At 43.5% G+C, this 84,975-nt stretch carries 72 protein-coding genes and 1 tRNA gene (1 of these 73 cut by a window edge); 36 read left to right on the plus strand and 37 right to left on the minus strand.

Annotation, left to right across the window (positions count from 1 at the left end; all coding sequences use genetic code 11):
- From clpX to F6K64_RS20815, 7 genes are all read left to right on the plus strand, one after another.
- Positions 1 to 409: the final stretch of an ATP-dependent protease ATP-binding subunit ClpX gene (gene clpX / locus F6K64_RS20785; RefSeq protein ID WP_008185758.1), read on the plus strand. 938 nt of this gene lie to the left of the window's left edge; only the last 409 of its 1,347 coding nucleotides appear in the window; its start codon lies beyond the left edge, outside the window; its stop codon occupies positions 407 to 409.
- A gap of 134 nt (positions 410 to 543) precedes the next feature.
- A complete protein-coding gene (locus F6K64_RS20790; protein WP_044493593.1) occupies positions 544 to 1,383 on the plus strand; it encodes an alpha/beta fold hydrolase in 840 nt (279 codons plus the stop codon).
- Between the two features lie 530 nt (positions 1,384 to 1,913).
- Complete coding sequence (locus tag F6K64_RS20795; RefSeq protein WP_008185754.1) at positions 1,914 to 3,026, plus strand: tetratricopeptide repeat protein; 1,113 nt, start codon at positions 1,914 to 1,916, stop codon at positions 3,024 to 3,026.
- 253 nt (positions 3,027 to 3,279) lie between these two features.
- Positions 3,280 to 3,636, plus strand: coding sequence for a HesB/IscA family protein (locus F6K64_RS20800; RefSeq protein WP_044493591.1), 357 nt, complete (start codon positions 3,280 to 3,282; stop codon positions 3,634 to 3,636).
- Between the two features lie 212 nt (positions 3,637 to 3,848).
- Positions 3,849 to 4,718, plus strand: a complete 870-nt coding sequence (locus F6K64_RS20805; RefSeq protein WP_071986898.1) for a M48 family metallopeptidase — start codon at positions 3,849 to 3,851, stop codon at positions 4,716 to 4,718.
- Positions 4,697 to 4,780 (plus strand) — tRNA-Leu (locus tag F6K64_RS20810). Before F6K64_RS20805 ends, F6K64_RS20810 begins: the two co-directional genes overlap by 22 nt.
- A 582-nt stretch (positions 4,781 to 5,362) precedes the next feature.
- Positions 5,363 to 6,010, plus strand: a complete 648-nt coding sequence (locus F6K64_RS20815; protein WP_008185750.1) for a class I SAM-dependent methyltransferase — start codon at positions 5,363 to 5,365, stop codon at positions 6,008 to 6,010.
- A 103-nt stretch (positions 6,011 to 6,113) separates the two neighbouring features.
- On the opposite strand, the gene F6K64_RS20820 is transcribed toward F6K64_RS20815, so the two are convergent.
- Positions 6,114 to 7,208 (minus strand): RuBisCO accumulation factor 1, encoded by a 1,095-nt coding sequence (locus tag F6K64_RS20820; protein WP_008185747.1) that lies wholly within the window; start codon positions 7,206 to 7,208, stop codon positions 6,114 to 6,116.
- A 265-nt stretch (positions 7,209 to 7,473) separates the two neighbouring features.
- On the opposite strand from F6K64_RS20820, the gene F6K64_RS20825 reads away from it, so the two are divergent.
- Both F6K64_RS20825 and F6K64_RS20830 read left to right on the plus strand, forming a co-directional pair.
- A complete protein-coding gene (locus F6K64_RS20825; protein ID WP_287262773.1) occupies positions 7,474 to 7,674 on the plus strand; it encodes a hypothetical protein in 201 nt (66 codons plus the stop codon).
- A 79-nt stretch (positions 7,675 to 7,753) separates the two neighbouring features.
- Positions 7,754 to 8,992, plus strand: a complete 1,239-nt coding sequence (locus tag F6K64_RS20830; RefSeq protein WP_008185745.1) for a DUF445 domain-containing protein — start codon at positions 7,754 to 7,756, stop codon at positions 8,990 to 8,992.
- Between the two features lie 79 nt (positions 8,993 to 9,071).
- Here F6K64_RS20830 and F6K64_RS20835 read toward each other — a convergent pair whose 3' ends face one another.
- On the minus strand, positions 9,072 to 10,070 hold the full coding sequence (locus tag F6K64_RS20835) for a glycosyltransferase family 2 protein (protein ID WP_008185744.1): 999 nt from the start codon (positions 10,068 to 10,070) through the stop codon (positions 9,072 to 9,074).
- 1,151 nt (positions 10,071 to 11,221) lie between these two features.
- On the opposite strand from F6K64_RS20835, the gene F6K64_RS20840 reads away from it, so the two are divergent.
- Positions 11,222 to 13,042 carry a serine/threonine-protein kinase gene (locus F6K64_RS20840; protein ID WP_008185740.1) on the plus strand — a complete coding sequence of 607 codons (1,821 nt, stop codon included), beginning with the start codon at positions 11,222 to 11,224 and terminating at the stop codon, positions 13,040 to 13,042.
- Between the two features lie 368 nt (positions 13,043 to 13,410).
- Positions 13,411 to 14,646: a geranylgeranyl reductase gene (chlP, locus tag F6K64_RS20845; RefSeq protein ID WP_008185738.1), complete on the plus strand. Its 1,236-nt coding sequence runs from the start codon at positions 13,411 to 13,413 to the stop codon at positions 14,644 to 14,646.
- A gap of 135 nt (positions 14,647 to 14,781) precedes the next feature.
- Here chlP and rpaA read toward each other — a convergent pair whose 3' ends face one another.
- Together rpaA and F6K64_RS20855 are read right to left on the minus strand one after the other, a co-directional pair.
- Positions 14,782 to 15,519 (minus strand): two component system response regulator RpaA, encoded by a 738-nt coding sequence (gene rpaA, locus F6K64_RS20850; protein WP_008185733.1) that lies wholly within the window; start codon positions 15,517 to 15,519, stop codon positions 14,782 to 14,784.
- A gap of 333 nt (positions 15,520 to 15,852) precedes the next feature.
- The gene (locus tag F6K64_RS20855) at positions 15,853 to 16,674 is read right to left on the minus strand and encodes an acyl-CoA desaturase (protein WP_008185731.1); all 822 of its coding nucleotides are present in this window, start codon (positions 16,672 to 16,674) and stop codon (positions 15,853 to 15,855) included.
- An 89-nt stretch (positions 16,675 to 16,763) separates the two neighbouring features.
- Between F6K64_RS20855 and F6K64_RS20860 the strand changes: the two genes are divergently transcribed.
- The gene (locus F6K64_RS20860; protein ID WP_044493645.1) at positions 16,764 to 17,999 is read left to right on the plus strand and encodes a methionine gamma-lyase family protein; all 1,236 of its coding nucleotides are present in this window, start codon (positions 16,764 to 16,766) and stop codon (positions 17,997 to 17,999) included.
- 85 nt (positions 18,000 to 18,084) lie between these two features.
- On the opposite strand, the gene F6K64_RS20865 is transcribed toward F6K64_RS20860, so the two are convergent.
- Positions 18,085 to 19,371, minus strand: a complete 1,287-nt coding sequence (locus tag F6K64_RS20865) for a tetratricopeptide repeat protein (protein WP_229419060.1) — start codon at positions 19,369 to 19,371, stop codon at positions 18,085 to 18,087.
- A 166-nt stretch (positions 19,372 to 19,537) separates the two neighbouring features.
- Positions 19,538 to 21,217, minus strand: a complete 1,680-nt coding sequence (locus tag F6K64_RS20870; RefSeq protein ID WP_008185725.1) for a S8 family serine peptidase — start codon at positions 21,215 to 21,217, stop codon at positions 19,538 to 19,540.
- A gap of 92 nt (positions 21,218 to 21,309) precedes the next feature.
- Here F6K64_RS20870 and F6K64_RS20875 point away from each other — a divergent pair, with 92 nt between their 5' ends.
- From F6K64_RS20875 to F6K64_RS20885, 3 genes are all read left to right on the plus strand, one after another.
- Positions 21,310 to 21,492: a hypothetical protein gene (locus F6K64_RS20875; RefSeq protein ID WP_131827147.1), complete on the plus strand. Its 183-nt coding sequence runs from the start codon at positions 21,310 to 21,312 to the stop codon at positions 21,490 to 21,492.
- A gap of 19 nt (positions 21,493 to 21,511) precedes the next feature.
- Positions 21,512 to 22,117: a DUF4340 domain-containing protein gene (locus F6K64_RS20880; protein WP_044493642.1), complete on the plus strand. Its 606-nt coding sequence runs from the start codon at positions 21,512 to 21,514 to the stop codon at positions 22,115 to 22,117.
- A 515-nt stretch (positions 22,118 to 22,632) separates the two neighbouring features.
- The gene (locus F6K64_RS20885; protein WP_008185722.1) at positions 22,633 to 23,430 is read left to right on the plus strand and encodes an SPFH domain-containing protein; all 798 of its coding nucleotides are present in this window, start codon (positions 22,633 to 22,635) and stop codon (positions 23,428 to 23,430) included.
- A 264-nt stretch (positions 23,431 to 23,694) separates the two neighbouring features.
- Here the strand turns inward: F6K64_RS20885 and folP are convergent, their stop codons facing one another.
- The 4 genes from folP to F6K64_RS20905 form a co-directional block, all read right to left on the minus strand.
- Positions 23,695 to 24,540: a dihydropteroate synthase gene (gene folP / locus F6K64_RS20890; RefSeq protein WP_008185720.1), complete on the minus strand. Its 846-nt coding sequence runs from the start codon at positions 24,538 to 24,540 to the stop codon at positions 23,695 to 23,697.
- Between the two features lie 142 nt (positions 24,541 to 24,682).
- Positions 24,683 to 25,408, minus strand: coding sequence for a triose-phosphate isomerase (tpiA, locus tag F6K64_RS20895; RefSeq protein ID WP_071986895.1), 726 nt, complete (start codon positions 25,406 to 25,408; stop codon positions 24,683 to 24,685).
- Between the two features lie 258 nt (positions 25,409 to 25,666).
- Entirely contained in the window at positions 25,667 to 27,817 is a 2,151-nt protein-coding gene (locus F6K64_RS20900; protein WP_008185716.1) for a polyribonucleotide nucleotidyltransferase, read from the minus strand.
- Between the two features lie 66 nt (positions 27,818 to 27,883).
- The gene (locus F6K64_RS20905; RefSeq protein ID WP_287247420.1) at positions 27,884 to 28,090 is read right to left on the minus strand and encodes a hypothetical protein; all 207 of its coding nucleotides are present in this window, start codon (positions 28,088 to 28,090) and stop codon (positions 27,884 to 27,886) included.
- Positions 28,091 to 28,648: 558 nt separating this feature from the next.
- On the opposite strand from F6K64_RS20905, the gene F6K64_RS20910 reads away from it, so the two are divergent.
- Positions 28,649 to 31,909, plus strand: coding sequence for a sll1366 family intein-prone helicase (locus tag F6K64_RS20910; RefSeq protein ID WP_287266224.1), 3,261 nt, complete (start codon positions 28,649 to 28,651; stop codon positions 31,907 to 31,909).
- Positions 31,910 to 32,313: 404 nt separating this feature from the next.
- Here F6K64_RS20910 and F6K64_RS20915 read toward each other — a convergent pair whose 3' ends face one another.
- The 7 genes from F6K64_RS20915 to F6K64_RS20945 form a co-directional block, all read right to left on the minus strand.
- Positions 32,314 to 32,580 carry a hypothetical protein gene (locus F6K64_RS20915; RefSeq protein ID WP_287266225.1) on the minus strand — a complete coding sequence of 89 codons (267 nt, stop codon included), beginning with the start codon at positions 32,578 to 32,580 and terminating at the stop codon, positions 32,314 to 32,316.
- Positions 32,570 to 32,890 carry a HigA family addiction module antitoxin gene (locus tag F6K64_RS20920; RefSeq protein WP_287266228.1) on the minus strand — a complete coding sequence of 107 codons (321 nt, stop codon included), beginning with the start codon at positions 32,888 to 32,890 and terminating at the stop codon, positions 32,570 to 32,572. Before F6K64_RS20920 ends, F6K64_RS20915 begins: the two co-directional genes overlap by 11 nt.
- Before the next feature lie 56 nt (positions 32,891 to 32,946).
- Positions 32,947 to 34,677 carry a tetratricopeptide repeat protein gene (locus tag F6K64_RS20925; protein WP_287266229.1) on the minus strand — a complete coding sequence of 577 codons (1,731 nt, stop codon included), beginning with the start codon at positions 34,675 to 34,677 and terminating at the stop codon, positions 32,947 to 32,949.
- The gene (locus F6K64_RS20930; protein WP_287266232.1) at positions 34,674 to 35,999 is read right to left on the minus strand and encodes an ATP-binding protein; all 1,326 of its coding nucleotides are present in this window, start codon (positions 35,997 to 35,999) and stop codon (positions 34,674 to 34,676) included. Before F6K64_RS20930 ends, F6K64_RS20925 begins: the two co-directional genes overlap by 4 nt.
- A 724-nt stretch (positions 36,000 to 36,723) precedes the next feature.
- Positions 36,724 to 36,933 carry a hypothetical protein gene (locus tag F6K64_RS20935; RefSeq protein ID WP_287266234.1) on the minus strand — a complete coding sequence of 70 codons (210 nt, stop codon included), beginning with the start codon at positions 36,931 to 36,933 and terminating at the stop codon, positions 36,724 to 36,726.
- Positions 36,934 to 37,080: 147 nt separating this feature from the next.
- Positions 37,081 to 38,520 carry an NHLP bacteriocin system secretion protein gene (locus F6K64_RS20940; RefSeq protein ID WP_287266235.1) on the minus strand — a complete coding sequence of 480 codons (1,440 nt, stop codon included), beginning with the start codon at positions 38,518 to 38,520 and terminating at the stop codon, positions 37,081 to 37,083.
- Positions 38,521 to 39,202: 682 nt separating this feature from the next.
- Positions 39,203 to 39,397 carry a hypothetical protein gene (locus F6K64_RS20945; RefSeq protein ID WP_131827145.1) on the minus strand — a complete coding sequence of 65 codons (195 nt, stop codon included), beginning with the start codon at positions 39,395 to 39,397 and terminating at the stop codon, positions 39,203 to 39,205.
- A gap of 243 nt (positions 39,398 to 39,640) precedes the next feature.
- Between F6K64_RS20945 and F6K64_RS20950 the strand changes: the two genes are divergently transcribed.
- The gene (locus tag F6K64_RS20950) at positions 39,641 to 39,994 is read left to right on the plus strand and encodes a DUF433 domain-containing protein (RefSeq protein ID WP_287266237.1); all 354 of its coding nucleotides are present in this window, start codon (positions 39,641 to 39,643) and stop codon (positions 39,992 to 39,994) included.
- A 28-nt stretch (positions 39,995 to 40,022) separates the two neighbouring features.
- Here F6K64_RS20950 and F6K64_RS20955 read toward each other — a convergent pair whose 3' ends face one another.
- From F6K64_RS20955 to F6K64_RS20965, 3 genes are all read right to left on the minus strand, one after another.
- On the minus strand, positions 40,023 to 42,152 hold the full coding sequence (locus F6K64_RS20955) for an NHLP bacteriocin export ABC transporter permease/ATPase subunit (RefSeq protein WP_287266239.1): 2,130 nt from the start codon (positions 42,150 to 42,152) through the stop codon (positions 40,023 to 40,025).
- Between the two features lie 450 nt (positions 42,153 to 42,602).
- Positions 42,603 to 42,767, minus strand: a complete 165-nt coding sequence (locus F6K64_RS20960; RefSeq protein WP_287266242.1) for a hypothetical protein — start codon at positions 42,765 to 42,767, stop codon at positions 42,603 to 42,605.
- A gap of 1,146 nt (positions 42,768 to 43,913) precedes the next feature.
- Positions 43,914 to 46,100: an NHLP family bacteriocin export ABC transporter peptidase/permease/ATPase subunit gene (locus F6K64_RS20965; protein ID WP_287266244.1), complete on the minus strand. Its 2,187-nt coding sequence runs from the start codon at positions 46,098 to 46,100 to the stop codon at positions 43,914 to 43,916.
- A gap of 719 nt (positions 46,101 to 46,819) precedes the next feature.
- On the opposite strand from F6K64_RS20965, the gene F6K64_RS20970 reads away from it, so the two are divergent.
- The 4 genes from F6K64_RS20970 (at position 46,820) to F6K64_RS20985 (ending at position 49,706) form a co-directional block, all read left to right on the plus strand.
- Positions 46,820 to 47,680, plus strand: a complete 861-nt coding sequence (locus F6K64_RS20970; RefSeq protein ID WP_044493640.1) for an RNA-guided endonuclease InsQ/TnpB family protein — start codon at positions 46,820 to 46,822, stop codon at positions 47,678 to 47,680.
- Positions 47,646 to 48,119, plus strand: a complete 474-nt coding sequence (locus F6K64_RS20975; protein ID WP_229414553.1) for an RNA-guided endonuclease InsQ/TnpB family protein — start codon at positions 47,646 to 47,648, stop codon at positions 48,117 to 48,119. The genes F6K64_RS20970 and F6K64_RS20975 overlap by 35 nt, the downstream gene beginning before the upstream one ends.
- Before the next feature lie 39 nt (positions 48,120 to 48,158).
- Positions 48,159 to 48,602 (plus strand): LysM peptidoglycan-binding domain-containing protein, encoded by a 444-nt coding sequence (locus F6K64_RS20980; RefSeq protein WP_267872052.1) that lies wholly within the window; start codon positions 48,159 to 48,161, stop codon positions 48,600 to 48,602.
- Between the two features lie 240 nt (positions 48,603 to 48,842).
- Entirely contained in the window at positions 48,843 to 49,706 is an 864-nt protein-coding gene (locus F6K64_RS20985) for an SWIM zinc finger family protein (RefSeq protein WP_008185658.1), read from the plus strand.
- Between the two features lie 214 nt (positions 49,707 to 49,920).
- On the opposite strand, the gene F6K64_RS20990 is transcribed toward F6K64_RS20985, so the two are convergent.
- On the minus strand, positions 49,921 to 50,538 hold the full coding sequence (locus F6K64_RS20990) for a class I SAM-dependent methyltransferase (RefSeq protein ID WP_044493575.1): 618 nt from the start codon (positions 50,536 to 50,538) through the stop codon (positions 49,921 to 49,923).
- Between the two features lie 251 nt (positions 50,539 to 50,789).
- Here F6K64_RS20990 and F6K64_RS20995 point away from each other — a divergent pair, with 251 nt between their 5' ends.
- Positions 50,790 to 51,389: a rhomboid family intramembrane serine protease gene (locus F6K64_RS20995; RefSeq protein WP_008185649.1), complete on the plus strand. Its 600-nt coding sequence runs from the start codon at positions 50,790 to 50,792 to the stop codon at positions 51,387 to 51,389.
- Positions 51,390 to 52,257: 868 nt separating this feature from the next.
- Positions 52,258 to 53,598, plus strand: coding sequence for a serpin family protein (locus F6K64_RS21000; RefSeq protein ID WP_008185646.1), 1,341 nt, complete (start codon positions 52,258 to 52,260; stop codon positions 53,596 to 53,598).
- Positions 53,599 to 53,634: 36 nt separating this feature from the next.
- Here the strand turns inward: F6K64_RS21000 and F6K64_RS21005 are convergent, their stop codons facing one another.
- The 3 genes from F6K64_RS21005 to F6K64_RS21015 all read right to left on the minus strand — a co-directional run bounded on the left by F6K64_RS21005 (position 53,635) and on the right by F6K64_RS21015 (position 55,561).
- Entirely contained in the window at positions 53,635 to 53,814 is a 180-nt protein-coding gene (locus tag F6K64_RS21005) for a hypothetical protein (RefSeq protein WP_131827144.1), read from the minus strand.
- A 54-nt stretch (positions 53,815 to 53,868) separates the two neighbouring features.
- Positions 53,869 to 55,038 carry a glycoside hydrolase family protein gene (locus F6K64_RS21010; protein WP_008185643.1) on the minus strand — a complete coding sequence of 390 codons (1,170 nt, stop codon included), beginning with the start codon at positions 55,036 to 55,038 and terminating at the stop codon, positions 53,869 to 53,871.
- Positions 55,039 to 55,333: 295 nt separating this feature from the next.
- Complete coding sequence (locus tag F6K64_RS21015; RefSeq protein ID WP_008185642.1) at positions 55,334 to 55,561, minus strand: hypothetical protein; 228 nt, start codon at positions 55,559 to 55,561, stop codon at positions 55,334 to 55,336.
- A gap of 931 nt (positions 55,562 to 56,492) precedes the next feature.
- On the opposite strand from F6K64_RS21015, the gene F6K64_RS21020 reads away from it, so the two are divergent.
- Both F6K64_RS21020 and pgsA read left to right on the plus strand, forming a co-directional pair.
- Positions 56,493 to 57,470 carry a glycoside hydrolase family protein gene (locus F6K64_RS21020; RefSeq protein WP_008185641.1) on the plus strand — a complete coding sequence of 326 codons (978 nt, stop codon included), beginning with the start codon at positions 56,493 to 56,495 and terminating at the stop codon, positions 57,468 to 57,470.
- 216 nt (positions 57,471 to 57,686) lie between these two features.
- Positions 57,687 to 58,238, plus strand: a complete 552-nt coding sequence (gene pgsA / locus F6K64_RS21025; RefSeq protein WP_044493634.1) for a CDP-diacylglycerol--glycerol-3-phosphate 3-phosphatidyltransferase — start codon at positions 57,687 to 57,689, stop codon at positions 58,236 to 58,238.
- On the opposite strand, the gene F6K64_RS21030 is transcribed toward pgsA, so the two are convergent.
- The 3 genes from F6K64_RS21030 to surE form a co-directional block, all read right to left on the minus strand.
- Entirely contained in the window at positions 58,184 to 59,122 is a 939-nt protein-coding gene (locus F6K64_RS21030; protein ID WP_008185637.1) for an NAD-dependent epimerase/dehydratase family protein, read from the minus strand. The two genes, pgsA and F6K64_RS21030, sit on opposite strands and share 55 nt — an antisense overlap.
- Before the next feature lie 125 nt (positions 59,123 to 59,247).
- Positions 59,248 to 59,409: a hypothetical protein gene (locus F6K64_RS21035; protein WP_165691854.1), complete on the minus strand. Its 162-nt coding sequence runs from the start codon at positions 59,407 to 59,409 to the stop codon at positions 59,248 to 59,250.
- A gap of 102 nt (positions 59,410 to 59,511) precedes the next feature.
- Positions 59,512 to 60,195, minus strand: coding sequence for a 5'/3'-nucleotidase SurE (gene surE, locus F6K64_RS21040; protein WP_008185633.1), 684 nt, complete (start codon positions 60,193 to 60,195; stop codon positions 59,512 to 59,514).
- A 277-nt stretch (positions 60,196 to 60,472) separates the two neighbouring features.
- On the opposite strand from surE, the gene F6K64_RS21045 reads away from it, so the two are divergent.
- The gene (locus F6K64_RS21045) at positions 60,473 to 60,784 is read left to right on the plus strand and encodes a hypothetical protein (RefSeq protein ID WP_044493570.1); all 312 of its coding nucleotides are present in this window, start codon (positions 60,473 to 60,475) and stop codon (positions 60,782 to 60,784) included.
- Positions 60,785 to 61,163: 379 nt separating this feature from the next.
- Here F6K64_RS21045 and F6K64_RS21050 read toward each other — a convergent pair whose 3' ends face one another.
- On the minus strand, positions 61,164 to 61,409 hold the full coding sequence (locus F6K64_RS21050; protein WP_008185628.1) for a hypothetical protein: 246 nt from the start codon (positions 61,407 to 61,409) through the stop codon (positions 61,164 to 61,166).
- A 695-nt stretch (positions 61,410 to 62,104) separates the two neighbouring features.
- Here F6K64_RS21050 and F6K64_RS21055 point away from each other — a divergent pair.
- A complete protein-coding gene (locus tag F6K64_RS21055) occupies positions 62,105 to 62,794 on the plus strand; it encodes a Crp/Fnr family transcriptional regulator (protein ID WP_008185625.1) in 690 nt (229 codons plus the stop codon).
- Positions 62,795 to 63,392: 598 nt separating this feature from the next.
- Entirely contained in the window at positions 63,393 to 64,469 is a 1,077-nt protein-coding gene (locus F6K64_RS21060; RefSeq protein WP_008185623.1) for a glycosyltransferase family 4 protein, read from the plus strand.
- A gap of 461 nt (positions 64,470 to 64,930) precedes the next feature.
- Here F6K64_RS21060 and pgmB read toward each other — a convergent pair whose 3' ends face one another.
- The 4 genes from pgmB to F6K64_RS21080 all read right to left on the minus strand — a co-directional run bounded on the left by pgmB (position 64,931) and on the right by F6K64_RS21080 (position 74,195).
- Complete coding sequence (gene pgmB, locus F6K64_RS21065) at positions 64,931 to 67,912, minus strand: beta-phosphoglucomutase (protein WP_008185621.1); 2,982 nt, start codon at positions 67,910 to 67,912, stop codon at positions 64,931 to 64,933.
- An 840-nt stretch (positions 67,913 to 68,752) separates the two neighbouring features.
- A complete protein-coding gene (locus tag F6K64_RS21070) occupies positions 68,753 to 71,173 on the minus strand; it encodes a sucrose synthase (protein ID WP_008185619.1) in 2,421 nt (806 codons plus the stop codon).
- A gap of 492 nt (positions 71,174 to 71,665) precedes the next feature.
- A complete protein-coding gene (locus F6K64_RS21075; protein WP_008185616.1) occupies positions 71,666 to 73,912 on the minus strand; it encodes an amylo-alpha-1,6-glucosidase in 2,247 nt (748 codons plus the stop codon).
- 142 nt (positions 73,913 to 74,054) lie between these two features.
- Positions 74,055 to 74,195, minus strand: a complete 141-nt coding sequence (locus F6K64_RS21080) for a hypothetical protein (RefSeq protein ID WP_154659830.1) — start codon at positions 74,193 to 74,195, stop codon at positions 74,055 to 74,057.
- 197 nt (positions 74,196 to 74,392) lie between these two features.
- On the opposite strand from F6K64_RS21080, the gene F6K64_RS21085 reads away from it, so the two are divergent.
- Entirely contained in the window at positions 74,393 to 74,548 is a 156-nt protein-coding gene (locus F6K64_RS21085) for a hypothetical protein (protein WP_154659829.1), read from the plus strand.
- A 29-nt stretch (positions 74,549 to 74,577) separates the two neighbouring features.
- A complete protein-coding gene (locus tag F6K64_RS21090; RefSeq protein ID WP_287266246.1) occupies positions 74,578 to 76,368 on the plus strand; it encodes a M61 family metallopeptidase in 1,791 nt (596 codons plus the stop codon).
- Positions 76,369 to 76,573: 205 nt separating this feature from the next.
- Here F6K64_RS21090 and F6K64_RS39010 read toward each other — a convergent pair whose 3' ends face one another.
- Entirely contained in the window at positions 76,574 to 76,786 is a 213-nt protein-coding gene (locus F6K64_RS39010) for a hypothetical protein (protein ID WP_502708056.1), read from the minus strand.
- Between the two features lie 456 nt (positions 76,787 to 77,242).
- Between F6K64_RS39010 and F6K64_RS21095 the strand changes: the two genes are divergently transcribed.
- From F6K64_RS21095 to F6K64_RS21105, 3 genes are all read left to right on the plus strand, one after another.
- Complete coding sequence (locus F6K64_RS21095; protein ID WP_287266248.1) at positions 77,243 to 77,854, plus strand: Uma2 family endonuclease; 612 nt, start codon at positions 77,243 to 77,245, stop codon at positions 77,852 to 77,854.
- A 159-nt stretch (positions 77,855 to 78,013) separates the two neighbouring features.
- Complete coding sequence (locus tag F6K64_RS21100) at positions 78,014 to 78,316, plus strand: DUF433 domain-containing protein (protein ID WP_008185608.1); 303 nt, start codon at positions 78,014 to 78,016, stop codon at positions 78,314 to 78,316.
- Between the two features lie 78 nt (positions 78,317 to 78,394).
- Positions 78,395 to 78,607, plus strand: a complete 213-nt coding sequence (locus F6K64_RS21105) for a RelB antitoxin-like protein (RefSeq protein WP_008185606.1) — start codon at positions 78,395 to 78,397, stop codon at positions 78,605 to 78,607.
- A 49-nt stretch (positions 78,608 to 78,656) separates the two neighbouring features.
- Here the strand turns inward: F6K64_RS21105 and F6K64_RS21110 are convergent, their stop codons facing one another.
- The 4 genes from F6K64_RS21110 to F6K64_RS21125 form a co-directional block, all read right to left on the minus strand.
- Positions 78,657 to 79,640, minus strand: a complete 984-nt coding sequence (locus tag F6K64_RS21110) for an ABC transporter ATP-binding protein (protein WP_008185604.1) — start codon at positions 79,638 to 79,640, stop codon at positions 78,657 to 78,659.
- Positions 79,641 to 79,668: 28 nt separating this feature from the next.
- On the minus strand, positions 79,669 to 79,863 hold the full coding sequence (locus tag F6K64_RS21115) for a hypothetical protein (RefSeq protein ID WP_287266250.1): 195 nt from the start codon (positions 79,861 to 79,863) through the stop codon (positions 79,669 to 79,671).
- A gap of 149 nt (positions 79,864 to 80,012) precedes the next feature.
- The gene (locus tag F6K64_RS21120; RefSeq protein WP_008185602.1) at positions 80,013 to 80,504 is read right to left on the minus strand and encodes a GUN4 domain-containing protein; all 492 of its coding nucleotides are present in this window, start codon (positions 80,502 to 80,504) and stop codon (positions 80,013 to 80,015) included.
- Positions 80,501 to 80,746: a hypothetical protein gene (locus tag F6K64_RS21125; RefSeq protein WP_154659828.1), complete on the minus strand. Its 246-nt coding sequence runs from the start codon at positions 80,744 to 80,746 to the stop codon at positions 80,501 to 80,503. Before F6K64_RS21125 ends, F6K64_RS21120 begins: the two co-directional genes overlap by 4 nt.
- Before the next feature lie 206 nt (positions 80,747 to 80,952).
- Here F6K64_RS21125 and F6K64_RS21130 point away from each other — a divergent pair, with 206 nt between their 5' ends.
- The 3 genes from F6K64_RS21130 (at position 80,953) to F6K64_RS21140 (ending at position 84,342) form a co-directional block, all read left to right on the plus strand.
- The gene (locus tag F6K64_RS21130) at positions 80,953 to 81,084 is read left to right on the plus strand and encodes a hypothetical protein (protein WP_287266251.1); all 132 of its coding nucleotides are present in this window, start codon (positions 80,953 to 80,955) and stop codon (positions 81,082 to 81,084) included.
- 390 nt (positions 81,085 to 81,474) lie between these two features.
- Complete coding sequence (locus F6K64_RS21135) at positions 81,475 to 82,224, plus strand: exosortase, PEP-CTERM interaction domain protein (RefSeq protein WP_287266253.1); 750 nt, start codon at positions 81,475 to 81,477, stop codon at positions 82,222 to 82,224.
- A gap of 582 nt (positions 82,225 to 82,806) precedes the next feature.
- A complete protein-coding gene (locus F6K64_RS21140; RefSeq protein WP_287255902.1) occupies positions 82,807 to 84,342 on the plus strand; it encodes a glycosyltransferase family 39 protein in 1,536 nt (511 codons plus the stop codon).
- The last annotated feature ends 633 nt before the right edge of the window (positions 84,343 to 84,975 follow it).

The raw sequence follows: 84,975 nt of genomic DNA on the forward strand, positions 1-84,975 counted from the left end.
CTTGCAGCCAGATGACTTGGTGAAATTCGGCATGATTCCTGAGTTCATTGGTCGCATACCAATGGTAGCGGTCATTGAACCCCTGGATGAGGAAGCCCTGATGGCAATTTTGACAGAACCCAAGAATGCACTGGTCAAACAGTATATGAAGCTGTTGAAGATGGACAATGTTAACTTGGAGTTTATGCCAGATGCAATTCGAGCGCTGGCCCAGGAAGCTTACCGTCGTAAAACTGGTGCTAGGGCGTTAAGGGGCATTGTGGAAGAATTGATGCTGGAAGTGATGTACGAGTTGCCTTCTCGTAAGGATGTCACTCGCTGTACAATCACTAGGGAAATGGTAGAGAAGCGCTCCACTGCTGAACTATTGGTTCATCCTTCTTCATTGCCAAAGCCAGAATCAGCATAGTAGTAGCATAGTAGTAATTTTTCATTTGTCATTGGTCAAAATAAAATTTATTGCTTGTTAATTGTTGATTGTTAATTGTTTATTATTAATTTTTGATTGTTGATTTTCAATTAACAAAGGACAAAGGTCGAAAAATGCCTTACATTCAAATTCGGGGTGTAGAACACTACTATGAATGGGTAAAGAAGTCAACAGCTTGTGGAAATAAACCTGTGATGGTATTTATCCATGGCTGGTGTGGTTCGTCTCGCTACTGGGAAAGTACCGCTAAAGCTCTATCCAATACCTTTGACTGCCTCCTATATGACCTAAAGGGGTTTGGTAGGTCAAAATTACCCCAACAGGGGACAAACTTGACCTATGAGATGGAGGACTATGCTGAAGATTTAGCGGTGTTGTTAGATACCCTGGGAGTTAGTCGTATCTATATCAATGCCCACTCCCTAGGCGCATCTGCTGCTACCATGTTTCTCAATCGTTATCCTGAGCGGGTTGAGCAGGCAATTTTGAATAATAGCGGTGTTTTTGATTATGACGAGAAATCCTTCACCGCTTTTCACAAAGTTGGTGAGTTAGTAGTAAAGTTCCGCCCCGGTTGGTTGTTAAATATTCCCTTGGCCAGTACACTGTTCATGATGCGATTTTTGCACCATCCCCTACCTAGGGCAGTGAGCCGGGATTTTTTGGCAGATTACCTAATGGCAGATCATGAGGCAGCTTTGGGAACAATGCTGACTGCGGTTAGTAAGTATGCGGCGGAGGTAATGCCTAATAAGTTTGCTCAGTTAAAGGTGCCAACCCTGCTAGTTTCTGGTGAATACGACAAAATTATTCCTTCAGCACTAGGACGTAGAGCATCACAATTAAGTCAAAAAGTCAAGTATGTTGAAATTCCTGATACAGCTCACTTTCCGATGTTGGAGGCTCCAGGGATTTATCTAGAGCAGGTGCGGGAGTTTATTTGTGTTAGCTGAGGCTTGAGTTTATTTGTGTTAGCTGAGGCTTAAAGAAATTACTACTCTTCGGGGGAAATAAGTGGTTATTGCTCATAAAACTGAACACCAGAGGAATAGCTTAAAAAATCAGGAAACCCCCAAGCTGTAAAAGCTGGGGGCGGTGATCAGGGTGCATCTACTACTTCCTTATTCGAGTAGGTATGACGCTTCTCCGGACAGATTTTGAGAGTGAGTTCGCTTCAAGAAGCGCATCCTCGGCAACTTGTTGAGGGGGACATTGGGAAAGAAGGTAGTATGTATGACGGCAACTAGGTCTTTCCAGATTAGTGTGCACAGGCTACTGATGTTAATTTTTATAAATAGCTCAATAATTTCCTTAACTTACTGAAAAATATATTTAGGAATATACAGCAAGTTGTGAGTAATCTTATCTCTGGTAACCGAGGTAAAACAGAGACATAACTGCTGAAAATGAGCAAGGGAGATGGGCTACTCAAGTTTCTTTGGCTCCATCATCCCCCCCATCTACATCAGGGAGCAATATTACTATGGCACATCTGGTTCAGAATCTAGTTGAAACGGAAGTCGAGCAACACCAAAACAAGAGTGCAGGAGATGACCCTGTCCAGCCTCAACCTCGTAAGTATCGCCAAAGTCAGTTACAAAATATACTCAAAACACTGCAAAACACCTTAGCAATTTGTCAAACTAAGGAAGATTTGGCTGGTCAAGTGGATACTCTCAAACGCATTGGGTTAGTTCATTGCCGTTTGGGAGAGTATGCCTGGGGAATCAAGTGTCTCAAGCAAAGTTTACAAATGGCCAATGATATTGGTTCGCCCAAGAGTTTAGGCGTCATTCTTCATCATCTCGGAATGGCTTATTGCCAGACTAACCAGGATGATAAGGCATTTAAGGTTTATCTAAAAGCATTGAGGATTTTCCAAAAAACTCAAGATCATTCAGAAATTGCTAAAATCCTTAATCACCTAGGGGAAATTCACAATAGCTGGCATCAACCAGTGCTGGCTCTGAGATGCTTTCGCCAAGCCATGAAGATTTTTCAAAACTTAGGCAATTCAGTTGAGGGCGAAGGCAGAGCACTGGAAAATATAGGGGAAGCTTATACCCAGCTTGGAAGATACCGTCAAGCTCTAGCTGTCTTGGAGCAAGCCCTAAGCATTCACGAAAAAAAAACATCCTCTGGTTACTCTAGTCGGAAGTTAACTACTCTTGAGAGGATTGGCACAGTTTACTTCCGACTAGGTGAGGAACTACGGGCATTGGATTTCTATCATCAAGCTTTGGAGATTGGTCAGGAACTGAGTAAATCACTTCATCGTAACACCAGAAGCTTGGATTATATCGGAGCGGTTCACTACCACTTGGGAAATTACCCCCATGCCTTAGCCTATCACTTACAAGCCTTAAGACTTTGGCAAGAAATCGCCCATCCTGGGGAGGGGGAGAGCTTGTTCCATGAAAAGGCTGAATTCTCTCAACTCAGGACAGTTTATAACTGTCTGGGTATATCTGAGCAAGGGGTGCAGTGCAGCCAACAAGTACAGAAGATGATTATTAACTGTGGTTACCGAGTTAGTGAAGAAGAGATTAGCCAGTATCTTAGTCACGGTGGAAGGTTAAACCATAACGTAGAATGATTAATGCATGGTAGCCTAAAGACTCGTTACAATTAAAATCTAAACCCCCGATAATTCCCATTTCACGCAAATTAGAGAATTATCGATAAACAACAAAACTGTGAACTGGCAGAGCTGATTCAGCTATAAGCTGTGAAGCATCTAGTTTGATGAGACACTCTAAGCTAAATCTTGGGTTAGAGCCTGATAATTATCTTTCTTTAAAATCCACAACAACTTAAGACCAAGCAAAATTAGGAGTCAAAAGTAAGCAATGGCACAAGTAACTGAGTCACAGCAAAAAGGTATTCAACTGACAGACAAAGCTCTAAAGCACGTTTTAGCCCTGCAACAAAGTCAAGGAAAAGACCTTTACCTGCGAGTTGGTGTTCGCCAGGGAGGCTGTTCAGGACTGTCTTACATGATGGATTTTGAAGAACCTAGTAACATTCGGGAGAATGATGAAATCTTTGACTACGATGGCTTCAAAATAATCTGTGATCCAAAAAGTCTGCTTTATCTCTACGGTCTGGTACTGGATTACAGCGATGCTATGATTGGTGGTGGATTCCAATTCACCAACCCCAATGCCAATCAAAGCTGTGGCTGTGGTAAGTCGTTTAGCGTTTAGGGCATTGTTAGTTTAAAGTCTGTCAATTCAAGACTACAACCAAGGACTAGAAGACTTAGGCAGTGACGCTATAGAATTAGCTATATAGAGGTAGCGCTATAACTAGTTAGGGTGCAAGGCTTGTACCCCTACAATAGATTAGGCTTGAGCCATAGATTTTGGGGAAGTCCTAGACTAATAAGTAATTACTAATGACTAACGACTAACAGCTAATGACTAAAACATCACTATTTGGTCTGAAGGCAGATCATTTTCGTCATCCCCTAGATTTGGAAGCAACCACAGCCCTGAAACAGTTGCCAGGGATAGACTTGGTGGTGCGAAATTTACTAGGTCCTGTGGCGGAACAGTTTTTTTACCTGAACAATATTGCTGCTAGTGTCTTGGTGGGAGAAAATCAACTGCCCCATCTTCATAAACTACTCGAAGATGCCTGCACAACTTTAGATTTAGAGCCGCCTCAGCTTTATGTGCAGCAAAATCCCGCTCCCAATGCCTATACCTTCGCTATGCGGGGTAAACAGCCTTTCATTGTCTTGCACACCTCTTTAATTGATCTCCTGACACCAGAGGAAATTCAGGCGGTTATTGCCCATGAACTGGGTCATCTCAAATGTGAACATGGGGTGTACCTGACACCGCTCAATATCATGGTATTAGCGGCTAGTTTAATTCCCAATTGGGGGATGCTCATTGCTCAAAGCATACAGGAGAAGATGTTAGAGTGGCTAAGATGTGCGGAATTTAGTTGCGATCGCGCTGCTTTACTGGCTACTCAAAATCCGAGAGTGGTCATGTCTGTATTGATGAAACTGGCTGGTGGTTCGCCAACTCTGGCACCACAACTTAACCTAGATGCGTTTATTACTCAAGCTAGAGCTTACGATAGCGCTGGTGATACTGAGCTGGGTCAAGTACTCCAACAATTGCAGATCTCTCAACTGAGCCATCCCTTACCTGTACTACGGGCGCGAGAAATTGACCGTTGGGCAAGTTCTCAATCTTATCAGTCCTTGTTAAATCAGCGATTAATTAGTTATAATAAAGGAGATGCCCAAACGGGCGGGTGGCGAAATTGGTAGACGCACCACACTCAAAATGTGGCGGCCTTATGGTCATGAGAGTTCGAGTCTCTCCCCGCCCACTGTAACTAAGGGTTAGTAAACAGCTAGAGAAAATGTCGCAGAGTCTAGCAAAAACTCTTATTATTTGTTAGACTTAAATTAGGGTAACACCGACAGGGATTATTATGTAACTTAAATTAAAGCCGAAAACCAAGGGTTTAATAGTTGCGCTTAGTTCCCGGTGGAACCAAATTTGTTGAAATTTTTATGGCGCTCGCGGGATATTCCTGAGGGCTTTGGGAGATACCCCCTGGCTGAGAAATCAGCTTGCATTGGCGAGCTAGAGTTTACCTTTGGTAGATTCTGGTAGCTAAAAAGTATCGGCTCTGCACGGCGCAAACAACTGAAAAAACAGACTCAGATGCTGCGCCGGAAGCTTAAGGAAAGTCGGAAAGCACTCCAAAACCGAAACCAAGACAACCAAAATCAATACAAAAATCAACAATGGGGAAGAGATATTAATGCTCTTCCCTATTTTTGTTGTAGAATCCTGTCTAACCGCCTCAAAATATTCCTTGCAATAACCCAAACTCAGAAATACTTACCATAAACTTCATAAATCTTTATAATATTCGTGAGCAAGATACGTACCATATCATAAAATGATCTACCAGCGCCTTCAACGCAGTAAATTGGATGAGAGCGATGATGTTCTGTTCTATTCATTTCCACGGTTTGTGACTCATGTCGATGAGGGCTTTATCGATCAGCTGGTAAACCTCTACCGGGAACGACTACAACCCAACACGCGAATCCTGGATCTCATGAGCAGTTGGGTTTCTCACTTACCAGAAGACATGGAGTTTGCTCATGTTGAGGGGCATGGCATGAATCTGGAAGAATTGGTCAAAAATCCTAGACTTAATCACTACTTTATCCAAGACTTGAATCAAAACCAGCAATTGCCATTGCCTGACCAAGACTTTGATGCTGTGCTGATTGCTGTTTCAGTTCAGTATCTTCAGTACCCTGAAAAAGTTTTTGCTGAGATTCATCGTGTCTTAAAACCAGGGGGAATGGCAATTATTAGCTTTTCTAACCGAATGTTTTTTCAAAAGGCGATTCAGTCCTGGCGAGATGGGACCGAGACAAGTCGAGTGGAGTTAGTGAAAACCTATTACCAGTCTATTCCTGGATTTAGTTCGCCTGAGGTTGTTGCTCGACCATCCCCGCTTCCTACTTTTCTGCTACAGCTTGGGATCACTTTAGGCGATCCATTCTATGCAGTACTGGCTAATCGAACTACTTGAGCCTGATGAAAAGGGTTTTGTTGAGGGTAATTTTTAAGAGTCAACAGCCAAGAGTCAAGAGTCAACAAAACAGAAATTAACTAACTTAATAACTAATGACTAATTACTCATCAATTTGCCAGACATCTTGACTTAATGCTTCATCCAGAATTTTTTTCGGTCGTAATACTAGGATGAGGCGTCCCAAAAAACTAATATCAGGAGAATCTGGAAACCACTTAATCTCTAACTGTCCTGATTCTTCAACCAAAAAGTAGCTGTCCCCATCCCACTGCTGCTGTGAGCGGTCAATAATAAGCAAAATCTCTTCAGGTTTGTTATTCTGTTGAATAGGCAGCTGATTACTGTTACACAAAATCACCACTGGATCTTGTGCCTTCAAAACTACCTGCCAGCCCGGTACTGCGGCGAACATCTGCTCTCGAAGCCCCTTAACTATACTAAAAGTGCCCTTATAGTCAGTTCTAGGAACCTGGTTGAGATCAGCTATTGTCAGGGGTAAGGCACCCACTACCGGAAGCAAACGGGGCAAATCTTCTTCAGCTTCAAGGCGGTATATGGGTAATCTGGGGGCTGGACGCTGAGTGCTACCAAATGCTCCTGTGAGTAATTCTTCGATTTGTTGTCGGGCTTGTTGAGTATGAGCAAACATCAAGCCTCGGGCAATCAAACGAGAACGTTCTTGCAAATCATTGTGTTGTTTGGCAAGTTTCCAATACTGATAGGCAACAGCATCACCAGGATGATTGGTGAATCCCTCCGGTGGACGGCTTCTGCGGGAAAAGGTCTTGAGTGCTTTGGCAACTTCATGGGCTCCTTCGGAGTTCAAGTTTCTAGCAACGAGAAATTCAGCAGCAGCAGCTCGTTCCTCTTGGGTGAGAATCCGCAACTCGTACAGGGAATCGCTACCAGTACTCTCAAAACGCGATCGCACTTCATCGGACACCCCGACTGTAATCAAACTTGTGTAAACCTGAGATGCCACCATCACTTGATTCTGTTGAATTGGCTCAAACCCAGTTTCTTCAAAAATTACCTGAGAACTGTAGCCAGCTTTTTGTAGCTGCTGACAGGCTTGACCCCACTCCACCCAGTTACGTTCTTTGCGCCGCAGTAAGGTTAATAAATCTTCAGCATTTATCTGTTCTGAATTGGTTTGAGGGTGACTTTCAGGAGAGCCTGGTGGTACTTCAGTCATGGTTTAAAGAAAAAGAAAACGAACAGTGCCATCAACGGCAATGTGTATTATATCCCGTTCGGGTTTAGTGTAGCAGGATGTCACTTTTGGAAAAAGCCTACAATAGAGATTGGGCATTAAATAAATTCTTGAAGTATAAAAGATGAAGATAGCAAGTGTAAAGGCAGCAATAATGATAAAGGTGAGGGATGGTGCATCTTTGAATTAATGCTCAAACCTACTAATTGTTAAGGGACCGCAGCCATATATAGCGGTTCTCATAGTAATGAGGTACAGAGGATTTTTTCCCTATTCCCTATTCCCTATTCCCTATTCCCTATTCCCTATTCCCTATTCCCTATTCCCTATTCCCTATTCCCTATTCCCTATTCCCTATTCCCTATTCCCTATTCCCTATTCCCTATTCCCTATTCCCTACTCCTCCAAGGGCGGGGTACCTCACCTATTTAATAAATGCTATAACTAGTTTACTTCATACTTTCTCCATCATACTTTAAAATTACCTATTACCTGCTTTTTAAGTTCTACACAACTCGATTTTTGTTTTGGATCTGTTTAACCTATTATTGTTGTTTGTTCCTCCCATAGCTGGGGGAATTATTGGCTATTTCACCAATGATTTAGCCATCAAAATGTTGTTCCGTCCCTACAGACCAATTTACATCGGTAAGCGTCAGCTACCTTTTACACCAGGTTTAATTCCTCGCAACCAGGAACGGCTGGCTAGGCGAGTTGCTGACACTATTATGGGTTCTCTGCTGACGCCAACAGAGTTACAGCGTTTGGCAAAGCGTCTGCTCCATACTGAACGTGTGGAAGGAGCGATCTTGTGGCTATTAAACCTAGCGCTAGATCAAGTCCGGTCGGATAAGCAACAGAAAACAGCTCATATTCTTGCTGGGATTCTCCGAGACTTGATCGGGGAATCGTTGCCACGTATGCTAAAAGTCTTAGCCCGTCGTAAGGATTTCCTAGAAGCCCAACTTAACCATGTTTTTGACCAGATTTTATTGGAGTTTCGACTGGATCAAGAACAAGCTCGGAAGCTTTCTGAGTGGATCTTAAAAGTAGTACTACCCCCAGATATTTTGCGACAGGCAGTTATTGATTTCCTAACTGACCGCAACATTCAAATCATTGATGAAGACTTTCGGGAAAAGTCCAGTGGGACATACTGGGTAGTGGCAAATTTATTTGGTATACGCAATGCTTTGATCCGCCTGCGAAGCTTTTGCCTTGACGAAAAAGAAGCGACTAATGCTCGCATCGAAGAGTTAATTGTGGCTCTAGGAACTCGCGATCGCTTGCGGGAATGGTTGCAAAATGTTTCATTGCAAAATCTGCCTTTGTCAACAGTGAGACAACTACGGAAAACTATGCGGGATTCGGTGCGTGCTTATATTCAAGAGGGGGGTGCTGAATTTATACAAGGATTAAATCAATCTATTGACTGGGAAAAAGTGTCTGCCTTAATTGTTAATCGGCTCCGAGATTCAGCAATTATGACTACATCGTTGACAATGATTAGCAAGGAACTCGCTTTGGTTATAGAGCGCTACCTGGAGGAGGATTTGGAAAAAATTATGACTGAAGTGATTCCGATTTTATCTATTGATGAGGTGATTGTTGAACGGGTAAACGCTACTTCTCCAAAAGATATGGAAATCACGATTCAGACTTTAGTGAAAAGTGAATTACAAGCTATTGTGAATTTAGGGGGTATTTTAGGAGTGATGGTGGGACTATTTCAAACAGTGTTGCTGCTGTTGACAGGAGGAATTTAATCAGGAATTTAATCAGGATGCTCTCTAGGATTTATCCTGAGGCTGATTCTACGGAACGGGACTTTTATCCCAGTTTATGCTAAGACCGACGGCTAATGATGGATAAAAGTTTACGAGAACGGGGACCTCGGTATCTTTCGTATAGTAAAAAGTTTGGTATCATCGTTCTGAGCCAATAGAGTAAATTTAATAACCAACGATGATTAACTTTAATTTTGCCATTGAGCAGATCTACTGGTAATTCCACTAATTTAGCTAATCTGGTAAAACTTTCCTGGTCTTTTTCCTCAAAACTTTTTTCTATCAAATACTTAATACTTTTCTGGCATAAGCTAACTAATTTTTGGTGATTTGTCAAGACAATTTCAAAATACTTAATGTAAGACTCCCGCATCAGTGAGCTATTATCGGTGAGATTGAAGCGGTGTTTTCTATAATAGGCTCCGATGATTGGAGTATGGACGAATCTGACGTTCCGTTGCAGAAGTTCTAATACCCATTCTCGATCCTCACAGGCTTTCAGGCGAGTATCAAAATTTCTCTGGTCTAAGAGTTTTTTCTTGAACAGCATCGATTGCTGTAACAAGGGAAAAGGAGAATCTGCCAGAAAATCTGGACAAATTAGCAGTCGTTCGATGAGCTGTTCTTTGGTGAGAGCACCAACAACATGAGGCTTGGTTTCAATAATGTTTTCGTTTTGATCAACATAGACCCGTTCATAGTCGGAGTAAAATACTACATTATCACCAGTTCCCTCTAAACAGCTCAATTGAAATCTGATTTTATCTTCATGAATCCAATCATCAGCATCTAAGAATTGAATCCATTCTCCAGTGGCTTTATCAGCGCCAAAATTACGAGCAGACGATACCCCTCCATTGTCTTTATAAAAGTACTGTATCTCTGGGTGGTAGTGGACTAACTGATCAGCAACTTGGCGGGTATTATCGGTAGAGCCATCATCGACAATAATGCATTCAATCTGGGAAAATGTTTGCGCTAGTACACTCTTTACTGATTGTTCGAGGTACTGGGCTTTATTAAAGGTGGTGATAACTACTGAGACAGATGTATTCATGAAATAAATTATTTATACCATAGGTTAAAAGTCAGTAATGACCAAATTTTGTTGGCATTATCTGGTTGGTAGTCTTGGATTAATTTATAAAAGTTTGGTCGAAAAATACTGGTTTAAGGTAATGATTTTATCGACTGACATAAATCATCCCAGAGGTAATCTCTGAGCTAAGAGCCAAAAGGCGATAGCCAGCCGTACTTTGTACGCTTTTGTACCACTTCTGGAAGAAGATCTCAGAAAGTAGACCTAAGCAACCGCTTGTTTTGCGGCCAAGCTACTATCCTGACAAAAGGGTATAGCCATAGCATACTCGATGAATTGGTAATTTTAAAAGGGGGTAGGGGGTTTTAAGGCTGGTTTAATACTGGTCTTATGGGTATTATGCACTCTGATGGGATTTTGTTCAGCTATGGTCAAATTCAAATCTATGTAGAGCAGCGCATCTTGGTTGCTGATGGGTGATATGATGTTTGTCAAAACATCATCGATAAAGAATCCCAGGAAGTATGAACAGATAATTAGCTGTATTTGGGGTTATTGAGATTAAGATTTGGGGCACTAATCCCCCCAATATAATGGCGTTATAATAATTGATTACTTTTTTTGTCGAAATAAACAATGAGTATAACCCTCTTTAAAAGGCTGATTTATTAACATCAATTAGCTCAAGTACCTATTTTTAGCTAGAAACTGACTGGTAATTGAAATTGGCGATCGCGTTTTTAGAGCTAGTTGCACAGAGGTATTGAGTATTTTCCGCAGAGCTCTATTGAAATTTCAGTCCGAGCCACTTCTGCAAAAGCCGGTCTACCCTCTGACTATCTCGCCATCTGACCATCTGACCATCAGCCCCATGCACAATTTCAATGGGTGACAGCTTACTCCCTCATTTGAGTAACTTATCGTTAGTTGAGCTGATTAAGGGACAAGTCTCTTAATGTCCGATAGTCAAGGAAAAAGTTAATGTTGCCGTGGGACCCTGCGCTTTTTAAAAGCTAAGCGTGAACGGGCACCAAGACGAGGGAGTTGAGGGTTAATTAAACAACTGGTAATGTTAACTTTCTTTGTGGTATAACTGGCTTTAGGATCCAAATCAATGGTATATTTACTGAATTTGGAATCATAATTAGGTAGTCATCACTAACCCCTCGATGAGCCGCTTATCTGCACAGACAAAACCTGCAAAAGCCCTAGTAGGCGGACGCTACAAAATTATCAACCAACTGGGATCTGGTGGGTTTGGTCGAACGTTCCTGGCACAAGATATACATTTGCCAAATCAACCCCGATGTGTGGTTAAACATCTTTTGCCCCAAACCGAACAGACGGCAACGCTGCAAATGGCAAGACGCCTTTTCGATAGAGAAGCTCGATTTCTCTACCAGCTAGGTAATCATGACCAGATCCCTCGCCTACTAGCACATTTTGAGGAAGATCAGCAGTTTTATCTGGTTCAGGAATTGATTGAAGGACAACCTTTGAATCGAGAACTTGTCCAGGGTGATCCGTGTTCACAAGAGCGAGTTATTGCTTTATTAACAGACATTCTACAGGTATTGGCCTTTGTTCATCAACAACAGATTATCCACCGGGATATTAAGCCCTCTAACCTGATCCGCCGCCAAGGGGACGAGAAAATCGTGCTGATTGACTTTGGTGCTGTTAAGCAAGTCAGTAGCCAAAAGATTAATCCTGAAACCGGGGAAACTCATTTAACGGTTTCTATAGGCACCCAGGGCTATATGCCCCATGAGCAATTGGCAGGAAAGCCCCGCTTTAGCAGTGATATCTATGCTGTCGGGATGGTTGGTATCCAGGCATTAACTGGGGTTCATCCCAAAAACTTGAAGGAAAATCCCATAACTAGTGAAATTGATTGGCAACACTACGCAAAGCAGGTTAGCCCAGAGTTGGCCCATATTCTTGACATTATGGTGCGCTATGATTTCCGTGACCGTTATCGGACAGCAACTGACGCTCTAGAGGTATTGGCTAGTTTACCAACACAGCAACTGTTGTCTGAAGCTGAGGAAGAAATCCCTACTCAGGAAATTACCAGGGAAAGCCAGTCTGGGATGGAACTCCCAATTCCCGACATTAGGAACCTACCAAAAACTACAGTCCACTCGTCAATGATGACCAGGAGTCAAAGTAGAACTACGCCTCAACTTGACCTCACCGAACATTCGAGAGGTTCAGCAACTAACTTGACAACAGTATCTATTCCGCAACGATTGGTGAAGTTGGGGTTAATTACTGTATCGATAACTATCTTGGGGGTCAGCTTGCTGCTGTGGAAAACTTTTCTATCTGCTCAACCGACTGGTGAAAATACTGACTATAAGACTGACTATAAGACTGACTATAAGACTGACTATAAGACTGACTATAAGACTGAGGCTACGGTTACAGAAGAGCAATTTTTAGAGGAAGCTGAGCAGTTGCGGAAATCTCGACAGTACCAGGAAGCTCTCAAACTATACGACCAAGCGATCGCTAAAAAAGCCGATTTTGCGGAAGCCTATTGGGGCAGATGCTACAGTCTGAATAAACTCCAAAAGCCGGAGATGGCAATTGTTGCTTGTAATGATGCCTTACATTTCAAACCTAACTATCCAGAAGCTGTGTGGAGCCTTGGTCAAGCCTTTGACCAACAGCAAAGGTCTGTAGAAGCCCTTAGACTCTATAACCAAGCCCTTACTCTCAAGCCAGATTTAACGGAAGCTTGGCTTTCACAGGGAATAACCCTCCAAAAGTTGGGTCGTTCTGTTGAGGCGATTACGGCTTTGGAGAAAGCGATCGCACTTCAACGAAATTTGGCAGAGGCTTGGATGACTAAGGGGGAAGCTCAGATGACACTAGGACGCTTTAATCAGGCAATCACTTCTTTAAATAAGGCACTCCAGATTGAACCTAACCACCGGAATGCCCTGAAGCTACGTCAGCAGGCACGGAAGAAACTGCAACGCTAAATTCAGTAGTTCCAAAACTCGACTCTCGGATCATCTGCATCTGTAGTCCTACTTTGAGGAATTGGTATTACTTTACCGATTTGCCTACACTATCGATATTTTCTCTTATTTCCCAACAGGTCTAAGCTCGGTCTAATTAAGAATTAACCATTAACAATAACAATTACTAAAAATTACACAATAATTAATAATTAATAATTAATCTTAACAATTAATCGGTAACGATGAAAATGACCAATCACCGCTGTAATTGTTAAGTAATGTGACGAACTTTTGTTAAGGTGTATTGCAACTTGACCCCAAATATTAGGGAAGCTTCAGATCACAGGAAAGTCCATGATAGTATGCATTGCGTAGCTTAAAAAACCATGGGAGAAAACATGCCAGCACTAAGGGTTGCAGTAGTTGGTTCGGGACCAGCAGGTTCTTCTGCTGCCGAGACGTTAGCTAAAGCAGGAATCGAAACCTATTTGTTTGAGCGTAAGCTGGACAATGCTAAGCCCTGTGGTGGTGCGATTCCACTATGTATGGTGAGTGAGTTTGACCTGCCACCAGAAATTATTGACCGGCAAGTGAGAAACATGAAGATGATCTCACCGTCTGATCTTGAAGTTGATATCCATATAGAAAAGGAAAACGAATATATTGGGATGTGCCGTCGCGAGGTGCTTGATGGGTTCATGCGCAATCGTGCGGCTGAGTTGGGGGCTAACTTAATTAATGGCACCGTTTATAAACTCGATATTCCCACCAGTAACTCTCAACCCTATACCATCTATTATTCTGACCATTCTGATGGCAGTGTCAAGGGAACCCACAAAACCTTGAAAGTAGATGTGGTGATTGGAGCTGATGGGGCAAATTCCCGGGTTGCCAAAGCAATTGATGCTGGGGATTACAATTATGCGATCGCTTTCCAAGAGCGCATCAGTTTGCCAGAGAACATGATGAATTACTACCAAGACCTGGCAGAAATGTATGTGGGTAATGATGTCTCTCCTGATTTCTACGCCTGGGTCTTCCCTAAATACGACCACGTTGCTGTTGGCACCGGCACTATGAGGGTCAACCAATCCCTGATCAAAAAGCTACAAGCAGGGATTCGCGCCCGTGCGGCTAAAAAACTTGTGGGTGGAAAAATTATCAAAGTGGAAGCCCATCCGATTCCTGAGCATCCCAGACCTAGACGTGTAGTTGGTCGGGTAGCTTTGGTAGGTGATGCTGCTGGAACAGTAACTAAATCCTCTGGGGAAGGGATTTACTTTGCGGCTAAATCAGCTCGCATGTGTGCTGAAACCATTGTGGAAACCTCTAATGGCGGTAGCCGTATCCCCACAGAGAGTGACCTCAAGCTTTACCTGAAGCGCTGGGATAAGAAATACGGCATGACCTACAAAGTCCTAGATATTCTACAACGAGTTTTCTATAACTCCGATGCTAGCCGAGAAGCCTTTGTAGAGATGTGTGCTGACAAGGATGTGCAGCGGCTGACTTTCGATAGCTATCTCTATAAAACCGTTGTACCTGCTAATCCTCTTATCCAAATGAAGATTACAGCGAAGACAATTGGTAGCTTGTTGCGGGGCAATGCCTTGGCTCCCTAGAACTTGATCAATTTTTGATCAGAATTAGCCAACTGACTAACGGTGAGAAAGCTTACCCCCGGCTTAAGGGCGGGGGCTTTCCACTCTAGCTTAAGAAGGTAGATTTGTAGTACCTCTGACATTACCAATTTCATCCTAGGCAGTCGCCGAAGTCACTTCTAGGGTCTTTTCTGTATTGGGTAACTCTAAGCAATAACCTGCTCCATAAACGGTTTTGATGTACTTAGGATGGCGGGGATCAGGTTCTAGCTTGGTTCTCAGGTGACGAATATGCACTCGAATGGTTTCGATATCATCGTCAGGGTCATACCCCCAAACTTCTTTAAGGATTTCGCTCGGAGAAACAGTTTGACCATGGCGCTGCAGTAAACAGTGCAGTAGTTCAAACTCCAGATGGGTCAGTTTCACGGTTTTATCAAACCAAATCGCCTCAAACCTTTCTGGAACTAGGGTCAAAGGACCATAGTTCAGTATTTCCGTATGCTTAGCAGCTTGGGGAATTCGGTCTGTGCGCCGTAGTAATGCTCGCACTCGCGCCAGCATTTCTTCGAGTTCAAAGGGTTTGGTGAGATAATCATCGGCACCAGCATTAAAGCCTTCTACCTTGTCTTGGGTTTGACCTAGGGCAGTCAACATCAATACTGGAATATCGGAAGTGCGTTCATCCCGACGTAACCGTTGGCAGACGGTGAAACCATCTACCTTGGGTAGCATCAAGTCTAACATAATCAGGTCTGGCTGCAGTTGCAGAGCTAGAGCCTGACCCTTGATGCCATCCATTGCTTGACTAACATCGTAGCCAGCCATCTCCAAATTGATGGTGACTAATTCTGAAATTGCGGGGTCGTCATCGATGACCAGTATCCGGGGCATCACTAAGGAGTTGTTGCTAAGGTGTATCCGTTAACGTTCGATAAGAACAATTTGAGATTAGTAACAATACTTATACGATTATAAAGGCAGACTTTACGTTTTTTGTAAACAAAAGCTAAGAATTTTTAATATTTTATAATTTTACCAGAAACTCCCTAAGCCTCAGTGCTAGAGTCATAAGTCCTGAAGTAGACAGGATAAATCCATGGTGCTTGCACTTTGGAAACCGGAGTATACTCTGCTGCTCAGGAGGTTTTACAACTAAGCCGCCCTCAGAACTGAAGCCGCTCGGCAACTGGCAGGGTAGCACTCAAGGTACTACCCTAGGGAAACTTATGTCTGTTCAGGACTAATCAGTTTCACGTTTTTGGCTAAACCCAGCTGTTGTAGGAACTGAATCGTCATCCAAGTCAGGTCAATTTCCCACCATTTAATGCCATGCCTTGCAGAATACTGATAAGCATGGTGATTGTTGTGCCAGCCTTCGCCATAGGTTAGTAGGGCTACCCACCAGCAGTTTTTTGAGCAATCATTAGACTCATAGGTGCGATAACCAAATTTGTGAGTAGCACTGTTGACAAACCAGGTACAGTGAAACACCAGTACTAGCCGCACAAAAATCCCCCACACTACAAATGGCCAGCCACCCATGGCATACAGCAACAGTCCTAGAACCACTTGAACAAGCACAAAATACTTATCCAAAAACTGATAAACCCGATCTCCAGAAATATCTTTAGTGAATTTAGAAATTTGCTCATCAGCAGGAATTTTATGCAACATCCAAGCCATGTGACTCCACCAAAACCCTTGATGGGAGTCATGGGGATCCGGTTGGGTGTCAGAGTGCAAATGATGGATGCGATGTAGTCCTACCCAATCGATCACTCCTCCTTGACAGGAAATGGTACCACACAAAACTAGGAAGTATTCTAACCACTTGGGTGTCTGAAAACTGCGGTGGGTCACTAAGCGATGCCATCCCAGAGTTACCCCCAAGCCCCCTGTCACCCAGTGGAAAAAGATCATTAAGCCCACTGCTGTCCAGTTAAAGTTGCTCGGAAGTAAGGCAAACAGGGCTGCTAGGTGAATAAAGGCCATATAGGTAATAACGACCCAATCTAAACGAAGATTATCTGAAGTAGCAATTGTCATGCAGTAAGTCTAATAGGATACAAATTGTCATAACCCGCTCTCTTTGATCTAAAATTTTGATCTAAAATTTCGAGGCGCGAATTTTGGGAATCAACAGCTCTCAACGGCTGCAAGCAGCAGAAAAAGCACTATTTCCGATCTTTTATGGTATTGACACCGCCGTCAAGCAAAATCTCAAAAAGGTACTGGATTCTTTTCGAGTACATCGTGTAGGAGTCCATCACTTTGCTGGTGTTTCGGGCTATGGACATGATGATTTAGGACGCAAAACTCTCGACATGGTGTTTGCTGATGTCATGGGAGCTGAATCTGCAGCTGTACGGGTACAATTTGTTTCCGGAACCCATGCGATCGCATCTTGCCTGTTTGGGGTATTGCGTCCTGGAGATGAAATGCTAGCGATTGCCGGTGCCCCTTACGATACCTTGGAAGAGGTGATTGGTTTACGGGGTGATGGTCAAGGTTCCCTAATAGAATTTGGGATTCGTTACCGCCAGTTGTCCCTAACTAGTGAGGGAAGTTTAGATTGGTCAGCCTTGGCAACAGCGGTAGGAGAGAATACCCGCCTGGTGTTCATTCAGCGTTCCTGTGGGTATTCTTGGCGAAAGAGTCTTTCAATATCAGAAATAGAAAAAATTGTCAAGCTTGTCAAACAACAAAATCCTGATACTATCTGTTTTGTGGATAACTGTTACGGGGAATTTGTAGAAGAACAAGAACCGACAGCAGTAGGAGCAGATTTGATGGCGGGTTCCTTGATTAAAAATCCTGGGGGAACGATTGCTACTGCTGGAGGCTATGTCGCTGGAAAAGCTGACTTAGTTGAAGCGGCGACCTGTCGTCTGACTGCTCCAGGGATTGGTAGTTCAGGTGGGGCGACTTTCGATCAAAATCGATTGCTGTTTCAAGGATTATTCCTAGCTCCCCAAATGGTTGGTGAAGCCCTCAAAGGGAGTCATTTAATCGCTCATACTATAGCACAACTTGGTTATCCTGTCAATCCCCCACCGATGGTACCCCGTCGGGATGTAATTCAAGCAGTTGAGTTGGGTTCAGCGGAAAAATTAATCGCTTTCTGTCGAGGGATACAACAGCATTCTCCGATAGGTTCCTACCTCGACCCTGTCCCAGCCGCAATGCCGGGTTATGAGAGTCAGTTAGTGATGGCTGGGGGGACTTTTATTGATGGCAGTACGTCAGAATTTTCTGCCGATGGTCCGCTTAAGGAGCCTTATATTGTGTTTTGTCAGGGAGGAACCCATTGGACTCATATTGCGATCGCATTAGAAGCTGCCATTGAAGCAATCGCAACAGCTGATAGCTGATAGCACCTCAAGTAGCACCATCTGTAGCGCATAAGCTGAATGATTAATTGTCGCTAGTTTTATCAATATTTCAATTATTATAGCGCTATCGTTCTAAATCCTTGATCACCTTCTCCCAATACCATTTTTCTGGCATCCCTGGGTATTTTCCCTTAGCCAAGTCAAGTAGGCGTGTGGCGATATCGGATTGTCCTCCTACCAGTCTTAGTAGTCTTTGTTGCAACTCCCTACTAGGTTTGATATTTGATGGTGCTTGTGATTCTCGATTGCTCGACCCCTCGGTCAGTTGTAATGGCTGTAGCTGTTTGAGTTTATCGAGCAGTTTCCGATAATTAGTCCAGTCTTGTTGATCGAAATACAGGTTTGCCGCTTGTTGATAATCTTCAAATGCTCCCCGTAGATCTTCAAACTTTTCACGAGCGGTTGCCCGATAACGATATGATTGAGCATCATTGGGTTTAAGAGTAATAACTCGGGAATAATCTTCGATGGCTTGGCGATAGTCTCCCATCTGGATATAGGCATTACCCCGATGGATTAAGACGTCCCGATTTTCCGGATTACTTTGTAGTAACTTGGTCAAGTCATCAATAGCTCCCCGGTAATCTCCCAATTCAATTCGTACTAATCCTCGATGGTAACGAACCTGAGCATCTTGGGGATTTAGTTCCATAGCTTGACCAAGGTCTTGAATGGCTCTCCTGTAATCACCGAGTTTGCAGTGAACAATACCTCGATAGCAATAAGCTTGGGCATTTTTGGGGTCAACCTCAAGGAGCCAGTTGAAATCCTCTAAGGCTTCTCGGTACTTGCCTGTGTTAACTTTATTTATTGCTTGATGGCAAAAATCGTTAGTCTGGGCTCGACCTAAAGCTAGTATTTGCTGTTGTTGAATTTGATTGATACTCTCAAGACAACGACGACAATTTAATTTATCTTGTTGGTCTAGGTAGAGCTGAGCTGCTTGTTTAAATGATGCGATCGCAGCCTGATTATCTCCTAACTTACGGTAGGCACTACCTTGAAGCTTACAAGCTGCAGGCTGATTAGGATTAATCTTAAGTATTTGATTGGCATCTTCTATTGCTCCAGTGGCATCTCCCAGTGCCAATCGAGCCAAACCCCGCCCGAAATAAACTTCAATACTTTCAGAATTGATTTGTAAAGCCTGAGTATAATCGGCAAGCGCGCCTTGTTGATCCCCTAAGTCAAAGCGAGCCATAGCTCGTTTATAGTAGGCTTCGGCGAAGTTCGGATTAATCTCTAAGGCTTTGTCAAATTCCTCGATTGCTTCGTTCAAGTCTCCTTGACGAATTTTATCTATTCCTCGGTAGTAAAACTCTTCCTCCATTCCAACTCTATTGTGAATCAACTACCATTCCTACTTTAGCTAGATTGTAACTTTAGCTTCTAGCGCCTTCAATCTTGAGATCTGACCCGTAAGGGCACCATGGGATGAATCCCCAATCAAGTTTTTATTTTTCGAGCCAAGTTTTTGCTCAAAGCTAGCAGCTTAGCCCTCTTGCCTCTGTTGCCTATCATTTGGGATCTGGAACTGTCCACCAAGCTAAAGCATAAGCTTGAGACGGCTGATTAACCTGTTGTTGATACTGAACCCGAATTTTATAGCGACCCTGAGCAGGGACTTGGCAGAAAATATGTTCCACAGCATCCGCTTCACTGATAGAAGCACAGACACTTTTGGTAATGTCCTCTTCTCCGACTGGCATTAAATAGAGGTCAAGATTATTCAAACCGCGATCGCTAAAACTCTCCCCAAGATCATAAGCATCATTATTATTGTCATCCTCTAACTCTACCAAACGGTCCCAAGCCAGAGTTAAAGAGATAAAACTTCCTTCTGCTAAGGGTTTTGTTAACACATAGTCCCGATCAGATGATTTCTCCACAGTACGGTAATCCCAACCCACTGGTGGCACTCCAATGCCACTGGGACTCCATTGGCCGAGTTTAAATTGCTGGTAAGCTCGAAACCCATTTAGATGTCCTGTCCCCATCTGCATATCCAGAGGAATTTTGGGGTCTTGGTAAGCATCAGACTCTAACCAGTGGTGATTATCCTTTGCCCGAATCGTGCGGCTCATGCCTAGTAGCATCCCATCACCGAGATCTTGAATTTTGTCAGCAGAATTAAGCAACACTGCCTTCATTACTTCATGGCGTCGGGAATCTGTACTCCAATTCATCCACAAGCGATGCAGCCCGGTATTGGGGGTTTCCGCTCTGAGGGACTGCATCAAGAATAGTTTTTGTTGTCTTGAGCGCAGCTTGCGCAAAGCGGAATCACCAAATTCCTGTAGCAATGCTACAACACCAGTGATATGGGGAGCAGCAAAACTGGTACCACTGACCTTAGTCACTTTACCTTTGAGGTCATACAACGATATCTTGTTGCCAGGAGCTACCAAATTAATCGAGCGGCGAGAACCAACATTAATTTCTTGCCGAATCAGACGACGACCAATACCAACTGGTAAAGCACTCAAGTTAGCAAAGTCTACCTTATTAAAAACTCCCTGACGCTTGGCTGTGTATGCTGCATTGATACCATTAAAATTATCTGTGGGGATCGGAATGCCCCCTTTGCCTTGGTTGCCAGCAATCACATACAAGACGTCATGCACCCTAGCTGACCAATCGATACATAGAGTTAACAGCGCATTGCCATCCAGCACCGCTTCCTCCCTCGGGTCCCGCTGTAGGGATTCACCAAAACTAAAATTAATTGCCCGCACATCGGAGCCATTTTGCTGAGCAATATGCTGAGCCGCGAGGCACTCTTCCGGTTGTCCACTCCTAGACAGGGAACCAACTGCTGAAGCGTAGAGTTTTGCCCCAGGTGCTACTCCCCGAAAGGCTTTGTCTCGACTAATCATCACAGCTGCTACCATAGCCGCATGTTCATCAACATGGGTATTCGGTTTTGCGGGGGTGTTGCGATAAAATACTCCCGCAGGAGTTACTGTCCGATTCTTGATAGCGGCCTTATCCTTACCAAATAATCCAGGTCTACCAATTTCCACTTGCCCAATGGCAATTTTGCGACCGGTTAAATTATAGGGAGGTTGGTGTAACCGATAGACATTAATACCAGCTTCTGAGATTGATGTATCTAATCCCAAGGCTGGCGCGATTACCCCTGAGATACCTAAACCACCCAATAGCCATACCAGTGTTTTTTGGATCGGAATTTTCATAATTCTTTACACAGAGCGCGTTTATTGATCTCCGACTACTTAGCAATCTCCCAAAGACTTAGCTAGATCTAGCTATAGCGTTTCTCATAATTGTGAACTACACAAGATTTTTTCCCTGTTCCCAGATCCGCTGTTCCCAGATCCGCTGTTCCCAGATCCGCTGTTCCCAGATCCGCTGTTCCCTGTTCCCTACTCCCTACTCCCTACTCCCTACTCCCAAGGGAGGTGTACCTCACCCAATTGAGAACCGCTATAACGTATTAAGCTGTGTTTAGATCGATGCAGTTTAAACTGATGAAACTACAAAGGACAACTCTGATTTTAGTCATTTGTGCCATCCTCCTGGGGGGAGGTGTATATATTTATGAAATTCAGGGTTCTGAAAAGCGAGAAGCTGCTAAAATTAATAAAAAACCGATATTTAATTTCACTGAAGACGAGATTCAATCGTTTACTGTTAATAGTGATGACAAGACCTTAGTATTCGAGCGAGCCAGTGAGCCAGAATCGGGTTGGCGGATGAAAAAGCCCAAAGAGGCGACAGCTAGTGATGCGGTTGTTTCCTTTTTGTTGAACTTGCTGGCTCAGGGCAAAAGCGATCGCATTCTTACGGTTAGCCCTGACCAACTTCCAGAGTATGGATTAGACAAGCCCTCAGCAACTATAACAGTGAAACTGAAAAATCAGGACAGTCCGAAGCTGATCTTAGGCAACTTGGACTTTACTCGCAGTTTCCTATATGCTCAAGTCCTACCACTGGATTCCAAATCTGAGCAGTTGCAGGTGCTGTTAGTGCCAGTGGACTTTCAGTATGCTGTCTCACGCCCCCTCTCAGAATGGCTGGTTAATCAGGACAAGGCTGAAGAAGACAAGCCATCTGCTGCTGAAAAAACTGACTAGTACGAAATTGTAAGCATTCAGCGTGTCGCGTATCAGCGTGTCGCGTATCAGCTATCAGCCAAAGGCCACGCTACGGGAATGGCCAGGCTACTGTTGGCGCAGCGTGCGCGTAGCGCAATCGGTGCTTTTGAATAAAATCAGCTGACTACTGAGCACTGACGGCACCTCAAGTAGCGTGAGCCAAGGCCATTCGCGTTCGCGAATGGCTCACGGCTGAATGCTTAAACTAAATCTACTTTGATAACCTACTTTTTTAGTTGTTGCGGATCTTCCCTCTGTTGTGTTCTCAGTTTCTAAGTATAGGTTAGGGGAATGGTGAGGGGAATACCCCTCATCCACAGAAGTTAGCTTCCCCGTAGTGTTGATAACAGCTTTGACACTCAACCCAGGGGTGGCTAGAGTGAAAGTTATCTATACACACATTTTGTGCTCTTCTATTGATAAAGTTATTTCTAGGAAATGCTAGCCGCAGCAAAGCGTGAATTTATTAATCTTCTAACAGGATCTAAAACACTATGGATATTCTTCTTAGCATACTCGCCCCAATTATTTTAGTAGCCTTTGGCTACACCGTAGGTACGACAAAAGTTGTCCAAGAGGGAAATGAAGCTCTAGTAGAACGTTTTGGTAAGTATCGTAAAAAACTAGACCCTGGTCTTAACTACAATGTAGTTCCGTTTATAGACAAGATTGCCGTAGAAGAGAGTACCCGTGAGCAGATTTTGGACATTGAACCCCAGCAGGCAATCACCAAAGATAACGTTCAGGTAGAAGTCGATGCGATCGTGTATTGGCAAATTTTAGATATGTACAAAGCTTTTTATGCTGTAGATAATGTTCATGAGGCGATTGAAAATTTAGTCATGACCACTCTGCGTTCTACCATTGGTCAGATGGAATTAGACGAGACTTATGCCTCCCGAGACAGAATCAATCAGAACTTATTGCAACAATTAGATGATGCCTCTGCTGATTGGGGAGTCAAGGTGATGCGGGTTGAGGTGCAAGAGATTAAACCACCCCAGACTATTATCGATGCCCTAGAGAAGGAACGAGCTGCTAAGAGTGAGAAACAAGCCAAAATTTTACAGGCTGAAGGTACAGTGGAGTCGATCCAAATGATCTCCAAAGCTCTTCAAGAGCAAGCTAATACTCAGAAAGTCCTACAGTTCCTGATTGCTCAACGCTATGTAGAAGCTAATGAAAAATTAAGTGAAAGCAACAATTCTAAAGTCGTCTTTATGGATCCAAAAGCACTGAGCGAAGCCATGACTGATTTGCTTCAAACTGAATCTGTGGGCGAGAGTAATTAGGGCAATAACAATGTAATAATTCAGCGGTCAGCGGTCAGCGGTCAGCGGTCAGCGGTCAGCGGTCAGCTTAAAATAAACCTCGAATGGGAGAATTTAATAGTTCGAGATTAATGAGAATTGAAACTCTCGGGAAAAGCCCATCAAAGCATTTAGCTGTCAGCTGTAAGCTGTCAGCAAACGTAACAGAGATTAAACCAATGCTTACCTCTTTTATTCAAAAGCTGAATGCTGATAACTGAATGCTGATAGCTGAATGCTGAATACTTAAACACGCCAAATCGCATCAGCAACACGGCAGACATCACGGAGCTGGTCAACATCGTGTACCCGCAGGATGTCTGCTGAACCGGCAATGGCACTACAACAAGCCGCAGCAGTTCCCCAAATTCGACCCTTGGGGTCTGGTTGATTGATGATGCGTCCAATAAAGCTTTTGCGAGATACTCCTATTAACATCGGTAGACCGAGGGCATCAAACCTAGGCAGTTGCCGCAGAATCTCTACACTTTGCTCAGCGGTTTTGGCAAAACCAATGCCTGGGTCAATAATAATATGCGATCGCTTAATTCCTGCTGCGGTTGCCGCAGTTACCCGCTCCTCCAGAAAGCTATAGATTTCTCCAATTAAGTCTTGATAATCAGTTAATTTTTGCATGGAAACCGGGGTGCCTCGGATATGCATTAAGACAATTGGTACCCCCAATTGCCCTACAAGTGGCAACATGTCTGGGTCAAATGTGCCACCGGAAATATCATTGACCATATCGGCACCAGCTTCTACCGCAGCCTTAGCCACAGATGCTCTAGTGGTATCGACAGAAATCGGTATCTTCAGCACTGAACCCATTGCCTTTACCACAGGCACAACTCGTTTCAGTTCTTCGGGTAGGGAAATTTGCTCGGCACCAGGTCGAGTGGATTGACCACCAATATCGATAATATCAGCACCAGCATCTACTAGAGCCTGAGCTTGCCTTAAGGCAGCTTCTGGGGTAAAATACTCTCCGCCATCACTAAAACTATCGGGGGTAACGTTCAAGATACCCATGATATAGGTTCGTTTGCCCCACTCAAAAGAATAGTTCTGGATGGTTAATTTTCCTTTATCCATCGCTTATAGATCATGGCTAATTGCTAATTGAAAATTGCCCATTGCAATCAACCAATTAACCAATTAACTAACTAATAATAAGCTAACTAACAATTAACAATTAACAATTAACAATTAACAATTAGCCCATGACTAATCACAACTACTGATAATTGACTATTCTGGCAAAGCTCGCAGGTTCTAAGCTTGCTCCGCCCACCAGTACTCCATCAATTTCTGATTGAGCCATAATTTCATCAATATTCTTGGGTTTGACGGAGCCACCATATTGAATTGGGACATTAGCTTCCTTTAGCTTGGAGCGAATTAATCCAATGATTCGATTCGCTTCTGATGCATCACAAGTGTCTCCAGTACCAATTGCCCAGATTGGTTCGTAAGCAATCACTAAATTTTGCTGGTCAACGTTGACTAGGTCTTTTTCCAACTGCTTGCTAATAATGTCTTCTGTTTCACCAGCATCCCGTTGTGCTTTCGTTTCCCCAACACACAGAATCGGAATCAAACCGTGACGCTGAGCAGCGTGAAGGCGTTTATTAACGGTTTCATCAGTTTCGCCGAAGTATTGACGCCGTTCACTATGACCAACAATGACATAGCGCACACCAATTTCCTTGAGCATCCCACCAGCAATTTCACCAGTGTAGGCTCCAGCATTTTCCCAGTGGATATTCTGAGCCCCGATCTGTACACGAGTATTTTGTACATGCTCAGACATCACACCCAAGTCGGTGAAGGGACCACACAGAACAACCTCCCGTTCTATGGGAGTTTGCTCCACCTCAGGCAAAAATCCCTTTAAAAACTCAGCGGTTTCCGCTTGAGTTTTGTACATTTTCCAGTTACCAGCTATAACAATTTTCCGCACAGCTTAACTAAATCATCTCTAAACCATAATGCATTATTTAGTGTAAAGCTTTTACTTACGGCTATCTCAGAAATGTTTAACTTTTGCTGGTCACTGACCTGATCACAGGATACTCCTAGGGTAAGTTCAGGGAAGCATCATCAGAGTAGGGTCAATTTATTCCCCCAACTCCCCAGAGGCTTCTACATCTGTTCTCTATAGTCTTGAGAAGCTTCCCTGCTCCTGACGCTTCACCATTATCTAGCTAGCCTAGCTAGGTTATAACGCTGCTGCTTCCCGTGCTGCGGCAGCTTCGTCCGGATGAATGTTCAAACGGGTTAAATTAAGACGACCCTTGTTGTCAATTTCCCGTATTTTGACAACTACCTCATCTCCTACCGCTAACTCATCTTCCACTTTGCCAACTCGGTAGTCAGCTAGTTGGGAAATGTGAATCATACCTTCTTTGCCAGGAAGTATTTCCACAAAGGCACCAATGGGAATAATCCGGGTGACACGACCAACATAGACATCCCCTTCATGCAGCTTGCGGGTTAAGCCTTGGATGATATTGATAGCTTTGGTGGCTCTGTCCCCATCCATAGCAGATACGGTAACTGTACCGTCATCTTCAATATCGATTTTTGCCCCAGTTTGCTCGGTAATTCCTTTAATTGTCTTACCCCCTGGACCAATGACTGTACCGATGAACTCCGGATCGATCTTCATGGTTAAGAGGCGAGGAGCAAAGGGTGACATGTCTGTGGAGGGTGTGTCAATCACCGCCAGCATCTTTTCTAGGATATGCAGTCTGGCTGGTTTGGCTTGCTCAATGGCCTGGGCTATGGTATCCATGGACAGACCAGTGATTTTCATGTCCATTTGCAAAGCCGTGATGCCAGTATCGGTACCGGCGACTTTGAAGTCCATGTCACCCAAAAAGTCTTCAATACCTTGAATATCGGTGAGAATGCGGACTTCATCTCCTTCTTTGATCAAACCCATGGCTGCACCACTAACCGGTTTGGTAATCGGTACACCTGAATCCATCAAGGCCAGTGTTGAACCACAAACCGAGCCCATGGAGGTGGAACCATTGGAGGAGAGCACTTCCGATACTACCCGGATCACATAGGGAAACTCGTGTTGAGGGGGCAACACGGGGACTAATGCTCGTTCGGCTAAGGCTCCGTGACCAATTTCACGCCGTCCGGGCGATCGCAATGGCTTGACTTCCCCTACAGAAAAGGGTGGGAAATTGTAGTGGTGCAGATAGCGCTTCTCATCTTCTGGGTTAAGGTCATCTAGAGTTTGGGCATCTCCAGGTGTTCCCAAGGTAACCGTGGATAGGACTTGGGTTAGTCCTCGGTTGAACAAAGCGCTACCATGAACTCGCTGAGGTAATAGACTGGTTTGACAAGAGACAGGACGCACTTGGTCTAGCTTGCGACCATCCACGCGCACCCCTTCTTCCACAATCTGAGTACGCATCAGTTTTTTGGTGAGGCTTTTGAACAGCTTATCGACTAATGCGCTATTTTCATTAACCGCTACACGGATCGGGTCATCCTCTTTGAGTTGGGTAATTTCTGCTTTGACAGCACTGTCTTTAATCTCATCTAAGGCAACATCCCGACCATTTTTGTCCAGGTCAAATTGCGAGAGGACACCTTTAATTTTGTCAGTGGCGCGGACGCGAATAAATTCTTCTAGATTCGAGTCTACGGCTGGGGGTTCGCCAATCACTATTGCAATTCCCAACTCCTCAAGCAGGTCATGCTGGGCTTTGATCAAGTCTTGTACCGCTTCGTAGCCGAAATCGATGGCCTCGATTATATCTTGTTCCGGTAATTGATTGGCACCGGCTTCTACCATAATTACCCCTTGTGGGGAACCAGCCACGACTAAGTCCAAGTCGCCATTTTCGATTTCCTTGTAGGTGGGATTAATCATAAAATCATCCCCGAGTAACCCTACCCGTACAGCTGCCATTGGTCCATAGAAGGGAATGCTGCCCTGCAACACAGCAATCGATGCACCAGTAACTGCCAAAACATCTGGCGGTACTTGTTCATCCATAGACAGGGTAGTTGCTACAATCTGTATATCATCTCGTAGCCAACTGGGAAATAAGGGACGTAAGGGACGGTCAATGAGACGGCTAGTTAGGATAACTTTTTCTGGAGGACGGCCTTCCCGCCTGAGGAAACCACCTGGAATCCGACCTGCTGCGTAGAGTCTTTCTTCGTAGTCAACCACCAAGGGTAGAAAATCAATCCCTTCTCGACCAGGGGCACGAGTTGCTGTCACTAGAACTGCTGTATCCCCCGACTGTATCATTACTGAACCACCAGATTGAGGGGCAAGCAGACCTACTTTGAGTCTAATATCCCGTCCATCAAAGGATATTGACTTGTCTATCTCTACCATTTCGGTACTTTTTCCTTCTTTGTTTGATCACTGTTCTCGTTCTGTCGCAATCGTAGCATTTATCACTCAGGGGGGTGGTAAGTAGGAAAGGGAGTAGGGAGTAGGGAGTAGGCAATAGGCAATAGGCAATAGGCAATAGGCAATAGGCAATAGGCAATAGGCAATAGGCAATAGGCAATAGGCAATAGGGAGCGGTGCGACCCGTGGCGAATTTAATTCGACGACTGTAAGCGCACTCCCTGGGAGTCGGGAAATGAAAAAATTTCTATGCACCTGATTAGACTAGTAAACGCTATACTTTTTGATGGTGTTTGGCTAAGGGATCAACTCCTTGACGCCTACGGTTACTTTCTTTTTGAAAGTTGCCAAGTTTGTTGTGGAGTAACTTCAGCGGTTTTTTAGAGTTTAAATACTACTGAATACTCTAAATAATAGCCATAGAGTTTACTTAAAACTTGACATTTTTTTATTAAGAAAATAATAAAAGTAGTCTTTAATCAGTTTTTTTGATAACCGAATAAATTTTATTAAATCGGTAAATTAGCTGGAGATTATCTCGCCTAATCAGCTCAAAAAATAACTTTGTTTACTTCAATTATTAATATAGTAATCTAAATGAATTATGATAATTTCTGTTCGTTACTCCCTACTCCCTACTCCCTACTCCCTACTCCCTACTCCCTGTTCCCTACTCCCTACTCCCTACTCCCTATTACCTTTGTTATAAAATCTATTAATCAGATACGATAGCTGTTAATCCTAAGGGATAAATTCAGCAAATTTGATCGACAAAACCTGGACTAGATAACAAAAAAAGACACAAAAATTATTATGGCAACGTTACATGGCAGTTGGATATCTGGGGAAACTAATGGTCATCTATTTATTTGGGGAGAAACTTGGCGCACGAAGGCGCAGATATCAACAACTGCCAATGATATGTCATGTCACCCGTTTGCCATGACTGAGGAAGAATTGACGTCTTTTTTAGATTCTCATCGTCTGTCCATTGGTCAATTTTTAGAGGTGTCTGAGAAGGCTCGTTCAGGTAGTCGTAAGCGTGCAGCTCAACAGCATCAGGTTCGCTGGCAGTCTCAAATTGTTCTCTTACCTACTGAACCATCATCCAAAGGTGAACCAGCTTATCCAGTGCTGTCTAGCAAAATGTTGTTAGATAGTGCAGAGGATAGTGCAGAGGCTGGTCAGTGGGAATTACAACCATGGCAAGTGCAAGGGGTAAGTCTGGAACCGATGGCAGGGGTAAGATTCCTGGAAGCCTTACCCCTGGGCTCTTTTGAAGGCTCAGACGCTTACCTGGGAGGGGAGTTGCGTTTTTGGTCTCAGGTGATGCGCTGGAGCTTGGATCTGCTGAATCGGGGTAAGTTTTTACCAGGAGTGTACCGATTGCCTGATGGTAAGGTAAGGGCTTGCTGGCAACCTCTGCTTGATAGTACTACGGATCAAGTCCGTCTAGAAACGTATATCAAGCTCATGCCCTCGGCTTGCTGTGCTTATCCACAAGAGGTTACTTCTCCACAGTTGAACCTTCAACCTGCAACCGATTTGGTTAAGGCTCAGGAATTGCTACTGGGATTCTTGAGTAGTGTGGTTAATACACAGGTGCGGGATTTTGTCAAGGGTGAGTCGGTACCAGTAGTAGAATCACCGATGGTGGAATGGTTGCGATCGCTTTCTTCTAATTTGTCTTCTAATTCAGAAACCCTAGGGCTAGAGTCAACAACCCTAGGTCGATTAGCGGCAGCACTGTCTACTTGGAACACTCCGGTGCAACAGAATTTAGTGACACCGACGTCCAAGAGATTGAGGCAAAATCTGTTTCGCACTTGTTTTATCCTGAAGCCTCCTACCTCTGACCAAGAGAATTGGTGCTTGGCCTATGGCTTACAAGCGGTTGATGACCCAGACCTGGTGGTGGATGCGGAAACGATCTGGAATTACTCAGGAGAGCGATTGGAGATTAAGCAGCGAACCATTGAACAACCTCAGGAAACGTTCCTGAAAGGGTTAGGATTAGCGACTCGACTCTATCCTCCCATTGAACCGAGCTTACACCAATCCCGTCCTGAGTTTTGTGAGCTAACCATAGTAGATGTGTATGAGTTCATTAGGGCTAGTGCATGGCGGTTGCAAAACAATGGCTTGGGTATTGTCTTACCACCAGGATTGAAACCAGGCACGGGAGCCAAACGCTTGGGAATTAGTCTTCTGGCGGAAGTGCCACCACAAAAGAAGAATCAACGGTTAGGACTCCAAAGCTTACTGAAGTTTAAGTGGCAACTGGCGATTGGAGATAAAACCATCTCGAAGCGGGAGTTTAATCGCTTGATGGCACTCAAATCACCCCTAGTGGAGGTGGATGGGGAATGGATGGCGTTACAACCCTCTGATGTCCGGGCAGCTCAAGAGATGTTTAAGGGTTCGACCGATAACATGACTCTGTCGGTAGAGGATGCTTTGCGGATCACTACTGGTGATAATAATACTTTGGCAAAACTACCGGTAGTGAAGTTTGAAGCATCGGGAGCGTTGCAAGAGTTAATTACTAATTTACAGGGGAATCAATCCCTGGAGCCGATTCCTCAACCAGCTAGTTTTCAGGGGCAATTGCGACCCTATCAAGCTAGAGGGATGGGCTGGCTGGCGTTTCTGGAACGTTGGGGTTTGGGTGCTTGTCTGGCGGATGATATGGGCCTTGGTAAGACCGCACAACTGATTGCGTTTCTGTTGCATCTTCAGGAAGAAGGTATGCTGAATGGACCCTGCTTAGTGGTATGTCCGACTTCTGTGCTAGGAAACTGGGAACGGGAAGTAAAGAAATTTGCGCCATCCCTGAAAACTATTGTGCATCACGGGGATAAACGCTCCAAAGGGAAAGCCTTTGCTAAGGCAGTTAAGACTAAGCAGGTGATCATTACCAGTTATTCCTTAGTACATCGGGATGCGACTACCCTGGATGGGGTGGAATGGCAGGGGGTGGTGCTGGATGAAGCTCAGAATATTAAGAATCCTAGCGCTAAGCAATCCCAAGCGGTGAAGCAACTTTCCACTACCTTTCGGATTGCCTTAACCGGTACTCCCGTGGAAAATCGGTTGTCGGAATTGTGGTCAATTATCGATTTTCTCAATCCTGGGTATTTAGGCGATCGCCAATTCTTCCAACGTCGATTTGCTGTACCGATTGAGAAGTTTGGCGACCGGGATTCCTTGCAGACCATGCGATCGCTAGTGCAACCCTTTATCCTCCGTCGCCTCAAAACCGATAAGTCTATTATTCAAGATTTGCCCGAAAAGCAGGAAATGAATGTTTTTTGTGGTCTTTCCGCAGCCCAAGCTACGGTTTATCAACAGTTGGTGGATGATTCTTTAGCACAAATTGAAGAAGCTGAGGGGATTAAGCGCAAGGGCATGATTTTGACCTTGTTGTTGAGACTCAAGCAACTGTGTAATCATCCGGCACTGTTAGACAGTAAAGGGAAAAAGACTAAAGGCAAAACAGGGGATAATTCGTTAATGTCTAGCCAGCAGTCGGGTAAGTTACGACGGTTGGAAGAAATGTTAGAAGAGGCGATTTCTGAGGGAGACCGTGGCTTAATTTTTACCCAATTTTCCGAATGGGGGAAATTGCTGAAACCCTATTTAGAGGAAAAATTCGGCAAGGAAGTGTTATTCCTCTATGGCGCAACTCGTAAGAAACAACGGGAGGAAATGATTGATCGGTTCCAGAATGACCCGGATGGTCCATCGATATTTATTCTGTCTCTGAAAGCCGGTGGCACTGGATTGAATTTAACGAGAGCTAATCATGTGTTTCATGTAGACCGTTGGTGGAATCCAGCCGTGGAAAATCAAGCTACTGACCGCGTCTTTCGGATTGGTCAAAAACGCAATGTTCAAGTCCATAAGTTTATCTGTACTGGCACTGTGGAAGAAAAGATTAATGACATTATTGAAAGTAAGAAACAGTTAGCAGAACAAACTGTGGATGCTGGAGAAGATTGGTTGACGGAAATGAATACGGAACAATTGCGCGATTTGGTTTTGCTTGACCGGAGTGCGGTTATTGATGATTAATTTTGTAGGGAACAGGGAACAGGGAACAGGGAACAGGGAACAGATAAGAGGCAAGAGGCAAGAGGCAAGAGGCAAAAGGCAAGAGTGCGTAGGGTGTGTTAGGGACGGGCTCGGCTGATTTTATCGGTAGCCAGGGTTGGGATAGTCCGTCCCGTAACGCACCACCGGGTCAAACAGCAAAATAGAGATGCACCCGCAGAAAGGGAGCAATTCACCTTTGTTAATTCCTGATTATGATCCCCCTAAATCCCCCTTAATAAGGGGGACTTTTTAAGAGTTATACTGAGAGGATATTTGAAAAGTTTTTTGATACTGAATTTTGCCCCCCTAGCCCCCCAACTTTGGGGGGAACAAGAGCAGCCCACCAGTGTGTAGGGTGGGCAAAATTCTATGATCTAGAATTATTACAAGAACCAAAGGGTTTTTGCCCACCAGCAGTTGGGTAAGATGGGCTGAATTAAGGAATGAATAAGAGTAGAGTGGGCATCCTGCCCGCCCGAAAATAAGCATGAAACTGGCAAGATGCCAGTGTCTTGATGCAGTCGCTCATGGGGGAAACCCCCAAGACCGCGCTGCATCGCTTCCACACCTGATGCCCCTTCCACACCTGATGTCCCTTCCAGCAAGATGCCCGTAAGCTGATAGCTGACAGCTGATAGCTTATGCTTCATATTCATTTGCCGCAATAGAAGCGAGGGGTTTGATCGTTTTTAAAATCTGATCACCCAGGGTTGCTTCGGCTAGTTCAAGTTCATAATGTTGTTGGAGGTTCAGCCAAAATTGGGGAGTAGTACCGAAATATCTGGCTAGCCTCAGGGCTGTATCGGTAGTAATGGTTTTTTTGCCGTTTATGATGGCATTGATCTGTGTTACAGGTACATGGATATCCTGAGCCAGTTGATTCTCGCTGATGCCGAATGGTTTGATAAATTCTTCTAGAAGAATGTCACCGGGAGTAATAGGGGGAAGTTTTGTAGTCATTAGTGTTTAGTTGCCTAGAGTGGCCAAATTGTTATTATCTATAATTCTTAAAATAATCAAGTTTTTTTTAACCCTAAAAGCTTCTTAAGGTTGGATAGTAGTCTTGAGATTATATATGTAAACTTTAATCTAAATTTTAATCGGTTTAGCCTGACACAATATTCAGGAAAATTGTCAAAGGTATAAACTTTCATAGTTTCTTTAATACAAGCGATTGCCAGTTTAATATTCCGTGCTTTATTACCTTTGCTTCGCTTAGCGTAAGCAACACCCATATTAGTTTTTATAGTTGCCCAATTTTGGGGAAAAGCCTCAAAGGTATAAACGGTAAGAGCCTGTTGGAAACAAGCGATCGCATCTTCTATATTCTGTGCTTTCTCACCTTTGATTCGCTTACAGTAAGCAACACCGAGATTAGTTTGTGTGATTGCCCAATCTTCAGGAAAAGCCTCAAAGGTATAAACTCTAAGAGCTTCTTGGTAACAAGCGATCGCTTCTTCTATATTCTGTGCTTTCTCACCTTTGATTCTGTAATAGTAAGCATTTCCGAGATTATATTGTGTCATTGCCCAATCTTCAGGAAAAGCCTCAAAGGTTCTGACTCTAAGAGCTTCTTGGTAACAAACGATCACTTCTTCTATATTCTGTGCTTTCTCACCTTTGATTCGGTTACCGTAAGCAATACCGAGATTATATTGTGTGATTGCCCATTTTTCGGGAAAAGCCTCAAAGGTATAAACTCTAAGAGCCTGTTGGTAACAAGCGATCGCCTCTTCTATATTCTGTGCTTTGTCGCCAACAATACGATAACTATAAACAGCACCAATATAATTTAGAGTTTTCGCCCATTCTTGGGATAGATTTTCCCGGGGACGTAATTGTAAAACAGTTTCTAATCCAGTAATGGCTATTTCTAAATTATTGGCACTTTTTCCTGAATTATATTGAGCAATATCAAGACAAAGACTTTCTACTATATCGGCAATCGCTTCTTTTTCTTCAGGATTTAGATCAGCACAAGTCTTAAGGAGCCACTGTTCTAAAATTTTGGCAAACGAGTTATCTAATTTATCCGCATTAGAGTCAACTACATCATGAATAGCTTGTAAATCACCATCATTTTCATACTCTAGTAATAGTAGCTTTTTCAACAAGTCATAATACTCGTCACTACTATGAACTATATCTTGAGATACTTGCTGTGGTTTTTCCTGGTCAATATCAGCTTGAAGGGGAGTATAATATTTAAGTAAATCAATATCTCTATCTACAGGAAACTCTATTACTCCAGAACGCCAATCAAAAAAATCAGGAGAACGACGGACTAAATATCTTAAAGTATATTTTCTAACGGTAAACACTAAGCAGCAATTAAAATTATCTCTAAATCTTTCCCGTTGCCAATTGAGATGACCTAATAAGCTGGCTAAAGCCTCTCTTTGATACGCTTTTTTAGGGTTTTCAAGGGTACGTTTAATATAATCGTCTAACGCTAACGATTTTTCAAGGCCACTAATCACTAAAATATCAATGGGATTGTCGTTAACCTTTTGCTCAATCAAATCATATAAATTATAAATAGCATGGTCTAGCTTTAAAACATCAACGGTTTTATCATTAATATCTTGTTTAATTTCTTCAAATATCAAATTTTCTTGCACAGGAGTACACCGCACAAATAAAATACCAAAGCCTTCACGCCAAGATAAATCGCGTTTTAACCTCAGATACGATTCTTGTTCATCTGATTTAAATGTTGTTGAATTGGATGTAAGCATTTTATTCATTGATTAGTTAAATCACGAAGAGCAGATTTAAACTCAGGTGTTCCTTCAATTACAGGGTGAACATCATACCAACGCACAGGATTACCCTCTCCATCAAACTCTCGATATTCCAAGACACAACGACGGAATAGCAAACTACGATAGTCTTCATCATTAGGGATAGTCTTGGAAACAGAAACTTCAGCTAATTTGTGCCATTCTTCAGCACTAACCGCATTACGATAGGTGCTATCTCTGGCATCACTAACCGCCCGCCTCACTATTTTTGTAGTAATCGGAAAATCATCAATATAACGCATTACTGACTGCATTAATAGCATCAACTCTCGCACATGACCACCAGTCATAGCACAAAGCTCAATGCGACTGTCTTGACTATCAAAGATTTGTGTATCAATATCAATCCTAGGGTCAACTAAGTGAACTCTTTTTTCAATAACTTCTTTTAATTTATCTAATCCTTGTGAATAGGGTTTGTTGTCACGGTTTTTTACCATAATCATTGGTAACACTTGAGGAGTATCATAAATATTTCTTAACTCAGTAGCTTGACTGGAATAGGCTAAGGAAATTGGCACTGTATAAACTACGTGACAATTCAAGGCTGTTAACTGACTGCTATAATCAAGAAATATTTCCTCGTGACTTGTTCTGTCATTCCCTTTTTCCAGGGGGATGATTCTATCTAAGTTATCTGCGATTACAACTATGTTGGATTTTTCCTCAGGTAATTTATGTTGAGCATCTTTAATAAATTCATTTAACGCTGCAATCAACGAGACACTATAATTATCAACCTGTTTTCTAATGGTTTCACGGCTACTAGGATTGCGTCTTAAGGTTGTAGTCAATTTGCTAAAAATCTGAATTTGAGCTTCAACCGTTAATTTTTCAAATTCCACCTCCGATAATGCCAAATCCTTTAATTCAGTCCACCGAGACTCTAACCAATTTAATAACGGATTAGGAGCAGCATAATCTTTAAGTTTCTCTAAAATATTACGAGTACAAGCTAAAAGTATATCTGTATATTGAGCATCGATTTCATCAATATCTCCTTCCGTTGCTGGAAAATAAACCACAAAGCAGCCATTCTTCTGCAAATAATCTTCCAGACGCAATAACTCCGTTGATTTCCCCACACCCCGATGTCCAGTATAAAGTTGACAAGTCGCTTGGTCTGAAAAGATGATCGTTTTACCAATTTCCCGGAAAATATTGTCATCTCCCCTGACTTCACTACAGTTTACATAAGCGGGATCGTTGGCTGGTAAGGGATAAAATGGTTGAAATTTATTGTAGATTTTTTTTATTAAGCTCATGGGGGTGGATGTTGATAAAGGGGTTATAATTTAGGTTTTTAGGGAGCAGGGAGCAGGGAGCAGGGAGTAGGGAGTAGGGAGTAGGGAGTAGGGAAGATGGAAAAAATTAAATGGCAATTGCCCTATGGCTGCCTGGTCAATGATCCTATTATAAAATAATATATAGCAGTTATCATAGCTATGAGGTATACATTTTCGGTATTTTAGGAAACAGGGAATAGGGAACAGGGAACAGTGCGTAGGGTGGGCAAAGTGATATTATCTAGAATTATTAAAACAATCAACCGGTTTTTGCCCACCCTACTTACTTGAGCCTTATAGCCCTACGCGCAAGTCAAAAGTATAGGGTTTTTAGGGAGCAGGGAGCAGCGATGCAGCGCGGTCTTGGGGGTTTCCCCCATGAGCGACTGCATCAAGACGGGAGCACAGAGCAGATAAGAGTGAATTGCAAACCGCTGTATTGATAATTGTGATATTTTTGCCATCATGGAAGTAACTCCTATTTAGGTGGGAGGAAAACCGCGCTGGCGTTGGTGAATGGTTTTAACCAGCGCGGTTATTAGTCTCAGTCTCAATATATATAGTATATATAACTCCTGGCAAAAAGGCAAGGGGTAATTTAAATTATTTACATTTATTTACAAATACTATTGGTAGGGATTGATGGATTAAATTATGAATAAATTATCATAGCAATGTAAGTCTAGCTTAGGACATATTGTTTTTAGTTAAAAGGTAAGCATTCAGCTTCAATGTAAGCTAACATTTCATCAAATTGTGGATCATCTTGATATTTTCCCGCTAATTTGAGCCAAGGATTTTCTTGATTCATTAATTCCTTATGGAGTACCTTAAATACAGCTTTCTTTCCCTCTAAAGGTAATTGCTGTACTAACATGATTACTTGCTCAACTGTTAGATCTAAGGTAGGCATAGCGATCACTTTGTGGAAATTTATACTTGTTTTATTATATAGCGGTTTCTAGCCTAATCAGGTACACAGGATTTTTTATCTATTCCCTGTTCCCTGTTCCCTGTTCCCTAAAACCTAAAGATTTTTACCTAACCCAATTGATAATTTCTATATCCCACTCCACTCTCTCAAAATAGGTAAAACCCAAGTAATGGGCTTACGCTCTTCCACTGTTACCCTGACCGTTGTTGTGGTTCCTGGAGAAATTTCCAACGGGGGTCCGAGGGAAGATGACCATTTATAACCACTGGGAGTTTTTGAGTCAAGTTGTAATTTAGCGATCGCTTCGATTTTACCTCCTTCCTCACCCATTAATTTTTGTACCACTTCTGGATTTCCGATCACAGAATTCGCCCCTGCTGAGGTCACCGAAAAGGGAGAAACTTCGGTAACTTTCCCGACAATTCCCCCATATCTTGTCCGTTTTACTGTATCCGGTGTAATTAAAATCCCCATTCCCGGTTGAATTTTTTTGCCATCCTCCACAGCAAAATAAGTCACGCTGATCATATCCCTAGGTTTACCTGGTGTTTGTAGGCTTCCCAGGGAATTTCCGGGGTTGAGATATTGCCCCACAGTAGCCGTTATTTCTAGAATGCATCCGGTATGGGGACTTTTAATAATACTGTTGTCTGCAACTTCCTTTTGCAATCGGGCGATGGCTTGCTGTATGTCCTGAATTTGATTATTATCAGTATTGGTAGCTTCCAGATTATCCTGTTCTAGTTGTTTACTACGGGTGTCTAGTTTTTCTAATTCCGCTTTAATTTGAGTAATACTATTGATATTTTCTAAATAGTTCTGTTGTAGTTCCGTTTCCTGTACCTGTAACTGTTGCAATTGGGCTTGAATCTCGGAGATAGTTTGACGGGTTTCTCGATAGTCTTGTTCTGCTTGTAAAATCCGTTCAGAGGAAATTGCTCCTTGTTTTTGTAAGTCCCGTTGCTTGGCCAGTCGCTGTTGTAGTATTGGGGTTAATTCTTGGGCATCTTTGAGCCGTTGTTGGAGGCTGCGACGCTGGCTCAAGATGCTAGTTAATCCTTGATCTTGGAGGCGGGGAGTCAAGGTTTCAGTATCTCGTAACCGTTGTTGTAAGCTCGTTCGTTCACCAGTAATTGCTGCTGTTTCTAGCTGGGTGCGTTGTTGTCGCAGTAACGTAATTTTTGCGATTTGTTGCTTTAATTGAGCCAGTTTATCCCGTTGTTGTTGCAACTGCTGTTTTAGATCAGACGGGTCAATGATTCCCAGGATATCGTCTTTTTTTACACATTGACCTGTGCGAATCGTTAAAGATTCCAACTGTCCCGATATCGGAGATTGCAACTGTACCACCCGACGGGGATTAATCAGCACTCCCTTACCAGTGACTGTGATCGGAATAGTCCCAACTATGCTCCAAAGTACCCCGATCAGGCCGAATATCGCTAATCCCCCCAATGGTAGCCAATCCACGGGACTAACCACTGGCATTAACCGATCTAACTGTTCTGGGTCAGATAATCGGTCTAGGGCTTGTTGACGGAAGATAGGGGGTTTTTGCTGAGTCATTATCGGGGAGCAGGGAGCAGGGAGCAGGGAGCAGGGAGCAGGGAGCAGGGAGCCGTCAGCCGTCAGCCGTCAGCTTATTTTATTCAAAAGCACCTCAAGTAGGGTAGCCATAGGCTTTTGGCTGATAGCTGATAAGTAGGTGGGCATAAATAAACGTTAAAACTCAGAATCCGAAAATGAAGCTGGAAGTTGTATTCAAGGGGTTTTCACCATTTTGAATCTCCATCGCTATTTTACGGATAATTAAACCCACCTACTTAGCTGATAGCTGATAGCTGATAGCTGATAACTGATAGCTGATAACTGATAGCTGATAGCTAATAGTTGATAGCAGACTTCCTTGAGATATCCCACGTTTTGTCAATTACAATTTCTTCCAAACAAAATCCGATTGATTAGCTAACCCTATGTAAAATATAATAAACTTTGTAAAGTTGCTTGACAATAGTGCTATATTTCTTTGATTATAGTATTATGTTTGATCTCCAATGGGTTAGTAAATAACTGCATCAAAGTAGTTGGTTATAAAGAGCATGACGCAATTACGCTCCTGGGGCGGGGGCGCAACTGGTGCCCCAACTTAGTCAGTCCAAACCTACTTTACCTAACCTGGATCACCTACAACGGATCGATCAGATCATCATTAAAACTACCACTAAACGGCAAAAAAAATGAAGAACAATCAAACCCACCAAACTCCACCACAAAACTCTCGACCCAACTCTGAGTCGGTCAACTCAAACTCCACCACAAAACCCTCGAAACTCTCCAAACTCTCTTTGTGTGAATTGGAGACGATAGCGGGAGCGGGAATGGGTATGTGAGGGGTGGGAATACCTGAAAATACCACAGACCTAAGGCATTGGTAAAAAACCATTTGACCCATCCCAGGGCGTTGGGTTCGCCTCGATAAATTGATTTACAACCATCCCAACGCCGATCAGCCTTTGATTACCTGGCACGGGCAATACGGTTGCTGTTTTCACCCCAGCATTGAGCTTACTTCCTATGTAGCTCTTGCTGGGGGTTTTGCTTTTTGGTTTTAGCAATTCTGTACCCCAACATCATCAAGAGATGATAAAATTATTAATTATAACGAGCTAATAAGCTAAGAAAATTAATGCAACTAGAAGACTATTTTGACTTCCTAAGTGTGGACGATATTCGGCTCAAAGGCACAAGAATAGGAATAGAAACTATTCTCTATGATTATATCCATCGTGCCCGCACTCCCGAAGAAATTGCGGAAACCTATCCATCCCTAAATCTAGAACAAGTCTACGCTACTATTCTTTATTATCTACACAATAAAGAAATGGTCAGCCAATATGTTGCTGACTGGCTAGAGTGGAGTCACCAGCAACTGAAAGCACAGCAACTTAACCCCTCCACCTCTGCGCTGCGATTGCGGAAGTTGAGAGCAGAACGAAAAGTAATCAAAAAAGCTGATGACTCTCAAATATCTATTGGATGAAAATGTCAATCCTGTTTTTATAAAACTTTCATACCATTTGTCGCGCCATCAAATCAGCAAACAACCCCTCAACTGCTGCCAATTCCTCAAAACTTCCCTGTTGTACTATCTTCCCACCATGCAACACATAAATCCTATCAGCATGACGAATAGTACTCAAACGATGGGCAATTACTACACGAGTTACCCCCAATTGTTCTAAACTGTTAGTAACAATTGCTTGAGTGCGATTATCCAACGCAGATGTCGCTTCATCAAACAACAAAATCTGGGGTTTGTGTACCAAAGCGCGAGCAATAAATAACCGTTGTCGCTGTCCTCCAGAAAGATTACCACCCCCTTCGGAAATAATAGTATGTATCCCCATGGGCATGGCTTGAATATCCTCAGCTAATCCCGCCATCTGCAACGCTTCCAGAGCTTTATCTTGGGTAACAATTGCCCCCCCAGCAATGTTTTCCCAAATTGAACCACTCATAATCCGCCCATTTTGTAGCACTACCCCTAACTGTCGCCTGACCGCTGCAATATCTAATCCCGATAAATCTTTGCCATCATAAAAGATTGCTCCGGCTTCTGGGGTTTCAAATCCCAACAGCAACCGCATGATAGTGGATTTACCACTTCCCGAGGGACCGACAATAGCAATAAATTCTCCGGCTTTCGCGTCTAGGGTAATTTTATCTAAAACTAACGGACTATCCTGGCGGTAACGAAAGCAAATCTGGTCTAATTTAAGTTGACCAGAAAGCCTGCCGGGATGGTACTTATCAGCATCAACTTCTGGCTTTGTCTGTAAAATTGGTTGGGCGCGTTCCCATAAAATAGTGATATCTAAACTATCAATCAGAGTGTTGCTTAATCGGGTGGCGCTGGTGATAAAGGTACCGAAGGCAGTATTAAATGCCAGAAATGTACCAGTAGATAATCCTGTTTCCCCTACCGACTGTGCCATTAAAGCAACAGTAAATCCAAACAGCACCATGGAACTTACTGCTGGTAACAATACATTAAAAGCGGTTAGTAAGTCTTCCACTAACTGGGTACTTAATATCAGTTTTACCTGCTGAGTGTATTGTTTCGCCCAGCAAGCAAACGCCTCTGATTCAGCAGCAGCAACTCGTAATTTCGAGATGCCACCAATTAACTGCACTGTTAGTCCAAAGATTTCTCCCGAAAGCTGCTGGAGGGGACGCATTTTCCGCCTGGTAATCATACCGGATATAGTAGTAAGAATTACTGCTACTAAAGCAATAGCGATCGCAACTAATGCTAGATTAAAACTGTAGACTATCAATAGTCCTAGATTTAGCAACGAAAATAAACTGGTAAATAGGGTTCGCAAAATGCTACCGCTCAGTCGGTCACGAATCTGATTAACAGCGGAAACCCGATTGTGTAAATCCCCTGTGGAATAGTCGCGGAAAAATGCAGGTTTGAGTTTCAGCAATCTATCCCAAAGGGCGGCTTGAGTATCATAACTGACTTTGGTTTGCCATCTCAGGATTACAAAACTTTGAGCCAATTGGAATATCATCACCCCAAAGCTAGCGGCTAACAATCCCAAACCCATTTGGATTAATAATTGGCGTTTAGCGTCGGGAATAGCATAGTCGATTAGAATACCGGTAATTTGTGGTGTCAACATCCCGAACAAGGTTGCAACCACTCCCACTCCCAGGATTTTCAGCAAGTCTGGGGCACGACCTCTGATAGTAAATTGGAGAATATCCCAGACTGTAATCTGTTTATCGGGTAAAGGGCGATAAAAGGTATAGGCAATCGGAGCAATTGTTGTGGCAGTGTGACGGTTGAGGGGGGTGCGGGTCAACTCCACTGGGTCAAGTATTTCATACTTGGTGGCTTTGACCGGTAGGATAGCGACGGGTTGATTTTCTTCTTTTGTAAAAGCCAGCAGGGGACCACCATCTGTTTTCCACCAGTTACCAGTGAGGGTGACTCGACGGGTGCGGAAACCGGAAGCCCGTGCGATCGCGTCTAGGGTATTGGCATTTTCTGATTTAGCAGCAGGACGAATGGTTATCCCTAAAGCTTTGCCGATAGCACCTACAGCAATTAACAGCGGGGTTTCTCCTTCGGGGATGTCGGCGGTGGGATTGAGGATTGAGGCGAGTTCCCTCAGGGCTTTTTCTGTCATGGGACAGGGAAATATGATAGCCTACTGAATTTTATCAAAATTGAGGTTAATGAACTCTTAGGATCAGCCATTACTGATGCTATTCCTCAGATTATCGAAATCCTTATGTAAATATTTTTTACAAAAAATCTTTTCTCTGCGTAAAAGAAAAAGATTATCCCGAAGTAATAATTGAGGGCTTCAGGAAAGCGTCCGCTAGCCCAGGATTTGATCCGTTTAAGTCGTCATAACTTCGATAATTATTGACGAGGTATGAGTGATTAATCGTAGGGTGGGCAGTGCCTACCAACGCGGTTTGCAAGCTTCATTATCTGTCTGGTGCACTGCCCACCCTACATGAACTGCATAGTCGGTAGTGATAAACATGTAGTGGGTAGTGGTACACAAGTAGTGATTTTAGCTCCCGTTACCTTGATCAGACCGTAGCAAACCACTACATCTTTACCACTACTACACAATTGCATTTAACGAATCAAGACGTTTATTGCCGCCAGCTATAAAACCGCCGCACACCTTGGTTAACTCGTCGTCAGTCAAGGCCAATAAGGTGTTACCCCTTCCTGATGAGTCTTTGGTTGATTTCTCGGTCAGTTCTTCTATTTTGATTCTAGCCATTTAAATCACCTTTGATTTAGTAAGTCAGCTTTGACATACTTCCTACACTAATCAGTGTATAGCTATGAGTAACTTCCTACACTGATCAGTAGGGCAGTTTTGAAACTGCCACAATGGTACAGATTGGATTCACTATCTAGATCAGATCATGAAGCATCACCCAGAGGTGCGACCCCGTAATTTAATTCGTCATAGGAAAGCAAGTAGCTTGCTGCCCCAGTGGCACTTTTTGGGGGTTTGTTTTTTGGGTTTTGGTTTGTATCTGTTGCCAAATAAGTAGTCGGACAAAAGTAAACCGCACTATATTAACTTTTATAAAATCCTGCGATTGCGCTACGCGCAGGCTACGCCAACGCTCTCAAGGGCAACAATTGTGTATCTTAATTAAAATTAACACAGCTATCTTTATTTATGTCCGACTACTTACCTTATAGCGTTTCTAGGACTCATGAGGTACACAGAATTGCTTGACTATTGGCTCTTGCCTCTTCTGATTTACCTGCTCCCTGCTCCTTGCTCCCTGCTTCCTGCTCCCTGCTCCCTGCTCCCTAAAACCTAGATATTTATACCTCACAAGTCTTAGAATTGATATATAGTTTATCGCACAATATTCCTGGCTAAAAAATTAGGATAAAATGTGCTGAATAACCAAATATTTTAAATAAATATATTGACTAAAAGATTAGATAATGATACATAACTAATGAACGTTAGTTCAACAGATTAAAAAAACGAAACCAAGCTCAGACTATGAAGTTAAAAAGAAACAATTTTCAATCTCAGGAACCCGCAATTCAGCCAATTACTCCCTCCAAACCTCAACCCTCTAAACTCTCAGAACAGGAATTGGATAGCTTAGTTGGTGGACTAAGTTGGGGGGGCTGGAGTAACACGAGTTACACCTATCGTTTTTGGTAAAACAGGATAATGCTTTGAGTCCAACACGCTGAAAAAATAAAAGGGTATAGGTGCGCTTTCCGGATTAAGAATTAAATTCACCACAGGTCGCACCTGTGGTAACGATGTAGTGGTTTAGCTACAGTCTGCTCAAGGTAACAGGAGCTAAAATCACTACTTATTTACTACTACCAACAAAATCAAGGTCATACTGTTAAGTTAAACAAAAATAATTGGTAACCTAAGCAATCAACCTTCTGAACGAATCAACTGCTCATACACTCCCCCTTCCTCCCACAATTCCTCATGAGTTCCCCGCTGCACTACCTTACCCCCTTCCAGCACAATAATCTGATCACAATCCCGAATCGTACTCAGGCGGTGGGCTACCAAAATACAACTACACTGACGCGATCGCAAATTTGACACAATCATTTGTTCTGTCTGGGCATCTAAAGCAGACGTTGCTTCATCCATCACCAAAATTGCTGGATTTTTCACCAATGCCCGGGCAATTTCCAACCGTTGTCGCTGTCCCCCACTTAAATTCACACCCCCTTCCAGCAATTCCCCGTCATATCCCCCCGGAATTGCCATGACTGCTTCATGGATAACCGCATCTTGACAAGCTTGGACTAATTGCTGATCGGTTACTGTAGCATTCCATAAGGTCAAATTATCCCGCACCGTCCCGCCAAACAGAAAGATATCCTGTTCCACCAGAGATAAAGAACTGGCCAAGACCTCTCGCGGAATTTCCCTTCTAGGAGTCCCATCCAAGAGAATCTCCCCTTCCCAAGGTTGATAAAGTCCACAGATCAGTTTAGCCAGGGTAGATTTCCCCGAGCCACTGGCACCCACTAAAGCCACCCTTTCTCCTGGTTGCAAGGATAGATTGAAGTTCTCAATCAAGGGCGGGTCTACATGGGAGTAACCAAAAGTAACATCCCGTAACTCCACATAACCTTGCAATCGGGAATCAGTAATGTCACTGTCTACGTCATTTTGAATTTTGAATTTTGAATTTTGAATTTTGACTTGTCTTGTCTCCACTTCCGAATCAAGGGAATTACCCAACACATCATCTAAACGATTCAAATCCCCTTCTAATTCCTGGAGGGTACTCCCGAAATCTACCAAGGTATTAACAGGTTGTTGAAAACTGATCATCAAACTTTGAAACGCCACCAACATCCCAATACTGAGGTTTCCATCCATCACCCGCCAACCCCCAACCACTAAGATCAACATCGAGGTTAAGGAGGTAAGTAATATGGGCAAAACCCCCAACATCTGGTTTGTGACTTCCAACTCTTGCTGAGCGATCGCAGCTTTGGCATAATAACCAGACCAGCGGGAAAAGAAATCCGACTCCAAGGCTGATGCTTTCAAGGTTTCCATACTCTGGAGGGCTGCAATACTTACCCCCGCAGCTTTTCCCCAATCTTGGACTAAGCGCATATTAGCATCCACCCGCTGTCTGGCTACCCACTGCAAGGCCAAGCCATTGATGGCGGAAAAACAGATACCAATTAAGGTCAGTACTCCATCATAGGCCAACATCACCACAGCGTAGAACAATATCATCACCGTATCAATCACCGTAGTTGCCAATTGTCCAGATAGCACCTGACCTACTTTATTATTCAGACTGGCACGATTGCTAATTTCCCCGGCATATCTTTGAGCATAAAATCTCACAGGTAATCTCAGAATATGCCATAGGAAACGAGTGGACATCCCGACAGCCAGCTTAATCCTCAGCTTTCGTAAATAGCGCAGTCGCAGCAGGGTCAGAATCCCTTGAAACACCGTGGTAATAATCATCCCCAAAATTAGGGGACGCAGCCATTCCGTGCGATTTTCTACCAGAATCTCATCCACAAACACCTGACTGAACACTGGGATAGCTAATCCTGGCAGCACTAACAGAAATCCTGCCAAAATACAGTATAAAATTGCCCCAACTGAACCTTGTAAACGGTCAATCAACCCTAAGATAACACTAGGTTTACGACCCCCCTTGTTAAACTCCGGTCCCGGTTCCATTACTAGGATAATCCCAGTAAACCCCTCATCAAATTCTTCCCAAGACACCCTGCGGGGACCCGTAGCGGGGTCATTGAGGAATACCCAATGTTTGCTGAATCCTTCCACGACCAGGAAGTGATTGAACTGCCAAAAGACAATGTAGGGGGGAGATACTTCTTGAAGTTGTTCTAGGTCTTCTGCTTTAAAGCCATCTGCAACCATTCCGTAACCTCTAGCAGCAAGAATCACATTAGAAGCTTTGCTGCCATCACGGGAAACCCCACACTCAATCCGGAGTTCAGCTAACGGGACAATGCGATTATAGTAAGCAAGAATAATAGCTAAGGAAGCGGCTCCGCATTCGACTGCTTCCATTTGTAAAATAGTAGGAGTTCTAACACGCATTTATAGCATTTTTATTTTAAGGGAGCAGGGAGTAGGGAGTAGGGAATAGGGAGTAGGGGTAATAAAATTTAATGTACCTAATAAGTTAAGTATTCAGCTATCAGCTATCAGCTATCAGCTATCAGCCTTGGCCTGTGGCCACACTACTTGAGGTGCTTTTGAATCAAATAAGCACCTCAAGTAGCGTGAGCTTTTAGCTCACGGCTGACCGCTGACCGCTGACCGCTGACGGCTTACTCACAAACAAAAAAGTACCCTGATTGGGTACTGTTGAAGCTTGATGTCATTGTCCATAATGCAAAACAAGCCTCGCTAAAATCATGAGGCTTCTCGCCGGATAAACTAACCAACAGGAGCTAGTCATGATTCAGACAATTAACACTAATAGCAAAATTAGCCACCAAACCTCACAGGTTTACACAAGTACCCCTGAGCCAAGAAACAGTCTACCTAGCATTTCCGTTCGTCAGCCCCTACCCCACGACATTGTTGACGAAAAAATTTGGGTTTCAAGCCCCGTCCTTCGCTGGATAGAAACCTGTTTATTGTGGAGCCTTATTCAATAAGTTTTAACCATGCATCCGCATAGCCTGCCGACCATAAAGGCTCCACTATCTTACGGTAACTTGGCCGTAGGCCACGCTGCGCGAACAACGGACGGCTTTCTTGACAGTTTTATTTTTTTGAGCTACAGTTTACGTAAAGTTGTTCCACGTCAAATGATCGTCTTAGAGTTCAAAGTCAAAGGGAATAAAACTCAATATGCCGCCATCGACGATGCGATAAGGACGGGTCAATTTGTACGCAATAAGTGTCTTCGATATTGGATGGACAATAAAGGCGTAGGACAAAAAGACCTTTATCGCCATAATACGTGGCTCAGATCTGAGTTTCCTTTTGTCAAAGATTTGAACTCTCATGCATGTCAGGCTTCTGTGGAACGGGCTTATAATTCAATTTCTAGGTTCTATAGCAACTGTAAAAAACAAGTCCCTGGGAAGAAAGGCTATCCAAAGTTCAAAAAGTTTTGCAGATCAGTTGAATATAAAACATCTGGCTGGAAGCTTTCCCCTGATACAAAGTCAATCTCCTTTATTGACAAAAAAGGAATAGGCAAATTCAAACTCAAGGGGACTTGGGACTTGTGGCGCTACGACCAAAAACTAATCAAGCGAGTTAGGTTAGTTCGCCGCGCAGATGGTTATTCTGTTCAGTTCTGTGTAAAGGTTGATGTCAAAGAGTCTTTAGAACCAAGTCATACCAACATTGGTTTGGATGTAGGACTAAAAGAGTTCTATACAGACTCAAAAGGAGACACAGAGCCAAACCCTAGGTTTTATCGAAAAGGAGAAAAGCGCTTAAAGTTTTATCAGCGTAGAGTTTCTCGCAAAAAGAAAGGCTCATCCAATCGTAAAAAAGCCAGAAATAGATTAGGTAAGACACACCTCAAAATAAGTAGGCAGCGTGAAGAACATGCCAAGAGACTGGTTAGAAGTTACCGCAAGAAGAGTGCAGCCTTTATAGTTGGTAGGCTATGCATCAAAGGTGGCAGGTTTTGTTGTAAGGCTGCACTCTTCTAAGGTTTCGTCTCCGGCACGTTGCGTAATCCACTCTAACGATGTGGTTGCTTACGAAGACTTGAGGATTAAAAATCTGGTGAAAAATCATTGTCTTGCCAAATCTATTAATGACGCGGGTTGGTATCAATTTAGAAAATGGTTAGAGCATTTTGGCCAAAAGTTTAATAGGCAGACAGTAGCAGTCAATCCTGCCTATACCAGCCAAAATTGTTCAGACTGTGGCGAGGTCGTTAAGAAGTCTTTATCAACCAGAACCCACGTCTGTGAGTGTGGTTGTGAATTAGACCGAGACCATAATGCTGCGATCAATATTCTAAAAAGAGCCTTGGGTACTGTGGGGCACACAGGAACCTGGATCATAGATCCGAACGCTTATGGAGAATTGGCCTCTACTCTTCCTGATTCCGGTCTGGTTGAGCAAGTCAGCTCGTTGAAGTAAGAATCCCCGTTCTTCTAGGACGGGGAGTGTCAAAATCCCATTCGTGTCTGCGGCATTGCTACTGGGTTTGAAGGCATCATTCACGTCGGTGTCCGGGACAATAATGATACCGAGTTATTCCGGAATTTTCTCACTGTTGGCGGTAATGGCATCCTCGCTAACTTCTCGGTAGGATTGCCATTGAAAATAGTCCCAGCAACCCCCCAAGGTACCCTTGAAATTTTCAGTATCTCACCAGCAAACGGCAGTGAAACCAATAAAGTAATCGTGCCAATTGTTTTCGGCAACGCCTTGCTGCTTCGGTACTTTGGTTTCTATCAATACACTGTCATCCCCGGAGACACCCTCTTCAGCATCGCCCAACAAGTTTATGGTGACGGCAGATTGTCTCGTCGGATATTAGAAGCCAACCGACACCAAATTAAGCATGCTCATCAGATCTATCCAGGATTAGTGTTACGAGTTCCAGTCTCAAAGTTTTAGTTATAGAGGTTTTCAATTTAGTGAGGTACATTTTTTTAGGTTTTAGGTTTTAGGTTTTAGGTTTTAGGGAGCAGGGAATCGGGAATCGGGAATCGGGAATCGGGAATCGGGAATCGGGAATCGGGAAACAATATTGTGTACCTCATTAGACTATAAACAGCTATAGTGATAATATAAGTATTTGTTGCCTACTCCCTACTCCCTACTCCCTACTCCCTACTCCCTATTCCCTTTACAATAATGACAAACTACGAAATCGAAACCCAAGAATGGTGGGTAGAACGTTGGAATGAATTACTCAATTCCTATCGCTTCAAAAAGCGTTTGGAACGGGGACGTATTTATGCCAAAGAAGGCAACATTCTCAGTATTGACTTTCTAGGACCACAAGTAGTGGCCAAAGTTCAAGGAACTGCTCCGGAGCCCTATGAATTGACCATTTCCATCGAACCCTTTACTGAGGAAGACTGGAATTATGTGGTGCAAACCCTGGCAAGTAAAGCAATTTACTCAGCTCAGTTATTAGCAGGAGAAATGCCCCATAATATCGAAGAAGTATTTACTTCCAATGGTTTAAGTTTATTTCCCTTCACCCTCTCCGACGTTCGTTCCAGATGCAATTGCCCCGATCCCAAAAATCCTTGTAAGCATATCGCAGCAGTATACTATGAATTAGGCGATCGCTTCAGCGAAGACCCCTTTGTTTTGTTCCAGTTGCGGGGAAGCACCAAAGAACAAATCCTTGATGCCTTGCGTAAATTACGGAGTGGTCAAGCACCAGAAACTTCGGCCACAGAGCAGCCATCGTCAATTCCAAATCTCACGTCTGCTGATCAAAACCCTGATCAAAACAGGGAAGAGGGGGAATCCGCAATCGACGATCCTGAAACCTCAGTCAATATTCAGCAATTTTGGCAATACGATCAGCCCCTCGATTCTTCCCTCGTGGTAATTGCACCACCAACAGATAGTGGAACCGTCCTTGATGTCTTAGGAACAATTCCTCTAGGAGGAGCTGACCCTCGTGTCATGCAGTATTTAAAGGGAATTTATCAGATAGTCAGCCAGCAGGCCGTAATCTCAGCATTAAATCGAGATAGCTAATAGGCTAATAATTAATTCCCTGTTGGAACTAATGTGCCTATTTTAGCTATCAGCTATCAGCGTGTCGCGTATCAGCTATCAGCGTGTCGCGTATCAGCTATCAGCTATCAGGTTTTAGCGTTCAGGTTTTGAATAAAACAGATAAGCATTGGTTTAATCTGAGTTACCTCAGCTGAGGGCTGACCACTGACCGCTGACCGCTGACCGCTTAATGCTAACAAGACTTCTGAGCCACACCCTTATACATATAGCCCATAATCTTAGGAAATTTTGGTTCATAAAACTCTTCTAACTTCAGAATCTGGAAATGGTTTTCAACCAGCTGTTTGATATTACGATTGAGATGACAGCCATCCGCAATAATCTTTTGTACAGGGGTCAAGCGATTTTGCCAAACCTGAACCTTAGACTCATCACTCATGCCATGCTCAATAAAAAAGAACTTTCCCCCTGGTTTGAGCACCCGATAAATTTCCTCTATAGCCTGATTTACCTTACTAATACTGCACAAGGTCCAGGTGCTCACTACACTATCGAAGCTATGGTCAGCCATCGGTAAACTTTCCCCATTCAGCACCCGAAAATCAACAGTAATTTCCGATTGATTAATACGTTTTTTTGCTACGGAATCCATCCCAGGATTAACATCAATAGTTGTAAGTTTTTGCAGGTGCTTGGGGTAATACTTTAAATTTAATCCTGTGCCAAAGCCAATTTCAAATACTTCCCCAGACACCTGAGATAAAACCTCTTGACGATACTTGGTTAAGACCGGGTCAGACATAACCCAGTCCAGAAATCGGGGAAAAATTAACTCTGAATATAAACTCATGATCCAATTACCTTGGGATAACCTTGAATTGGTACTCATGATCAATTATATATATAGCAAGTCTTAATTAGTTGAGTTACAAAGTACTGGGTTTTAGGGAATAGGGAATAGGTAAAAAATCCTGAGGTGCGACCCGTGGCGAATTTAATTCGCCAAGTAAGAGCGCACCTACGTACCTGATTACTATGAGAAACGCTATATAAATTATAGTATTAAAGATAAATATGAGCGTGCAGGCTACCGGGTGAAGTATGACAAGTATATTTGATTGGATTAATCAATTCCGAAATGCTTGGGGTGACAACTTCCAGGCGGTGGGTGATTTGGTTCTTTACGCCTGGATTGTAAGTTTTGTCAATTTAGTCTTATGCGGGGGAGCACTGAACGAAAAGTTTGGTATCCAACCCCGCACCTGGCTTGGGCTAGTTGGTATTTTGTTTTCACCCTTCTTGCACAAAGACTGGAAACACTTGATCGGAAACACTATTCCGTTTGCGCTCCTTGGCTGTTGGGTATTGTTACGAGGAACCGATGATTTCTGGGTCGTGACCTTGGCGATAGTCTTGATTGGTGGTTTGGCTGAATGGCTACTTGGTTCACCTAACACTGTCTCTTATGGCGCGAGCGGTGTAGTTTTTGGGTATGTAGCTTTTCTGATCGCACAGGGGTATTTAGAAGGTAAGCCCCTGTTAGTCATAGGTTCTAGCGCTATCGGTGGTCTCTATGGTTTTACACTCAGAGGTTTATTTCCTGGTGAAACAGGGATCTCCTGGCAAGGACATTTATTTGGCTTCCTGGCAGGTATGCTTGCAGCCAGCTATTTGGACACGTTTCGGAATCTGTTTCTCTAAGCAAACATGGGGCTAAAGGTTAGACCTGATGTAAGCATATGCGCGTAGCCCATTAGCTGAATGCTTACAACCTGATGAATTTACCCAGTTTTGAGCCTTACTGGTCAAGTGGTCTGGCTCCTGGCCGTAGTTCCGGTAAAAAAAATCCCCGCTAGCGGCCAGACTAGCGGGGTGTGCTTTTCTCTTTGTGTTCTCAATTAATATTATTGGCCAATCATGTATGATTTGGTGTTTACTTAACGTCAATTTTTGGTGTGATTTCATATAAAGTTTTATAAACTTGCTTGTTTTGGTCGATCTAGTCAATCTGAGCATCAGGTGATCTCAACCAAAAAACTCCACTAGCCTGATACTAGTGGAGGCAGGGTGTGTTATTAGTCAACTTCATAATAGATATGCGATGTTGCTGATCTGGTTTGCTTAATGTATGGTTTTGTGTGTGATTGAGGTTGTTGCTCAGCAGAAACAGGAGTATACTTTTTATTCCAATTATTCCATCATAGCATAAAAATTGTGGCTGTCAAGGGCAAAAAATCTGAAAGATCCGTAAGTTATGGTAATAGTTGCCTAAATTTGACTATAATTACCTATGATACAACTAGCCTTTTGTGGAGCGCTTTCTGGTTATGGATAACAGAAAAGCCAAGTTGAAAGACTAGAGGTATGTGAGGGACAAAAAAAATACCGAAAAGTCCAGAAGTGTGGAGCCCTTAAAACCTTCACAACTTATGAAATCATGACTGCTGGATAACGTTGGTTATCTGGAAATCAGGTTATTTATACTGTTATTTTTACTGTTAAACACCACGATTATATCGTTATTCCCCATTACGGATTACCCACTTACCCGTAGCAAAAACCGTAACTAATGGAACCGAATTCTCCTGTAATGGTCATATTAGAACAGGGTATTAGCAACGGAGACGATCAGATGAACCATCAAATCCTTAGTCGTATAGCCACTGTTATGGCAGTCAGCATCCTGCTTACAGGTATATTGGGGTGTGTGTCGGAAAAAACCAATGCCCTTGACCCTCTGCCTAACTCCGAACCAACGAAAGAATCAATTTCAGCTAACCAGCAACCAAATCTAGACGTAGATACCAATCTTGTAGACGCTAATACGAAATTTGGCTTCAAGCTATTCTCAGAAATTCTCAAGCAGGACACTAACAAGAATGTTTTTGTCTCTCCTACCAGCATCGCCATTGCCCTAGACATGGCTTACAACGGTGCCAGCGGTGAGACTCAAGAGGCTATGGCAAAAGTCTTAGAATTAGAGGGATTGAGTCTAGATCAACTCAACCAGGGGAATAACGCTTTAAAAGCTAGCTTGGAAAATGCTGACCCTGATGTCGAGCTGTCTATTGCCAACTCCCTGTGGGCTAACCAAGGCATTGACATCAAGCCCAAATTTCTTAAAAACAACCAGGAATTCTACGACGCAGAGGTCACAGAACTTGATTTTAGTAGTGCCAAGGCTGCCACAAAAATTAACCGTTGGGTCAAAAACAACACAAACGGCAAAATCAAAACGATTGTCGATCGCACTCAAGGGGATGACTTACTTTTCTTAATCAATGCCATCTATTTCAAAGGTAGCTGGACAAGAGAATTCGATAAGAATAAAACCTCTAATCAACCTTTTTATATCTCCGGTTTAACCCAAAAGCAACACCCGATGATGTATCAGTATGGGAAGTATAAGTACTATGAAAATGATGCCTTTCAAGCTGTAAGTATTCCCTACGGTAAAGAACGGCTGAGTTTGTATGTTTTCTTACCCCGTGAAGGTAGCAGCTTGGCAGAATTTAAACAACAACTCACAGCGGAAAACTGGCTACAATGGATGAAAGAGTTTAAGTCGCGAGATGGGTCAATTCGGCTACCCCGCTTTAAATTTGAATACGATATTAAACTCAACGATTCCTTAAAAGCTTTGGGGATGGATGTGGCGTTTACCGATAACGCTGATTTTTCTAATCTGACCTCTGAATCAGCAGCCATTAGTCAAGTCAAGCACAAAACCTTTGTAGAAGTGAATGAAGAAGGCACTGAAGCAGCCGCTGCTACTTCTATCGGTATTGTTTCGACTTCGATTAGCATAGATCAACCATTTAATATAGTGGTTAATCGTCCTTTTTTCTGTAGTGTTCGGGACAATAAAACTGGCGCAATTTTGTTCATGGGTTCGATTGTGGAACCGTAAGCTATTAGCTATTGGTTTAGTTTGAATGTTGTTTGGTTAAAGGTTGAAAGTTAAAGGTTGAAAGTTAAAGGTTGTTTGGTTAAAGGTTGTTTGGTTAAAGGGTAAGCATTCAGCTATCAGCGAACAGCGTAGCGCAATCGGTGCTTTTGAATAAAATAAGCTGACCGCTGACCGCTGACCGCTGACTGCTGTTCCCGTAGCGTGCGCGTAGCGCATATGCTTACGTTAAAGGTTCAGAAGATAACCTTTAACCTGGTAACCTCGTTAACCTTAGGCAGGTAGCTTGAATAGAATTGCATCCCAAATACAGTATCCCTCACGTCCATATAATAGTGACGAGGGATCAGCAACACTCTGCTGACCAGAAGGACTTACTTTCTTAATTTCTGGATAATCGTTGTCCCACAACACTTTCCACTGACCAGAAACATCGAGTTCCTGCATTTCTAAATTTAACCCATAGGCAATGAAGTCTTCTTGGTTATTGCGCTCAAAGTTGATCGCATACAAGTTAGACTCGGAAGATCCTTTCACAACCGGTACCACCCCTGCTGGCTGATAGGGACCGTTGATTTGTGGCGAGACAAAATGGTACAGACTGGAGTGAGTAATGGAGGCAGCGTCGTCACCAAGTTGCTCAAGCCAACGGGGATTCACATGTTGCTTCATCACAGAGAAGAACATGTGCCACATTCCTCCTTTATAGTAAACTTGGCTTCGCTCACACTCGTAAAAAAGACCTTGCTCACCTTCATCGGTCATGAAATGAGGAAACAGGGCTGGTGGCAAGAGTGTATAGGGTCCTTCGAGTTGATCTGCTACTGCTAGACCAATACAGCCTTTCTTGGGTTGGGAATTTGTTTTGGCAGCAGCAGATAAAAACATCCAATACTTGCCTTCGTGAAATATCGGGAAAGGATCGCGCAACTGGCGGTGACGTTGGTCTGGCATCAATGGATGGTCGGAGTAATCGTAGTATTTCTCCCAATCAAGAAATTCGATCAGTTGGGGAGCTTGCCAATCAATCTCGTGATTATCCCTAATTATTCCCTTACAGAAGCCAATATACTCATGAAGCAAATTAGGACGGTCTGGAGATCCACCGTAAAAGAAATACAGGGAATTTTCGTTTACCAACCGTAAGCTTCCTGCTAGAAGGCGAGAGCTTCGCCAGTAGTCGTCCCGGTCTGGCTGAAAGACAGCATCTAAGTCTTTAATTACAGACAAATCTTCATCAAGAATAGCCCCACCCATTTCCCCTCTCTGCCAAGGCACTCCCTCTAAATCCTTTCCTCCTTGAAGGTAAAGCAGGAGATATTTTGAGAGAGCTGCTTGACTTGGAGCAGGTTGATGAGGCGTTGTCTGGATGCTGATATCATGGTTGAACAGTTGCTCTAAGGTCGCAGCGTCGCTCCTGCCCTGATCGAGTTGTTGTATCATCAGCTTCTGCTTAAGATATTTTTAGTTTTGTTAAGGGAATATTATTTTATTTAATCAATGTATTATTTGTTTGACAAGAGGATCCATCAAATTCCAGGGATATGGAGGACAATATAAGTATAAATACTTATATTTGACCAAGAATTGGCGATCGCCAATTCTCCTTGATGATATGTATTACTTAGTAATACATTAAGGTTACACGTTTGATGGCCTAATCGGTAGGGTTGCTCATGCAAGTTTAGCATCGAAGTATAGCGCTACGCGCAAGTCAGCAAGGTGCTTGCGTCAGAAGTCAAAAGTAAGCTAGGACTAGGTTTCGGAGTTTAGGAATGTCAAAAATCTGAATGCGTAGTGCTATATAGGCTGAGATCCTGGCGTTGCTGAATTTAGGAATGAATAGGAGTAGAGTGGGCATCCTGCCCGCTCGAAAATATGTGGGCATCCTGCCCGCTCGAAAATAAGCATGAAACTGGCTTGATGCCAGTTCCACGCAAGATGCCCATTCCACAAACATGCCCATTCCAGAAAACTCTTAAAATCATTCCATTATTAAGCAACGCCGAGATCCTATCTAGAGGGCGCAAGCCTTGGGCTCCTAAATTAGGGTTTGGCTTCGAGTTTGGCTTCGGGTTTTCCTTTCAACTGCGTAAGTCCTAGTGTAAGCATTCAGCGGTCAGTGGTCAGTGGTCAGTGGTCAGCGGTCAGCTAACGTAACAGAAATTAAAGCAATGCTTACCCGTTTTATTAAAAAGCTGAGAGCTGAGAGCTGATAGCTGATAGCTGATAGCTAAATGCTTACATCCTAGTAATCTCACCTTAGTTAAATCTTTGTCTATGTCTTCACAAGTTAAAGATTTGATTGTGATGCCAATTAATAAGCAATTTTACCAATGACATTTCCCCAACACTATTTGTTATCTTGGAATAAGTTTGGTAGTGATAGGTAAAAAAGCGAGTACAGACCTCGCTTAAATGGTATAGCCTTAACCTATTCTGAATCAATATTAGGAATTACGTAGTAACTCTCTGATTATCTGATTAGAGGGTAATTTATCAATTAAGACACTATGCTTTACTATGCTTTGAGCGGTCAACAGTGAGCGTATTTGCTGATAGCTAAATCAAACTCAAACTTTATGCCCGTCCAAAGTATAGATATAGTTTTAAATCCTCTCAGTACGTAATTCATCACTAGTTTAATGTATTCAGGAAAAAAAATTGGCTTGGATACATAGACTAGTGTTTAATCATTAGGCGTTGCTTCTATAAATTACACAACAATTAGTTAGATAGGCTCTAATTAAGCGGTAAGTAAAATTCCTTACCTTACCCTACTACCGAATTATTACTTTCTACTCTCTAGTTGACGCCTTAGTAAAGAGGCTAACTGTTCTAGGGAGTTAGTCACAGTTATTCACTAACGAATACTCTTACACAAAAGCAGGTAACTCATGCTTCCTAATCACAGTTTACAAATCCCAGATAAATGGATCTGGGACTTCTGGCTAGCTCAAGATATTTCCGACTATCACTTATTTTACTTGCAAGCTTCTAAGGATTTACCGGATCCAGAAGACCGACATTGGCATGTTTCATTTGGTCACGCTGTTTCTCAGGATTTACGGCACTGGCAGATTCTACCAGATGCTATGAAGCCTGAAGCTTATGGTGACGTGGATGAGTACACTAATTGGACTGGCTCCGTAATTCGTCATGATGGTCTGTGGTATCTCCTATACACCAGCACTGAGCGCAAAGAGCAAGGAAAAATCCAACGCATCAGCCTTGCGACCTCCAAAGATTTAATCCACTGGGAAAAACATCCGAAAAACCCGGTGATCGAGGCTGATAGTCGCTACTACGAGAAGTATGATCTCCAGCACCCTGAGAAAAACCTTTGGTTCGATGAAGCCTGGCGCGATCCTTGGGTGTTTCAGGATCCAGAAACAGGGGAATTTCATGCCTTAATTACTGGTCGCGTTAACTATGGTCCTGCCGAAAGTCGGGGCGTGATTGCTCATGCCACTTCACAAAACCTGATTGATTGGCAAGTATTGCCACCATTAACTGAGCCTATGACGTTCGGGACTATGGAATGTCCGCAAGTGGTTCTTATCCAGGGGCGCTACTATCTGCTCTTCTCAATCCCCCCAGGAGAATTTGTTGATAGTAACCTCACGGGGACCTTTTACATGGTTGCTGATCATCCTTTAGGACCATTTTCTGCGCCAATGGCACTCTGGGTTGATTCAGTGAAGCGGCTCTATTCCGGGAAACTGGTACAAGGTCCTGATCAGATCTGGTACTTTATGTCATGGCGTAATTTCGCTCTAGACGAGAGCTTTCTCGGGGATATCAGCGAACCTGTGCCGATCACAGTTGATGACCAGGGCAATTTGATCGTGCTTGAACCAGCAATGCTTGATTAGATGTCTTCGGGAATTCAGTAATAGGCAATCGGAAACGAGGAAGAGGAATTATAGCGGTTCTCAGTTTGATGAGGTACATACTAAATTTATTCCCTCTCCTCTGTCGGTTCTCACTTCCATAGACGAAATGCTTAAGGGGGCACAGCGTGTGCCCCTAAAATTAATATGGTCAGTAACCAATTACCAATTACCGATTACCGATTACCGATTACCAGAATGACTCTGCCTAACTGGATTACCTTTTCCCGCTTACTGGGGTTGCCCTTTATCCTATACTTCCTGAATCACCCAACTGACCAAAGCCGCTGGATTAGTTTAGGGATTTTTCTCCTTGCTGCTGGAACGGATTGGTTAGATGGTTATCTAGCTCGTAAACTGAACCAAATTACTGATTTAGGCAAATTCCTTGACCCGTTAGTGGATAAATTTTTGGTACTAGCGCCCCTACTAGCATTAATTGAGCTAGGTCAGGTACCCGCTTGGGGAGTCTGTTTGATTTTGGCACGGGAGTTAGCGATCGCAGGTTGGCGAGTTAACCCCAAGTTATCCGGTAGCGCTAGCATACAGGGAGCCAATATCTGGGGTAAACTCAAAACCGTCAGCCAAATTAGTGCGATCGCACTTTTAATTGCTCCAACTCCCGACACCTGGATCATCCCATCCCTTGTCCTTTTCTGGCTATCGGTCGTCCTAACCTTAATCTCTGGTTTAGTTTACCTGTTACCCGCTAATATCTGGTCATCAACGGCAAAATCCACGTCAGCTTGATCCCGACCTGAAGCCAGATAATCATTCTCAAAGGAATCCTTCAGTCCCGAAAGCAAATCATACTCCGGTTGCCAGTTAAGTTCCGTCTTAGCCTTATGGATATCAGCAAAAAAGTGCTGTAATCGAAATGGGAAAGCCTTGCGCTTACCAAAATCAAACTGCTTGGGGTCATAATGCACGAGCTTGACCTCTGAAGCCGACTTACCACAGGCCATAGCACAGGTTCGTGCTAAACCATCAAAGGTGACATAGCGTTCCCCGGACACATTGTAAATTTTCCCAATCGCTTCCGGATTCCCCAATACTGCCGCCATTGCCCTCGCCAAGTCCTGACAATGACCTAACTGAGTAATGTGCATGCCATTACCAGGGATGGGAATGGTGCGATCGCGAACAATCCGGTCAAAAAACCAAGCTTCAACATCATTATAATTTTGGGGACCATAGATATAAGTTGGACGAATCGCCGTAAATGGCACCCCAAGTTCTTGTAGGTAAGCCTCAGTATGATGTTTACCCTTGTGGCGAGAATTGGGATCAACTGGATCTCCTTCGAGATGGGGTAACTGCTCCGACTTCAAATACACCCCAGCGGAACTCATATACACAAAATGCTGCACCCGGTCTTTAAAAATTTCCACTAACGGTTGAGTATCACTCAACTCCCGAGCATTATTATCGAAAATTCCATCAAACTCTTGAGACGATAACATTTCCTTGAGCTGATTGGGATCCTTGCGATCGCCATGAATCTGTTGGACTCCTGGCAGTGGCGCTGGCTTATTTCCCCGATTGAACAGCACCACCTCATGGCCCATCTCCACCAAAACCTTGGTTAAATAAACCCCAACAAACCGGGTACCACCCATGATTAAAATTCGCATGGTAACTAATTACTAAAAACTTTGATTCACGCTATGGATTAATTCCCTCTTCGCGTACTTTGTGCGTAAGTATTCAGCTATCAGCGTGTCGCGTATCAGCGTGTCGCGTATCAGCGTGTCGCGTATCAGCTATCAGCCATTGGCCAAGCTACACCGAACAGCTTTTGAATAAAATAAGCTGACGGCTGACGGCTGACGGCTGACCACTGACCGCTGACGGCTGACCACTGACCACTGACCACTGACCACTGAATGCTTACCTTTGTGCCTTGGTGGTTCCAAACCAAACCACCAATAGCATTGCCAGGACTTGGAGAGTTACTCTACTAGTAGGGGCACCCTACTACCTAAGGGCGTTTGGTGCCCAGTTTTGGGTAAGTCCTGATGCCTTAAAGTCGCAACTGAGTCACAGCAATATTACCCGAAAAACACACATCCACATCAGTACCAGGAGCGCGATCGCGTTTGTTATACTCCCCCTCATAATAGTAGTGATCCCCGTCCACACGATACTTTATCGGTAACGGTTGAGTACTCGGTTCACAAAATACCACCTCTGGCTCAGGTGAACCCGGTTCCAAGTGAGGTAAATTCACATTCCAGTAAGTACCAGCAGAAATCGGACGATTCAACAAATCCGCCAACACCCTAGCTGTCAAACGACTGGCCACCTCCCAATTAATCACCCAAGGTTTTTTAATCCATTGGGAAATCGCAATACCTGGTATTCCCTGTATCGCCGCTTCCCTAACCGCCGCCACTGTACCAGAAATGTAAACATCAACCCCCAAGTTACCGCCAGCATTAATACCTGACAGAACCCACTTTACCTCTGGTATAATATGTGATATTGCAAGGCGAGTACAATCCGCTGGGGTACTAGAGACTGCATACTCATAGTCTGACCGACGTTGGACGTGAATCGGTTTATATGTAGTCACCTGATGGCCACAGCCTGAATGATGCTCCACCGGAGCGATAATTACAAAATTACCGTTACCGTTGACCGCTTGCTCTAGTGCTTTAATTCCGGGAGCATCTATCCCATCATCGTTCGTTAGGATTATAGTCATTAGTTTAGTCGTTAGTGGTTAGTCATTAACAGCTGAGTATGGGAAACGATCTAATCCAAGCCAAACTATCAAGGAATATCGAAACCGTATTACAAACTTAAAGTCAATCATCTCAAATTGCTTGAGCATTTGCACGCTTATACTTACTTTGGGTATAAACTTAGCTTTTGGTTTAGCTATTGAACTTAAGCTCTGATCTCCGTACAGCTAACGAGCTAATAGCTGTTTACCCAGGAAAGTAGCCCTTAAGCTGACCGCTCAATGGGTATAGCTGCCCATGAGCAGCCATCTGACAACCTCAGTTCAAAATCTTTCAAGCAACTGTTATGGCAAGTCAGGGATACATCTACAACCTTCAACCTATTGGCACACCAGGATTATGACTCAAAATAGCAAAAATCAGCCATCTACCCACTCTCAGCCAACTGTTAATTTTACCGAAGAAGAGCTGCAAGATATCTTACGCTATGCTAACGAACACGGTATTAATCCTTTTAGACTAGTCAAAGCCATTGCCCAAATTAGGAAACAGAGAATTGCTCAGGCTCACCAGAGTCAGATTCGGACCAGGGAAACTGTGTTTCAATAGAGGTTAGTGGACGGTAGTTAAAGTCCGTGTGAATTTGTTGGCCGTCAGCTTCTTTAACAAGAAGTGGTCGAGGTAATTCCTCTGCTACTCTATGCATAGTTAGGAAGGGTAAGCCAAGACACAATTAATTTTTTTTCCTTATATCTTAACACTCTCAGTGTGTATCGGATATACTGAAATAGTAATGGTAAGGTCGATACCATTAGGGAAACAAAAACTCAGAAATAATTGACTATTAAATCCCTGAAAACTGATGTTTGTAATTTAGATTCTGATCCACAAGTTTAAAAAAATCCGCTTAGTCAGGATTTTAAAATACAGTACCTTCCTAAACCCTTTGGTTATTTTAGTGACTTTTAAATAAAAACTGCTCTTTATTTTAAATGTGAATTAACGGGTTAATATCCTTGTCTTGATGCAGTCGCTCATGGGGGAAACCACGCCAGTTGCTCATGGTTTGTTCGCGTTCGCCTTTGGCGTGGCCTACGGCCAAGCGTCGCCTTTGGCGATAGTTACCGTAAGACAGGCTCGCCTTAATCAATGGAGGCGCGCTTTCCGCTTGAAGAATTAAATTACGGGGTCGCGCCTCAAGTTTTAACCCTTTTTTGCATAACCTACCAACCATAAAGGCTCAACGTAATCAGGTTTCGTCTCCGGGGGGAACCCCCAAGACCGCACTGGCTCCCCAAGACCGCGCTGCATCGCTTAAAAAAGGATTCATGAAACGGCAAAAAATACGTCAAAACCTGAATATTTAAAAAAAAGTAACCGTTATTACAGGGCTATTTCATTATGGTCTGAGATGGGCTGCTGCTATTATAGATGCACTTTCAAATTGAACCTGGGGTTAAAACAATGGGAATAGCTAGGGTTAAAGGTAGTAAACTTGTTTGGGTCGCAGAATTAACTGATAGAGGGTTTTACGTTCGGGATGCTCTAACTACCTGCTGGTAGTGCATAGGTTCATACTCTAGAAAAAAAAGACTCTCCTACTACAATCAAAGATTTAAGTTCCCATGTAATTTTAAAAATCACTCGTTACCAACAAAGGGGTTCAGCCACTAAACTATTAAATTTAAATGGGCGACAGCTTAGTGGGGGAGGGTTGAATTAAATTATCTACGTAACTGGTGAACGATAACACTCAACAGTCCATAGCTGATAGTATCATCAGTATTCACCTTTACCTGTTAGTTTAATAGAGTTGGTTTAATAGAATGTGGTTAACCACCATCACTGCTACGCTAGGAAGTTTCCAAGCAGTTCCAGATCGTCAAAGCGTGTGTATCATTACTTTCAATCTCAGCTTAAAGAACCCTAATGCAGACTAAAGCTTATAGTGACCTTTTCCCACTATTTAATACAGCTAGCCCAAAAACCTTAGAATGGTTTGAATCCATTGCGGTGGAGCATGAGTACCCAACCGACCGAGCTATCATCATGGAAGATGCTTGGGGTAATGCTGTTTACTTTATTGTCTCCGGCTGGGTTAAAGTGCGACACTTACGCGGTGAAAACGATGTCACACTGGCAATTTTGGGTCGGGGTGACTTTTTTGGTGAAATGGCAATTCTTGATGAATCTCCCCGCTCCACCGATATCGTTGCCATGTCGAACGTGCGACTACTGACCATTTCTGCGCAACGCTTTATTCAAACTCTGTTTAAAGATCCCCAGTTGCACCATCGCATGTTACAACTGATGGTGCGGCGGTTACGTCAGAGCAATGTCCGGTTACAAAATCGGTATCAGCCTCCAGCGGTTAATTTAGTCAATACTCTAGTTGGTTTGGCAGAAAATTACGGTGAAATCACTGAAAAAGGCACAGAAATCTATAACATTTGCTATCAAGACTTAGCTGACATCACAGATATCAGTGTAGAGGATACTACCAAAATTATGAAAAAGCTGGAGAGTAAGGGCTGGATTAAGGCTGACCCGGAGCAGCAGACTATGCGCTTGATGAATATCAAGCAGCTAACTCAGCTTGTCAGACGAGGTAGCTCATGAGGCAAGATTAGCTCTAGGTACTACCTGCGCCACAAGGGAGGCGTGGGCTGTGGGACTAAAGTTCGTAAAACCCACATTCCTCACTACTCAATACTCACTACATTGTGTAGTGCTAAAAAATGACGAATTTTGAGGATTTTGCGATGGGGCTGACGCCACCCCCCGAACGGCTAATCGCCATTACCCTGACTCACTAAATCCTCTTCCTACACCCCATACCGGCTTGACCCACACTGGTTCACCCTACAGGCTTGTCACCCTACACTCGACACCCTGTCTACTTTTCAAGTGGGTTGTTAGCCTCTTAGGTTTAGGAGATTTGGCTGAATTTACCAACATCGGGCTTGATAGATTACTTATCATAAGCTAATATTTCTTCATAAAGTTAAATAAAACTTAAATTAATTAACCTGCCTACACCTGTAGGGTGCTGACTTACTCCCGGGGAATGTAGATAGATTAGGTCTAGCTTCTTCCCAAAAGCTAAAAACTTTCTGTAAGATAGCAGAATCGGTTTTTATTTGTGATCAGAGCACCGTCTTAAGTTTTACTAGCTCTCAATCAAGCCAATTTAGAAGATTTTTGGAGGACTATAGATATGCGGATAGCTCAAGTTTCCCCCTTATGGGAGAGAGTTCCCCCACCAGGCTATGGTGGGATCGAACTAGTTGTGAGCCAACTCACTGATGAATTAGTTCGTCGCGGTCACGATGTCACCCTATTTGCGTCTGGAGATTCCATCACTAAGGCTAAACTAAAGTCTGTGGCTCCTCAGGCTTTGCGCCTTGACCCCTCCGTAGAGGCACCAATAGTTTACGAACTACTGCAACTGGCTCAGATTGGCGAGGTGGCTGATGAGTTTGACCTAATTCACTTTCACACAGGGATGATTACCTTTCCGGTGATTGACATGTACAAGACCCCTGTGGTTCATACCATGCATGGTCGCTTCGGCCATGATATTAGCAAGGCTTATGCGCGATACAGCCACATACCCCATATTAGCATCAGTAATCATCAGCGGTCATCCGGACCAGAGATGAATTACGTTGCCACCGTTTACAATGGTGTTAAAATAGAGGATTATCCGTTCAATCCAAAACCAGCCGATGACCCCCCCTACTTAGGGTTTTTGGGTCGTTTGTCAAAGGAGAAAGGACCTCATCATGCGATCAGAATTGCCCGTGAAACTGGCTGGAACTTGAAAATGGCGGGCAAGGTTGATGTAGTTGACCGGGAATTCTTCGAACAAGAAATTGCTCCGGAAATCGACGGTAAACAAATTCAATACTTGGGTGAAGTCAGCCACGAAGAGAAGGTGGAATTATTATCCAAAGCCAGCCTGACCGTCTTTCCGATTACCTGGCCCGAACCTTTTGGTTTGGTGATGATTGAGTCAATGTGTGTTGGGACTCCAGTGATTGCCACGAACTTTGGCTCTGTACCGGAAGTGGTGGCCGACAAGAGAACTGGCATAATCTGTGCCAATGTTGAGGATATAAACGCTGCCATTCCAGAGGCTCTTAAACTGTCTCGGGAAGAGTGCCGTAAGTATGTGGAAGAGACTTTCAGCGTTCCCAAGATGGTTGATGGCTATGAAGCGGCTTTTCAGAAAGTGATCGAACAGCATATGTCAGCTAATGGCACAACCTCAGCCCCTGTCAGTGCAGTCTAATCGTTTTGATATTGCTTAACGCTTTGTCCAGATAATTATAGGAAATCGGGAGGCAAAACTCCCCACATTCATGGGGAAAATGTAGCCCACCACTGCACTTTTCAGTGCGGTTAATCTGTTAGTATCAAAAAGTGAAACCCAGTAGGAAAAACCATCTACGTTTTGAAATAATCTAGTTCAATCTAGTTAAGGAAAAATCCCTGCAAAGCAGGTCACTACTAGATCCACTAGTCTACCTATAGGTGGGAAGCAATGGTGGTAATTCACTCTAAACATAAAAATTAAATAGAAAAGTCCTGAGTTGCCAAGTTCATTGATTTCTGAATAAGAAATGACAGGAACTGATTTATATTAAGCAGCACTCGCTACTCAGTACTCAGGACAAAACCCACAAAAATATGGCTGGGTGAATTAGACTTCACCCAGCCAATTTAGTTCCAAATAGTTAGTTAATGCATACCCTAACAAGGAATTAAACGATTTCCTGCTAATTGTTTGTGGAGGTTGCTCCAGTGTATGCCTTCGAGACTGGGTAACACCAGGTGGGCTGCTCCAACTCGTTCAACTGGACCAAGTCCTACAGCCCACATACCAGCAGCTAGAGCGGCTTCGACACCAGATCCGGCATCTTCTACTACTACACAATAAGCGGGTTCCAATCCCAACTGCTGTGCTGCGTGCAAGAACAGATCTGGTGCTGGCTTAGAGCGGGTCACACTGTAGCCGTCAGAAATTGAATCAATGCGATCGCTAATACCCAATCGTTCCATAACTTCCTTGGCATTTTTGCTACCGGAGCCAATCGCTACTTTGATACCAGCTTCCTTGAGTTCAATCAGTAACTCTAGAGCTCCAGGTAGTAAGTCAGCCTTAGAGATGTTCTTGATCAATTCCAGATAGTACTTATTTTTGCGATCCATCATCTCTTGGAGTTGGTCTTCTGTGGCTGAGCGACCGTTCAAAAGTTCCATCAGGGACTCTCGACGTGAAAGACCCCGCAGTGCTTCGTTGGCCTCGCGATTAAAGGGAATACCCTCTTCATCGGCTAGTTTTTGCCAAGCTTGGTAATGATATTCTGCGGTATCGGTGATTACGCCATCTAAGTCAAAAATCACACCCTGGATTTGAGCTGGAGAGCCGGGGGGTCGAGAACTTGGGGAGATGGTAGCCTCAGATTGTGCTGTTTGAGTACTGGTTTCTGGATTGAGATCAAACTCGTACTTCTTTCCACGCCATTGCAGCTTAAACTTGAGACGTGTCCAGCCCGGTAGGAAGTGGGGAATAGCAACAGGTCCATTGTCTGTGAACTTGATCCCAGCGCATCCAAAGATTATAGCTTGCCATACACCACCACCGGAAGCACCATGAATTCCTTCATGAGCGTTACGCCGCACATTTTCGAGGTCTACCATCGCTGCCCGCATAAAGTGTACATAAGCTTCCTCTGTCTTTCCTAATTCACAGCCGAGGATGGCGTGAACCGCAGGACCGAGGGACGAACCATAGGTGTGATCGGTGCGAGGAGAATAGTAGTCCCAACTTCGTTGCAAAATTTCCCGGTATTTCTCTGGCTCAGAGGTTACGCCGTACTGCTCCCGCATCAGGTATAGCAACATCAAGACATCTGGCTGCTTGAGCACTTGCTTTTTACTTGCTCCCTCAATGCCAAGGATAGCCTGCATGGAACGGGTACGTGGCTCGTAATCTTGGAGGTTGATGTCTTCAATTTGGAAGAACCCCTCACACTGTTCGATTAAGTCCCTTTCATGGTCATAGGGTATCCACATCCGACGGATAATTTCAGACCACAGACTAACTCGGCTTGGGGTTAGCTCCAGTGTTTCTTCCAGTTCTTTAGCTTTCTGTGGATGTTCCCGACGCAACCAGTCTAGGACGAACTGAGCAGTCTCTAGGTGCCATTGAACCATGCGGTTGGTGAAGGCATTGTTGTCTACCCCTTCGTGGTATTCATCCGGACCAATCACATCCCGCAGTTCATAGCGTTCCCGTTTACCATTCCACTCAACCCGAGTTCCCCAGAATACCGCTGTATCTAGGATAATCTCAGCACCGTAACGCACCACCCAGTCATCATCACCAGTAGCCTGCCAATATTTCCAGATACCATAGACTACATCAGTAGTGATGTGGAGTTCGCGATCGCCACACCAAATTCGGATCGGGTCTCCATCCTTCTCAGCAGAGAGAACCCAGCGAGGGGTTACTTCGTCGCCGGTGTCAGCACTTTCCCAGGCGTAAACGGCTCCCGGATAGCCCTGAAGCTTAGCTTTACGCCTTGCCCCAGGTAAAGTATGGTAACGGTAGGTCAGCAAATTCTTGGCAATCTGGGGCTGAGTTAATATCATCAGCGGCAGCATAAAAATTTCTGTGTCCCAGAAAACGTGACCCCGATAGCCAAAACCAGAAAGGGTTTTAGCGGGAATATTCACCCGGTCATCATGACGAGGAGCACTAATGAACAGTTGGAACATATTGTAGCGTATAGCAATCTGAGCGTTGATGTCCCCTTCAATGACAACATCACTATCTTGCCAAATCTTATCCCAAGCTGCCTCATGTCGAGAGAATAGGGTTAGATAATCTGGTTGGTTGACCAGGTGTTCCTGGGCTACCTTTTCTGGGTTTTCGGTGTCCCGGGATGTGAACACACTAATTACTTTATCCAGGGTCACTAGCTGTCCTGAGCGCACGTGTAAGCTAGTGGCTAAGGTGGGGTGACCTTCACAACCCTTTAGCTGTATTTGGGCATCATCAACACCACTTACACTGACTCGGGAAGCCATACCCAGTTCGATAGCCGTATGACGGGTGCGAACGTGTAACCAGATACCTCCTTCTGATGTCTGGTTAGTTCCCGTTGAAATCTGACCCTGTTTCAACCATTCCCAGTGGAGCACCCCTTGGTTATCTGGGTAGCCATTGATGCTGGCTTGAATTTCGATGGCGCCATCGAAATCCACCGGAGTGATTTGACAGCGAAGGGCTAACAGATGGTCATCAGCCATACTGGCAAAACGCTCGACATGGATATCGATAGTCTTACCACCAGGACTACGCCAACGCACATCACGAGTTAGCTTGCCTCGATGCAGGTCAAGTTGACGTTCGTAGTGCAAGATCTCGCCTTGATCAAGACGAAAGCGTTCACCTTCTACAACTATCACTATAGGTAGCCAATCAGGACAATTAGCCAGTTCAGTATAGACAACTGGCACATCGTCGTAGACACCATTAATCAATGTCATTGGCCATGCACCGTGATACCCTTCCTCAAAGCTACCTCGGGTACTGAGGTAACCATTCCCAAGGGTAAAAACGGTTTCCTTGTAGTGCAATTGAGTCGGATCAAATTTGGTCTCAGTTACTGTCCAGTCGCTGTAGATGTGGTTAGAGCTAGATGGGGACGATACTTTGGCATCCATAGTTAGTCGTTAGTGTTGCTGTGGTGGGTGGTTCCTTGAGTGAGGTCAAACGCTTCCCTTCCCTTGTGGGGTATAGGGTGTAGGGTTTAGGGAGTGGGAGAGAGAGCTGATGGGGGTGTGAACAGAAGATGGCACAACGCCACCCTTGAAACTCGGATCACTAACACCAGATTTTCCCCATACCCCATACCCGACAATCTAAACCCCTGCTGTCAAGGGAAGGCTACTAGCAATTAATTGAAATAGTTATTGGCTCAGGCAAATTGCCCATAATTAGTGAATTCACTAATAATTATGCGATTTCCGCATTAACTGACACATCAACAAATCTTTGGTTAGCTGTTGGTAGCCGACATCGGACGATGAGTTTAGGTCAGTTAACGATAGGAGGCTTAATAACTAGTAATTTCTATAACTAGTAATTTCTAGAATCAGCCTCCATGATTGCACGGGTTTTGTGCAACTGAGATCGGGAGTAAAGTTTGTCGGACTTAGTCCCGCTTCCGCGAAGGGCAATGTTGGTTGTAAAGGCTGGTTGGGCTAGCAGCAGATTTTTCCCTCACCTTAACTACTAGCGGCAGGGCTACGAACTGGCGGTCATTCGTAGCTGTCGTAACCATTACAACGAGCGGACTAATGTCCATCGTGGTGCATCTTAGCTAGTAAATTCCCGATTAACCGGAAATTACCAGGGAATTAACTAAGAGTGAGTTCTTATTAGCTTAAAATCAGTAGAATTTGAAGGCTTTTAAGCATTACTTTAGAAACAGTCAGCTCAACCATTCAGTTGTGATGCTTTCTGCTCCCCCTCCTCACTTTTTTATAGCCCATAATCTCTGATTAACGCGACCTATGCTTGGCTAGTAAGTTTGTCGCTCTGGGTTTGTAAATCAGATAGAACAAAGCTTCTAGGTAGCGCAGCAGAGCTTCTCGGCTTTCTTTAGAGGTTTCGCTCCAGAATCCGTAAATTTTTGCGAGTGAGAGCAGCTGTTTGGTATGCAACTGCCAATTGTATTTATCCCGAACTCGCTTGATACCTGCTTGAGAAATTTTCTGCCAGTAGTCAGGGGTGTGTTCGCACTTTGAAATAAATTGCTGAATTTTTTCGGCAGTATCTTGCAAGTCTGTGGGATTAATGAGAAACCCATTATCGCCGTTTTGAATAATCTCTGATGGTCCACCAAATTGAGTAGCAAATGTTGGTAAACCGGAGATCATGGCTTCTAAAACCGTTAGACCAAAGGCTTCAAAGCGAGCAGGATGGACTAAAAATCCCCCCAAATCAGCAATCACTCGGTAGGATTCACCGATATCAGGGGTGGTCAGACGTAGTCCGATCCATCGAATTTTGCCATGAAGATTGTATTGCTTAATTAGCTGGTTAAGCTTCTCGATTTCCCCTTTCTCTTCTGGATCAGTGGCGTCCTCAACCCTGACATGGCTAGTAATTAAAATTAGGTTGCACTTTTGCTGAAGTTCTTTTGAACTGGCAAAGCATTCCACTAAGCCACTCAGATTTTTGATTGAGGTTAGGGGCGCAATACTCAGAATCGGGCGCTGGTTAGGACTGTTGAGATAGCCGACAATTTCGGGGTCTTCCTTGCTCAACAGCAAGTCTTTAACCCGTTCACTGTCGTGGGCAATCCGGTCTGATGTCTGGGTGTAGGGAAAGAAAATGTTTTCGTTGACCCCTGGTGGTACCACATTAAATTTGGGGCTGAATAACTCAATCCCATTCACCACATGATACAGTTCGGGCATACTGAAACACTTGTAAGACTCGTAGTAGCCTACACTCTCTGGTGTTCCCACAAGCTCCTCATAGGTACTGGTCAGAATGAAATCCGCTGAATTCATCGCAATTAAATCAGCGGTGAATTGTATGGAGAAGTTGTATTGGGACTCAAAGTCTTTCCAGTAGAGGTCACTAAACAGATATTTAGGCTTTTCCATGGTGTGGGCAATACTGCCATGGATAGCGTTTAGGCGTCTCGCCAGCAGAAACGCAACTAAACTTCCATCGGAATAGTTTCCGATAATTAAGTCTGGACTACCCTGGAATTCTTCTAGCAGCGCTTTTTCTGAATCTAAGGCAAAGGATTCGAGATAGGGCCAGATCTCAAATTTGGAAATCCAGTTTTGAGTGACTTTTGGGTTAAATTCCTGGAAAGGAACCCGTAAAATCCAACCGTTGCTGGTGCCTTGGATTTTTTCTAGGCGTAGATTGCACTGGGTACCTTCACAGTTGGGAATTAGGCGAGTCAGAACGATCACCTTTGGTTCGACCCCCAGAACGTCAAGACCTGAGAGTTTAATATTGTTTTGGATTGTTTGTTCCAGGCTACGGGCTTGGTCGATGACGTATGCCACTTGACCAGCGGTGTCGGGAAGACCCAAGACTCCTTCTTGACCAACCCAGCCATGAACGGAAACCAGAACAACCCGAAAGATTAGGGGAATACGAGAAATAAAGGCTTCGAGGACTGCATGATCAGGAGCGTCCATTAACCGCTCAAGCAGTTCTAGGGTTTCGCGCACTCGACCAGCAGTGTTACCCCAACCTGCTTCAAAACCGAGAACTTGAAGCTCGAAGCGAAACTTTTCATAGGGGGTGTGAGCTGGTAGCTCTCCCACTAATGTTAGTGCTTCCTTAAGCTTTTCAAAGAGTTGAGTAGTTGAGTCAATCCGGTTATTGAGCAGTAATGGTGTGTGGTCGTAGTGGTGCGCTTGTAAGTTTTTCAACAGCTCCTCTAGCCACTGCTCAGAGTCAGCAAATAATTGGCTAGATAGGTAACGGTTAAGAAACTCCAGCCCATTGCCAATCTTTCTCGGGTCACGAATTGTAGGAGTATTTTTGTAAAACGGACCAACATCAATTTCTAGCAGACCCCCTTTTTCTGGGAAGTAGCGCTTAACCCAGCGATCGCGTAAGCTCAGTAACTCCTCCACTGGCATTGGTTCAAAACTGGTCAAATCCGCTGCTAGCCGATAGATTTCTTGAGAAGCAACCCTTGTCCGCAAGAGAAGCCAAAGGTTTTTCTCTTCCAGAATAATTTCGTGGGTATAGTTCAGTAGTTCGGCGATAGAGGAAGTTCTTTTAAAGTAAGCAGGCTTGTCATGAGTAGTGCAGTAATTATCAAACGCTTGCAGAATCTGATTCCTTAGAAAGTACCGCTCTTGTTCAGATCGCAGTTGACTGATAAACTGACGCAAATCGGCTTTCTCGTTACTTTGGAGAACAGCTCGTAACAAACTAGACATAGTAACTTAGCGTGTCTTGTCCATGGTGGGTCTGTAACCTACTCCCGCTCTAGCCCTTGGCTAGCAGGGAGTAGGATTGTCGTGGGAGATTGGCTCACTCCTTGGGATCTTCTGGCAGTGGGGCAATAGCTTACCCCACTATCTTGATTGGAATTAGGGCGGGGTGTGCCAAGCTTTAAGTAAGCAACCGCCATATTTACATGATTCCCCTAGATCGACAAGGCAGTTGGAAAATACATGGAAACAATTAAGCTTTTAATTTTGATTAAAATTTCAGCAGGATAAATAACCTACACTCAAACACCCTGAACAATAGGTTTCAACTCCCACGCACTAATGGTCAAGACAGCTTGCCGATCATCATAACTGGGCAAGTATAAAGGCAGTGCGTGGGAGATCAGCGCTTAGTGGTCAGGGTCAATTCTATGAAAGCCTTACCACTGTCACGCCGGACAAATTTATAGCCCTATGCTTTGTCCTTTCCCTTTGCCATTAACTGGAGCTTTGGATCACAACCGTGAGGTTACCGGAATTTTTGACCACTTTACAGGTGGTGGTTGTATCAGATCGTTCCAATTGCAAGTCTAGCACCGTTGAGCCAATCCGCAAGTTACGAACTAAGAGTTGATTGATAAAATTTGGTAAAGTTGGTCGGAAAATACGTAAATTTTTTCCTGGAGCATCCGGTCGCAAATTCACCATCATTTGCAGCAGTTGGAAAATGCTGCCAGTTGCCCAGGCTTGGAGAGGACAGGCTCCTGGATACTTTACCGGAGAGCTGTTGGAAGTGCGCTGGTAACCAGAGAATAGTTCTGGAGGACGATAGTAGGGTTGCTCAACTGTCATGTCAATCATGCCTTGGGCAATTTTTAAGGCTTGATCGACTTGATTTAGCGTACGCAATCCTACCGCAATCAAGGAATTTTCGTGGGGCCAGACTGATCCCACGTGATAGCTGATCGGGTTGTAAGCGGCGGATTGATTACTAAGGGTACGAATCCCCCAACCATTGAACATATCTGGTGCTAACAGTCGCTTTGCTACACTAGCTGCTTTTTCTGGGGTAAAAATGCCCAAAGACAAGCAATGACCAGGATTGGAGGTTATGCTATCTACGAGTTTTCCTTGTCCATCTAGTGCTAAGGCACAGAAGTCTAGGTCCTCTAGCCAAAAATCCTGGTTGAAGCGTTGCTTGAGTTCCTTGGCTTGGTTTTCCCAACGCTCGGCTAAATCAATTCGCTGCTTGATCCTGGCCAGATGGCTGAGTCTAGTTTTAGCACCATAGACATAAGCTTGGACTTCGCATAATGCGATCGCTCCCGTTGCTAGGGAACCATCACGAGTGACCATGGAATCACCGGAATCCTTCCACCCTTGATTACGCAAACCTTTTTTGGACTGGCGCTGATAACAGAGATAGCCGTTTTGCTGAGATTGACGATCAATCCAATCCATGGCCGCCAAAGCATGGGGCCAGAGCTGGTCTCGGGTAGTTGTGTCATTGGTCCAAGCATAGTAATCGGCATAGAGCATCAGCCAGAGTGGGGTAGCATCAACTGTACCGTAGTAGGGAGTGTGAGGAATTTCCCGACAGCGAGCCAATTCCCCAACCCGGAGTTCATGCAAAATCTTACCCGGTTGCTCATCCCGCAATGGGTTATCCTCTTGGCCTTGGTACTGGGCTAAAATTTCCAGAGTCCCTTTGGGGATGGTAGGGTCAAGAATTAAGGTTTGTGAGGCAGCAATTATGGAATCTCGGCCAAACAAGGTGGAAAACCGAGGTACTCCTGCGGAAAGAACTGTGCAGCCATTAATAGTCTGCCTTAGTAAAAAGATGTCTCGTATTGCCCGAGAAATCACTTGGTTAAGGGTTTCATTATCGCAGCTAATGTGAGTTACCCGTTTATACCATTCCTGGTTTTGGAGTAAGTTAGCGGTCTTAGCTTGTTCAAGGGTGGCTGGAATTTTAGCTGTAGTGATTCGCGCTTTGTGGGTGAGCAGTTCCAGTCGATAGCCTAAGGTTTCAGTAGCGCCAGGCTTGAGGCACAAGTCCCAAACCCCTGTGTTCCCTTTGTAGGTGTCTGGGAGACGGTGAGTAAAGTCGATCTGAGATTCAATCAGGGAGTTATCCAGTCCCTGGTAAGCTAGGTTGATGGTATCGGTGTTGAACTCACTTAGGGTTAACAGCGTCTCTAAATCGATATCAGGCGGTAGTAAATGCAGCAGAGTTCCCCGCTGCTGTCGCTGATGACCCCTGACTTCAAACCAGTCTTTAAAATCGGCATCAAAACTGAGGCTGACGCTGAAGCTAAGGGGTTGAGTGTCGTAATTGGTGATTACAATTTCTTCCCATAAGCCACCATGGAGGGCTAGCTGCCGCTGAATGCCTAGGGTTTTTGGGGGAAGATTAGGTGAACGGGGATTGCAACACATCACCGATAGGACAAATCCTTCCTCAGCACTGCTACTCAGGGGAATGGGCAGTTGCCCTTCAATTTGTAACTCTAAGCGAGAGAGAAAGCGGGTATCTTGACAAAATAACCCGGTTGTGCTATTATTTTCGTTTTCTAAGTTCCCCGAAATATTCCCTAGGGTATCTGTGATTAAAAACAGGTCATCTACTTTGAGAGGAAGGGTTGGTAGAGGTTGGTTTGTGGTGAGCCGAGGCCATTCGGTCATCGACAACTGCTCGGTAGGAAGGTATCGTCTACCATCTCGTTCGATAATCTGTAGATCCATAAAATCAGCGCTGGGGCTTTGGGTTTAACTAGTGGTGGGTCCTTGGGGGATGTCATAAGTCTCTCTCTACCGCTGTTGTAAGGGTCGGGAGACATGGACATTACCCTAGTTAATTATCAATTGTTTTGGACAGGTCGAAGACCTAAGATTTAGTAAAGGGAACAGGGAGTCGGGAGTCGGGAGCGGTGCGACCCGTGGCGAATTTAATTCGCCTACGGAAAGCGCACCGAGGGAGTCGGGAATCGGGAATCGGGAATCGGGAGTCGGGAGCAAAAATTCTCACAATTCCTAGACGGATTGCTAGACATCATAAGTATCTAAAACGGAATATTTTTAAACAAATAACGTTGTTATTGCTGTCTATCAGATTAGATATTATTTTAATAATATAAATTACCAATAATCAAATTTATTTAGTTATTTTAAAATCAAATTATTTAAATATTTTCGGTTTATTGAATTCCAGAAACCCAACGCTGATTGATAATAACACCAAAAAATCGGCGCTCTTCCCTACTCTTCCCGATTCCCGATTCCCGATTCCCGATTCCCGATTCCCGATTCCCGATTCCCTGTTTCCTCTATGTTTACATCTCAAATGAAAATGCTATCTGCTCAGAGGATTGCTACCCTTAGAGCTAAATGGTAATCCCTAAAGTTGAGTAATGACTGAAGCAACAACTATTTTTCGGAGCAGCGCAGCCACTAGTACCCTAGCTATTCACTACCATGTCGCTATGCCTCAGCCTCAATCCCATCTGTTTGAGGTAACGCTACAAGTGGAAGGCTGGGAAGCCCCTTTGTTAGATTTAAAGATGCCAGTTTGGACTCCAGGCTCTTACTTAGTGCGGGAGTATGCTCGACATTTACAAGATTTCTCTGCGGATAGGGGTAATCCTACCCAGTCTTTACCGTGGCGGAAACTGGCCAAGAATCATTGGCTAGTGGAAACTGGTGATGCCTCGGCTATCACTGTGCGTTATCGTATCTTTGCTAATGAATTAACGGTACGCACTAATCACTTAGATGCTAGCCACGGTTATTTTAATGGTGCTGCTCTGTTCTTCTTCATCCCAGGATTTGAACAACACCCTTGCCAGGTTACTATCGCGCCACCTAATCCCAATTGGCGGGTGACGACACCCTTACCAGCAGTGTCAGGCAAATTTAATACCTTCAACGCAAGGGATTTCGATACCTTAGTGGATAGTCCCTTTGAAATTGGTGATCATAAGCTCTATGACTTTGAGGTTTTGGGCAAACCCCATCAATTGGCCATCTGGGGAGAGGGGAATGCTGACCCACAACGGATTATTGAGGATACTAAGAAGATTATCCAGGTAGAAGCTGAGCTGTTTGGGGGTTTACCTTATGACCACTATTTGTTCTTGCTGTATCTAACTGGTAGTGGCTTTGGGGGACTGGAACATAAGGATAGTTGTTCGTTAATTTATTCGCGGTTTGGTTTTCGCGCAAAGGATAAGTACAATCGCTTCTTGCAACTGGTGGCTCATGAGTTCTTTCACTTGTGGAATGTTAAGCGGATCCGACCATTAGCCCTAGAAACCTTTGACTATGAAAAGGAAAACTATACGACATCGTTGTGGTTTTGTGAAGGAACAACCAGTTACTATGACTTATTAATTCCCCAACGAGCTGGTATCTATGATGCTAAGACCTTGTTAGAGAATTTGAGTAAAGAAATTACCCGCTTTTTAACTACACCAGGACGTAAGGTGCAGCCACTGGGTGAGTCGAGCTTTGATGCCTGGATTAAGCTTTATCGACGGGATGCGAATAGTGATAATAACCAAATTTCTTATTATTTGAAAGGGGAAATGGTGTCGTTATTGCTGGATTTGTTAATCCGGGAGCGCCATGGAAATCAGCGTTCTCTTGATGATGTGATCAGGAAGATGTGGGAGCAGTTTGGTAAACAGGAAATTGGCTTTACTCCCCAACAACTGCGAGAGGTTATAGAATCGGTAGCAGAGCTAGATTTAAGTAATTTCTTCTCGAAGACTATTGAGGGTACTGGGGAATTGCCCTTCAATCAGTATCTCAAACCCTTTGGCTTACAAGTGGTGGCTGTGGATGAAGAATCTGTGCCTTACTTGGGGGTGAAGGTGAGAACTGACAATGGTCAGGACTGGATCCAGTTTGTGGAGATGGATTCTCCTGCGGCAGTGGCAGGAGTGGATGCTGGTGATCAGTTACTGGCTATTGATGGGTTGCGAGTCAATGGGGATCAATTATGCGATCGCTTAAAAGATTACAAAGCTGGTGATGTGATCGAGTTCAGTGTATTCCATCAGGATCAATTGGTCACTCTACCGATTACATTACGCAAATCTCAACCCAGTCGTTACCAAGTGATGCCAGTGAAAAATCCTACCAATGGGCAGCAGCAGAATTTTTCTGGGTGGTTAGGGGCATCTTTGGCCAAGATGAGTTGAGGGGTAAGCATTAAGCCGTCAGCTATCAGCTATCAGCCGTCAGCTATCAGCATTTAGCTATCAGCTATCAGTTTATGCGCAATGGGCTTTTACCCAGACTTTCAATTCTCATTAATCTCGAACTATTAAATTCTCCCGTTCGCGTAGCGTGACCATAGGCCTGCATAGGTTTATTTTAAGCTGACGGCTGACAGCTGACCGCACCTCAAGTAGCGTGCGCGTAGCGCATATGCTTACGAATTTCCTGCATCAGCTGTTCAGGAGTAACGGGTTGACATTTTCCTTCGGCAAACTCTTGTTGAGCTTCTTTAACATCTCTAATTCTCTCGGCTCTTCGGCGATCGCGAAGACGATTTATTAAAATACTAATTAGATTTTCTTGATCGTCTAAGGGCAGTTCATCGGCTGCTTCTAATATTTATGAAAAGGTAGTTTTTGTCATGATGCTTTGGATTTTACAGAAAATAAGTTTTCTTAATTATAGCAATTATCTCTACCATGAGGGACAAAGCGATCCCCCTAAATCCCCCTTAAAAAGGGGGACTTTGAGGTTGATAAGCGTACCTGATAAATCCAATCAACGCTATAGATTTTGTATCCACAGCGATCCCCCTAAATCCCCCTTAAAAAGGGGGACTTTGAGGTTGATAAGCGTACCTGATAAATCCAATCAACGCTATAGATTTTGTATCCACAGCGATCCCCCTAAATCCCCCTTAAAAAGGGGGACTTTGAGGTTGATAACTGTAGCTGATAAATCGAATAAACGCTATAGATTTTGTATCCACCACGATTTACCATTAGGATTTAAGAATTGATAATACCGGCTTACCACTACCAGCATGATTTGACACAGATAAGGAGTTCGATTGTAATGCTTCAAGCTTTACCAACATTTATAACTGTTGATCAGTTTATTACCCAGTATGGTGACAACGAACGCTATGAACTAATCGATGGGGAACTAATTGACATGGAACCTACGGGACCACATGAGGAAGTAGCAGGGTTTGTGGGACGGAAGTTAAATGTGGAGATTGACCGAGGATACCCAGATTATGTTATTCCCTACCGATGTCTGATCAAACTTTTAGCTACCCAAACAGCGTTTCGTCCTGATGTGATTGTATTAGATAGAACTCGGCTCGTAAATGAACCATTATGGCAAAAAGAGCCTGTGATTACGTTGGGAACCTCAATCAAGCTTGTTGTTGAAGTTGTTAGCACAAACTGGCAGAACGATTATGCTCGTAAGGTTGAAGATTATGCCATACTAGGTGTGCCTGAATACTGGATTGTCGATTATCTGGGCATTGGTGGTAGAGATTATATTGGTAAACCTAAACAACCAACCATTACAATTTGCACTTTGGTAGATGATGAGTATCAAAAACAATTATTCCGAAATGATGATGGTCTTGTTTCCAAAGTCTTTCCGAATCTTAGTTTAACTGCTAACCAGATTTTGGCATCGAGTCGAATTTAGATATTATTGTTAGATATATAGCAATTATCGTAGTCATGATGGACAAATGGATCCCCCTAAATCCCCCTTAAAAAGGGGGAGTTTGAGGTTGAAAAGTGTACCTCATAACTGCGACAAATTATATATAATTGTAAAACCAGTGTATAAATAGGATACAACATGAGTAGTGTCATATCAAAGCATATTGAAATTACACCGGGGGTTTGTGGTGGCAAGCCTCGCATTGCCGGTCATCGTATTCGGGTTGAGGATATTGTCATTTGGCACGAAAGAATAGGATTGTCGCCGGATGAAATTGTTTCACAATACCCTACTATTACCCTAGCGGATGTCTATGCTGCTTTAGCCTATTATCATGACCATTTTGAGGAAATCAGGCAACAGATTCGTGAGGATGAAGAATTTGCCCGTGATATGCAAGAAAAAACACCGTCCTTGGTTCAGCAAAAGTTAAAGCAGTAAGATGCCCCAGACAATTATTATTTTATGGAATAGGGAATAGGGAACAGATAAGATCAAAAATATCTGTACATTATTACTATGAATATCTCTATATATAGCATTTTAAAATCAATTGAAGTGTGGCGACAGTTATTTCCAGAAGAAAACATTTCTTTAGATGAGTTATCAGAAAGATTAGAAGATTATTGTCTAAACCAAGCGATGGATGAGGCTAAGCTAACTCCTTTGTTAGACCGTGAAGCCGCACTAAAATACTTGGAGGAATCATACGGAAGGTTTATTTTAAGCTGACCGCTGACTGCTGACTGCTGTTCGCGCAGCGTGCGCGTAGCGCATATGCTTACCTCCCATTCAACTCTGGCTTCACCCAACAAGCCACTTCATGGTCAACACTTACTAATTCCAAGGTGGGATCGTTCTGCCAACATTTATCAATCACGAAAGGACAACGAGCAGCAAAGGGACAACCTTGGGGATAATTAGTTAAATCTGGTGGTAACCCTTCAATGGTCTGCAAACGCTCTTGGCGCTGTTCATCCAGACGGGGAATACTGTTGAGTAAACCAATCGTATAGGGATGGCGAGGATTTTTATAGATTTCCATCACCGATGCTTGTTCTACTACTTGACCGGCATACATCACTAAAATCCGATCCGCTAATCCCGCCAATAGCGCCAAATCATGGGTAATCCAAATCACGGCCATGCCAATTTCCTGGCGCAGTTTCTTGACTAATTCTACAATTTGGGCTTGGATGGTCACATCCAAAGCAGTGGTAGGTTCATCCGCAATCAGCAACTGGGGATTACAGGCTAATCCCATGGCAATCATGACTCGCTGGCGCATCCCTCCAGAAAATTGGTGGGGATAGTTACTAATCCGTTCCGCTGCACCAGGAATTCCCACTAATTCTAAGAGTTCAATTGCCCTAGATCGTCCTTGCTCTCGGGTCATTCCTTGGTGTAACCGTAGCGCTTCAGTAATTTGCCTTTCTACCTTTAGTACTGGGTTAAGGGAAGTCATGGGGTCTTGAAAAATCATAGCGATACGGTTACCCCGGATTTTCCGCATTTCCCCCTCACTAAGCTTTTGGAGGTCACGCCCTTCAAAAATGACCTCACCATTGGTAATCTTTCCAGGCGGAGAGGGGATTAGTCCCATAATCGACAGGGCGGTGATACTTTTACCAGAACCTGACTCACCAACTATCCCGAGGGTTTCCCCTTGATTGACCTGGAAGGAAATACCATTGACAGCATGGACAGTACCAGCTGGGGTGAAAAAGCGTGTTTCTAGATTACGAAGGTCTAGGATTGGTGACAAGGGAAAAAATTGAGTATTTTAGTATAGTTTATAGCAAAGGGAACAGGGAATAGGGAATAGGGAATAGGGAGTAGGGAGCAGGGAGCAGGGAGCAGTTAATAGGCAAGAGGCAAGAGGCAAGAGGCAAGAGGCAATAGGCAAGAGGCAAGAGGCAAGAGGCAATAGGCAAGAGGCAATAGGCAAGAGGCAAGAGGCAAGAGGGAAAAAATAATGTGTACCTCAAAGTCCCCCTTTTTAAGGGGGATTTAGGGGGATCCCTTTGTACCTCATCGCTATGATAAACGCTATATAAATGCTAGAGGAAAAGCGCTATCGTAGATTTCATAGTTTTCTACTCCCTACTCCCTACTCCCTACTCCCTACTCCCTAATTCTATAACAAGCATTCATCACATCTATTTTTAATAGTTGCTGCCCAACCAATAGCGGATTCTTCGGCATAAAATATAGCAGCGGGCAAATGACCTTTAGGAGCGTCTAAACTAAAGGTTAAGTGAGAATAATAATGCCAAGAATCGGCATCACCATTGCGCCATCCTACTAGATCGGCGAATTTATTATAATCTTGACTAACTTGCTGCCACAATTGAGATTGTACTCTAAATCCAAAATGACCTTGACTATACTGCTCCCAAAGATGATTGAGTGTTACCAAATCGTCGCAGGGAAAGTCTATTAGGTCGGATTCTCTGAGATAATTTAACCCTTGAAGCCATTCTTGCTCTTTTTTAGTAACGTCCTGCTGTTGTCTAATGGTTTTAGCTATGGATAATACAATTTTTTTGGTTTCCGCATCAGCAGCTTTCCACTGCACTTCCATCAATAAGGTCTTAAGGTGAGTGTAGTCTATTTTTAGATTAGTCATAAGTTTAGGGAGTAGGGAGTAGGGAATCGGGAATCGGGAGTCGGGAGTCGGGAGTCGGGAGTCGGGAGTCGGGAGTCGGGAGTCGGGAGTCGGGAGTCGGGAGTCGGGAATAGGGAACAGGGAATAGGGAACAGGGAATAGGGAACAGGAAAAAATCGTGAGGTGCGACCCGTGGAGAATTTAATTCTTAATGGTAAGAGCGCACCTATGTACTTTATAGTTATTAAAAACGCTGTAATCATTGTAATTATTACGATTGTAATTTTCAAGATTTTAATTGTATTTTTTTTATTTAATGTGCGATTAAAAATCAGCTAATCCATCAGGAATGTATAACTTAAAATATCGTTTTGTGTTAGAGTTAATTATATTAATATCTAGCAATTTTAATACCCATTAATTACACAGAATTTTTTACCGATTCCCGATTCCCGATTCCCGATTCCCGATGCCCGATTCCCGATGCCCGATGCCCGATGCCCGATTCCCGATGCCCGATTCCCGATTCCCGATTCCCTACTCCCTGCTCCCTGCTCCCTTTGCTCAACATTTACATAATTCAGAGTTTAATGAATTTTAATTAAATGTTCTAAATGTTGCTGGATTTACAGATAAAATACCCTTGGCCATAAAAATCAGCCATCACGTTGGAATAGATAATTACAGTTGTAAGCGTTCAGCTATCAGCTATCAGCTATCAGCTATCAGCTAATGCCCAAGCTACTTCAGGTGCTTATGCGCTATTGGCACGCTACTTGAGGAGTAGCAAACTGTTAATAAGAAAAGAGGTAAGCCTTCGGTTAATCGTAAGCATTCAGCCGTCAGCCGTCAGCCGTTGGCTACGGTACTGTTCGCGCAGCGTGCGTGTAGCCCATAGGCTAATAGCTGAATGCTGAATGCTGATTGCTGTTCGCGTAGCGTGCGCGTAGGGCATATGCTTACTTGAAAACTTTACTGAGGAAAAATAATCATGACTAGTAAATTAGCGATCGCATTGATCGCAATGAGTGTGTTCGATCTTTCGGCAAAAGGGGTTAGTGCTGCGTCGATTACCCCGATCAACCTTGACGACCTGACCCTGGGAGCAACCATCACAGGACCAGTGGGTCCGACAGTAGATGCATCCCTGATCAATGGTGACGGCAACAGCCTGGGGGACTTGACCAGTAGCGTTTCTTGTCCTGTTGGTTTTCTGAGTTGTGTGCCGCCCCTAAATCCACCGGGAACCATCTACACTTATATACACAAAGTTACCCCTGGTGTAGACTTTCCTAACGATCCCCCCTTCCCTCAACCGGATGGTTTACTTGGGTTTGATGATGTCAATCAGTTCGGGTTGCAGTTCAAAGCTGAAGGCTTTACAGGCGTTGCGGGCTATAGCTTTGGGGAAGCTAAGCAGGCACTCGGACCGAGTGGGGAGTTTTCAATCAAGTTTGATCAAGATGGCACTCTCGTCTGGAGCGTTGTGGGTGGAGCAGATTGGAGTACTAATGCTGACACTCCAGAAACGATCTCTTTCTTTTGGCAAACCACACAACCCCCCATCGGTCCATTTGGGACGTTCACGGCTAAGAACGATACGCAATCCGGGACAGGTAATGGTCCACTGCCTCTAGCAGTGCCAGTGCCTGAACCGATGTCGTCTCAGGGTCTACTGGCTCTGGGCTTTCTGGGCTTAGGATTAGTGCTGAAGAGAAGTATCGGTTCTAGTCTGTTTTAAGGCAATTAGTAGGGAATAGGGAGTCTTGATGCAGTAGGTATATCAAGACTGCATCAAGACATTAGACTTCTTGCAGAAGTCGGGAACAGGGAACAGGGAACAGGGAACAGTGGACAAGAATTGACGCAAAGCGATGCAGAGGTGCTTTTGAATAAAATAAGCTGACGGCTGACAGCACCTCAAGTAGCGTGAGCTAAAAGCTCACGGCTGAATGCTTACCTTTCGTTGCAGGGTAAACGCATCTAAATTTGTATCAAAAATTACAGTCAATAATTCAACAATAGTATAATAAATATCTAATCAACCTGTTGATTCTCAATAAGCCCAAAACATTGCTCAATTATTGGCCGTTTTACCCTTGGTCGATTTGAGAGTACTCTAGATTATGGTTGCGTACGCAATCCTCCTTTTATTTTTGTTCAAATTCAACGAATTTGAACAAAAAAAACTCCTTTAGTATGGAATTTATTCGAATTAAAAAAACTGATTTAATCACTTATTTAGGTTATATTTACTACCCAATTTATGCGTTTACCATGACTTACGTTGCTATAATATGATTCTTAATGAGGTCAGTTTATTATGCAGTTTATCATAAAAAAAATACTAGGATTATATGAAAAATTTAGTCCAATAAAAAGATGGCTTCCTATACTATTTATTCTGTTAACAGCTCTTATATTGTATCACCACCAAATAGATAGGCAAAGTCTTTGGATTGATGAGCTTTACAGCGTCAGAGATGTTAAGACAGGAAAAGGTTTTCCACCTCAAAATTTAATTCGCCCAATTTATTATCTACTTCTCAGTGTCTGGATGAAATTTGGGAATAGCGATGCTTGGTTGCGGAGTTTAGCATCATTTTTTGGCATAGGTAGTATTTTTCTAACCTACTTAATTAGCTGTCGTTTAAGCTCTAAACTAGAGGGATATATCGCTGCAATTTTACTGACTCTTTCTCCATTATTTGTCTATCATTCTCAACAGGTAAGAATGTACTCGTTAACTACATTCTCTGGTCTATTGGGTACTTTATTTATGATTCAGGTGTTGGAGCGTCCATCTAATTTTGCAATGGCTTGGTGGGCAGTATTTCGATTAATATCAATTTTAACGTTACCCTTAAATGTAACTCTAATTTTTGCAGATTTATTCCTAGTTATAATTAAGTTTCGTGGGCAATATAATGTGGTAATTAAGTTTGCCAAATGGCTCCTAATCATGTGTGTTGTTTGGTCTCCACTTTTGCTGTTAAAACTAATCCCAGCGACTAGGAATTTTTCAACTGACCCAGTACAACAAAGTCGTCCATCTCCTAATATTGTTAATTGCATCAGATTCTTGAGAGAATTTGTAGTTTTGCCACCCTTTTTAGCAGATAATGTAAACCCAGATAATAGTTTAATATGGGTCTATAGAATAATCACTTTATCCTTGATAATCTTGGTAGGTATAGCTTTAGTTACTGCACTTAGGAAAGAAAATTCCAGTAAAACGCTTTGGGTAGCAGCCTGGGGATTTCTACCTGTAATGCAAATTTTCTTAGCTTCTAATCTTTTCTTCTCAATTTGGTTAGATCGATACTTACTATTTACAGTTCCCTACTTTTTGATCCTCCTGGCATCAGCTTTAGTCAAGGTTTGGCATCGAAATACTATCATTGCCTTAATCATAATTTTCTTGTACGGTTTGGCAGTATTTAATGGTTTATCTAACTACTACAGAGCTGATTTACATCGAGATTTTCGAGGCATGGTTCACATGATTAAAACACATGAAAAAGACGATGACATTGTGGTTTGGGCTATAGAAAGTTGGATAAATACCTTACCATTATTCCACTACGATCATGGTTCTGCTGAAATTGTAGTAGCACCTAGACCACCCTCTTCAAGAACTAAACTTAAAGAAGGTAGTATGGAAGATTGGTTTGAGGAGTTACCCGCAACAAAATCGAGACTATGGCTACTGTGTAAACTGAATTCCAAGAATGAAGAAGTGTTCAATAATATAGTAACACAAATGTATCAAATTCAAGCTCATCAAAGATTTAAAGATCAAAATGGTAAGCTTAACTATCATGTATTTTTAGTATTGCCAACTCACCACCAGGGTTGAATACAGCAACAAGTTGCACTGACATCAGAAATGTGATTAGGAATAAGCAAGTCAGACTGATAATCCATGTTATTAGTGTTACCTCCATATCAGGCTATCCCTTTCTGTACTAATTTGGTTTATCCCTCTTCACATTAATTCAACTCATATAGCGTTTGTATTTGAGTTGTGAACATAGCTTGTAGGGTGGGCAAAAATATTTTGGTTCAAATGAGTCTTCTAGATAAGATAACTTTGCCCACCCTACTTTAATTGGTATTTTTTTTACATGCAAGTCCCTTATCCCTCTTCACTTTCTGTACTAATTTGGTTTATCCCTCTTCACATTAATTCAACTCATATAGCGTTTGTATTTGAGTTTTGAACATAGGATTGATGGTAAAAGTGATCCAGCGCGGTCTTGGGGAGGCGCGCACCGTCCAGTTTTTATATAGGCTTACATGCTCAAAGTTGGGTCAAATTTTGCCATAAACTTATTAATTTAAGCTGTTCGGCATTTAAATTGGTATAATAAAAATTAATAAATAACCCAATAATAGGAAATATGCCAGCAAAAAATTATCTGACAGCAAAAAACAATACTTCAAAAAGCCTTAAAAATAGAAGAAAATGGAAATATTAGAGAACGTATTT

It is taken from the genome of Moorena sp. SIO3A2 (assembly GCF_010672265.1).
GTDB lineage: Bacteria > Cyanobacteriota > Cyanobacteriia > Cyanobacteriales > Coleofasciculaceae > Moorena > Moorena producens.

What these genes read in the sequence shown, in the direction of transcription:
- F6K64_RS20915 (WP_287266225.1), bottom strand. Translation starts at nt 32,580, where the DNA reads ATGAAGCATAAGCTATCAGCTGTCAGCTATCAGCTTACGGGCATCTTG.
- F6K64_RS20840 (WP_008185740.1), top strand. Translation starts at nt 11,222, where the DNA reads ATGAGCCGCTTATCTGCACAGACAAAACCTGCAAAAGCCCTAGTAGGC.
- F6K64_RS21045 (WP_044493570.1), top strand. Translation starts at nt 60,473, where the DNA reads ATGAGCAGCCATCTGACAACCTCAGTTCAAAATCTTTCAAGCAACTGT.
- F6K64_RS21005 (WP_131827144.1), bottom strand. Translation starts at nt 53,814, where the DNA reads ATGCGCTACGCGCACGCTACGGGAACAGCAGTCAGCGGTCAGCGGTCA.
- F6K64_RS21030 (WP_008185637.1), bottom strand. Translation starts at nt 59,122, where the DNA reads ATGCGAATTTTAATCATGGGTGGTACCCGGTTTGTTGGGGTTTATTTA.
- F6K64_RS21125 (WP_154659828.1), bottom strand. Translation starts at nt 80,746, where the DNA reads ATGATTACAGCGTTTTTAATAACTATAAAGTACATAGGTGCGCTCTTA.
- pgsA (WP_044493634.1), top strand. Translation starts at nt 57,687, where the DNA reads ATGACTCTGCCTAACTGGATTACCTTTTCCCGCTTACTGGGGTTGCCC.
- F6K64_RS20965 (WP_287266244.1), bottom strand. Translation starts at nt 46,100, where the DNA reads ATGCGTGTTAGAACTCCTACTATTTTACAAATGGAAGCAGTCGAATGC.
- chlP (WP_008185738.1), top strand. Translation starts at nt 13,411, where the DNA reads ATGGGAGAAAACATGCCAGCACTAAGGGTTGCAGTAGTTGGTTCGGGA.
- F6K64_RS20945 (WP_131827145.1), bottom strand. Translation starts at nt 39,397, where the DNA reads ATGGTTTTTTACCAATGCCTTAGGTCTGTGGTATTTTCAGGTATTCCC.
- F6K64_RS20820 (WP_008185747.1), bottom strand. Translation starts at nt 7,208, where the DNA reads ATGACTGAAGTACCACCAGGCTCTCCTGAAAGTCACCCTCAAACCAAT.
- F6K64_RS20825 (WP_287262773.1), top strand. Translation starts at nt 7,474, where the DNA reads ATGAGGTACAGAGGATTTTTTCCCTATTCCCTATTCCCTATTCCCTAT.
- F6K64_RS20940 (WP_287266235.1), bottom strand. Translation starts at nt 38,520, where the DNA reads ATGACTCAGCAAAAACCCCCTATCTTCCGTCAACAAGCCCTAGACCGA.
- F6K64_RS20885 (WP_008185722.1), top strand. Translation starts at nt 22,633, where the DNA reads ATGGATATTCTTCTTAGCATACTCGCCCCAATTATTTTAGTAGCCTTT.
- surE (WP_008185633.1), bottom strand. Translation starts at nt 60,195, where the DNA reads ATGACTATAATCCTAACGAACGATGATGGGATAGATGCTCCCGGAATT.
- F6K64_RS20930 (WP_287266232.1), bottom strand. Translation starts at nt 35,999, where the DNA reads ATGAGCTTAATAAAAAAAATCTACAATAAATTTCAACCATTTTATCCC.
- F6K64_RS21090 (WP_287266246.1), top strand. Translation starts at nt 74,578, where the DNA reads ATGACTGAAGCAACAACTATTTTTCGGAGCAGCGCAGCCACTAGTACC.
- F6K64_RS20880 (WP_044493642.1), top strand. Translation starts at nt 21,512, where the DNA reads ATGAAACTACAAAGGACAACTCTGATTTTAGTCATTTGTGCCATCCTC.
- F6K64_RS20870 (WP_008185725.1), bottom strand. Translation starts at nt 21,217, where the DNA reads ATGAAAATTCCGATCCAAAAAACACTGGTATGGCTATTGGGTGGTTTA.
- F6K64_RS20925 (WP_287266229.1), bottom strand. Translation starts at nt 34,677, where the DNA reads ATGAATAAAATGCTTACATCCAATTCAACAACATTTAAATCAGATGAA.
- F6K64_RS20960 (WP_287266242.1), bottom strand. Translation starts at nt 42,767, where the DNA reads ATGGCTAGAATCAAAATAGAAGAACTGACCGAGAAATCAACCAAAGAC.
- F6K64_RS21140 (WP_287255902.1), top strand. Translation starts at nt 82,807, where the DNA reads ATGCAGTTTATCATAAAAAAAATACTAGGATTATATGAAAAATTTAGT.
- F6K64_RS21100 (WP_008185608.1), top strand. Translation starts at nt 78,014, where the DNA reads ATGAGTAGTGTCATATCAAAGCATATTGAAATTACACCGGGGGTTTGT.
- F6K64_RS20790 (WP_044493593.1), top strand. Translation starts at nt 544, where the DNA reads ATGCCTTACATTCAAATTCGGGGTGTAGAACACTACTATGAATGGGTA.
- F6K64_RS20800 (WP_044493591.1), top strand. Translation starts at nt 3,280, where the DNA reads ATGGCACAAGTAACTGAGTCACAGCAAAAAGGTATTCAACTGACAGAC.
- F6K64_RS20835 (WP_008185744.1), bottom strand. Translation starts at nt 10,070, where the DNA reads ATGAATACATCTGTCTCAGTAGTTATCACCACCTTTAATAAAGCCCAG.
- F6K64_RS20950 (WP_287266237.1), top strand. Translation starts at nt 39,641, where the DNA reads ATGCAACTAGAAGACTATTTTGACTTCCTAAGTGTGGACGATATTCGG.
- F6K64_RS21060 (WP_008185623.1), top strand. Translation starts at nt 63,393, where the DNA reads ATGCGGATAGCTCAAGTTTCCCCCTTATGGGAGAGAGTTCCCCCACCA.
- F6K64_RS20795 (WP_008185754.1), top strand. Translation starts at nt 1,914, where the DNA reads ATGGCACATCTGGTTCAGAATCTAGTTGAAACGGAAGTCGAGCAACAC.
- F6K64_RS21055 (WP_008185625.1), top strand. Translation starts at nt 62,105, where the DNA reads ATGCAGACTAAAGCTTATAGTGACCTTTTCCCACTATTTAATACAGCT.
- F6K64_RS20970 (WP_044493640.1), top strand. Translation starts at nt 46,820, where the DNA reads ATGATCGTCTTAGAGTTCAAAGTCAAAGGGAATAAAACTCAATATGCC.
- F6K64_RS20985 (WP_008185658.1), top strand. Translation starts at nt 48,843, where the DNA reads ATGACAAACTACGAAATCGAAACCCAAGAATGGTGGGTAGAACGTTGG.
- F6K64_RS21050 (WP_008185628.1), bottom strand. Translation starts at nt 61,409, where the DNA reads ATGGTTGGTAGGTTATGCAAAAAAGGGTTAAAACTTGAGGCGCGACCC.
- F6K64_RS20805 (WP_071986898.1), top strand. Translation starts at nt 3,849, where the DNA reads ATGACTAAAACATCACTATTTGGTCTGAAGGCAGATCATTTTCGTCAT.
- rpaA (WP_008185733.1), bottom strand. Translation starts at nt 15,519, where the DNA reads ATGCCCCGGATACTGGTCATCGATGACGACCCCGCAATTTCAGAATTA.
- F6K64_RS20855 (WP_008185731.1), bottom strand. Translation starts at nt 16,674, where the DNA reads ATGACAATTGCTACTTCAGATAATCTTCGTTTAGATTGGGTCGTTATT.
- F6K64_RS21000 (WP_008185646.1), top strand. Translation starts at nt 52,258, where the DNA reads ATGGAACCGAATTCTCCTGTAATGGTCATATTAGAACAGGGTATTAGC.
- F6K64_RS20935 (WP_287266234.1), bottom strand. Translation starts at nt 36,933, where the DNA reads ATGCCTACCTTAGATCTAACAGTTGAGCAAGTAATCATGTTAGTACAG.
- F6K64_RS20910 (WP_287266224.1), top strand. Translation starts at nt 28,649, where the DNA reads ATGGCAACGTTACATGGCAGTTGGATATCTGGGGAAACTAATGGTCAT.
- F6K64_RS21015 (WP_008185642.1), bottom strand. Translation starts at nt 55,561, where the DNA reads ATGGGCATGTTTGTGGAATGGGCATCTTGCGTGGAACTGGCATCAAGC.
- F6K64_RS21010 (WP_008185643.1), bottom strand. Translation starts at nt 55,038, where the DNA reads ATGATACAACAACTCGATCAGGGCAGGAGCGACGCTGCGACCTTAGAG.
- F6K64_RS20900 (WP_008185716.1), bottom strand. Translation starts at nt 27,817, where the DNA reads ATGGTAGAGATAGACAAGTCAATATCCTTTGATGGACGGGATATTAGA.
- F6K64_RS20955 (WP_287266239.1), bottom strand. Translation starts at nt 42,152, where the DNA reads ATGACAGAAAAAGCCCTGAGGGAACTCGCCTCAATCCTCAATCCCACC.
- F6K64_RS20920 (WP_287266228.1), bottom strand. Translation starts at nt 32,890, where the DNA reads ATGACTACAAAACTTCCCCCTATTACTCCCGGTGACATTCTTCTAGAA.
- folP (WP_008185720.1), bottom strand. Translation starts at nt 24,540, where the DNA reads ATGGATAAAGGAAAATTAACCATCCAGAACTATTCTTTTGAGTGGGGC.
- F6K64_RS21135 (WP_287266253.1), top strand. Translation starts at nt 81,475, where the DNA reads ATGACTAGTAAATTAGCGATCGCATTGATCGCAATGAGTGTGTTCGAT.
- F6K64_RS21070 (WP_008185619.1), bottom strand. Translation starts at nt 71,173, where the DNA reads ATGTCTAGTTTGTTACGAGCTGTTCTCCAAAGTAACGAGAAAGCCGAT.
- F6K64_RS21105 (WP_008185606.1), top strand. Translation starts at nt 78,395, where the DNA reads ATGAATATCTCTATATATAGCATTTTAAAATCAATTGAAGTGTGGCGA.
- F6K64_RS21075 (WP_008185616.1), bottom strand. Translation starts at nt 73,912, where the DNA reads ATGGATCTACAGATTATCGAACGAGATGGTAGACGATACCTTCCTACC.
- F6K64_RS21120 (WP_008185602.1), bottom strand. Translation starts at nt 80,504, where the DNA reads ATGACTAATCTAAAAATAGACTACACTCACCTTAAGACCTTATTGATG.
- F6K64_RS21020 (WP_008185641.1), top strand. Translation starts at nt 56,493, where the DNA reads ATGCTTCCTAATCACAGTTTACAAATCCCAGATAAATGGATCTGGGAC.
- F6K64_RS20995 (WP_008185649.1), top strand. Translation starts at nt 50,790, where the DNA reads ATGACAAGTATATTTGATTGGATTAATCAATTCCGAAATGCTTGGGGT.
- F6K64_RS20815 (WP_008185750.1), top strand. Translation starts at nt 5,363, where the DNA reads ATGATCTACCAGCGCCTTCAACGCAGTAAATTGGATGAGAGCGATGAT.
- F6K64_RS21095 (WP_287266248.1), top strand. Translation starts at nt 77,243, where the DNA reads ATGCTTCAAGCTTTACCAACATTTATAACTGTTGATCAGTTTATTACC.
- F6K64_RS21130 (WP_287266251.1), top strand. Translation starts at nt 80,953, where the DNA reads ATGCCCGATTCCCGATGCCCGATGCCCGATGCCCGATTCCCGATGCCC.
- pgmB (WP_008185621.1), bottom strand. Translation starts at nt 67,912, where the DNA reads ATGGATGCCAAAGTATCGTCCCCATCTAGCTCTAACCACATCTACAGC.
- F6K64_RS20990 (WP_044493575.1), bottom strand. Translation starts at nt 50,538, where the DNA reads ATGAGTTTATATTCAGAGTTAATTTTTCCCCGATTTCTGGACTGGGTT.